Origin of the sequence: Nonomuraea ferruginea, from assembly GCF_039540635.1 — a bacterium.
Classification (GTDB): domain Bacteria; phylum Actinomycetota; class Actinomycetes; order Streptosporangiales; family Streptosporangiaceae; genus Nonomuraea; species Nonomuraea ferruginea.
This window is the reverse complement of the sequence record NZ_BAABFD010000020.1, coordinates 56333-165752: the sequence shown is the minus strand read 5'-3', so window position 1 is coordinate 165752 and position 109420 is coordinate 56333. Positions and strand designations below refer to the sequence as shown.

The window sequence follows — 109420 nt, the reverse complement described above, 5'->3', positions numbered from 1 at the left end:
TGGCCGGCGGCCTGCCTGCGCCGGAGGTGTCGGTGGCGCGGCTGCCGGCGCGGCGGGTGCTGGTGGCGCGCGAGGTGGCGGGCGGCCCGGAGGGGATCGGCCGGGCCACCTCGGCGGCGGTGGCGCGGGTGCTGGCCGTCTCGGCGGGGGAGGGGGAGGTGCGGCTGACGGGGGTGTTCCCGGTGGATCTGGACGGGGTGGTGGAGGTGCTGGTGGCGCGGGAGGTGCCGGGCGGGGCGTGGCGCGGCGGCGCGGCGACGGAGACCGGCGCGGGGGTGCTGGCGGAGGTGCTGGCGGGCGGGGTGTTCGCGGCTGCCCGGCATGTGGGCCCGTACGACCAGATCCCGCTGACGGCGAGTGCGGTGCTGGCGTGGTGCGGGGAGCGGCGGCTGGTGGCGCTGGAGGTGCGTGAGGTGTACGTGTCGGATCCGGCGGTGACGGCGCCGGATCGGCTGGTGACGGATGTGCTGGTCCGCTTCGAGGCGGAGGAGTGAGGCCGGCGGCCGTACGCCGACGACAGTGGGGGAGCGGTGGCGGGGCTGCGGCTGGCGGAGGTGACGCAGGGGGAGATGTTTCCCACGACGGGCTGCCGTCCCCTACGGCGGAGGGCAACCTGAGCGCCCCGCCGCTTGCCGTGGCAGCGCGGCCCGCAGCCGGGTGGCCTGGAGGCGGTGCGCGGGCTGCGGCTCGCCTCCAAGAGTTCGGCGTAGGACGGCCTGGGGTGATCAGGGTGGGGCCGCGGCGTTCGGCTCGCCTCCGGAGGACGGCGGGGGACGTGCCGGCCTGGGGTGGTCAGGGTTCGGTGAGGATGACGGGGCCGTCGTCGGTGATGGCGATAGTGTGCTCGGCGTGGGCGGCGCGGCTGCCGTCGGTGGTGCGCAGGGTCCAGCCGTCGGCGGCGACGCGGTAGTGGCCGCTGCCGGGGGCGAGCATGGGCTCGATGGCGAGGGTCATGCCGGGGCGCAGGGTCATGCCGCGGCCGGGGCGGCCTCGGTTGCTGACGTGCGGGTCCTCGTGCATGTGGCGGCCGATGCCGTGGCCGCCGAAGTCGGCGGGGCCGGCGTAGCGGCCGCGGGCGGCGACGGTCTGGATGGCGTGGCCGATGTCGCCGATGCGGTTGCCGGGCACGGCGGCGGCGATGCCGGCGGCGAGGGCCTGGCGGGTGGCGTCGATGAGGGCGCGGTCGGCGGGATGCGCGGTGCCGACGGTGAAGCTGATGGCGGCGTCGCCGGCCCAGCCGTCGAGGTAGGCCCCGCAGTCGACGCTGACCAGGTCGCCGTCGCGCAGGCGGTCGCGGCCGGGGATGCCGTGGACGATGGCGTCGTTGACGGAGACGCAGATGACGGCGGGGTAGGGGGTCGGGGCGAAGTGCGGCTGGTAGCCGAGGAAGGCGGAGGTGGCGGCGGCTTCGCGGATGGTGGTGGCGGCCAGGTCGTCGAGCTCGGCTATGGGGGTGCCGGGGGCGGCGTGGCGGGCGACGGCCTGGAGGGTGCGGGCGACGACGCGGCCGGCTTCACGCATGGCCTGGAGTTCGCCGGTGGTCTTGATCTCAACCATGGCGATAACTATACCGGTATTTCTATTGGGTTATAGACTTGCGGCATGGTCCGTCCCCCGCTCACTCCCGAAGAACGCCTGCGCGGCGAGCGCCTCGGCACCCTCCTGCGCCAGGCCAGAGGCGAGCGCAGCATCACCGAGGTCGCCACCGCCGCCGGCATGTCCGCCGAGACCCTCCGCAAGATCGAGACCGGCCGCATCGCCACCCCCGCCTTCTTCACCATCGCCGCCCTGACCGACGTCCTCGGCATCTCCCTCGACGACCTCGCCCTCCACACCACCCCCGCAGTCCCCACCTGACCTGCTCCGGCAAGCAGCGGGGGAGTGCGGCCCCCGAACCCGTCACGGGGTGTCGGCAAGAAACGTGTCATGAGCCCCGAACGGCGTTGATCTTGCTGTGACTTGCCTGGTCATCGCCGCGGGTTCTTCAGACCGTAACTGAGGCCGGCTCACCACGCAGGCGCTTCAGCCCAGCAGCGCGATCACACCAGCGAGGAGTATCGCGGCGACGAGCAGGGCCACTACGACCAAGACCGTCGTGCCGAGCCGCCGGCGGATGAATTTCGGGTTGTGGGCCATCGTGATGTCCTTCCTGGCTAGGTGTGGCGTCGGATCGCCAGATAGGCGATACCGGTCAGCTGGCCGCCGGACGATCGGTCCACCCGCTCGCGCGGGCCGATGTCATGCCCGGACAGCAGTGACTGCGCAGCCGCACGATCCCAGCGGGGGTTGGCCGCGAAGCCGAAGCGCAGCAGGTCGGCGACGCTCCACCGGCGATACAGTGGCTTGTCCTGGACGACGAACGCGACCGCGGCCGTCCCCAGCGGACGGCCGAAGACCTCCGCCCGTCCCGCGGTGGGCGTCAGCAGGCCGGAAACCAGGTTCAGCAGCGTGGACTTGCCTGCCCCGTTCGGCCCGACCAACGCGGCCCTGGCCCCGGCGGGCACCGCGATGGTGGCCTCGCGCAGCGCCCACCGCTGCCGGTAACGCCTGCCCAGGCCGCTGGTCCGCAGCGCGTTCACCGCTCTTCCCCGCCGGTCAGCTCGTGCATGCGGCGCAGCAGCGCTGCGCGCCGGGCATGGGCGCGCAGCGCCAGTGCCAGGGCCACTGCGGCGAACAGGCCCCCGACCGCCAGGGCGAGCCCCGCCCCGGTGCCACGCTGCACGGCTACGACGGTCACGAGTGCCGTGGTGGCCAGCGAAGCGGCCAGGCCGATCCAGGCGGCGATCACCCGATCGGTGGCGAACAGCGGAACCCGGCGCGTCAGCAGCCACCCACCGTAGGCTGCCCAGGCCAGGCAGAGCGCGGTGAACAACGCGAACGCCACATGCGTGCGCCCGGGCAGCGGCCCTGGCTCCGACCACCACAACGTGCCCACGAACACCGCGCCGGCTGCGCCGGCCAGCAGTGTCGTCACCGCCCGGATCCGGACTCTCAGCGACAGCACCGGAGCCAGGTGCTCGATCATGTCCTGCGCCGACAGGCGTGGTTCGTCCGTCATGGCCCGTATCCCTTCTCCTCCAGGTGTCCACGCAGCAGACGACGGGCGCGGTTGAGCCGGGACTTGACTGTTCCGGCCGGGATCTGGCAGATGTCGGCGCACTCCTCCACCGGCAGGTCCTCCAGGTAGAACAGGACGAGGATCTCCCGCTCCAGCACCGGCAGAGCTGACAGCACGCTCACGAGCGCGGCACGATCCACCATGGCCTCAGCCGGGTCTTCGACGACCATGTCGCCGAATCCGGACGTTTTCTCCTCCTGGGCGTACTCGCCGCGCAGCCGGTCGGTGACCGACCGCCGGGCGATCGTGAACAGCCACGGCGCGAACCGGCCGGGTTCCCTGAGCCGGGGCAGGCCGCGGACGACGGCCAGCCAGATCTCCTGCGTAACGTCGTCGGCCCGGTCAGCATCCAGCATGCGGCGCACATAGATCCACACCGGTCTCCGCCACCGAGCCAGCAGTTCGGCCAGCGCCGCGCGCTCTCCCAGCTGAGCGCGCACCACCAGCAGCTCATCGGTCATCTCGCCCTCCCGTCATCTTGCACAGTCGGGCGAGAAGCCAAGAAGGTTCACGGTTCCCGGATCACCTATGGAGTACGGTCACCGCAACCGGCAGGTCGACGTCGCGCTCACGGAGTCGCGCGGCCAGGTCGAGCAGATGCCGCAGGGATCGTGCGGCGCGTGACAGTCGAATGACGAAGATGCCGCCGGGCCGGAGGTATTCCGGTGGGGCTCATGACACGTTTCTTACCGGCACCCCCTCACGCGCCGATGTTCGGCTGCGGGCCCGCGTACGCCTGCACCAGCGACGGCACCTGGGAGGCCGCGTCCAGGCTGTAGGAGTAGAACGAGCCGGGCGTGAACGCCGAACCCCCGGTCTCCTGCCGGCCCGTGCAGCCGGAGCACACGCTGCCCGACTGCCGCAACTGGGCCGCGGCATCGCGGTAGTACGGATCCTTCACGTTCTGGAAGTAGCTGTTCTCCAGCACCATCCTGGTGGCGCCGCGCGCGTAGTTGCCGTAGCCGGTGATGTTCTGCAGATAGTTGTTGTACAGGTGCGCATAGGCCACGTTGTCCGTGGACGGGTTACGCGAGGCGTTGTCACCCAGCCAGTTGTGGTGGATGGTCATCCGCGAGGTGACGTTCGGCGTCCAGCCGATGCCGAACGCCTTGCGGCCCTCCGCGATGACGTTCCACGACACCGTCAGATACGAGGTGTCCTCGCGGCTGTCGATCAGGCCGTCGTTCATCCGGGTGATGTGGTTGTGGTCGATCCACACGTGGTGGGCGCCGTCCATCTGGACGCCGTCGAAGTCATAGGTGTCGTCACCGGGGTCGTCCTCGGGCATCAGCGTGTCCCGGATCGTCATGTTGCGGATGATGACGTTCGAGACGCCGTCCAGGAAGAAGCCGCCGCCGGCGAGGGTGCCGTTCCTGCCGACGCCGGCGATGGTCTTCTCGGAGGCCACGCGGATCTCGCTGCCCCTGGGCGAGGCGGCAAGGGTGCCGTTGACCCGGATCACGTACGGCTGACTCGCCGTGGCGTAGCGGACCAGGTCCGCGTAGGTCGTCACGGTGACCGTCTGGCCCGCGGCGCCGCCCGTGGTGGTGGACAGGCCGCCGCCGCTGGTGGCGGCGAAGCCGTCCGCGGTGCCCGGCCACGTCCGGCCGCCGGTCGAGACGGGGTTGAAGCGCCACTGCATCCGGGCGATGTCGGAGCAAGCCTCCTGGACGACGGGGTTGTTGCCCGCGGTGGAGCCGTCCTTGTTGCCGACGCACAGCCCGCTGTGGGAGCTGCGGACGAGGAACCGGTCGGCGACCGCCGACGGCGTCAGGGTCCACGTCTGGTTGCCGCTCGCGCCGCACGTCCACTGCCACAACTGGACGCCGGCCTCGGTGGAGTAGCCGGGCACGTCGACGCAGCGGCCGCTGCCGACGTTGACCAGGCCGTACGCCCCGCTCTGGGCGACGACCCGGAACCGCTGCGCGCCCGCGGACGCATCACAGGCGATCTGGGCCAGCACGGCGCCGTTACCGGTCCCGGCGCCACTGACGTTGACGCACTTACCGCTGGAGGCCGACACCAGCGTGTAGACGCCATCGGCCACCGGCGTCGCCGCCCCGCCGGCGCAGCCGTCAACCCGACGGCGGACAGCGCCACGACAGCGGCGGCCACGAGAACCCGCCTCACGCCCCGGACGTTCACGAGCGCAGCGCCGGCCGACGGCCAACTGTCAGGCATGACCTTGGTCTCCTTGGTCTCCTTGTCCGCAGGACCCGGGAAAGCAGGCGCCCGCACGGCGCCGGTGTCGCTGGCCGAGAGCGAAACACGCCGGCGCCGAACCGGTCAACGAACCCCGCGCGGCCCACAGCCGCCGCACACCCGCCATCGCCTCCCGGACCTGCGCCGCAAGACCGGGACGCCACGGCACGGGCCCCTGATACTTTCCGGAGCCGGCCCGGACAGGCCAGGTTCATACATCCGAGCTGTCACCACGACCTCGGACGCCCGGCAGGAACACCTCCGGCTGGTGCACAGGGGCCGAAACCGCTGACGAAGAGCGCTTTCACAGCAGGCACGGCAAGACGAGCGCGCAGCGTCCGGCCGTCAAACGATCCGCAAAAGGTCCGATGCCACAGCTCCGGCAGCCCACGTCGGAGGGGGACCCGTCAACCCTGCCCGTCGTGAGCTTCCCCGGACGGCCCCACCCCGTCCCGGACGCGACCGGGACGCGGCTCCTTCAACAGCGGATGAGCCCGCATCGCCACCTCCAGCTCACCCGGCAACTCGTCGCGATAACGCCCCAGCGTCGACAGATCACCATGCCCCAGCACCCGCCGCACCGCGTCCATGTCGACCGCGTCCGCCAGCAGATGCGTCGCCGTCGTATGACGCAACCCATGAGGCGTGACCGTACGCCGCCGATCCGGATCCACCCGCCGCTGCACCCGATCGATCACCGCCTGCACGTCACCCCGCGCCAGCCGCCGCCCACGCCACGACAACAGCAACGCCTTGTCCGCCGACTCCGAACGGCCCCGCTCCAGATAGGCCTCCAGCACCCGCGCCACGTCCGACGGCAACGGCACGTCACGCGTCCGCCCGCCCTTGCCGAAGATCCGCCAATAACGCACACCGTCATTGGTGAAGAAATCCTCCACATTGGCCCGCACCAGCTCCGACACCCGCGGCCCCAGCGTGGCCAGCAACAGCACGATCAACGCGTCACGCAACTCCGTCCGCTGATCACGACGGCCCGGCCCCGACGGCTCCTCACCCAGCCGCCGCGCCGCCCCCACCAGACCCTGCGCCTGCTCACGCGTCAGCGCCCGCCGCTCCGGCCGCAGCCCGCCCCGCTCCCTGGCCGTGATCGTCGCCACCGTCATCGGATTGACCTGCACCCAGCCCACCAGCGCCGCATGCTTGAACAACGCCGAGATCGACCGCCGGAACCGCGCCTGCGACGACGCCGACTGCCGGCCCCGCCCACCAGCCTCCCCACCGGCGGGCCGGCGGCCGTCGGGCTTGCGGGCGAACGCCAGCAGCACCGCGTCGACATCCTCACCCGTCAGATCGTCGAGCACCCGGCCCGCGCCCGCCAGCTCCACCAACGTCGCGACGTCACGCGCGTACACCTCCGCCGTCGCCGCCGACAACGCCCCCGTCAGCACCCTCGCCCGCACCAGCTCCACGTAGCGGTCCGCCGCCTCCGCCACCGACACCCGGTCGAGCTCCGCAGGCCGCACCCGTGCACCCCTTCTCCCGTCAAGATCCAGCAGAAGGACACGGTAGCGGCCGCCACCGACACTTTCAGATGTCGCGGAAGGTCTCGATCCGCGCCCCCAGCGCGTTCAGCCGCTCCGCCAGATCCTCGTAACCACGGTTGATCACGTACACGTTGCGCAGCACCGACGTGCCCTCCGCCGCCATCATCGCCAGCAGCACCACCACCGCGGGCCGCAACGCCGGCGGGCACATCATCTCCGCCGACCGCCACCGCGTCGGCCCCTCCACCAGCACCCGATGCGGATCCAGCAGCTTCACCGAAGCACCCAGCCGGGTCAGCTCTGTCAAGTAGATCGCCCGGTTGTCATACACCCAGTCGTGGATCAGCGTCGACCCCTCCGCCGCCGCCGCGATCGCCGCGAAGAACGGCACGTTGTCGATGTTCAGACCCGGGAACGGCATCGGATGGATCTTGTCGATGGGGGAGACGAGCTTCGACGGCCGCACCGTCAGATCCACCAGCCGGGTACGGCCGTTGGCCGCCGCGTACTCCTCACCCCGGTCATGGTCGAGCCCCATCTCCTCCAGCACCGCCAGCTCGATCTCCAGGAACTCCACCGGCACCCGGCAGATCGTCAGCTCCGACGACGTCACCACCGCAGCGGCCAGCAGGCTCATCGCCTCCACCGGATCCTCCGACGGCGAATAGTCCACATCCCGCTCGATGTCCGGCACCCCGTGCACCGTCAGCGTCGTCGTGCCCACCCCCTCGACCCGGACCCCCAACTCCTCCAGGAAGAAGCACAGATCCTGCACCATGTAGTTGGAGGAGGCGTTACGGATCACCGTCACCCCGTCATGACGGGCCGCGGCCAGCAGCGCGTTCTCCGTCACCGTGTCACCGCGCTCCGTCAGCACGATCGCCCGCTTCGGCGACACCCCCCGCTCCACCTCGGCGTGATAGAACCCACCGGTCGCGGTGATGTGCAGCCCGAAATGCTGCAGCGCCGACATGTGCGGCTGCACCGTACGCGTGCCCAGATCACAACCCCCTGCGTACGGGATCCGGAACACGTCCGTGCGGTGCATCAGCGGACCCAGGAACATGATGACGCTCCGCGTACGCCGCGCCGCCTCGGTGTCCATCGACTCCAGCTCCAGCCGGGCCGGCGGCACGATCTCCAGATCGTTGCCCTCGTTGATCCACCGCGCCCGCACCCCGATCGACGCCAGCACCTCCAGGATCCGGTACACCTCCTCGATCCGCGCCACCTTGCGCAGGATCGTCCGCCCGGAGTTCAGCAACGACGCGCACAGCAACGCCACACACGCGTTCTTCGACGTCTTCACCTCGATGCTGCCCGACAGGCGCCGCCCGCCCACGACCCGCAGGTGGATCGGCCCCGCGTAACCGAGAGAGACGATCTCACTGTCGAGCGCCTCACCGATCCGGGCGATCATCTCAAGGCTGATGTTCTGGTTGCCGCGCTCGATCCGGTTGATAGCGCTCTGGCTGGTCGCCAGCGCATCCGCCAGCTGGAGCTGCGTCCATCCGCGGTGCTGCCGCGCGTCCCGGATCAGCCGACCGATCCGTACAAGGTAGTCATCTCCCACAACACCTCAACCTATCTCACATATGAGATGCCTCCGCGTCAGGTGCCGGCGACGCGCCGGACCCCCGCCTATGCAGGGCCAGACGCGCCGGCGTGCACGCGGGCCGCCGCCCGTGCACCAACGCCCTCCTGGCCTCACCGAACCCGCGCCGGTCACCGAACACGTCACGACTCAGCTCCGCCAGCTCCTCCGCACGATAAGCCTCCAACGGCTTACGCCGCTCATCGGCCTCCCGCGCCTCCCGCTTGGCCGCCAGCAACCGCTCATAACGCGGGCTGGACGCGAGCCTGTCCGCGTACTCCAGCACCGCCCCCTCGAACTCCGGCCGCGACCCCGGCACCACCCGATCCGCCAGCCCCAGCTCCACCGCCTCCTGCGCGCCCACCGGCAACGCCCGCCAGGCCAGCCGCCGCGCCTGCCGCGCCCCCACCCGACGCGGCAGCACATACGCCCACAACCCGCCCCCCGACAACCCCAACGTCCGGAAATGCGGATTCAGCACCACCCCCGACCGCACCATCACCCGATCACCGCCCAGCGCCAGCATCACCCCACCCGCCCACGCGTCACCACCCACCGACGTCACCACCAGCTGCCCCGTACACGCCACCAGCTCCCGGCACAGCAGACCGAACGCGGTCACGTTCATCCACGCCTCCAGCTCCGGATACCGCGCAGCCTCGATCACCTCCAGATGCACACCCCGGGAGAACACCTCACCACCCCGCACCACCAGCACCCGCGTATCCTGCTCCGCCGCATACCGCAACGCCGCCACCAGCCGCCGGCACTGACCCGCCGACATCGCCCCCTCATAGAAATCGAACCCCACCACACCCACACCATCACCCCGGTCATAGGTGATCTCGCTGAAGCCCGCCCGCTCCCGCACCCCGTCCAACCGCCCACCCAGCACCGACGCCGCAGGCAACGTCACCGCACCCCGCTCCCCGGCCCGCAACTGGCCCACCCACACCGTCCCGTCACCGGTGTGCACCAGCACCGCACCCTCCCGCCGCCCCGCCACCACACCCGGCGCACCCCCCAACACTGGCCCCCGGTACACGTCGAACACCCGCACCGCCAGCCCGCACAACTCCGCCACCACCCCCGGCTCCCCATCAGCCGCCCGCACCCGCCGCACCACCTCCTCCGTCGGCGCCTCCCACGACAGCACCCCACCCGGCTCCCGCACCCGCACCACCGGCCCGCCCGGCACCGGAGGCTCCGGCACGAACCCCGGATCGGCAGCCCTGTCCGCCACCTCCAGCACCAGCTCCGCCGCAGCCTCCGCCACCGGCCCCCGATACAACGCCGACCTGCGCGGCGGCTCAGCAGGCATCGCGAACATCCGATGCCCCCACACCGGCGCCCCCTCCATCTCCCGCCCGGCCTGCAACGCCGTCACACCCCACTCACCCACCCCGCCCGCGATCGCCCGCTCCAGCGGGAAAGGACCCCGATCACCCGGCGGCCCCGGACGGATCACCACCGTCCGCGCCCCCTCCCACAACGGCGCCGGCGCCCGCCCCGCCGCCGACGGGCAGATCACCAGATCCGGCTTCGCCAGCCGGACCGCCTCCATCACCAACCGCTCCGACAGCGCCAGCTCCACGCTGACCTCGTGCCCGGCCCGGCGCAACGCCAGCCAGACACTCTGCACCAGACCGTCGAAGGAGGAACAGACAAGCAGGATACGCACAGGAAGATCATCCTCACCGGTGGGACGTGCCGCCGGAAGGGACGCGCACAGCCCCGCCCGGCCCGTACAGGCAAGCATGCTGACACGTCCACGCAAACGTCGATGACAGATCCCAGCAAAACCCGCCACATCCGGGGGAGTGGAGCCACCCCCACACGACCGTGCCACCATGGGCCCATGACGGCGTGGCACGAGGTCGAACAAGCAGAGCCCGCATTCGCCCGGCGCGTACGAGCGCTGTTCGACGCCCACAGACACAAGACCATCGCCACCCTGCGAACCGACGGATCACCCCGCATCTCCGGCATCGAGGCCGCCTTCGAGGACGGCGAACTCGTCTTCGGCTCCATGCCCAACGCCCGCAAGGGCGCCGACCTGCGCCGCGACCCGCGCTTCGCCCTGCACAGCGCCACCGTCGACCCGGTCGAGGGCTCCGAGGCGCAGTGGCCCGGCGAGGCGAAGATCGCCGGGCGGGCGTTCGCCGGCGGGGGAGGAGCGGACGGTGATCGTTTCCGTGCCGACATCGCCGAGGTCGTGCACACGCATCTCGACGACCAGGCGACGGTGCTCGTCGTCGAGTGGTGGACGCCCGGGCATGGGCTGCGCAGGGTGGAGCGCGCGTAGCCGCGACGGTTTTCCGCGTTGACCGGTTCCGATCCGATACCGAACAGAATTCAGCTTCTGTTTGGTATCGGGTGGTTTGTCCGGGTTAGAGGCGGTTGACGAGGCGAGTGGCGGCCCGGTGACTCATGCCGGTCTCACCGCGTACGAGGAAGACCGCCTCCTGGATCTGACCCATCGCCTTCAGCTCGCGGGCCTGGTCGATGACGTCCTGCCGGGGGGAGGGACGGTTGCGGGGCGCCTTGGTCAGGCGGACGGCCAGGATGATCAGGTAGATGATCGCGACGGTGACGACGAAGGTCAGCGCGATCAGACCCCCGGTGGATACGGCCATGAGTCGATCGTACGTAAAGAGATCGCCTCGCGGGAGTCAGAGCGTGCCGACGAAGGTGGCGGCGTCTTCCTCGTTCATGCCGGTTTCTGCGCGTACGAGGAGGACGGCCTGTTCGGTGTGGCCGGCTTCTTTGAGGTGGCGGGCCCGGGTGGCGAGGTCGGGCTGGGCGGGCGTACCGGTGAGGGCGGTGTAGGCGGGGTGGCTGATGGGGCGGCCCGCGGCGAGGCCGTCGACGGCGTCCTTGGCTTCTCGCGGGCCCATGCCGGTCTGTTCGCGCAGGAGTTTGATGGCGTGGATCATCTTGTTCTGCTGGATGAGGGTGTGGAGCTGGGTGTCGAGCTGGTCTCGTGTGAGCTGGACGCGTGACGGCGCTGGTGTGGTGCGGCCGCGGGTGTTTCTGTTTCTGATGAGGATGGTGGCGCCGGCGGCGAGGATGGCGAGGGTTGTGGCGATGATCAGTAACTCGGTGGTGGGCATGGCTGGGATGGTATCTCGGGCGCTCTTGTGGTTGCTTGATAATGGACATTATGTCAAGTAGTGGCTGAGTGGTGCCCTGTTGGCGGTTAGTCAGATTGGGTGGTTTCGGTGGTGCGGGATTTATATGTTGTGACATGCGTTACGTGACGGTGAGTGACGTCGTTGTGGCTGTCGGGCGTTATCGATGTGTGATGTGATCTTGTGGTGCCGGTGTTGTCGCTGGTGGCGGGGTGTGGCGGGTTCAGGTTGGGACCTCTCCCCCGGTGGGCGGCGGGTGCGGGCTGGATGCGGTGTGTGGTTGACAGGTGACATGACTTGTCGTTGATTCCTCGCCCTCGGGCAGGGGTGGCCTTTAGGGTGGTCTTCTGCTATCGCGCCGCGAGAGGAGCAGCACGTGGGGAACGAGTCCGTGTTATGTCCGGTGTGTCAGGGGGTTCTTCCCGCTGACGGGCGCGAGGCGTATACGCCGCTGCGTGGGCGGTTGATCCTGACGAACGGTTACTGCCCGGGTGGGTGTGCCGATCGGCGTGCCGCGCATGTGGAGCAGGTGCGGCAGCGCGCGCCTCAGGCGCCTCAGGCGTTGCCTCAGTCCATGGTGCCGTCGATGGGGCAGGGGGTGTCTCAGCCGGTCGCGGGGCCTGGTGGGGAGCTTCCGGTGCGGCGGCCGCAGGCGGCTGTGGTGGGGCCGGGGGTGCGGGTTCCGCGCTGATTGTTCCGGTTGCCGGTGTGCGGGGGTGTGCCGGTGGCGGGGTGTTGTGTACGGCGGGTCCATGGTCTGAGGCGGGTGTGCCGCTGAGGATGGTGGGCTCGCCGTTTTCGTGTGTGCGGGGTCAGGGGTGGTAGGGGCGGGTGCGGGTGACGGCGGTGGTGGGGAGCGGTCCGTACAGGTGGGGGTAGCCGTTCTCGTGGCGGATGTCGAGTCCGGTGGGGTCGATGTCGAGGATGAGCAGGGGTTCGGTCACGTGGCTGTAGTAGGTGGCGTGGACGGTGCGGAGTTGGTCGTGGTCGCGGCTGCAGTGGATGAAGCCTTCTTGGTCGAGGGTGCGGCCGAGGGTGGAGATGCGGTACTCCCCTGTGTTCTGGGCGTGGGTCCAGTCGGTGGCGAGGGCGAGGTGGTGGATCATGGGGTCCATTCGTGGTCGACCATGGCGTAGATGAGTTCTGAGGACCATTCGCCTTTGACGTGTTCGTTGTCGATGAGGTGGGCTTCGCGGCGCATGCCGAGTTTTTCGAGTACGCGGGCGCTGGCGGTGTTGCGGGCGTCGAGGCGGCCGGTGATGCGGTGGAGGTGGAGGCCGTCGAAGCCGAGGCGGAGCATTTCGCGGGCGGCTTCGGTGGCGTAGCCGTGGCCGTGGTGGTCGGGGTGCAGGACGTAGCCGATTTCGCCTTGGCGGTGGGCTTTGCTGGTCCAGATGAGCAGGCAGTTGCCGATCAGGGTTCCGTCGTGGGTGATGGCGAGGTCGATGGCGTCGCCTTCGTCGAGGAGTGCGGTGCGGGTGGTTTTTTTGTCGAGGAAGGTGCGGGTGGCGTCGCGGTCGCGGGGGTGCCAGTAGAGGTAGCGGGTGACGTCGGGGCGGGATTCGTAGGCGTGGAGGGCGTCGAGGTCGTCGGGGGTGAAGGGGCGGAGGGTGAGGCGGGGGGTGGTGATGGGGTATTGGGGTTTGAGCACGAAGGCATTTTAGGGGGGTTTCAGTGGGTGCCGGCGAGGTTGAGGATGACGACGCCGGTGATGATGAGGAGGATGCCGCCGATTTTGTGCAGGGTGAGGGTTTCGCCCATGAAGGCGGCGCCGATGAGGGCGATGGCGGCGGTGCCGGCTCCGGCCCAGACGGCGTAGGCGGTGCCCATCTCGAGGTGGAGTTTGAGTGCTTGGGCCAGGAGGGCGAAGGAGGCGATGTAGCCGAGGGCGGTGGTGACGGTCCAGCCGGGGTTGGTGAAGCCGTTGCTGAGTTTGAGTGCGGTGGTGGCGGTGACCTCGCAGATGATGGCGAGGGCGAGCAGGAGCCAGGCCATGGTGTTTCTCCCCGGGAGGCGGTGCGGGTGTCCCAGCGTATGGGGGGTGTGCGTCCGGGTGGGGTGGTGGGCCGGGTTGAAAAGGGTGTCGAATGCGTGTTCCACTTGGTCGGTGGGTTGGGACGCGCAGCCTCTGGTGGAGGCGGCCGATGAGCGGCCGCTGATCGAGCGGCGTGCCGTGGTGCGTGACGGTTTCTACGAGCTGCAGGCGCGTGTGGTGATCGAGCGGGTGGCGCGGACGGCGGGGATCGCGCAGCGGTGGGCGGTGTCGCCGTATCGGGGGTGTGTTCACGCGTGCCTGGGTTGTGGTGCGCGTGGGGGGCATCGGCGGCTGGGGCTGGACGCGGGGCGTGATTTCGACTCGCGGGTCGTGGTGAAGCCGAATGTGGTGGCGCGGTTGCGGGCGGAGCTGGCGCGGTGGGGTGGTGAGCCGCTGGCGGTGGGGGTGAGTGGTGACTGTTATCAGCCGGCGGAGGAGACGTACCGGTTGATGCCGGGGGTGGTGACGGCGCTGGCGGAGGCGGGGGTGCCGGCGACGGTTTATACGCGCAGTCCGCTGGTGTTGCGGGATGCGGCGTTGCTGGCGGAGTGCGGGGTGCGGGTGGCGGTGTCGATCGCGTTCGTCGACGAGCGGATCCGGCGGGCGGTGGAGCCGGGTGCGGTGGGGGCGCAGGCGCGGTTGGAGCTGGTGGCGTCGCTGGTGGAGGCGGGGGTGGATTGCCGGGTGCTGATGGGGCCGGTGCTGCCGTTGCTGAGTGATGGTTCTGATCAGCTGGCGGCGACGGTGCGGCGGATCGGGCAGGCGGGGGTGCGGTCGGTGGAGCCGGTGGTGTTGCGGCTGCCGGCGGGGACGCGGTCGTGGTTCGGGGCGTGGCTGGAGCAGGCGCATCCTGGGCTGGTGGCGCGTTATGAGGAGTTGTACGGGCGTGACGGGTTGCCCTCCCCCGCTTATGAGGAGCGGATTCTGGGGCAGATCGCGCAGTTGTGCCGGGTGTACGGGATGCGGTGCGGGCCGGGTGAGCCGGAGCCGCGTGATCCGTGGTTCGGGCAGTTGGCGCTGGTGTGACCGCTCCCCCGCGCGTGGGGTCGTGCGGGGGGTGTCAGGCCGGGCTCAGGTCTGGTTCTTGAGTGCGCTGCCTTGCTTCCACTGTTTGAAGGACATCTGCCAGAAGCCCCAGCCGTTGTTCCATTCGAGTTCGCGGTCGGTGCCCTTGATCTCGACGATGTCGCCGCGCTGGAAGTTGTCGTAGTACCACTTGGCCTGGTCGGGGCGGGCGTTGATGCAGCCGTGGCTGACGTTCTGGCGGCCCTGGGCCCAGACGTTGTTCTTGGCGTGGACGTATTCGCCGCTGTTGGAGATGCGGACGGCGTGGTCGACCATGACGTCGTAGTAGCCGGGGTCGCCCTTCTTGCGTCCTGGGGAGATCATGCGGACGGGGTTGACGCGTTCCATGGTGAGGTGGACGCCGCTGGTGGTGGTGTATTCGCGGGTGGTGGCCTTGCCGGCGCTGATGGCCATGGTCTGGACGCGTTTGCCGTTGCGGTAGACGTACATCATGTGCTTGGCGGCGTCGACCTTGCTGATGACCTTGTCGCCGATGTCGATGGCGTAGTCGTAGTTCTTCATGCCCCACAGGTCTTTGCCGGCCTTGACGCCGTCGAGGGCGGCGTTGAAGCTGACGGTCTGGTTGGGGGCCCAGTATTTGGCGGGGCGGTAGATGGCGTAGGAGTCGTCGATCCATCGCCAGGCGCCGTCGACGGGTTTTTCGGCTTCGACCGTCAGGGCGCGTTCGACGGCGGCCTTGTTGGCGACGGGCTGGTTGAACCTGACCATGATCGGCATGCCGATGCCGACGGTTTCGCCCTTGATGTTGGGGGTGACGTCGGTGATTTGCAGGACGCGGTCGGGTTTGCGGGTGGTGAAGGCGCTGGCGGCGGTGGCCGCGCCGGCGGTGGCGGCGACGTTGTAGTCGGTGGCCGGCTTGAGCGCGGTTTTGGAGACCCATTTGGTGCGGTCGGTGTTGAAGGTGCCTTCGAGCTGCTGGCCGCCGGTTTGGACGGTGACGTCGTCGAGGGTGCCGCCTTCGGCGGTGACGACGATGCGTTTGCCGGGGTTGACCTTGGTGCTGCCCTGGGCGGGGGTGATGGTGATGGTGGGGGGTTCGGGGGTGGCGGAGGTGGTGGCCTCGGAGGCTGCCGGGGTGGTGCCGCCGGCGGCGGAGCAGGAGGCGGTCAGGGTCGCGGCGGCGAGCAGGGCGACCCCTGTGGCGGTCTTCCTCCAGGGTGTTGTGATGGTCAAGTGAACCTCTCCCCACTTACATGCACTGCACTAAAAGACCTTAATGCTCCTGCATGTAAGACGAGCGTTGGTTTCGGAGAGTTCAGTCACATTTCGATCACTTCTGGCGGTGAGTCGCTGGTCAGCGCGCCGCCGGGTGGAGGGAAAAACTCGCGGCCGGGCCGTACGGGGTCAGTCGCGGCGGGTGAGGCGGTGGGTGAGGCCGGTGTGGCGGCGGCCGGCGCCGCGGGTGCGGACGGCCTGGGCCAGGGCGCGGCGGGAGCCGACGATGACGACGAGCTTCTTGGCGCGGGTGATGGCGGTGTAGAGGAGGTTGCGCTGCAGCATCATCCAGGCGCTGGTGGCCAGCGGGATGACCACGGCGGGGTATTCGCTGCCCTGGGAGCGGTGGATGGACACGGCGTAGGCGTGGGCGAGCTCGTCGAGTTCGTCGAAGGCGTAGTCGACGCGTTCGTCCTCGTCGGTCAGGACGGTGAGAGCGTGGTCGTCGGGGCTGATGTCGGCGACGACGCCGACGGTGCCGTTGAACACGCCGGCGGCGCCCTTGTCGTAGTTGTTGCGCAGCTGGGTGACCTTGTCGCCGACGCGGAAGACGCGGCCGCCGTGGCGGCGTTCGGGGGCGCCGTCGCGGGCGGGGGTGAGGGCTTCCTGCAGGGCGGCGTTGAGTGCGCCGGCGCCGGCCGCGCCGCGGTGCATCGGGGCCAGGACCTGGATGTCGCGGCGGGGGTCGAGGCCGAAGCGGCGCGGGATGCGGCGGGCGGCCACGTCGACGGTCAGGGCGGCGATGTCGTCGGGTTCCTCGCAGGGGAAGAGGAAGAAGTCGTCGAGGCCGGCGAGCTGGGGCTGCAGGCCGGAGTTGACGCGGTGGGCGTTGACGACGACGCCGGACTCGGCGGCCTGCCGGAACACCTGGGTGAGCCGTACGCGGGGGATGTCGGCGGCGGCGAGCAGGTCTTTGAGGACCTCGCCGGCGCCGACGGACGGCAGCTGGTCGACGTCGCCGACGAACAGCAGGTGGGCGCCGGGGGCGACGGCCTTGACGAGGCGGTTGGCGAGCAGCACGTCCAGCATGGAGGCTTCGTCGACGACGACGAGGTCGGCGTCCAGGGGGTTGTCGCGGTCGTAGGCGGCGTCGCCGCCGGGGCGCAGCTGCAGCAGCCGGTGGACGGTGGTGGCCTCGTGGCCGGTGAGCTCGGACAGGCGTTTGGCGGCGCGGCCGGTGGGGGCGGCGAGGATGACCTTGGCGCGTTTGGCGCGGGCCAGGGTGACGATGGAGCGGACGGTGAAGCTCTTGCCGCAGCCGGGGCCGCCGGTCAGCACGGCGACCTTGTGGGTGAGGGCCAGGCGGACGGCCTGGCGCTGCTCGCCGGCGAGGTCGGCGCCGGTGCGTTCGCGCAGCCAGGTCTCGGCCTTGGCCCAGTCGACGTCGGCGAACGCCTTGAGCCGGTCGTGGCCGTGGTGCAGGAGGGTGAGCAGGGAGCCGGCCAGCGACTGCTCGGCCCGGTGGAAGGGCGGCAGGTAGACGGCGGGGACGTCGTTGTCGCCGGCGGGCACCTGCTCGCGGACGACGCCTTCGGCGGCGGCCAGCTCTTCCAGGCAGGTGGCGGTGAGCGGGGCGGGCACGTCGAGGATCTTGACGGCGTCGGCGGTCAGGTTGGGGGCGGGCAGGTAGCAGTGGCCGTCGTCGGCGGCCTGGGACAGGGTGTAGCGCAGTCCGGCCTTGACGCGTTCGGGGCTGTCGTGCGGGATGCCGACGGCCTGGGCGATGGTGTCGGCAGTCTTGAAGCCGATCCCCCACACGTCGTCGGCCAGCCGGTACGGTTCGGTGCGCACGACTTCGACGCTGCGTTCGCCGTACTGCTTGAAGATGCGCACGGCGATGGAGGTGGACACGCCGACGCCCTGGAGGAACACCATCACCTCTTTGATGATCTTCTGTTCTTCCCAGGCGTCGGCGATCATGCGGGTGCGTTTGGGGCCGAGGCCGGGCACTTCGGTCAGGCGGGCGGGTTCCTTCTCGATGACGTCGAGGGTGGCGGTGCCGAAGTGGTCGACGATCCGTTCGGCCATTTTGGGGCCGATGCCTTTGATGAGGCCGGAGCCGAGGTAGCGGCGGATGCCCTGGACGGTGGCGGGCAGGACGGTGGTGTAGGACCAGACCTCGAACTGGCGGCCGTAGCGGGGGTGGGAGGTCCAGCGGCCGGTCAGCCGGAGCGACTCCCCCACCTGGGCGCCGAGCAGGGGGCCGACGACGGTGAGCAGTTCGGTGGCGGAGCGGCCGGTGGCGACGCGCGCGATGGTGTAGCCGCTGTCCTCGTCGGCGTAGGTGATGCGTTCGAGCACGGCGTTCAGGTTGGTGCCGACGTCTTTGGAGCCGCCGTCCCGGCTTCCTTCAGGCCTGCCCACACGGAGGAGACTAGGACAGATCTTCACCGCCGCGACACCTCCCCCGGCGTGGCGGGGGGTGGCTGGTAGCGTGGCGGGTGGCTGCCCGCTGCGGGTCACGCCCCGGACGAGCGCGTCGTACCCGGCATGACAAGACGACGTGGACCGTGGTCTGTTCTCCTGCGGAGGTGCGTGTCGTGGCGTGGATCGTGCTGGTCGTGTCCGGGGTGCTGGAAGCGGTGTGGGCGGCGGCTCTGGCTTCGTCGCAGGGGTTGTCGCGGTTGCGTCCCACGCTGCTGTTCGTGGCGGCGCTGGCGGTCAGCATGGCGGGGCTGGGGTACGCGTTGCGGACGATCCCGGTTGGCACGGGTTACGCGGTGTGGGTGGGGATCGGCGCGGTCTGCACCGCGGTGTACGGGATGGTGTTCCTCGGTGAGGCGGTCACGGCCGCCCGGCTGGTGTGCCTGATGCTGATCGTCGCGGGTGTGGTGGGGCTGAGGCTGGTGTCCTGACGGGATCTCCCGCGGACTGCCTGGGGAGGGCGGGAGGTGCCATGGGCGGAGGGCGGGGCGTCGGCGTGGCGCTGCTGACGGCGATGCTGGTGGTGGTGACGGCCGCCGGCTGTTCCGGCCAGTCGCCGGAGCGGCCGTCGGCCGTGCCCACCGCCGTCCCCACCGTCGCTCCCCCGCCGGACGGTTGCGCGGGCGGGCCGCGGCTCGCGGAGGGGCGGCACACGATCGAGTTCGGCGGGCTGGAGCGGGTGTTCCTGCTGGCGCTGCCCGAGGGGGACGGCCCGCACCCGGTGCTGCTGAACCTGCACGGGCTGGGTTCCAACGCGCGTGAGCAGGCCGCCTACAGCCGGCTGCCGCGGGTGGGCGCCGAGCGCGGCTACGTCGTGGCCACCCCGCAGGTGGCCAAGGGCAGGCTCGCCTGGACGCTGCCGAACGGGTTCGGGCCCGACGACACCGGGTTCCTGGGGGCGCTGCTGGACCGGCTGGAGCAGGAGTTGTGCGTGGACCGGCGGCGCTAGTTCGCGGCCGGGCTGTCGTACGGGGGCGGGATGGCGGCGGCGCTGGCGTGCTCGATGGATGGGCGGCTGGCCGGGGTGGCGGCGGTGGCCGGGCTGAGCCTGGTGCGGCCGTGCCCGGAGCCGCCGCCGGTGACGCTGGTGTCCTTCCACGGCACCGCCGACCGGACCGTCCCGTACGGGGGCGGGCATCCGCTGCGGGACGCCACCGGTGACCTGCGCAAGCTGGCCGACATGGTGAAGCTGCCGCCGGTGCGCCGGAGCGCCGAGGGGTGGGCGGCGGCGCTCGGCTGCCCGGAGCCGCGGGTGAGCTCTCCCGTACGGTCGGTCGAGCTGCGTGCGTGGGACGGGTGCGCGGCGGGGGCGGACGTCCGGTTGTACACGGTCGGCGGCGGCGGTCACACCTGGCCGGGGCCCATCGAGGTGCCGCGGCTGGGCGCCACGGCGCGGGGGCTGGACGCCAGCGCGCTGATCCTGGACGCCTTCGACGCCGCCGAGCCGCGCTGACCCCCTAGGCTTGCTGTTCATGACTCAGGTGGGACAGGTGACGGCCCGCGCGCTGATGCGCCGCCTGGCCGTCGAACAGAGCGAGTCGCGGATCCCCTCGATCATGGCGGCGGTGGTGCGTGAGGGGCAGGTGGCCTGGCAGGGCGGTCGCGGCCGGACGGCCGGTCCGCCGGGAGGCGAGCCGACGCCGGGCACGCAGTACCGGCTGGGGTCGATCACCAAGAGCATGGTGGCGGTCGTCGTCATGCGGATGCGTGACGAGGGCCTGCTCGATCTGGCCGATCCGGTCGGCAAGCATCTGCCGGGGGTGCGGGCCGGGGAGGCCACGGTCGCGCAGCTGCTGTCGCACACGGGCGGGCTGACGGCCGAGCCGCCGACCGACTGGTGGGAGCGCACGCCGGGCGTGGAGGCGGGTGAGCTGCTGGGCAGGCTCGGGCCGGCGCATGTCAAGCATCGGCCGGGGCGGCGCTACCACTACTCCAATCTCGGTTACGGGCTGCTCGGCGAGCTGGTCGCCCGGTTGCGGGGGGTGCCGTGGCTGGAGGCGGTGCGGGAGGAGGTGCTGGAGCCGCTCGGCATGGGTGACACGACGCCGCGGCCGCGGCCGCCGCACGCCGTCGGTTACGCCGTCCATCCGTACGCCGACGTGCTGCTGGCCGAGCCGGAGCATGATCATGGGGCGATGGGGCCGGCGGGGCAGCTGTGGTCGACGGCCGGTGATCTGGCGCGGTGGGCGGCGTTCGTGGCCGGTGACACCGGCGGGGTGCTGGCGGAGGGCACGCTGGCGGAGATGCGGGAGCCGGCGGCGGTCGACGACGGTGACGCCTGGACCGGCGGTTACGGGCTGGGGCTGCAGCTGACGCGGCATGCCGGGCGCCGGTTGGCCGGGCACACCGGGTCGATGCCGGGGTTCCTGGCGACGGTGTGGGCCGATCCGGCCGCCGCGACGGGGGTGCTGTTCCTGGCCAACGCCACGTCGGGGGTGGGGCGGACGTTGCTGTTCGATCTGCTCGACATCCTGGAGGAGCATGAGCCGCGGATGCCGCGGGAGTGGGTGCCGGGTGCCGCCGACCCGGATCTGCTGGCGCTGACCGGGTTGTGGCACTGGGGTCCGGCGCCGTACACGCTGCGGCTGCTGCCCGATCGGGGGCTGGCGCTGGGGCCGGTGTCCGGTGGCGGGCGGGCGTCGCGGTTCGTGCCGCAGGACGACGGCACGTGGCTGGGGCTGGACGGTTACTACGCGGGCGAGACGTTGCGGGTGGGGCCGGATCATCTGGATCTGAACACGTTCGTGTTCACGCGTGAGCCGTACGATCCGGGGGCGCCGGTGCCGGGTGGTGTCGGGGACTGGCACACCCCCACTACTTGACGTCAGGCGTAAAGTACTTGCTATGGTACGTCAAGTAGTGGCGGGAGGCGGCGTGACCCACGACGAGCAAGGCGCGCTCGAACAGGACATCCTCCGGCTGGTCGGCAGCAGACTGCTCGACCCGCTGGAGATCCTGCTCGGCGACGGCGCGTCGGGGGCCCTGGAAGAGCTGCGCGCGAAGGCGCGGCACGACGCCGCCACCTGGGCGGCCGACCTGCTCGGGCCCGACCGGCCGCGCGCCGTCCACACCGGCGCGCGGCTGATCGCGGTCCTCTACCCCGGCGACGCCGCCTTCGACCCGCCGCTCGAGTGGTGGCGCACCCCTCTGGGCCGGGCGATCGCCCGGCGCGTCGGCCATCCCTCCGCCGACCGCGTCCCGTACGCGGTCGCCGGGGCGATGCTCGGCATCACCCGCCAGGGCGTCCACGACCTGGTGCGGCGCGGGAAGCTCCAGCAGCACCCGGACGGGGGTGTCGCCACGCGCTCGGTCCGCGAACGACTCGACCCCGGAGGGGCGCATGGAGACCATCCTTGACGGCGACATCCCGATCGCCGTCCACGACCACGGCGGCGACGGCCCGCCGCTGCTGCTGCTCCACGGAGCCGGCGGCAACCTGCTCAACTGGCGGCAGGTGGCCACCCATCTGAGCGGGGTGCGCGCGGTGGCGGTCGACCTGCGCGGCCACGGCCGCTCCGGCGACGGCCCGTGGACGTGGAAGGCCGTCCTGGACGACCTGGAACACGTCGTGGCCGCGCTCGGCCTCGGCGAGCCCGCCGTGGCGGGCCACAGCCTGGGCGGCATGCTCGCCGGCCTGTGGGCCGCCCGCCACCCCGCCTGCCCCGCCGCCGTCAGCCTCGACGGCCACCGCGCCGCCGAGACCCACCCCGCCAACTACGCCGGCCTGGACGCCGGGCAGGTGACGGCCGGCCTGGCCACGCTGCACGAGATGTTCAGCCGGCAGGCCGAGGCGGCGGCCGCGCCGATGACCGCCGAGCAGGCCGAGGCCTTCCTCGACGGGCAGCGCGCCTTCGCCGCCGCCCAGAACGCCGACCCCGACGACTGGGAGGAGTCGGTGCGGCGCAACCTGCGCCCCCACGACGGCGGCTTCCTGCTGCGGCCCGACCCCGGCGTCACCTCCGCGCTGCGCGAACTGCCCGAGTTCGCCGACGCGCTGCCCGTCTTCCGCCGCCTCACCGGCCCGTTCCTCATCGTCAACGCCACCCGCAACCCGCCCGTCCCGCCGCCCCTGGTCCCGCTCATGGACGCCTACCGGGCCGGGCTGCGCCGCGACCTCGCCGCCCTGGCCGCCGAACGGCCCACCATCGAGGTCCGCGAGATCGACGCCGGGCACGGCATGGTCGCCGAACGGCCCGCCGAGGTCGCCGCCCTCATCACCGGCTTCGTCCACCGCCACAGCAGGGCCGCCTGACCCTCCGGTCGTCGCCCCTCATGCCGGCCAGGCCCGCTCCGCGGCCACGACGCGGGCTGACTCGGCGCGGGTCGCGTCGCGGACGGTGAGCAGATCGCCGTCCGCGGCCAGGACGGTGACGATCGCCCGGCCCGCAACGGTGACACGGTGGGACGTCCCGGGGTCCGGCGGCCCGGAGGCGGCCAGATCCTGCCTGCGGACGGTGGAGACCGGCGCGCCCGCGGGGTCGAGGTCGTGGCGGATCCGGGTGCGGCACCGGTGCCGGGCGAGGGTGCGCCACGGGTAGGGGTCGCCGGTCACATCGGGCCCGGATCCGTCCCGGGGCGGCGGGGCCGTACGCTCGCGCAGGACGGGCCAGTCCATCGACGGGACGTAACCGGAGGGCAGCGCCGCCGCGTCCTCGCGCAGCCCGGCGGGGCGCGCGTGCAGTGCCGGGTCGAAGACGTCGCGCAGCGGCCAGAACCGTAACAGCACGTGTGCCTGCCGGGGGTCCTCCCAGAAGTCGCCGTCGCTGCCCCTGGCCGGGGGCACGCGATGAGCGCGCACACCGTACAGGAAGCAGGGCGGGCCCAGCACGAGCGCGCCGAAGGAACGCTCGCCCTCGTCGTCGCCCATGGTCACGATGCCGCCGGCGCTCAGGTAGGCGCTCTCCCCCGCCGCCGTCCACGGGGCGGGGGCGGGCGGCGGGTCGGAGTCCCAGATTTCCAGGCGGACGTCCGCTCTGCCGTGGCGGACGCCGCTCTCGACGCGCATCCAGCCGCCCGCGGTGTCCAGGATGCCGTCGGACAGCGACGGGCCTTCCACGACGCCGTACAGGTCGTCGAGCTGGAAACCGCCGTGATAGGTGTCCACGGTGTCCCTGAACGATCGCAGCGTCATGGCCATGTCTCTCCGCTTCCCGCGGGGATTCGCCCGCGGACAGTGATCCTAGGAACCGCGGCCGACAGTTCCGGCCCATCGGGGAAAAGGTTGGACGGGAGGGTGCCCGGGCTTGTAGTTTGCGGCTGACCGTGACGCCGCCCGAGGAGGTGAGACCCATGAACGCTGTAGCGATGTGGGTGCTCCCCCTTCCCGTCACGGCCGGGCGACCGAGGTAGGGGCCGCCGGGAGCGCCTCGCTGACAAGGCACTCCCGAAAGGCGACACCTATGCACTCTCAGCAGGTCACCGGCGCCGGGCGCGCGCCCCTCACCCACGATGTGATCATCGCCGGGTGCGGGCCGACCGGCGCGATGCTGGCCGCCGAGCTGCGGCTGCACGACGTACGGGTACTCGTCCTGGACAAGAGGACCGAGCCCGCGTCGTTCGTCCGCGTCGTCGGTCTGCACATGCGCAGTCTCGAACTGATGGCGATGCGCGGACTGCTGGACCGCGTCCTCCCGCACGGGCGGCAGCGTCCGGCCGGCGGCTTCTTCGCCGCCATCCCCAAACCCCCGCCCCAGGGCCTGGATTCCGCCTACGCCTATCTGCTGGGCATCCCGCAGCCGGTCATCGAGCGTCTGCTCGAGGAGCACGCGGCCGAACGGGGCGCGCAGGTCCGGCGCGGTCGCGCGCTGGCCGGATTCGAGCAGGACGACGAGGGCGTGACCGTCGAGCTGGCCGGCGGGGAACGGCTGCGTTCGCGCTACCTCGTCGGCTGTGACGGCGCGCGCAGCACGGTGCGCAAACTGCTCGGCGTCGCCTTCCCCGGCGAGCCCTCGCGGACCGAGACGCTGATGGGCGAGATGGAAGTGGGCGTGCCGCGGGAGGAGATCGCCGCCAAGGTGGCCGAGGTCGGCCAGACCCATCGGCCGTTCTGGCTCCGGCCCTTCGGCGAAACCGTCTACAGCGTCGTGGTCCCGGCCGCGGGAGCCGGCGACCGCGCGGAACCTCCCACCCTGGAGGATTTCCGGCAGCAGTTGCGCGCCATCGCCGGAACCGACTTCGGCGTGCACTCCCCGCGCTGGATGTCCCGCTTCGGGGACGCCACCCGGCTGGCCGAACGCTACCGCGTCGGGCGGGTGCTCCTGGCCGGCGACGCCGCGCACATCCATCCGCCCATCGGCGGGCAGGGCCTCAACCTGGGCGTCCAGGACGCGTTCAACCTCGGCTGGAAACTGGCCGCGCAGATCCGCGGCTGGGCCCCGGCGACACTGCTGGACACCTACCAGGCCGAACGTCACCCGGTCGCCGCGGACGTGCTGGACAACACCCGCGCCCAGATGGAACTGCTGTCCCCCGAACCGGGCCCGCGGGCCGTGCGCAGGCTGCTCACCGAACTGATGGACTTCGACGAGGTGAACCGCCATCTGACCGAGAAGATCACCGCGATCGGCGTCCGCTACGACTTCGGCGAAGGGCCCGGCCTGCTCGGCCGCCGCCTGCCCGACGTCGAGGTGAAGAACGGCCGCCTCTACGCTCTGCTGCACCACGGCCGCGGCCTGCTGCTGGACCGCACCGGACGCCTGATGGCCGGCGGCTGGGCGGACCGGGTCGATCACCTCGCGGACGCCTCCGCGGGCGTGGACGTCCCGTGCGTCCTGCTACGCCCCGACGGCCACGTCGCCTGGATCGGCGACGACCAGCAGGACCTGGACCACCACCTGTCCCGCTGGTTCGGCGAGCCCGCCACCTGAACACCGGCCGGTGGTGAGCCGTAAGGGCCGGGGTCGTCAGGTGAGCAGCCGGGCCAGCCGGCGCAGCGACAACCGGGCCAGCGCGTTCACCACCGGCCGGGCCACCGGCCACAGCAGCCACCCCACCGGCCCCAGCGGCGGCCGCAGCCGCTCGGCCCAGATCACCCGGCTGCCGCCCGCGCACGCCCGCACCCGGATCACCCCGTCGCCGCGCACCAGCCGCCCCACATGCCGCATCTCCACCACGTGGGGCGGCTCCCACCGGGTGATCGTCATCACGTCCAGGAAACCCAGCCGGCCGATCCCGGTGAACGCCTCCACCCGGTCGCCGGCCTCCCACGCCGACGTCAGCACCATCCACTCCCGGTGCCGCGGCCAGTCCGTCACGAGCGCGAACACCCGCTCCGGCGGCGCCGGCACGAACACCCGCGCGGCCGCGTACACGTGACAGGTCACCTCAGAGGTCCTGCCCCGCGCTCACCGGCTCGAACATCCGCGCCGGTTCACCGCCTCGACGACGGGCGCCACGCCATCCTCCGCCGCGACCCGGACCGACAGGGCCCGGGCCGATGGGCCGGGTCGGTGACCGCGGTGGTGAGCGCGGCGGCCAGCCGTGCGGGCGTCAGGCGGCGCCACGGGATCGCGGCCGGCGCCACGCCCAGCGCCGCCAGCCCGGCGGCACAGAACGGCTGCCGGACGCCGCCAAGGAGGCGAGCATCCTGTACGCCTTCGCCCAGGGCATCGTGAACAGGGCATCGTGAACGCCACCCTGGTCGGCCACTACACCCCCGAAGAGGTCACCGCGTCGCTCGACTACCACCTGGCGCGGCTCCGCGTGCGGTGACGCCTGCTAGGCGTCCAGCCACTCGCCGTCACGCATGAGGTCGCGGCCCGCCAGCTCGTCCTCCTCCCGCCACGCCTGCACCCAGACCGGGCGGATCCGGAAATACAGGTACGGGGACGAGAGCGCGCGAGGGTCGAAGCCGGTCTTGGCGGCGAACGCGTCACCCGTCGCCTCCGGCAGCTCCTGCGGCCGGACCGCCTCGGCCGTCCCCTCGATGAGCACCACGTCGCGCGTCAGCCCCACGCCGACGCGCACCCGGCCGTCGGCCACCAGGTTGCGCGCCGTCGGCGTCCGCGCCGCCGTGGAGATCAGCAGCGTCTCACCGTCCCACAGGAACGACAGCGGCACCATGCACGGCCCCTCCCCCGCCGTGGCCACCCACGCGTCCACGTCCTTCTCCAGCCGGGACAGGGTGTCCTTCAACCGTTCCGCCGGCGTACGAGGCATTCTCGAGTCCTTTGCTGTCACATGTGGCACTGATGCGGTCACCACCATGACACGCCCCGGAGGGAGAACGTGACGCGCTACCGGCCCACGTAGGCGCGCAGGTGGCGGGCCGTCAGCGTGTCGCCCGAGTCCACCAGGTCGGCGGGCGTGCCCGCGAAGACCACCCGGCCGCCGTCGTGACCGGCGCCCGGCCCCAGGTCGACGATCCAGTCGGCGTGCGCCATCACCGCCTGGTGGTGCTCGATCACGATCACCGTGTTGCCGTCGTCCACCAGCCGGTCCAGCAGGCCCAGCAGATGGTCGACGTCCGCCAGGTGCAGGCCCGTCGTCGGCTCGTCCAGCACGTAGGTGGAGCCGTTCCTGGCCATGTGCACCGCCAGCTTCAGGCGCTGCCGCTCACCGCCCGACAGCGTCGTCAGCGGCTGGCCCAGGCCCAGATAGCCCAGCCCGACCGCCTCCAGCCGGTCCAGGATGACCTTGGCCGGGCCGCTGGTGAAGAACCCGGCCGCCTCGGCCACCGGCATCTCCAGCACCTCGCTGATGTTCTTGCCGCGCAACCGGTAGGCCAGCACCTGCGGCGTGAACCGCCTGCCCTCGCACTCCTCGCACACCGTCGCCACCCCGGCCATCATCGCCAGGTCGGTGTAGATCAGGCCGATGCCCTTGCACGCCTGGCAGGCCCCTTCGGAATTGGCCGAGAACAGCGCCGGCTTGACCCCGTTGGCCTTGGCGAACGCCGCCCGGATCGGGTCGAGCAGCCCCGTGTACGTGGCCGGATTGCTCCGCCGCGACCCGCGGATCGGCGACTGGTCGGCCACCACCACGCCCTCGCGGCCGGCGACGTAGCCGTGGATGAGCGAGCTCTTGCCCGACCCGGCCACCCCGGTGACCACGGTCAGCACCCCCAGCGGGAGGTCGGCGTCCACGCCGCGCAGGTTGTGCAGGGTCGCGCCGCGGATCGGCAGCCACCCGGCCGGCTCGCGCACCTTCTCCCGCAGCGTCACCCGGTGGTCCAGGTAGCGGCCGGTGAGGGTGCCGGAGGCGCGCAGCCCTTCCAGGTCGCCGGCGTAGCAGAGCGTGCCGCCCTGCGCGCCGGCGCCCGGCCCCAGGTCGGCCACGAAGTCGGCGATGGCGATCATCTCCGGCTTGTGCTCCACCACCAGCACGGTGTTGCCCTTGTCGCGCAGTTTGATCAGCAGCTCGTTCATCCGCTGGATGTCGTGCGGGTGCAGCCCGGCGGTCGGCTCGTCGAAGACGTAGGTGGCGTCGCTCAGGCTGGAGTTGAGGTGGCGGACCATCTTGACCCGCTGCGCCTCGCCGCCGGACAGCGTGCCCGACTCCCGGTCCAGGCTCAGATAGCCCAGCCCGATCTCCACCAGCGAGTCGAGCGTGGCCCGCAGGTTGTCCAGCACCGGGCCCACCGCGGGGTCGCTGATGCCGCGCAGGAAGCCGGCCAGGTCGTTGATCTGCATGGCCGAGCACTCGGCGATGTTGCGCCCGCCGATCCGCGCCGAGCGGGCCGCCTCGTTGATCCGGGTGCCGTCGCAGGCCTGGCAGCGCATCAGCTTGACCGCCCGGTCGGCGAACGCGCGGGCCTGCCCCTTCAGCGACTCGCGGTCCTTGCCCAGGTACTGCTTGCGCACCCGGACCACGAGCCCCTCGTAGGTGAGGTTGCTCGACCCGACCTTCACCTTGGTGGTCGGCTTGTGCAGGAAGTCCTCCCACTGCTGGGGGGTGAAGTCCTTCAGCTTGACCGCCGGGTCGTAGAAGCCCGAGTTCGCCATCACCTGCCAGTACCACGAGTCGACCGGGAACCCGGGCGCCTTGATCGCGCCCTCGTTCAGCGACAGCTCCCGGTCCACCAGCTCGTCCACGTCGATGTCGGTGATCTGGCCCAGGCCCTCGCACTCGGGACACATGCCCTGCGGGGTGTTGAAGCTGAAGGCGTAGGCCGGGCCCACGTGCGGGGTGCCGATCCGGCTGAAGACGATCCGCAGCATCGTGTACGTGTCGGTCGCGGTGCCGACCGTGGAGCGGGCGTTGGCGCCCATCCGCTCCTGGTCGACGATGATCGCCGCGCTCAGGTTGTGCAGCGCGTCCACGTCCGGCCGGTTCAGCGGCGGCATGAACCCCTGGATGAACGCGGTGTACGTCTCGTTGATCAGCCGCCGCGACTCGGCGGCGATGGTGTCGAAGACCAGCGACGACTTGCCGGAGCCGGACACCCCGGTGAACACGCTGAGCCGCCGCTTCGGGATGTCGAGGGAGATCCCGGCCAGGTTGTTCTCCCGGGCGCCGCGCACCTGGATGTGGTCGTGGCCGTCGGCGGCGCGGTAATCAGACTTTCGTAGATCGTCGGCGATAGTCATGCCATCAAGTCTGTCATTGAAGTGGCAAGTGGAAGGTTTCACGGCCGTGGCCTGGAGGAGGCGTCGATAACCTTAAAGTGCGACGTAACCCCTGTTTGTGGAAGGCGGGCGCCCGTGCGGCCCATCGATCTGGCGCGCGCCGCGGGCCTGTCGACCCAGCAGATCCGCAACTACGCCGACGACGGCGTCCTGCCGCCCACCCCGCGCACGCCCGCCGGCTACCGCCGCTTCGACGCCCGCCACCGGCAGGCGCTGCTCACCTACCGGGCGCTGGCCGCCGGCCACGGCTGGGACGCCGCCCGCCGGATCATGCGGGCCGTGCACGCCGGCGACGTGCCGCGCGCCCTCGAACTCGTCGACGCCGGCCACGCCGAGCTGCACGGCCGGCGCGCGGCCCTGGAGTCGGCAGGGCGGGCGCTGGAGACGGCGGGCCACGAGGAAGGCGCCTTCCGGGGCAGCCTGCGCATCGGCGAGGTCGCCGCCCGGCTGGGGGTGCGGACCTCGGCCCTGCGCGTGTGGGAGTCGGCGGGGCTGCTGGCGCCTCGCCGCGACCCGGCCACCGGCTACCGCCTCTACGGGCCTGCCGACGTCCGCGACGCGCGGATGATCTTCATGCTGCGGCAGGCCCGCCACCCGTTCCCGCAGATCAGGCCCGTCCTCGACGGGCTGCGCCGCACCGGTAGCAGCGACGCCCTGCGCGCTGCCATCGCCCGCCGCCGCCAGGAGCTGACCGAGCGCGCCACCGCCATGCTGGCGGCCGCCGCACGCCTGCACGAGTATCTTTCCGGCGGTTGAGACGCGGTCTATCGGGACGCGCCGCCGGTGAAAGGCGGCTCGCCCTCCTTCAGCTGGCGGAAACGCAGCGCCGACCACGTCTCGTCCACCGCCACCTGGCCGTTCGGGCGCAGCCCGAACTCGCCCACGATGGGCCAGAGCGTGTCGCGGTTGACGTCGGACTTGCCGCCCTTCGGGTAGGCGACCCAGAGCACCGGCGGGCCGGTCAGCCGGTCGCGCTGCCCGTCCAGCAGGCCGCGGGCCGAGGCCGCGTCGGCGGCGAAGAACACCCCCACCGCAGCCTCGCCCAGGTCCTCGACGTAGTCCGCGCCCTCCGGCAGGGGGCCGACGAGCGGCCGGTGCTCCCCCGCGGAGATCCACACGGTGCCGCCCGGCTTGACGAGCAGCTTCTCGGCGACGGTCTTGGCGGCCATGGTCAGGCCCTCCCGTAGGTCAGGTCCAGCACGCCGGTGCCGAACGTCTCGGACTTGGTGAGCTTGAGCGGGATGTGCCCCGCGCCCTCCTCGAACAGCCGCTGCCCGCTGCCGACGACCACCGGGTGCACCAGCAGGTGCAGCTCGTCCAGCAGGCCCTCCCGCAGCAGCGACACCACCAGGGTGGGGCTGCCGCTCATGCCCAGGTCGCCGCCCGGCCCCTCCTTGAGCGCGGCCACGTCTCCGGCGGCGATCACCGTGGTGTTCTGCCAGGCGGGGTCGGTGAGCGTGGAGGAGACCACGTACTTGGCGCGGCCGTTCATCATGGCGGCCAGCGGGTCGCCCGGATCCTGGTGAGGCCAGTGGGAGGCGAACGTCTCGTAGGTGTTGCGGCCCAGCAGCATGGCCTCGCAGCGCCGCATGAGCGTGTCGACCGACCGGCCCATGTCCTCGTCGTAGTACGGGAAGTGCCACTTCTCCGGCGACTCCACGACGCCGTCGAGCGAGATGAACAGCCCTGCGACGATCTTCCGCATCGTTGACTCCTTGTTTCGGGTGTGGCTCCACCGTCCCACCGACAAATAAATTTGTCAAGGCGGGCCGCAGGTCACCCCAGGAGGGTGATACGTCCAGAAAAATCAGGAACCGAGGAAGCGGAGCACCGCCAGCATCCGCCGGCTGTAACCGGTGACGTGCGACAGGTCCAGCTTGTCGAACAGCGCGTTCACGTGCTTCTCCACCGCGCTCTGCGACACGTGCAGCGCCTGCGCGATCGAGGCGTTCGTCAGCCCCTGCGCCATCAGCTCCAGCACCTCGCGCTCCCGCGCCGTCAGCCTGGCCAGCGGATCCACCTGACTGGTGCGGGCCAGCAACTGGCGCACCACCTCGGGATCGAACGCCGCGCCGCCCGCGCCCACCCGCTCCAGCGCGTCCAGGAAGTCGGCGACCTGCGCCACCCGGTCCTTCAGCAGGTAACCGACGCCCGACACGTCCGAGCTCATCAGCTCGGTCGCGTACCGCTTCTCCACGTACTGCGACAGCACCAGCACCTTCACCCCCGGCCAGCGCCGCCTGATCTCCAGGGCCGCGCGCAGCCCCTCGTCGGTGTGCGTCGGCGGCATCCGCACGTCCACCACCACCGCGTCCGGCAGATGCGCGGCCACCGCCGCCACCAGCGCCTCGCCGTCGCCCACCGCCGCCGGCACCTCGTGCCCCTCCTCCAGCAGCAGCCGGACCAGGCCCTCGCGCAGCAGCGTCGAATCCTCCGCCAGGATCACCCGCACGGCAGCTCCGCCCTGATCACCGTCGGCCCGCCGGGCGGGCTGTCCACCGCGAAACCGCCGTCCAGTGCCGCCACCCGGCGCCGCAGCCCCGACAGCCCGCCGCCGGACGCGCCCGCGCCGCCCACCCCGTCGTCACGCACCGACACCACCAGCGTCGCCGCCTCCATCCGGACCGCGACCTCGACACGACCGGCCCCGGCGTGCTTGTTGGCGTTCGTGACGGCCTCGCTCACCACGAAGTACGCCGCCGTCTCCACCGCGGGCGGTGGCCGCCCCGGCAGGTCACACGCCACGGTGACCGGCACCTCGGACCGCTCGGCCACCCCGGCCAGCGCCTCCTGCAGCCCGAGCGCGTCCAGCCCGCTCGGATACACCCGCCAGGCCACCTCCCGCAGCTCGGACAGCGCCTGCTGCGCCTCGACGTGCGCCTGGTCCATCAGAGCCGGATGACCGCGCCGCGCCCGGCCGATCAGCATCGACAGCGCCACCAGCCGCTGCTGCAGCCCGTCGTGCAGGTCACGCTCGATCCGGCGCCGCTCGGAGTCGACCGCCGCCACGATGCCGGCCCGGCTCTCCGACAGCTGGACGATCCGGCGCTCCAGCGCCTCGGTACGGTCGGGGCCCAGCATCCGAACGGCCAGCCGCCGCTCCAGCACGTGCACCCCCGCCAGTCCCGTCAGCGCGAGGAACAGCAGCACGCCGCCCAGCGTGAAGGTGTAGAGCCCCAGCGGCACCGACCGCGACATCCCGTCGTACGCCTCGTCCAGGACCCACGCCCAGGCCAACTGGCCCGCCTGCCAGGCGCCGAACACCAGCAGCACGAGCACCAGCGCGCCGAGCAGCCCCAGCGGCACCCGCGCGGCCAGGAACAACCGCGCCCGCGAGCCGTCCCCGCCCGCGGCCGAGGGATCCAGGCTCGCGCGGTCCAGGACGGCGGGATCCAGCCGCAGGCGGCGCGCCTCCCACCGGGCCAGCCACCGCGCGGCCCCGGCCGTGCCGCCGGCGAACGGCAGCGTCACCAGCAGGAACACCGCCTCCACCGGCGCGGTCAGCGCACCCAGCACGACCGCGCCGAGCACCCGCGCCCCCTCAGCGGCGAAGTGCATGGCGTCCCTTGCGCCGCTCGCTCAGCCGCACCACCACGAAGACCACCACCGCGAGCAGGACCAGGCCGAGCACCACCTTGGAGGCCACCCCCATGTACGTCTCGACCAGACGCCACTGCTTGCCCAGGTAGTAGCCGGCCAGCACGAAGGTGGTGTTCCAGATGCCGCTGCCCGCCGCCGTCAGCAGCGTGAACTGCAGCACCGGCATCCGCTCCACCCCGGCGGGCACCGAGATCAGACTGCGGAAGATCGGAATGAACCGGCCGAAGAACACCGTCGCCTTGCCGTGCTTGAGGAACCACGACTCCGTCTTCTCGATGTCGGAGACCTTTACCAGCGGCATCTTCGCGGCGATCGCCAGCACCCGCTCGCGACCGAGCAGCGCGCCCACCCAGTAGAGCGCCAGCGCGCCGACGATCGAACCGACCGTGGTCCAGACGAGAGCGTCGACCAGGCCCATGTTGCCCCGGCTGGCCGTGAAGCCCGCAAGCGGCAGGATCACCTCACTCGGAATCGGCGGGAACAGGTTCTCCGCCGCCACCGCCATGCCTGCTCCCGGGGCGCCCAGGAGCTCCATCAACTGCACAACCCAATCGACCATGCGCCAAGGGTACGGAAGATCGGGTGGTCCCGTTGATGAGGCGGGCTTCCGTGTTCAGGTGTGGGAAACCACACCCCCGCGTACCGTACACTGTACGGTTGTGACAGGCGGACAGGAATCGGTACGGAACGCGGTCGTCTTCGAGCCCGGCGAACCTCCCAGAGCGGGCCACATGGCCTTCCTCGGACCGGCGGGCGCGGACACCGTCACCGTCGCCGAACCCTATGACGAGGGCATCCGCGTACGCGAGGCGGCCGCCACCAGGACGCCCGTGGCCGAGGCCGTCGCCGCCCTGGCCAGAGCCCGCACCGATGCCTCGGCCCACCCCGCGGCCCGCTTCTGGGGCGCGGCGGCGCTGGTGGCGCTCCAACTGGTCACCCGCGGCCGCATCCGCCCCACGGTGACCGCGGCCGGCCACGACGCCTGGCGCGCCGGACCCTTCGACGCCGCCGACGTCCAGCGCATCCGCGAACTCGCCGACGCCATGCCGGCCTCCGCCCGCGCCGTCCCCCTCGGCGAGGACCACGGCGACGCCGGACCCGTGCTGGCCGACGCCGAGACGCTGGTGCGGGCGTTCCTGGACGCCGTGGCCGACGGCATGCCGCGCTCACCCGGCGCCGTCAAGGCGACCGGCACCACCGCGTTCGCCGCCGTACGCCCCGTCAAGGTGCCGAAGCTGCGCCGCTGGGCCGAGGACGTCTCCGCCGACCTCGACGCCGGCGTGCGGGTGTCCCTGCGGATCGAGGCCGACGACGTGGCCGCGGGCGAGTACCGCGCCGTGGTGCAGGTGCACAGCCTGGCCGGCCCGTCGCTCGTGGTGGACGCCGCCGACCTGTGGCAGGGCCGCGACCCCGGGTTCGGCGGCCGGGCCAGGATCGAGACGACCATCGCCCTGCGCCGGGCCGCCCGCGCCTGGCCCCGCCTGGCGGCGCTGCTCGACAGCCCCGTCCCCGACGAACTGCCGCTGACCGACGAGGACGTCGGCGACCTGCTGGCCGGAGCCGCCGAACGGCTCACCGCCGCCGGGACCGAGGTCCACTGGCCGCGCTCCCTCGTACGCGGACTGAGCGCCCGCGCCGCGATCGGCGAGCGCGACGCGGCCCCGTCCGACCTGCCCTCGTTCCTCGGCGGCCACCACCTGGTCGCCTTCGACTGGCAGCTCGCCCTCGGCGGCGAGCGGCTCACCGCCGCCGAGATGGACCACCTCGCCGAGACGCACCGGCCCGTCGTACGGCTGCGCGACCAGTGGGTGCTCATCGACCCCGACCTGGCGCGCAAGGCACGCCTGCGCGAGCTCAAGCCGCTCACCCCCGTGGACGCGCTCGCCGCCGCGCTCACCGGCACCGTCGAGGCCGACGGCGAACAGGTGCCGGTCGAACCCGGCGCGTGGCTGAGCGAGCTGCGCGACCGGCTGGCCGAACCGGAGGACCTCGCCCCGCCGCCCGGCCTGGCCGCCACACTGCGCGACTACCAGCTCCAGGGCCTGCGCTGGCTGGCCAGGATGACCTCGCTCGGGCTCGGCGCCTGCCTGGCCGACGACATGGGCCTGGGCAAGACCATCACCCTCATCGCCCTGCACCTGCACCGCGGCGGCGGGCCCACGCTCGTCGTGTGCCCGGCGTCGCTGCTGGGCAACTGGGAGCGGGAGATCACCAGGTTCGCCCCCGGCGTGCCGGTACGCCGCTACCACGGCTCCGCCCGCACCCTGGCCGACGAAGGATTCGTGCTCACCACGTACGCCACCATGCGGCGCGACGCCACCCGCCTGGCCGCCCACCCGTGGGACCTGGTCGTCGCCGACGAGGCCCAGCACGTCAAGAACCCCGCCTCCGGCACCGCCGGCGCGCTGCGCGAGATCCCCGCCGCCGCCCGCGTCGCCCTCACCGGCACCCCCGTCGAGAACAACCTCTCGGAGCTGTGGGCCATCCTCGACTGGACCACCCCCGGCCTGCTCGGCACGCTGCCCCGGTTCCGCGCCCGCTGGGCCGGGCCGATCGAGTCCGGCGACACCGGGACCGCCGACCGGCTGTCGCGGCTGGTGCGGCCGTTCCTGCTGCGCCGCCGCAAGTCCGACCCCGGCATCGCGCCCGAACTGCCGCCCAAGACCGAGACCGACCGGCCGGTCGCCCTCACCACCGAGCAGGCCGGCCTGTACGAGGCCGTCGTACGCGAGATGATGACGCGGATCGAGGGCGCCGGCGGCATGGCCAGGCGCGGCCTGATCGTCAAACTGCTCACCGGGCTCAAACAGATCTGCAACCACCCCGCCCAGTATCTGCACGAGACCGCGCCCCGGCTGACCGGCCGCTCCGGCAAGCTCGAACTGCTCGACGAACTGGTCGACACCATCGTCGCCGAGGACGGCGCGGTGCTGGTCTTCACCCAGTACGTGACCATGGCCAGGCTGATCGCCCACCACCTGGCCGCCCGCGGCGTGCCCAACCAGCTGCTGCACGGCGGCACCCCGGTCGCCCGCCGCGAGGAGATGGTCCGCCGCTTCCAGGACGGCGAGACGCCGGTGTTCCTGCTGTCGCTCAAAGCCGCCGGCACCGGGCTCAACCTCACCCGCGCCGACCACGTCATCCACTACGACCGCTGGTGGAACCCCGCCGTCGAGGACCAGGCCACCGACCGCGCCCACCGCATCGGCCAGACCAGGCCCGTCCAGGTCCACCGGCTGATCACCGAAGGCACCATCGAGGACCGGATCGCCCTGATGCTCGCCGCCAAACGCCAACTCGCCGACGCCGTGCTCGCCTCCGGCGAAGCGGCCCTGACCGAACTGACCGACGCCGAGCTCGCCACCCTCGTGGAGCTGAGATGACCGCCGCCCGCGGCTTCCCCGCCTTCCCCCGCCAGCGCGCCGGCGCCCGCTTCGCCACCACCTGGTGGGGCCAGGCCTGGCTCAAGGCCCTCGCCGACACCTCGCTCGACCAGGGGCTCCTCCAGCGGGGCCGCGCCTACGCCAAGACCGGGCAGCTCGGGCCCATCACCGTCAGCCCCGGGCGGCTCGCCGCCGTCGCCGAGCACGAGCACGACACGGTCGTGCGGGTCGAGCAGCTCTCCGACGCCGCATGGGACCGCTTCCTGGACCAGGTGGCGGCCAAGGCCGGGCACATCGCCGCCCTGCTCGACCGCGACATGCCGCACGACCTGGTACGGGCCGCCGAGGCCGCCGGCGTGCCGCTGCTGCCCGCCGTCGGCGACCTGGAACCGGAATGCTCATGCCCCGACTGGGCGTGCCGGCACGCGGCCGCCCTCTGCTACCAGGCCTCCTGGCTCCTCGACGCCGACCCCTTCGTCCTGCTGCTGCTACGCGGCCGGGGCGAGCAGGAGCTGATCGAGGCGCTCCACCAACGAGACATCCCGGGCACGACGGGCGCGCGGAGCGAGAGCGCCGAGGGCGCTGAGGGCGCGGCGGGCGCTGGCGGCGCGGCGGGCGCGCGGGCCGGGACGCTGGCGGGCACGCCGGCGCGCGAGGCGTTCGCGCGCGGGGTGCCCCCGCTGCCCGAGCCGCCCCCGCTGGACGCCCCCCACGCGCCGCTCGGGCTGGAGCCCGCCCCCGGCGTGGACGTGGCCGCGCTGGAGGTGCTGGCCGCCTCCGCCGCCTCCCGGGCGCGCGACCTGCTCGTCTCCGGCCGCCTGCCGGCCCTGACCGAACACCAGGACCGGGTACGGATGAGCGCCGCGTTCGGCCTCGACCTCGGCCTCGACGCCCAGGTGGCGGCCTGGCGACACGGCGGACCCGCCGGGCTGGAGGCGCTGGAGACGGCGTGGACCCCCGCCCGGCAGGACCTCGCCAGGGCGCGGGCCATGCTGGACGCGGCCTGGGAGGGCGAGCCGCCCGCCGGGGTGGAGTCGGCCCGCAACCGCTGGACCATCGGCGACCGCCAGCTCAGATACGGCAGGGACGGCCGGTGGTACCCCTTCGAGCGGCGCGGCGACACCTGGTGGCCCGCCGGCCCGCCCGCCCGCGACCCGGCCGCGCTGCTCGGCTGACCGTCAGGGCAGGTTAAGCTGCCAGGAGACGCCGAACTGGTCGGCCACCCAGGCGAACTTGGCGCTGAAGCCGTACTGGCCGAGCGGCATCATCGCCCCGCCCTGCTCCGACAGCACCGGGTAGAGCCGGTCGATCTCCTCCTCCGACTCGCACTCCACGAACAGCGACAGCGACGGGGTGAACGTGAAGGCGTGCGACACATAGCTGTCGTTGCAGAGGAACTCCTGCCCGCAGACCCGCAGGTGGGCGAGCTGGATGCTGCCCTCCGGCCCCGGCTCGCCAGGGCCGTAGCGGACCACGGAGATCACCTCCGCGTCGTCGAACACCTTCAGGTAGAAGTCGATCGCTTCCTGCGCCCTGCCCTCGAACATGAGGAACGGCGTGATCTTCTTGGGCATCGTGTCACTCCGCGGGGGGTGCGTAGAAGGCGGTGGTCGCGGCGGTCACCGCGGCGGCCAGCTCGGGCGAGGCGCCGGAGGCCCGGAACGCCTCGCCCCAGGACCCGCTGCTGCGGACGATGAACTCCCGCCCCTCATCGGTCTCGTGGAAGTGCTCCTCGTCCACCTTCTCGCCGCCGGTCAGGTGCAGCGCCAGGCCGAGCAGGCCGAGGTCCCAGCCGACGCCGACCGAGCCGGGACCGAACTGCTCCCAGAACTCGGGCGGCACCACGGCCTCGTGGCGCAGCTCGAAGCGGGTGCGGTCGCCGTCGGCCGCCAGGCGCACCTCCACGTACGACGCCGGGGCCTCACCCATCACCCACGACACCCTGAACCGGTTCGGCGGCTCGCAGGACAGGACCTCGCCGCCGGCGTTGCCCTTCAGCTGGTAGCTGCCGCCGAGCCGCAGGTCGCCGGTGATCGGCAGGAACCAGCGCGAGATGCGCTCGGCGCTGGTGCAGGCGTCCCAGAGATCCTCCAGTCCGGTGTCGTAGTGGCGGGTGAGCTCGACGACCTTGGCCTCGCCGGTGTCGCGCACCTCGCGATGCGTACGGGTGATCTCGTCGATGATGTCCATCGAAGTCAGCTTTCTGTCGGATGGCTGTCGCGGGCACGGCGTTCCCGCTTGCCGCGGGCGATCTCCGTGGACAGCGCGTCGAGGCGCTGCTCCCAGAAGCCGCGGAAGCGATCCAGCCACTGGTCGACCTCGCGCAGAGGCGCCGGGTTCACGACGTAGAAACGCCGGGTGCCCTGGGCGCGCACGGTGGCGAAGCCGTTGTCGCGCAGCACCTTCAGATGCTGCGACACCGCGGGCTGGGAGATGCCGTGCTCACGCTGGATGACGGCGGTGACCTCACCGGAGCTCAGCTCGCCGCCGGCGAGCAGCTCCAGGATCCGGCGCCGGACCGGATCACCGAGAATGTCGAACGCGTGCACGAACAGAGTGTTTCAGGCAACGCTTATATAAGTCAAATGTGAAATACTTGGGATGTCCGCGCAAGGCGACGGCGGCGCCACGCCGGGCGCCGCCGTCACGAAAGAGCCGTCAGTGCCGCCGGGAACGGAACTTGTCCAGGAAGTGCCTGGCCTTGTGTTGGTTACGGGGGTCGCGGGCCATCCGCTTGGCCGATTCGACCGTCTGCCTGCCTTTCGGGCTGCGCATGTACGCGCGCACCCGGTCCATGAGCGATGCCATGGCCATCCCCTACCCCACACGGCCGCGGCTACCGCCCGACCCCGTAACGCAGGAAGATCACGCCGTTGCCGAAACGCCGCTCGTCCAGCAGCTCCAGGTCGGCGCGCACCCCGGCGGGGAAGAACGGGACGCCGCCGCCGGCGACCGCCGGCCCGACGAAGAGCTGGAACTCGTCCACCAGCCCCGCCCGGATCGCCTGCGCCGCCAGGTTCGGCCCGTCGACGGTGAGATCGCGGTCGGAGGCCGCCTTCAGCTCACGCACCCGCTCCGGATCGAAAGCCCGCTCGATCCGGGTCCGCCCGCTGGACACCTCCTCCAGCGTCGTCGAATAGACCACCTTGTCGGCGGCCTGCCACACCTTCGCGCACTCCAGGATGAACGGCGGCTGGTCCGGCAGCGTGTGCGCGGTCTCCCAGAAGACCATCGTCTCGTACATCCGGCGGCCGTAGAGGTAGGTGCCGATCGACCGCATGTGCTCGTTGACGAACGTATGCGACTCCTCGTCCGGCGCGCCCCAGCCGTAGTCGCCGTTCTCGTCGCTCACGTAGCCGTCCAGCGAGGTGATCATCGAGTAGATCAGCTTGCCCATCGCGGGCCTCCCGTCCTTCCGTCACTTCCCCGGGCAGACCTCGGGCCGCCCGGAAACTCATCGGGGTCAGGCCTGCCGGGTGGCGATGAGGACGGTGGCGTCCCAGTCGCCGGAGTGGGCGACGCGCGGTGTCAGGCCATGGCGGGCGATCGCCTCGACCGCGTGCGCCGCCTGCCGGCCGCCGGTCTCGAAGAGCAGGTGACCGCCGGGGGCCAGCCACCGCCCGGCGGACGCGGCCACCCGGCGCAGCACCTCCAGCCCGTCCCCGCCACCGTCCAGCGCCACCCGGGCCTCGTGCAGGCGGGCCTCCGCGGGCAGCAGCGGGATCTCCCCGGTGGGCACGTACGGGACGTTGGCCAGCAGCAGGTCCACCCGGCCGCGCAGCCCGGCGGGCAGCGGATCGAACAGATCTCCCTCGTACACCCGGGCGCCCGGCAGGTTGCGGCGGGCGCAGGCGACGGCGGCGGGGTCGATGTCGGAGGCGTGCAACTCGACCTCGCCCAGCGCCGCCACCAGGGCGGCGCCGAGCGCGCCGGACCCGCAGCACAGATCCACCACGACCGCCGCCGGGCCGGGCGCGGCGGCGATCGCCTGCTCGGCCAGGAACTCGGTGCGCGGACGCGGCACGAAGACGCCAGGATCGACCTGGATACGCAGGCCGCGGAAACGGGCCCAGCCCAGGACGTGCTCCAGCGGCTCGCCGGCGGCGCGGCGCTCCACCAGGCGGGCCAGCTCGGCGGGATCGGGGGCGGCGGCGGCCAGCAGGCGTGCCTCGTCCTCGGCGAAGACGCAGCCCGCGGCGCGGAGCCGGGTGACGATGGCGGCAAGGGACATGAGCGCCTTTCGGTATGTCACGGGCGCTCTCCCCCTGCCGGCTAGACCGGGCAGATGTCGTGAGGTGAGAGCACCCGGCGGGTACGTGCGGGAATCGGTCTCACCTCCTCGTCCATCGCTGGGATGGCGACATTAGCCGAGCCGCGTCCCCGCCCGCAAACACCGGAACGGGATTTGACAGCCGTCGAACGGGCGGCGTTGAATGATCGGCAGGTCGCGTGACGCCGCATGGGAGGACTGCGGCGGCATGGAGGCCGCGACGCAAGGGGACGACACCGTGACCACTTCACACGGACGCGCCTGACCTGAACCGCGCCTGCGCGCCGTCCCCGCTTCCCCTTTTTTCGCTTCATAGCTCCGCCAGCTATGCGCTTTTCCGCGCGGTCGGCGTGCGGGCTTTCCCACCGATCGGAGAAAGCACCGCATGACCATGGACTTCAACCAGCACGTCATCGAGCAGTTCAGAGCCGGCCAGGGCCGGGTCGGGCCGCCCTTCGAGGACGCCCGCCTGCTCCTGCTGACCACCACCGGCGCCAGGACCGGCACCCGCCACACCACCCCGCTCGGCTACCTGCTCGACGAGGATCCGGGCCGGCTGTACGTCATCGCCTCCGCCGGCGGCTCCCCCCGCCACCCCGCCTGGTTCCACAACCTCCGCAAGAACCCGCGCGTCACCGTCGAAACCGGCGCGTTCACGTACGAGGCCGACGCGCGCATCCTGGAAGGCGCCGAACGCGACCGGATCTTCGCCCGAGCCACCGGGACCGATCCCGGATGGGCGCGGTACGAGACCGCGTCCGGCCGCACCCTGCCCGTGGTGGCACTCGACCCCGCGGGGCCGCCCGCCCCCGCCGCCGCGCGGCCGGGCGACGGGCTCAAGCTCATCCACGACGCCTTCCGCAAGGAGCTGGCCATCGTCCGCAAGGAGGTCGCCGAGTCCGGCGGCGGCCTGGGCGCGCAACTGCGCATCAACTGCCTGGCCGTCTGCCAGGGGCTGAGCCACCACCACACGATGGAAGACGCCCACATGTTCCCGCACCTCGACGAGCAGTACCCGGAGATCGCCGACGTCATGGCCCGGCTGCGCCGCGAGCACGAGGAGATCGCCCGCCTCCTGGAGGAGCTGCAGCGGCTCGTCGCGGGCGAGCACACCGACCGGGCGGCGGTGTCGGCGGAGGTGGACCGGCTGACCGCGCAGGTGGAGGCACACCTGGACTACGAGGAGGAGAACCTCATCCCGCTCCTGAACGCCACCGCGCCATGACCGCGCCGCCGTGCGCCTGATCGTCCGCGCCGCCGGGCCCCACGCCACGGCATCCGGTGGGACGTGCTGGTCGGCGCCGCGGCATCCTGGCCCGGACCAGCGCGTCCCACCGGTCAGCTGGGGGAATCGGCGATGCGCACGCCGTCGCTGTCGCCGTCGGACAGGAACGCCGCCAGCGCCCCTCCCTGCTCGGCCACGGCTGTCCGGTCGGCCGGGCTGAGGCGGCGCAGCGGGGTGACCGTCACGGTGCCCGACTCGACGGTCCAGGTCGCGGCGACCCGGCCGTCGACCAGGACGACGCGGGCGCCGGCGACCGACAGGCCGCGGTGCGCGTCGTCGATGATCCGGCCCCGGGCGTGGTAACCCAGGATCGCGTTGTCGAACGCCGGCAGGAACCGCACCGGAGCGGGCGTGTCGGGGTCGGGGCGCGGCGCGTCGGGCAGGTCCAGCAGCTCCCGGCCCCGCTCGTCACGGAAGGACACCAGCTCCTCCCGTACCGCGGCCACCGCACCCGGCAGCCCGGCCAGGCCGGACCAGGCGCGCAGGTCGGCCGTGGCGGCCGGGCCGAACGCGGCGAGATAGCGCCGCACCAGCGCCTGGCCGACCGGGTCGGAGCCGTCCGGGACGTGCGGGTCGATCTCCCGCCCCAGCCAGGACGACAGCAGCACGTTGCGCACCCCCGCCCTCGCGCGCCAGAGCCCGCGCGGGGGCGCCTGCGCCACCGGGACGAGGGCGGAGATCACCATCTCGCCCAGGGCCCGCCGTCCCGGCTCCGGCCAGCGCCCGGCGAGCGCCTCCACGACCTCGGCCATCGAACGCGGCTCGCCGTCGGCCATCACCGCCCGGCCCGCCGCGGCCAGCTCGTCCAGGTCCACCCCGGCGAGCTCGCGACGGTAGACCCCGAGCACGCGCTGGCGCAGCATGGCGTCGTGGCGCGCCCGCCAGGCCAGCACGTCACCGACCGTGACGAGGTGCACGGTGCGGCGCATCAGATGGACCCGCACCACGCTCCGCCGGACCAGCAGACCGGAGAGCGCCGCCGGGTCGAACGCGCGCAGCCGCGACCAGAGGCCGACGAACGGCTCCTGAGGCTCCTGCGCCTGCAGCCCGCACAGGTGCGCGACGGCGCCGGTGACCGGCAGGTCGGCGCGATCGAGCAGCAACTGCCGGGCGAGCGTCGCGCGGTTCAGCGCCCGCTCACCGAGAACGGTCCGCACCGGGGGCCGCATCATCATGGTGGTCACTTTCCTCGTCGTGCTTCCGGGGGCGTCGTCGTTTCCGGGAATGTGGTCGTTTCCGGGGGGTCGTTCTAGGACGTGTCATCGTTCTAGGACGTGTCAGTGTCGTCGTTCTGGGACGTGTCGTCGTTCTGGGGGGTGTGGTCATTCTGGGGGTGTCGTCGCGAGAGGGCGGCGTGCGCCTGTGGCTCAGCCGCTGTATTCGCTCACCACGTCGAGGACCCAGACGACGCCGAAGCGGTCCGTGAGCATCCCGTAGAGCGGCGCCCATTCCGCAGGCGCCAGTGGCCGCGCGACGGTCGCTCCGGCGGAGAGCTTCTCCCAGTAGGCGGTGACCTCCTCGGCGGTTTCACCGCGGAGGGAGACGAAGAACGAGTTCTCACCCCGGTCCCACGGCATCCCGGCGGGCACGTCGTAGGCCATCACGTGGAAGCCGTCGCCGGCGATCACCTGGCCCCACATCACCTGGTCCGCCTCGGCGGGGTTCCGCACGTTCCCGGCGTCCTCGTACGTCACGGCGTTGAGTTCGCCGCCGAAGACGGAACGGTAGAACTCGAGCGCCGGGCGGGCGTCGCCGCGGAAGTTCAGATGAGTCACGGACTTGACGGACATTTCGGCTCCTGACCTCTTCATGGGTTTCGTGGTGTTCCGGGGACAACAGTCGCAGGGGTAGCGGTCAGGTTGTGGCCGCTATTCACGGCAATATGGGAGACATGCCGAAGACCTCAGCACGGCTGCTGGCGTTGCTCTCGCTGCTCCAGGCGCGCCGCGACTGGCCCGGAGCGGTGCTGGCCGAGCGGCTGGACGTCAGCCCGCGCACCGTCCGCCGCGACGTCGACCGCCTGCGCGAGCTCGGCTACCCGATCGTGGCCGCCAAAGGTCCCGACGGCGGGTACCGGCTCGACGCCGGCGCCGACCTGCCCCCGTTGCTGTTCGACGACGAGCAGGCCGTCGCGCTGGCCGTGGCGCTCCAGACCGCCGCCGCCAGCGGCGCCGGCATCGGGGAAGCGGCGGCACGCGCGCTGACCACCGTCCGGCAGGTCATGCCCGCCCGCCTGCGCCACCGGATCGACACCCTCCAGATCACCGCCGTCGAGCGACCCGCCCCCCACCCGCTCCCACAGGTCGACAGCGGCGTACTAACGGCGCTCGGCGCCGCCGTCCGCGCCCGTGAAGTCCTCCGCTTCGACTACGCCCCCGCCTCCCTGATCATCAACCCCGTCTCCCGGCCACCAACGGACGATCACCGTCCCACGTCCCCGAAGGACGACAACATCCGCCCACCCCGCCGGTACGCCCCCGCACCGCCGACCGACGATCACGCTCGCGCGTGCCCCACCGACGACGTGCCCGCGTCACCGACGGATGACGGCATGCGGTCGCCTCGCAGGGTGGAGCCGCATCATCTTGTCACCTGGGGTGGGCGGTGGTATCTCGTCGCCTGGGATCTTGATCGCGACGACTGGCGGACCTTTCGCGTTGATCGCATCAGCCCGCGTACCCCCAACGGGCCCCGCTTCGCCCCTCGTGAGGTGCCCGGAGGCGATGTGGCCGCGTTCGTGGCAGGCCGGTTCCGCGGGGGTGGCTCCGGTGACTGGCCCTGCCGGGGTGAGGTGGTGCTCCGGCTGCCCGCCGCCACCGTCTCGCGCTATCTCAGCGACGGGGTCGTGGAGGAACTCGGCGCGGACCGCTGCCGGCTCGTCCTGGGCTCCTGGTCGTGGGCCGGACTCGCCGCGAGCATCGGCAGGTTCGACGCCGATATCGAGGTCGTCGGCCCGCCCGAGCTCAAGGACGCCTTCGCCCAGCTGGCCCGCCGCTTCGCCCAAGCCGCCACCGCCCCTCTGCCGCCACCCTCGCGAGCCGGGCGCGAGCGCCCAGACTGACCGGCTGGCGCGGGGCTCAGGCGGGGTGGTCGATCCGGAGGGAGGCGGCGGCGTGGCCCGCGCCGAAGCCCTCCGCGCGGGTGACCAGGCGGCCCGACGCGACCCGTACCGCGCTCTCCGTGGCGTCGGCCGGGACGCCCGCGGCCGCCCCGTCGTCGCGCTGGATGATGGGATCATCTGATTTGACCATGGGAGATGACGTTGGCCGGCGTTCCGGAGATCCTCTTCGGCGACCCCGAGGTGCTGCGCGCCCCCTTCACCGCCTACGGGCGGGCGCGCGAGCAGGCGCCGGTGGCGCGTCTCGTCAACCCAGGTCACGGCGCGATGTGGGCGGTGACCAGGTACGACGAGGCCAGGGCGATGCTCGCCGACCCGCGTTTCCGGCTGAGCTCCGCCGGCTTCATGCGCCCCCGGTGCCCGACGAGTACGTCCCGTACATGCGCACCATGCGGGAGATGGACGGCGCCGAGCACGCCCGGCTGGGCAAACTGGTCGCGCCCGCGTTCACGCCGCGCCGCGTCGCCGCGTTCGCCCCGCGCATCGGGCGGATCGTCGACGGCCTGCTCGGCGCGCTGCCCTCGGGCGAGCCCGTGGACCTGGTGGCCGACCTGGCCAGGCCGCTGCCGATGGACGTGATCTGCGAGCTGGTCGGCATCCCCGAGGCCGACCGGCCCGCCTGGCGCGGGCACGGCGCCGCCGCCCTCGGCTCGGCCAACCGCGACCCGCGCGCCTTCACCGACCCCGACCGGCTCGACCTGGCCCGCGACGAGGCCGCCCACCTGGGTTACGCGCACGGCCCGCACTTCTGCCTGGGCGCGTGGCCGGCCCGGCTGCAGGTCCGCATCGCGCTGACCGCCCCGCTGCGCCGATCCCCCGGCCTGGCGCCCGCCAAGGCGCCGGAGCGGATGCCCGACCCCGGCACCTGGCGGCTGGCCTCCCTGCCGGTCGTCCTCTGACGCGCGATCAGGAACGCAGGCCGGGCCGGTCCACGATCGCGGCCTCCAGCTGCGCGGTCAGGCTCGCCGTGCCCGCCACGAAGGTCTCCTTGGTGCCGTCGGACCACTCGTAGGTGCGGTCCTTCAACCGCGTCGAGCTGGTGCCCAGGTACCGGTAGGTCTCCGGGTCCAGGACGAGGTAGCTGCGGGACTCGGCGTCGGTGAGGCTGAAGGCGACGCCTCGCCGTCCGTCGGCGACGGGCACGTCATGGGTCACGGTGATGCCCTTGATCGTGGGCAGCGCGCGGAAGAGCGCGGCACGCACCTCGGGGGCGAGCCACTGCTCGGAGATGAGCTGGTTGATCTCCATCCAGAGGATCCCCGGCGGGACCTGGCCGTTCAGCTCCTGCGAACCCCTGCGGTCCTCGTCCAGGACGGCCGCCTCGATCTTGGTGAGCACCCCGGCGGGGGTGACAGGCGGCCGGGCCAGCTCGGCCGGGTCGAAGCTCGTGCTTCCCGAGAACGTCAGCTTGCCGTCCTGGTACCAGGCCGACCGCTTGCCGTCCACCCGCGTCCACCGTTCCCAGGTGTCACCCTGGTCCCCTTCGACGCCGGTCAGCCGCAGTTCCTTGGTGTAGAACCACTGGGCGGGGTCCGGGACGGGCGTGGGGTCGTTCTCGGCCGCCCGGGCGGCGTGCTCGCCCAGCTCGGCCACGCCGGCCACCGGCGCCATGTCCGGCCGGCCGCCGAACACCACGGCGGTCCCGCCGACGGCCAGGGCCAGCGCCGCCGCCACCACGATGCGCCGGCCGAGCCCGCGGGTCACGGCTCGCTTCGGTGCGGCTTCCGGCTCGTGGATCGCCGTCATGAGCCGCGCCCTCGCGGCGGCCTCGGCTTCGTCGGTCATGGCCGGGGTGTTCCGGCGAAACTCCCTGATCGCGTTCATGACAGCTCCTCGTCCCCGAGCACGTTCCTGGCCTTCTTCCGTGCGCGGTGCAGCCGTGACCGCACGGTCCCCACCGGGATGTCCAGCGCTCGCGCCGCTTCCTCGTACGACATGTCCTCCCACGCCACCAGCAGCAGCACGTCCCGGTCCCCGCGTGACAGCGACGCCAGCGCCCCCGCCAGCTCGCGATCCCTGCCCTGCGCCGTCACCCGGCGCGTCACGGTGTCGGCCAGCGCCTCGGGCAGCGGGTCCACGCCGGTACGGCTCAGCGCCCGCAGCATCCGCTCCTCCTGCCGCCGATGCCTGGCGATCAGCGTGGTGGCGATCCCGTACAGCCAGGGCCTGGCCAGCGCGAACGACGTGTCGTACGTCCCGCGCCTGCGGAAGGCGGCCAGGAACGTCTCGGCCACGATGTCGTCGGCGGCTTGCGTGCCGAGCCGCCGGGCCGCGTACAGATGGATCTGTCTGGCATAGCGGTCGAACAGCGCCGCGAACTGCTCTGGGTCGTGCGCCGATCGACGGATCAGCTCTCCGTCGTCGATCTCGACCGTCTCAGCACCCAACGCCTCTCCTTCGTGAGTCGGTGTCTCACCGTGCTGTCTCCCGAAGGGCGGCACCGGGTTCACCGCGCGAACCGCACAGTGATCGACAGGCCGCCTTCAGGGCGTGTGCTGGTGGTGAGTGTGGCGTGGTGAGCCTGCGTGACGGCGTTGACGATGGCGAGGCCGAGGCCGAGGCCGCTCCTTCGGCGACGTGGGCGAGGTCGAAGGAGTCCCAGCGGGTCACGCCGCGCTCGCTGGTGGCCAGATCGAGCAGTGCCTGGACGAGCCGCTCCTGGTGTCCGCCCAGAGCGAGGGCCTCCTGGCAGGCCGAGCGCAGGCTGCCGGTGTCGGCGTCGGGGTCGGCCAGGGCGACTTCGAGGAGGGTGCGCAGGCCCGCGAGGGGGGTGCGCAGCTCGTGGGAGGCGTTGGCGACGAAGTGGCGTTGGGCGTCGAAGGAGGATTGGAGGCGGGCGAACAGACCGTCGAGGATGTGGCCGAGTTCGGTCAGCTCGTCCGCGGGCTCGCCGAGGCCGAGGCGCCGGTGGAGGTTTCCGGCGGAGAGGCTCTGGGCGGTGGCCGCGATGGCGCGCAGCGGGCGCAGGAACCGGCCGGCGACGAACCAGCCGAGAGCCAGGGCGACGGGAATCAGGACGACCAGGGCGACGGCGGAGCCGGCGAGGAGGTGGGGCAGGCCGATCCCGGACACGTTCCCGGTGGTCTCTGCGGGCCGGCCCATGGGTACGGCCGCGTCGATGCTGGCGAGCGGGACGGCGACGAGGACGACCACGAAGAGTCCGGCGCCGTAGATGCCCGCCGCGTAGGCGAGCGCGAGCCGCGTCTGCAGGGACCTTCTGGCGAACCTCTGGGGGGTCATGACGGCCGGATGAGGTAGCCGGCTTCGCGGATGGTCTCGATCACGGGAGGGGCGCCGAGCTTCGCGCGCAGCCGGTGCATGGTGTGCTTGACGGCGCTGCTGAAGGGATCGGCGGCCTCGTCCCAGACGCGTTCGAGCAACTCCTCGGCGGAGATGACCAGCCCCGGCCGGGCGAGCAGGCATTCGAGCAGGGCGAACTCCTTGGGACTCAGCTCAAGGCGCCGCCCGGCCCGGGACGCGACGCGGCGGGCCGGATCGAGGGTGATGTCCCCGCAGGTCAGCGTGGGCGGCAGCGGCGGGGTGGCGCGGCGGGCCAGGGCGCGGACGCGGGCGACCAGTTCGGCGAAGGCGAAGGGCTTGGGCAGGTAGTCGTCCGCACCGAGGCTGAGCCCGTCGACGCGATCCTCGATCGTGCCGGAGGCGGTGAGCATGAGCACCCGGGTCTGGCAGCGGCCCTGGGCGAGTCGCCGGCAGATCTCGTCCCCATGGACGCCGGGCAGGTCGCGGTCGAGGATCACCACGTCGTAGCGGGTGACGGCCAGGCGGTCGAGGGCGGCGGTTCCGTCCAGGACGACGTCGACGGCCATGCCCTCGCGGCGCAGCCCGGTTCCTATGGAGCGGGCGAGGACCTCGAAGTCCTCGACGAGGAGGACCCTCACCGCCGCGCACCGGCGGTCGTCGTGCGGGTGGGGCAGCCGAGCCGGCCACCGGGTCGAGGTGCCATGGGTCAACGATGCCAGAGCCCAGGTTCCGGCCAGGTCGCAGCCGCTGCGACCCGGCCGGAACCTGGTGCCGCGTACAACCGTCGGCATGAGTCCATCTCGGACTGCTGGTCGCCGGGGGCGCCCGCAGCACCTGCGTGACCGGGCAGGGCGAAGGCCCCTGCCCGGCGCCCTTGCTGGGACCCGACGGCACGGCGGTGAACGACAAGTACTTCTTCGTGCACCAGCCGCTCAAGGGGAACGGCGGCATCACCGCCCGCGTGGCGGACATGACCGGGCAGATCCGGCTGCCGGACGCCGAACCCGGGGTCCGCAACGTCCAGGAAGGAGTGGTGCCGTGGGCCAAGGCCGGGCTCCTCGTCAGGCAGAGCCTCCAGCGAGGCACACCGTACGCCGCCGTCATGCTCACCGGAGACCACGGCGTGCGGATGCAGTACAACTACCTCCACGACATGCCCGGCGGTCCCCACAACGGCCCGCGGTGGCTACGGCTGACCAGGTCGGGCGACACCATCAGCGGCTACGAGTCGGACGACGGCAGGACGTGGACCGAGGTCGGCACGGTCAAGCTGACCGGGCTGCCGGAGACGGTCGAGATCGGGCTGTTCGTCACCTCACCAGGCGTTCTGTGGGACATGGCGAAAGCCTTCGCCCAGGCGACCGCCACCTTCGACCAGATCACGCCGCAGGGCGCGAACGGATCGTGGCGGCACGACGACGTCGGCGTCGTCCTGGAGTCCGACGGCAGGACCCCGCATCACCCGGGCGGGGTCGTGGAGTCCGGCGGCAAGCTCATCGTGACCGGTGGCGGTGACATCGGGCCCGCCACGGTGGAGGGCGGTATGCGCGCCGACCTCATGCTGATCGGCGGGGCTTTGGGGCTGATCCCGGTACTCGTGGCGGCGGTGACGTTCTTCACGGCGGACCACCGGCGCGGGCGGATCGGCCTGCCGGCCGGGCGGCTGGCGGCCAAGGCCGCGGTGGTCGGTGCGGTCGCGTTCGTGGCGGGGCTGGTCGCCTCGGGAGTCGTGGTCCCCGCCGGCCTGGCGGTGTTGCGCGCCCATCAGAACCCGATCCAGCCGATCACCCTGGGTACCGAGGTGCGGGTGATCGTCGGCTTCGCGGCGCTGACCGCGGCCGCCGCCGTGCTGGCTCTGGGCCTGGCCGCGCTGGTCGAACGGGGAGTCGTCGCCGTCGGACTGGCCGTCGCGCTGGTCGTCGTGCCCTGTCTGCTGGCCACCGCCGGTCTGGCGCCATGGCCGCTGGCGGTCACCCCTGCCGCCGGGTTCGCGATCACGCAGAGCGTCCCCACGTTCGCGCATGTGGATGTGGACCGGTCACTGCTCGGCGGCTATTACCCGCTCCCGCCATGGGCAGGTTTGACCGTGACGTGCGGATATGCCGCCCTCGCCCTCGGGGTGGCGATCATCGCCTGCCGCAGGAAAGGCCGACCGGGTGCAGCGGTGTCTTAGAGCGTGACGCCCGGGCGTCTGCCGGACATCCACTCGACCGTCAGCACGGTCGCGTCGTCCTGCAGCCGGCCGCGCTGGTAGCGCATGATCGACTGGATGAGCCGGCGCAGTGTCTCCGGCGCCGGCAGGCCGTCGGCCTCCCTGCGGACGATGAAGTCGATGAACCGCTCCAGCCCGAACGGCTCCCCCTCGGGGCTGCGCGCCTCGACGATGCCGTCGGTGTAGAAGAGCAGCCGGTCGCCGGCGTGGAGCTGGTAGTGCTCCACCTCGGCGCGCCGGCCCAGCCTGAAGCCCATCGGCGGCGCGGGCTTGGCGCTTCCCAGGGTGGCGGCCAGCTTGCCGTTGCGGACCACCAGCGCCGGGTGGTGGCCGCGGTTCACCCAGGACAGCGTTCCCGTCGACATGTCGAGGTTGGCGATGATGCCGGTGGCGAACCGGCTCAGCTGGAAGTGCTGGGCGATCGCCTCGTCGATGGCCTCGCTGATCGCCACCAGGCCGGCGCCTTTGAGCCGGTTGCTGCGGCAGGAGCCGACCGCGATGCTCGCCGTCAGCCCGGACGCCAGATCGTGCCCCATCGCGTCGAAGATCGACACGTGCAGCTGGTCGTCCTCGATGCCGTACTCGAACACGTCACCCCCCACCTGGTAGGCGGGCTCCAGCGCGGCGGCGATCACCACTTTGTCGTTGGCGAAGCTGCCGTTCGGCAGCAGGTTGTGCAGCACCTCGGCCGACAGCGTCATCGGCTTCTCGCGCACCATCCGCGAGTAGGTGTCGCTGGTCTGGCGTTTGCTCACCACCAGCAGCGACAGCAGCGTCGACAGCCGCTTGAACCGCCACTCGATGACCTCGTCGACCCGTTGCGTGATGCCGCCCACCACGCCGACCCGCTCCGTGCCGTCCAGGAGCGGCGACCACAGGCGCAGCCCGTCCTCCTGCTCGCAGGGCGGGAGGTCCTCGTCGGGCCGGGCGTGCACCAGCTCGACGTTGCGGAACGCGCGACCGGCGATCGTGGTGTCGATGTTCAGCCGCGTGAGCGGCTCGCCACCGGCGCTGAACTGGCCGGGCAGCGGCACCAGGTACTTCTGCTGCAGGTCGGAGACGTAGACCATGGGGTTGCTGAAGCCCGCCATGGGGGCGTGCTCGTTGAGCAGCGGGACGATGTCCTCGAAGGAGGCGGTGTGGCTGTTGCGCAGCAGGCCGCCCAGCATGAGCTCGCCGTCACTCCGCATGACACCCCTTCCCCCTCCGGCATCAGAGCATCTACCCCGGCGGCGGCGCCTTGCACGTGGGAGGACGCTCAGCCGGAGTGGCCGAGCTGGGCCGACAGCCGGGACGCCGACTCCACGACGAGGGGCGCCTGCTCCTGCATGCGCGGCTTGAAGCGGCTGCTCGGCCCCGCGACGCTGACCGCGGCGATCACCAGCCCGTCGTGGTCGAAGACGGGGGCGGCGATCGACGCCGCGCCCTCCAGGCGTTCCCCGAGCGAGGAGGCGTAGCCGCGCCGCCGGATCGCCGCCAGCTCGGCCCGCAGCCTGACGGCGTCGGTGATCGTCCTGCCGGTGAGCGCGGTGAGCTGGTGCCTGGACAGGAAACCCTCGATCTCCTCCTCGCGCAGGAACGCCAGGATGGCCTTGGAGGAGCTGCCCGCGTGCAGCGGGTAGGGGATGCCCAGCGAGACCTCCATGCGCAGGTCATGGTCGGGCACGACCTGCTCCACGTAGAGGCGGGTGTCGCCGCGCCGCACCGACAGGGTGGCGGTCTCGCCCGACTGGGCCGACAGCCGGCGCAGCTCGGGGCCGGCCATCGCCCGCAGGTCGGTGCGCGCCAGGTAGGCCCGGCCGAGCGCGATGGCGGCGTGGCCCAGCGAGTAGCGCCTGGTGACCGGGTCGACGGCGATGAGGTCGCGGTTGCGCAGCGCGGTGAGGATGCGGTGGACCGCCGCCTTGGTCAGGTCGAGCTCGGTGGCGATCTCGGTGACCCCCAGGTCAGGGCGCGTGGTCCGGCCGAACAGCAGCAGAACGTCCATGGCGCGCTCCACCGCGGCGATGGAACGGCTCTGGTTCTCCGACTCGGCCTGGGCGTGCACCTGACCCCCTCGTAGATCGACGACACGCCCAGTCTATTTCCCTTGGGGAAACGCCGTCACATTGACACGAAAATGGCCGTTCGTTACCTTCAGCGTGACACTGTTTCCATCAATGGAACATATGGAGACCGGTGACTGCAGACGGCGAGTCCTTCCGCGCGGCCATGGCGCAGTGGCCGAGCGGCGTGGTCATCGTGACCACCGGGGCCGCGGGCGCCTGGCACGGCATGACCGCCAGCTCCTTCGCGAGCGTGAGCCTCGACCCGCCGATGGTGCTCATCTGCCTGGCACGCGGCACCAGGACCCACCGGCTGGTGACCGAGCACGGCTTCTTCGCCGTCAGCGTGCTCGGCAAGGACCAGGTCGCGATCGGCCGCAGGTTCGCCGGCCAGGAGCCCGCCGCCGACAGGTTCGCCGGCACCGCCTGGACCCCGGGCCCGAGCGGCTCCCCCGTGCTCGCCGACTCCGTCGCCTGGCTCGACTGCCGGGTCGCGCACGCGTACCCGGGAGGAGACCACACGATCTTCGTCGGCGAGGTGCTCACGAGCGCCACTCCGCGCCGGGTGGCGCCGGTGCTGTTCCACTCGCGCGCCTGGGGCCAGCTCGCCGACCCGCTGCCCGACCACATCGGCGTGGCCGACACCGGGCTGCTCGCCGTGCTGCGCGCCCGCGGCTTCACCGGCGCCCGGATGGGCGGCATCGCCCGTGCGCTGCGCGCCGCCGGCAGCCGCGTACGCCTGTTCGACCCGTACGAGTTCGATCCGTACGCGTTCGCGCGGGACCTCGACCCGGCCACCGCCTCGGCCCTGATCACCGAACCCGCCCAGGTGCGGGCCGTGGCCTCGGCCGGAGCGGGGGTGGCCGAGTTCACCGCCGCGGAACCCGGACCGGCCGCCCGCGTCCTGGAGGCCGCCCGCCGCGCCGGACTGGCCACCGTCGGGCACGTCCCCGAGGCCTTCGCCGCGGACCGCGCCGAACAGGTCATGGCCACCGTCGCCCGGCTGGCCGAGCTCGGCTGCGACGAGATCGGGCTGGAAGAGGGCGCCGTCCCCGCGACCCCGGTCCGCGTCCGCGGCCTGCTCCAGGACGCCGCCGCGGCCGCACGACAGGCCACCGTCCGCGTCGGCCTGCGCGAACGCCACGGCATCGGCCTGGTCAACGCGCTGGTCGCGATGAAGAGCGGAGTGCGGCACTTCGACACCACGCTGGGCGGCCTCGACGGCGCGCTGCCCGCCGAGGACGTGCTGTTCCTGGCCGGCCAGCTCGACGTCGACACCGCCGTCGACCGGTCGGTGCTGGTCGCCAGCGCCGCCGAGCTGGAGAGCACCTGGGGGTCCGTGCTGCCCGGACGCACCTACAGATTCGCCAACTAAGGGGAGAACGTGACCCACGATCTGACCGGTGAACGGCTCGTCGACGACATGACCGAGGCCGAACGCGCCCGCGCGGAACGCGTCGAAGCCGTGCTGCCCGCGCTGCGCGCCGCCGCCGTCAAGGCCGACGAGGAGGCCCGCTTCCCCATCGAGCACGTCGCGCTGCTGCGCGACGCCGGGCTGCTCGGCCTCGTGGTGCCGGAGAAGTACGGCGGGCTCGGCGGCACGCTGCGCGACCTCGCCGCCGCGACGTTCGCGATGGGCACCGCCTGCCCGTCCACCGCCCTGGCCTACTTCTTCCACAACACCAGCGCCTCCCGCGGCCTGCTGCCGCTGGAGGCGATCGAGGCCGGCCTGTTCGACGACGGCGAGATCCCCGCCGTACGGGCGTTCGCCGAGAAGGTGCTGACCAGGATGGCCTCCGGCGTCTGGCTGGCCAACTTCGCCTCCGAGTCCGTCAAGAGCTCCACCGCCAACATCACCATCGCCACCACCGCGCGCCGCACCGACGGCGGCTGGCTGCTGGACGGCGAGAAGTCGTTCGGCTGCGCCACCGGCGTCGCCGACTACTACCTGACCACGGCCAAGCTGGAGGGCCACGACACCGCCGAGGGCCTGGTCACGTTCCTGGTGCCGCGCGACGCGGCGGGCGTCTCCACCCGCGCGCCGTGGGACGGGCTCGGCATGCGGGCCACCGCCAACAACGGCATCAGGCTGGAACGGGTGTTCGTCCCCGAGGACGAGGCGCTGACCGTGCCGGGGGCGTTCACCCGGATGCTCAGGATGAGCCGCGGCAGCTTCGTCGGCAACCAGCTCGCCATCGCCGCCGTCTACACCGGCTGCGCGCAGAACGTCTACGACGTCACCGTCGAGCAGCTCACCCGCAAGACCTTCGCCGACACCGGCCGGCCGATCGCCTCCTCGCCCATGCACCAGCAGCTCATCGGCGAGATGACCGTCCAGCTGGAGACCGCCTACCTGTGGCTGCGCCGCCAGCTGCTGCTGGAGACCTCCGAGCCGCCGCTGCGGCCCAAGCCCGAGGTCTTCCGCCAGTGGCGGATGGGCAAGGGGTCGGTCACCGAGGCCTGCTTCCAGGTGGCGCTCGGCGCGTTCAAGGCCTCGGGCACCTCCGGCGCCATGATGGGCGGCACGGCCGGCCGGGCGCTGCGCGACCTGGCGATGGGGCTGGTCATGACGTTCCCGGCCGAACGCGGCAGGCTGGAGGTCGCCCAGCTGGTGACCGAGGCGCAGGAGAACGCGCTGTTCGCCACCGCGGAGCGGCCATGATCGAGCTGCCGGAGACCGCCGACCTCGTCGACGGCCGCTGGGCCCGCTGCACCGAGGACCTCGGCTTCGACCTGGAGAACCCCGCCACCGGCGAGCCCGCCGCCCGCGCCCTCGGCTCCTCCGGCGCGCGCGCCGAGGCGGCGCTCGCGGCCGCCGACCGGGTGGCCGCCGCCTGGGCGGGCACCCCCGCCGAGCGGCGGGCCGACCTGCTCGACGCCGCCTCGGCCGCGCTGCGGGACCGGACCGGCGAGATCACCGCCCTGGAGTCCTTCGCCACCGGCGTGCCGATCCGGCAGACCACCGGGCTCGGGCTGATCGTGCACGGCGCGTTCGCGCTGGCCGCCGCCCAGATCAGGCAAGGGCTGCTGCGCGCCGACCGTGACGGGGTCGAGGTCCACCACCTGCCCTGGGGCCCCGCCCTGTGCCTGGTGCCGTGGAACGCGCCCGCCCCGATGGCCGCCCACAAGGCCGCGAGCGCGCTGGCGGCGGGGTGCCCCGTCGTGCTCAAGGTCAGCGAGTACGCCCCCTACGGCACCCGCGTGCTGGCCGAGGTCCTCGGCGAGATACTGCCGCCCGGCGTCTTCCAGCTCGTCATGGGCGACGCCCGCACCGGAGCCCTGCTGGCCGCGGACCCGCGGATCCGCGCCGTCTCCTTCACCGGCGGCCTGGCCGGCGGCCGCGCCGTCGCCGCCGCCTGCGCGAGCGCGCTCCGGCCCGCCCAGCTGGAGCTCGGCGGCAACAACCCGCTCGTGGTGCTGCCCGACGCCGACACCGGCGCCGCCGCCGCGTCCGCCGCCGAGCTGCTCACCTCGCTCAACGGCCAGTGGTGCCGGGCGCTGGGCCGGCTGATCGTGCCCCGCCCGCGCCTGCCCGAGCTGGTGGCGGCCGTCGGCGAGCGGCTCGCCGCGCTGCGCGCCGGCGACCCGCTCGATCCGGAGACCGAGTACGGCCCGCTCGTCCACTCCGCCCACCTCCGGCGGGTACGGGACGCGACGGAGAACGCCGGAGGACAGGCCATCTCGTACGGTGACATGCCCGGCAAAGGCAACTACCTGGCGCCCGCTCTCATCACCGGGGCCGACCTGGCCGACGAGATCTTCGGGCCGGTCGCCGCCGTGGTGCCCTACGACACCGAGGAGGAGGCGGTCGCGCTGGCCAACGCGACACCGTACGGGCTCGAAGGGTATGTCGTCGGCGCCGACGAGGAACGGGCGCTGGACGTCGCCCGGCGGGTGCGCGCCGGCGAGGTCAAGGTCAACGGGTCCAGCGTGCTGAGCCTGCACCTGTTCACGCCGCGACCGGCGTGGGGGCTGTCCGGGCTGGTGGACGAGGGCACGGCGGAGACCATCCGGTTCTTCACCGGCACCCGCGTGGTCGGCGTCGAGCGGGCGCCGTGAGACGCGTGCTGGTCGCGGGGGCCGGGCCGGTGGGGCTGACCGCGGCGCTCACCCTGGCGCGCGGCGGGGTGCCGGTGACCGTCCTGGAAGCCGGGCCTGGCCTGGCCGCCGAGTCGCGGGCCTCCACCTTCCACCCGCCCACGCTGGAGATGCTCGCCGGGCTCGGCGTGCTGCCGGAGCTGATGGCCCTCGGCCTGGTCGCGCGTACCTTCCAGTACCGCGACCGGCGGGGCGGCGCCATCGCCACCCTCGACATGGGCGTGCTCGCCGCGGACACGCCGTACCCGTACCGGGTGCAGTGCGAGCAGAGCAAGCTGACCCCGATCCTGATGGAGCACCTGGTCCGGCACGGCGGCGAGGTGCTGTTCGGGTCGGCGGTCCGCGAGGTCCTGCCGCGCGGCGGCGGCGTGCTGGTGACCACCGCGGGTGGCGCGCGGTTCGCCGCCGACCGGCTGATCGCCGCCGACGGCGCCCACTCGGCGGTACGGCGGGCGCTCGGGATCCCGTTCGAAGGCATCACGTACCCCGAACGGTTCCTGGTGGCCTCCGCGGACGAGGACCTGGACGGGCTGCTGCCGGGCATCGCGCCGATCAACTACGTCTTCGACCCCGAGGAGTGGCTCGTCCTGCTGCGCACGCCCGACCACTGGCGGGTGCTGCTGCCCACCCCCAGCGGTACCTCCGACCAGGCGGAGCTCGCCCGGCTGGCCGGTCGGCTGCGGGCCGTCGCCGACCCCGGGCGTGACTGGAAGGTCGCGCACGCCTCGCTCTATCGCGTCCACCAGCGGGTGGCCGCCCGCTTCCGGCACGGGCCCGTCCTGCTGGCCGGGGACGCGGCCCACGTCAACAACCCGCTGGGCGGGCTCGGCATGAACAGCGGCATCCACGACGCGGTCCTGCTCGCCGGCGCCCTGCTCCAGGACTCCGGGGCGGTCGACGCGGTCGCCGCGAGGCGGCGGGAGGTGGCGCTCCAGCACGTGCGCGCGATCAGTCACGGCAACTGGGAGAAGCTGCGCTCGGCCGACCCCGCCGCCCACCACGCCGAACTGCGCGCCCTGGCCGCCGACCCGGAGGCCGCCCGAGCGCATCTGCTGCGCGCCTGCCTGATCACGTCCCTCGGATGACACTCCGCTCCCCGCCGGGGGCAAGCACCGCTCGGGAGAGAAGCCCGCTCTCAGAGGGGGCGGGCAAGCACCGCCTGGGCACGAGGAACGTCCCGCTGGACGGCCGGGTAGCGGGCGGAAAGGAGGCGTGGTGGACGTGATCAGGCGGGAGAACCCCGCACGGGTCGCCGAGGTCGTGGGCCGGGTTCCCGTCACCGATGCGGACGGCGTGGACGCGGCGGTGCGGCGGGCCGGCGAGGCGCGGCGGGAGTGGGCGGCGCGGCCGATCGGGGAACGGGTGGCCGTCCTGTGGGAGGCCGCCGAGGCCGTCTCCGGCAGGGCCGGCGAGCTGGCCGTGCTGCTGGCGCGCGAGTCGGGCAAGCCGCTGGCCGACTGCCGGGGCGAGATCTCGTTCGCGCTCACGTACCTGCGCTGGGTGTGCGACAACGCGCCCCGGGTGCTCGCCCCGGCCGAGATCGACGACGCCGCGGGCCGCCTGGTCGTCCGGCGCGCACCGTACGGGGTGGTGGGGTGCGTCACGCCGTGGAACGCCCCGGTCATCCTGGCCATGGTCAAGCTGGCGCCCGCGCTGGCGGCGGGCAACGCGGTGGTGCTCAAGCCGTCGCCGCTGGCGCCGCTGGCCGTGAGCGAGGTGGCCGCGGCGCTGCCCGCGGTGGAGGTGGTGCACGGGGGCGCGCCGGCCGGGCGGGCGCTCGTCACCCACCCGGCGGTCCGCAAGGTGGCCTTCACCGGCGGCGACGCGGCCGGGCGGGAGATCGCGGCGGCGGCCGGTTCGATGCTCACGCCTTCGGTCATGGAGCTCGGCGGCAACGACCCGGCGATCTTCCTGCCGGACTTCGCGCTGTCCGGCGACGACTACGAGCGGCTGGTCATGGCGACGTTCGCGACCAGCGGGCAGGTGTGCATGGCCGCCAAACGGCTGTACGTGCCGCGCGCCCGGGTGGCGGAGTTCACCGAGGCGTACACGGCGGCGGCGGAGCGGGTCCTGGTCGTCGGCGATCCGCTCACGCCCGGGGTCACCATGGGACCGGTCATCTCCGGCCCGGCCGCCGACCGGATCCGGGCGCTGGTCGCGGGGTCGCTCTCCCGTGGGGGTACGGCGGTGCCGCTCGGGCGGGCAGTCGGCGACCTCGAATCCGGATATTTCGTGACCCCAACCCTCGTGACCGGGCTGGACGACCAGGCGCCCCTGGTCACCGAGGAGCAGTTCGGCCCGGCGGTGCCGTTGCTGCCCTACGACACCGAGAAGGAGCTGCCGGCCAGGGCCAACGCGGGGGATCTCGGCCTCGCCGCCTCGGTGTGGTCCGCCGACGAGGACCGCGCCTTCGACCTGGCCGCCCGCCTCGAAGCCGGCTACGTCTTCGTCAACACCCACAACCGCACCGGCATGTCCCTGCGCGCCCCCTTCGGCGGTGTCAAGCGCAGCGGCTACGGCCGGGAGTACGGCGAAGAAGGGCTGCTGGAGTACGTCCAGAGCGCGGTCGTCCACGCCCCCGCGGCCTTCCGCGACGGCGGCGCCGGCCTGCCCGCGACCGCCTACCCGGCCTGACGAGCACCGACCCGGTGCTCGTCAGCCTGCCTGGCCGACCAAGGCTCCGGACAGGTGCCAGGGGCGGCCGTCCACCAGGTCGGTGCCCCGGGAGACGTGCCGGTTGACCGCCTGCTCCGGCCACACCACGGCGTGCGCGACCTCGTCCGCGTTCTTCACCGTGGTCACCACGGGGTGGCTGATGCGGCCGGTGAACGGCCCCTCCCAAGCGGTCCAGAGCGTGAAGTCCCGGGGCGCGGCCAGGACGAGCCCCGCCACCCCGTCCGGGCCGTCCTGCCCGGCCACCACCAGGTTGAGCCGGTTCTCCGCCGCCCTCTCCAGCAGGCCGAGCCGCAGCTCCCACGGCTCCCTGGCGGTGTACGGGACCGCGACCACGTCGGCGTCGGCCAGCGCCGCCAGCCGGAACTCCTCCGGATGCCGCGCGTCCTCACCGGCGACGATCGCCAGCCGTCCCCAGGGCAACCGGTGGATCGGGCAGGGGCCGGCCTCGGCCGCAGGCGCCTCGCCGGTGGCGTTCACCAGGGCGCCGGTGCCGGTCACCACGTGGGCCGGCGTGTCCCGTACCGCTGCCGAGGCCTCCGCAGCCGACAGCGGGGAGCCTTCCGGCAGGACGATGAGGAGGGCGCCGTCGCGGGCGGCCCGGCGGACGGCGGGGGCGCCGGCGCGGACCACCGCGACCGGGAGGACGGCCGCGCCCGGCGGGGCGGTGCGGCCGCGCGGGGGCCGGGTGATGGCGGCGTAGCGGGCGGGACGGCGGGTGGCGAGGAGGCGGGCGCGGCCGGCGTCGGCGGCGGCCGGGTCGATGTCGGCGACCACCACGGCCTCGCCGGTGCGCGGGGCCCGGGCCACGACGGTGCCGTCCGGGGCGACGATCTGGCTCTCGCCCGCGCCGTGCAGCCAGCCGACCGGCACCCCGAGACCGGCGCCGACCTGCGCCAGCCGGTCGGCGGGGATCAGCGGGCCGACCTTGTTGGCCGCGACCACCCACACCTTGTTCTCGGCCGCGCGGACCGGGACGTGCAGCGAGGCCTCGTCGGTGGCGAACGAGTTCAGGCTGTTGAGCAGGATCTGCGCGCCACGCACCGCCAGCCCTCTGGTGACCTCGTTGATGACGCCTTCCATGCAGGCGTACATGCCGACGCGGCCGGCGGCGGTGTCCACCACCGGGCCGGGGGCGGTCGCCGGGTCGAGGTGGTCGTTCTCGGCGCCCATCAGGATCTGCTTGTCCGCCTCGCCCAGCAGCTCGCCGCCGGGGCCGTAGAGGAGGGACGCGCCGGTGGTGCGGCCGTCGTCGCGGGCCAGGGTGACGCCGATCTTGACGTGGGCGCGGTGCCGTCGGGCGGCGCCGGCGACGGCGGCCAGGAAGGAGTCCCCGTGCCGGCAGGCCATCGCGCGGGCGTGCTCGCGGCTCTCGTACCAGGACAGATGGTTGCAGAACTCGGGTAACACGATCAGCTCGGCGCCGCGGCCGGCGGCCTCGCCGATCATGCGAAGGCTGGTGGCGAGGTTCGCGGCGACGTCCTGGCCGGCCTCGAACTGCACCGCGGCGACGCGCACCACAGCGCCTCCCTGTTACATCTAGAGAAACGGCGTTTCCAATGCCTACAATCTCGCGAAACAGGGCGAGATGTCCAGAGGAGGCAGCCTGTGCTGACCCACGTCGTGCTGATGAAGTTCACCGATCCCGCCGACGCGCCCGAGGCCAAGGAGCGGCTCGAAGGGCTGGCGGGCAGGGTGCCGCAGATCAGGGAGCTCTCCGCGCACCTGGACGTGGTCCACTCGCCCGTCTCCTACGACCTGTGCCTGGTCACCACGCACGAGTCCGCCGACGAGCTGCGCGGCTACCAGCAGCACCCCGACCACCTGGAGCTGGCCGGCTGGCTGCGTCCGAGGCTGGCCGCGCGGGCGGTCGTCGATCACGAGGGATAGCCCGATGTCCTGGACACGGGTCACGCTTTCGGGGGATCCTGCAAAGGAAACACCGTTTCTTTACCGGTAACAGACTGGGGAAGATCAGCTGTGAAGGAAACGCTTCAGCACGTCGAGCAGATGCTCGACGAGTCCCCGGTGGTCGACGTCACCGAGACCTTCGAGCAGATGCGCGGCATCCTCGCCCGGCTCAAAGCCAGGATCGAGGCGAAGTTCGTGCTCACCCGGGACCCGTCGAGCGAGCAGTTCGACAGCTACGGCACCTACCCCGACGGCCCCGGCGGCCGGATCGAGGCCTACACCGGCCCGGAGGTGGACTGGATGGTCCACTCCTGGCTGGGCAACCCCACGGCGAGCTTCGCCAACCTGCACCTGACCGTGTGGCTCGGCCCGCAGATCGACGTGCCGCACCTGGGCATCGCGCTGCTGGTGTGGCCGGAGGGCTGGTTCTACACCGACGCGATCCCCCGGGTGAACCTGACCGAGGACGGCGACTACTACGACCGCTACTACGCGCCGCTCGACGCCGACTGGCTCCGGTTCAAGGAGGAGCACCCGGACTTCACCTGGTTCACCAGCCGCGCCGGGTTCATCCGGGCCGGCCTGTCGCCCGTCGCGCACTGCTACTCCTTCCCCCGCGCCCAGGACAACATCGACCTGGTCGCGAAGCTGCTCGACGACCGTGTGGACCGCTGGCTGACCTGGGTGGACGAGGCCGAGCCCGTGCCGGAGGAGCGGCGGCCCGCGCTCGCCGCCACCGACCTGGCCATCCGCCGCAACATCGCCGACCGCGACCCGGCCAACGTCATGGGCGTGCGGTTCTTCGGCGAGGAGCTGACCGGCAAGCTCGTCCGCGCCCTGTGGGGCGGCGACCGGGTGCTGCCGAGGCCGTCGTGATCAGGTCGCTGTGGTGGGCCGCGGAGACGGGCGGCGAGCCGCCGTTCGGCACCGCCCATCTCAAGGTCCACTACCCGGCGGCCGCCGAGGGCGACCGCCTGACCGGCACGTTCCCGCCCGACGGCGGACCGTACCCGGTCGTGCTGTTCCTGTCCGGGATCAACGTCGGGCAGGACGCCTACCGCTGGCTCGCGGTCGAGATCGCCGCTGCCGGGTTCGTGTGCGTGACGTTCGACCGGGTGGGCGAGCTGTTCGGCGGCGAGTACGGGCTCACCCCCGGCGTCGACCTGGAGGCCGCGGCCCCCGGACGGTACGGCACCCGCCCGACCTGCCCGGCCATCGGCGCCGTCCTCGCCTCGCTGGCGGAGATCGAGCTGCTCAAGGGCGTGCTCGACCTCGACCGGGTGGCCATCGGCGGCCACTCCGCCGGCGGCACGGTGGCGATGCAGTCGGCCAGGTTCTTCCCCGGCGTCAAGGCGGTCTTCTCCTACGGGGCGCACACCATGGTCGCCACCATGCTGGGCTGGCCCGCGGGCACCGTGGTGCCCGCCCAGGCCGACTGCCCCGTGCTGCTGTCGGTCGGCACCCGCGACGGCGTCATCATGGGCAGCGCCGACCGCTACGGCCAGGACGGGCACGCCACGGACCCCGTCACCCGGACCTTCGAGGAGGCGCTCGGCGACGGCGAGCACCTGCTGGCCGTCTTCGACGGCGCCAACCACTTCATGATCGCCGACCCGGTGGATCCGACGGCCGCGCGCGCCTTCCTGGATCTGCCGGCCACCGCCCAGCCCCGGCCCGAACTGGCCCGGCTGGTCACCGCGTTCCTCCGTACCCATCTGCACGACGATCCGGAGGCACGGGCCGTCCTGTCCGGCCTGCCCGTAAGGAGGAAGCATGCTTAAGAACTTCTGGTACGCGATCGAGTTCAGCCACGTCGTCGAGCACCGGCCGCGCAAGGTCACCTGCCTCGGGCAGGACTTCGTGATCTGGCGGCGGCGCGACGGCTCGGTGGCCTGCCTGTCCGACCTGTGCGTGCACCGGGGCGGGGCCCTGTCGCTGGGCACGCTGGTCGAGGACCGCGTCGCCTGCCCGTACCACGGCTGGGAGTACGAGTCCGACGGCACCTGCGTGAAGATCCCGGCGAACCCGCCCGGCCGCGGCATCCCGAAGAAGGCCCGGGTCGACGCCTACCCGATCGTCGAGAAGTACGGCCTGGTCTGGGCCTATCTGGGCGACCTGCCCGAGGACAAGCGCCCGCCGATCCCGCACATGGCCGAGCACGACGACCCCTCCTTCCGCGCCGTCTACTGGCAGACCGTCGTCGAGGCGAACTACGAGCGGGCGATGGAGAACGTCGTGGACGCGGCGCACACCCCGTTCGTGCACGGCACCGCCTTCGGCAACCCCGACAAGCCGGAGATCCCGGACTACGAGGTGACGCAGGGCGAATGGCACGCGGAGGCCGACATCCTGCTCAACCCGCCGGCGCCGAAGGGCCTGTGGGGCATGCTGTCCCCCAAGCGCCTCGACACCGTCGTGGTCACCAACGGCTGGTACCTGCCGAACGTGGTCAAGCTACACATCCGGCTCCCGTTCGGCGACCTGATCATGTACGACCACAACATCCCGATCTCCCAGGGCCGCACCATGGTGAAGCTCGTCGGCTACCGCAACTTCTTCACCGGCAAGTGGGCCGACCGCAACGCCGTCAAGCGGATCCAGCGGATCTTCGAGCAGGACCGGGTGGTGGTGGAGTCGCAGCGGCCCGAACTGCTGCCCTTCGACCTCGCGGCCGAGCTGCACCTGCGCAGCGACGCCCTGCAGATCGCCTACCGGCGGCGCCGCCAGGAGCTGATCGACGACGGCTGGTGGCTGGGCGGCGACGACATCGTGATGGGGGACGTGCCGCGCCGCGAGGCCACCGTCATCCCTTCGCCGGCCCGCCGGGACAATCCCGAACTCGCCCGTGCGTGGGTGCACAAGACCCGAGGAGACAGCCATGAGCCTGCCCGAAGCGCTGAGTGAGCGCGTCCTGGAGCGGCTGACCGACGCCCTGGAGCTCCGGCCGGCCCGCGACGTGCCGCTCACCTCGCCGATGTCGCCCGCCCCGGTCGGCCGCCTGCGGGTGCTGCGCCCCGCGGACGAGACCGTCGTCGACAAGGCGGTCGCGGTCGGCCTGGTGGTGCCGCAGATCGGGCTGGACAGCCACATGATCTTCGTGTTCACCCGTCCGGGCTCCGCGGTGCCGCACTTCACGCTGGACTCGGTCGCCTCCGCCGAGTACCACGCCATGCACCTGGACCTGATCCCGCGGGCCGAGCTGGCCGTCAACCTGGAGTATCTGGACGCCTGCTTCCTGCCGCTCACCGAGCCGCTCGACGGCGCCTGGCAGCTCGACGGCCTCTCCCCCGCCGCCATCGGCCCCCGGCAGCGGGCCATGATGTCGCCCTGGATGCTGGTGTGCCGCGCCACCGAGGACGCCTTCGCCAAGCTCGGCGGCACCGTGGACGCCTACCTGGACCACTGGCTCGCGCTCGTCGCCGGCGGCGTGCCCGAGCCCTCCGGTGACCTGGCGGGGCGCGACCGCGTCAACCGGGCCAACCTCTTCTCCCCGGCCGTGGACCCCGTCTGGCACCAGGTCACCCGGCTGATCGGCGAGGAACAGGCCGAGACCGTACGTGAGGAGCTTCTGCGTTGACCGAGCCGAGCGAGTGGCAGCGGCGCATCGAGGGCGAATGGGTCGGCAGGCCGTCCCTGTTCGACGCGACAGGGACGTGGCAGGGGTACGAGGACATCCGCCGCTCCTCCGTCCACGAGGACGGCGTGACCACCTACTACATGGACGGCGGCCTGGAAGGCGGCGGGCCGATGGCGGGCCGGTTCCGGCTGGGCGCCCCGTTCGCCTTCGGCGTGGTCGACTCCGACGCCAGCCGGATCTACACCGGCCCCGACTTCTACGGCACCGGCCAGCCGTACGGGACCTTCGTCGACGCGCACTACTACGGCCCCGGCTGGCAGGTGGACCTCAACACCTGGAACCAGGTGATCGGCGACACCCAGGTCTACTCCTCGATGCTCTACCAGGGGCCGGCGGTCGTGGGCTGCTTCAACGGCCTCTACACCCGCGACCCGGCCAGGACCGCCGACTGGCTCGCCGCCGAGACGCGGAACGGGCCGGTCCCGTACATCCTGCCGACCAAGACCGGCGGCGCGTTCGCCGGCGCCTGCGAGCTGTTCGGCGCCGACCAGAAGCCCGCCGGCACGGTCGAGGTCCGGGTCGAGCTGGAGCCGCTCGACCTGCTGAGGACCCGCCGGCGCGTCACCTGGTCGGGCGCGCTGGAGCGGGAGTACGCGGCCGACGTGCGGCGCGACGGCTGCCGTTCCTTCTACGAAGGGCCGGACGCGTGGGGCAACGCCCAGGCGTTCGGCCGGGCCGACTACCCCAGCGTGCACTTCGCGGACGTGTGGAAGCTGAAGGGCCGGGAGTTCATGCTCGACGCCACGCCCGGCATGGGCTCGGGGACGGAACTGGCGGTGGTCTACGAACTGTTCGAGGGCGGCACGCTCGCCGCGGTGATGCACGGGGTGCTGACGTGGTCATCGTCGTGACCGGCGGCAGCCGCGGCATCGGGCGCGGCCTGGTCAGGGAGTTCCTGGCACGCGGCCACCAGGTGGTGACCTGCGGCAGCGCCACGGCGCCCGAGGACGGGCTCGGCGTCGTCGCCGACGTCACCGACCGGGCCCAGGTGCGCGAGCTGTGGGACACGGCCGTCGCCGAGTACGGCCGGGTGGACGTGTGGATCAACAACGCCGGCGTCACCCAGCGGCGCGTGCCGCTGTGGGAGCTGACCGAGCAGGAGACCCGCGCGGTCGTCGACGTCAACCTCAACGGGGTGATCAACGGCTGCGCCGTGGCGCTGGCGGGCATGGCCGGCCAGGGCCACGGCCACGTGTGGAACATGGAGGGCCTGGGCAGCGACGGCCGGGCGGTGCCCGGACTGTCGGTGTACGGGTCCACCAAGCGGGCGCTGACCTACCTGACCAAGGCCCTGGCCAAGGAGGTGCCCGACGGGGTGTCCGTCGGGCTGCTCAGTCCCGGCATGGTCGTCACCGACCTGCTCGTCCGCGACCTGAACCCGAAGTCCCGCAAGGTCTTCGACATCCTGGCCGACCGGGTCGAGACCGTGACCCCGTGGCTGGCCGAGCAGGCGCTCGCCCGGATCGGGAACGGCGCGCACGTCCGCTGGCTGACCAACCGCAAGGTCATGGCCCGCTTCGCCACCGCCCCCTTCACGAGGAGAAAGGTGCTGCCGTGACCGACGCGCTCGGCTGGCGACGCAAGTTCGGCGTGATCGCGCCGTCGACGAACACGATCGTGGAGCCGGACTTCTCCGCGATGACCGTGCCGGGGGTGACCGCGCACTTCGGCCGGATCCACATCAGAGATCAGAACATGTCCGGAAATGAGGGCATGGAACGCCTGCTCGGCCAGATCCGCGACGAGCTCGGCGCCGCCTGCGAACGGGTGATGACCTGCGAGCCCGACTACATGGTCATGGGCATGTCCGCGGAGACCTTCTGGGGCGGCGTCGAGGGCAACCGGCAGTTCGTCGAGCAGATCCACGGCCTCACCGGCCTGCGGGTCGCCACCGGCGCCGAGGCCTGCGAGCGCGCGCTGAAACTCTTCGGCGCCCGCCGGATCGGCGTCGTCACCCCCTACCAGCCGGTCGGCGACGAGAACGTGGTCCGCTTCTTCTCCGAGATCGGCTTCGAGGTGACCGCGATCAAGGGACTCAAGTGCCCCACCGCCGTGTCGATCGCGCACGTGGGCGAGGCCGAGCTGCGCGACGCGCTGGTGGAGGTGAACTCCGCCGAGGTGGACGTGCTGGTGCAGTGCGGGACGAACCTGTCGATGGTGCGGCTGGCCGACGAGGCCGAGCGCTGGCTGGGCAAGCCGGTCATCGCCATCAACGCCGCCACCTGGTGGATGGCGCTGCGTGACAACGGCATCGAGGACAAGGTGTACGGCGCGGGCTCCCTCCTGCGCGATCACTGAAGGGCCCGGAGGGCGGTCCCCCGGTCGTCCTCCAGGCTCGCCCTGCCACGGAACGCCAGCAGCGCGCCGGCCAGCAACGGGACGGCGAGGATGGCGTACGCCCAGCGCAGCGATCCGGTGGCGTCGGAGAACGCGCCCACCAGCAGCGGTCCAGCCGATCCCGCCAGGGAGAGCAGGAACTGCAGCAGCGCGAACCCGAGCCCTCGCCGCGCGGCGGGCACCACGTCGGCGGCGGCCGCCGTCAGGTTGGGGATGGCCACCAGGAACCCGCCTGAGGCGACCGCCAGGCAGAGCAGCTGCACCGGCAGCACCAGCAGCAGGGCGACACCCGTCAGGGCCAGCGCCCCGACGAGCAGCCCCCAGGCGCCGACGGTCACCCGCCATCCCGGCCTGACCAGGTGCCCCCTGTCACCGAGCCGGGCGCCGAGCACGCTGCCGGTGACCATGCCGAGCAGTCCGACGCCGCCGGCCAGCCCGGAGGCGGCGCCCACGGACAGGTCGAAGGCGCGCTGGTAGAAGGTGGGCAGCCAGAACATCAGCCCGCCCAGCCCGAAGAAGACCGTGCCGAGCCCGACGGCGATGGCGCGCAGGGTCCTGATCCGGAGCAGCTCCCGCATCTCGGCCAGGACCGGGCCCCGGCGATCCGGCGCGGCGGCGGGCTGCGCCTGCCGGCCGGTCCTGAGCATCTCAATGCGGTCGCCGGTGCCCCGCTCGGGCTCGCGCAGCGTCAGGCAGAGCAGGGCGATCACCATGCCCGGCACCGCCACGAGGAAGAACATGGTCCGCCAGCCGTACGCCTCCGCCAGCGCGCCGCCGGCGACGATGCCGACCGGCGGCCCGGCGAAGTAGCCGAACCGCTCCAGCGAGAACGCCCGGGTCCGGCTGCCGCCCGGGAAGTAGTCGGCCAGCAGGCTGGAGGCCGCCGGGTTGTAGAGCAGCCCCGTGCCGCCGAGCAGCACCCGCACGGCGAACAGCATCGCGTACGAGGTCACCAGCCCGCTGCCGAGCGTCAGCAGTGACCAGACGGCCACCACCAGGAACAGCGTCCAGGTCCTGCGGCCGTGGTCGGCCAGCCGCCCGGCGGGGATCAGCAGGATGACGCCGGCCAGCGCGGCGGAGGTCGCGATGGCGCCGCCCGCCGTGTCGCCGAACCCGAGATCCCGCTGGATGTCGGCCAGCGCCCCCGCCATCAGGTTGTACTCCACCCGGTCGACGAAGGCGATCAGCGCGACGCAGATCGCGGGCCACCACCCGAACGGCGCCGCCGCGTCCAGGCGCACCCGCCGGGGGCCCCTGCCCGCGACGGGGATCTCGACGTAGTCGTCAGCGCCCGCCATGCGCACATCGTTATGGAAACACTGTTTCCCGTCAATGGATCTCGTGTCTTACTTGGAAACGACGTTTCCCCAATGGGAGTTGCCATGGAATACCCACTCTCCCTCGCCCTCGTCGACTTCCTGCCGGTCATCGCCATGGCCGTCGGGGTCGCGCTGCTCGTCCCCTACGCCCGCCACCCGGCCGTGGCCGCAGGCGGCTGGCTCACCGTGCTGGGCGGCGCGCTCAAGGCCGTCTGGAAACTGATCATGGCGATCCGCGGGCCGGACCTCGTGTGGCTGGCCGAGGCCCAGTTCTTCCTGCTCGGCATCGGGTTCACGCTGATGGCCTGGGCGCTGCTGGGGACCGGATCCGGCCGGCGGCCGCCGGCGTGGGCGTTCGCCGGCTTCGCCCTGCTGGGCGTCGCCGCCGCGATCGCGGTCATGGACACCTGGCCGATGCTGATCGTGACCACCGTCTCGGCCACCCTCGTGGGCATCCGGCTCCTGCTGCTGTCCCGCCGGGCCGGGGCGGCCGCCGCGGTCTACCTGTTCGGGTTCAACCTTCTCGGCACGTACGTGATGGGCCTGCTGGCCTCGCGGCCCGAGCAGACGATCGCCCTGCAGTGGGCGGAGGAGATCCTCAACACGCTGAACTGGTCGGCCTTCGCCCTGGGGGTCTGGCTCCTGACGCGGACGAAGTCTCCTGTGGCACATTCGCGGAGGTTCACGTGGAGTCGCTGATGCGGCCCATCCGCGGGCCGGTCCTGCTGTCCGTGCTGGGCACGTGGCTCCAGGCCCTGGCCACGACCGCGCTGCTGCTGTTCACCGGCCACGCGATCGGCCGGATCGCCGCGGGCGGGCCGCCTGACGGCGGCGTCGTCACCGGGCTGGCCGTCGCGGCCGTCGCCCGGGCGCTGTTCGCCGCCTGGGTGCCGGCGATCACCGTCAGGGCCGGCGGGCGGCTGGAGCTCGACCTGCGCGACCGGGTCTACCGCCACCTGCTCCGGCTCGGCGCCCCGCTGCGCTCCAGCGAGCAGACCGGCCGCCTGGTCTCCACCGGAACCGAGGCCGTCGAGCTCGTCGCCACCTACTACGCCACCTTCCTCGGCCCGATCCTCGCCTCGATGACCGTGCCGATCCTCGTGCTGGCCGCCATCGCGATCCTCGTCGACCCGTGGACCGCGCTCGTCCTGGCCGTCGCGGTCCCGGCCATCCCGCTCACCGTCGGCGTCTTCCAGCGGGCCTTCGCCAGGGTCAGCGACGGATACCGCGACACCGCCAACCGGCTGGCCGCCCGCTTCCTGGACGCCCTGCAGGGCCTGACCACGCTCAAGCTCTTCAACCAGGGCACCGCGCACGGCCGGACCCTGGCCAAGGCCTCGGAGGACCTGCGCCAGGCGATCATGCGGCTGCTGGCCGGCAACCAGGTCATCCTCTTCGTGATCGACACGGTCTTCTCACTGGGGATGATCACCGCGGCGACGGTCCTGGCGATGATCCGCTTCCGCGACGGCGCGATCGGCACGGGCGAGGCGGTCGCCCTGGTGCTGCTGGCCACCCAGCTCGTCGAGCCGCTGGACAAGGTCGGCCAGTTCTTCTACGTCGGCATGGGCGGCATGGCCGCCGCCAAGGAGATCAGGACCCTGCTCGCCGAGCGGCCCTCGGTCACCGACGCCGACACCGGGCACCCGGCAAGGACCACCTCCGAGGTGACCTTCGACGCGGTCGGCTTCGGCTACCTGCCGGACACCCCGGTGCTGCGCGAGGTGAGCTTCACCATCGCGCCCGGCGAGAGACTGGCGCTGGTCGGGCCCTCGGGATCGGGCAAGACCACCGTCGCCGCCCTGCTCCAGCGCAACCTGGACCCCGGCGAGGGCACGATCCGCGTCGGCGGTCACGACGTCACCGCGGTGCCCGCCGCCTGGGTGCGCGAGCAGATCAGCGTCGTCGCCCAGACGACCTACCTGTTCACCGGCACGCTCAGGGACAACCTCAAGGTCGCCGCGCCCGACGCCGACGACGACCGGCTGCGCGAGGCGCTCGCCGTGGCCGACCTCGACCTGGACCTCGACACGCCGGTGGGCGAACGCGGCCTGACCCTCTCCGGCGGCCAGGCGCAGCGCGTGTCGATCGCGCGGGCCGCGCTGAAGGACGCGCCCATCCTCGTCCTCGACGAGCCGACCTCCAACGTGGACCTGGAGTCCGAGGCCGCGATCCTGGCCGCGCTGGACCGGCTCACCACCGGGCGGACCGTGCTGATGATCGCGCACCGGCTGTCCACCGTCCGCGACGCCGACCGGATCGCGGTCCTGGAGGACGGAGCCGTCACCGAGCAGGGCACGCACGAGGAACTGATGACAGGCGACGGCCACTACGCCAGGGCGGTGAGGTCACGATGACCAGGATCCAGATCAGCCGGCGGCTGCTGGCCTTCGGCCGGCCCCTCCTGGTCCCGCTCGCCGTCTCGGTCCTCTTCCGCGTGTTGCAGCAGTGCCTGGGCATCGCCCTGTACGGCGTGGGCGCCTGGGGCGTGGTCAGGGTCGTGTCCGGCGAGCCGGAGGTGATCGGCGAGATCGCCGTGGCCATGGTCGTCATGGCCTTCGCCAAGGGCCTGTTCCGCTACGTCGAGCAGTACTCGGGGCACTTCGTCGCCTTCAAGCTGCTCGCCCTGCTCCGCGACGACTTCTACGAGCGGATCGAGCCGCAGGCGCCCGCCGGGACCGAGGGCGGCCGCTCCGGCGACCTGCTCGCCCGCGTGATGAAGGACATCGACCGCATCGAGGTGTTCTACGCCCACACCATCGCGCCGGCGCTGGCCGCCGCCGTCGTGCCGGTGATCTCCCTGACCGTGCTGGGGACGGTCTTCAGTCCCGTGGTGGCGCTCGTGCTCGCGCCGTTCCTGATCGGGGTGGGCATCGGGGTCCCGTGGCTGAGCCACCGCGCCGCCGCCACCGCCGCCACCGAGCTGCGCCGCTCGCGCGGCGAGGTCTCCCAGCACCTCACCGACGGCGTCCAGGGCATCAGGGAGGTGCTCGCCTTCGGGTACGGGCCGCGCCGCCTGGCCGAGCTGGGCGCGCTCGGCGGCGCCGGCGCGTCGGCCGTCGGCCGGCTCGGCCGCCTGATCGCGCTGCGCCGGGGCCTCAACGAGCTGCTCGTCGCCGCCGGGATGATCGCGGTCCTGTTCACCGGCCACGCGCAGGGCCTCGGCTGGCAGGACATCGCGATCACCGTCGCGATCGGCCTGGCGGCCTTCGGGCCGGTGCTGGGCGTGGAGGAGTTCGTCGCCGACCTGGAGCAGGCGTTCGCCGCCGCCCGCCGCCTCTGGGAGATCACCGACCGGCCACCCCTGGTCGTCGACCCCGGCTCCCCCGAGCCCCGGCCCGCCGGCCGGTCGATCGCCTTCGAGTCGGTGACCTTCACCTACCCGGGCGGGCCGGCTCCCGCGTTGCAGGACGTCTCCTTCACCGTCCCCGAGGGCGAGCGGTACGCCGTCGTCGGCGCGTCCGGCTCGGGCAAGTCCACGCTGGTCTCGCTCCTGCTCCGGTTCTGGGATCCGGACTCCGGCAGGGTGCGCGTCGGCGGCGTCCCGGTCGACCGGCTCGGCCTCGGCGACCTGCGCGACCTGGTGGCCGTGGTCGGCCAGCGGACCTACCTGTTCAACGACACCGTGGCCGCCAACCTCAGGCTCGCCCGGCCGGCCGCCACCCAGGACGAGCTGGAGGCCGCCTGCCGCCGCGCCGCCCTGCACGACACGATCACGGCGATGCCCGAGGGCTACGACACCGTGATCGGCGAGATGGGCGAACGGCTGTCCGGCGGCCAGCGGCAGCGGCTGGCGATCGCCCGCGCCCTGCTGAAGGACGCCCCGATCATCGTCCTGGACGAGGCGACCTCCGAGCTCGACACGCACACGGAGGCCGAGATCCAGCGGCAGATCGACGACCTGGCCGAGGGCAGGACCCTCCTGGTCATCGCGCACCGCCTGGCCACGGTGACCGGCGCCGGCCGCATCCTCGTGCTGGACCGCGGCCGCCTGGTGGAGCAGGGCACCCACGAGGAGCTCCTGGCCCGCCAGGACGCCTACGCCCGCCTGTACGCCCGCCAGGCCGACGACCTCGACCGGGCGGCCGGCTGAGGATTGTATGCATCAAAACCAGATATCTCCCTTTATGACCTTATATCTGGATTTTTTGCATACATGTTGGTATCCAGGAAGCATGCATCCCCCCGAAGTGAACCTCGTCGAAGTCGGCCCCAGGGACGGGCTCCAGAACGAGTCCGTCCTGGTGGGCACCGATGACAAGGTCGCCTACATCGAGGCCCTGGCCGACGCCGGGCTGACCCGCATCGAGGCGGTCAGCTTCGTCCACCCGCGCCTGGTGCCGCAGATGGCCGACGCCGAGCAGGTGATGGCCCGGGTGCCGAGACGCGACGGGCTCAGCTACATCGGCCTGATCGTCAACGCGCGCGGCCTCGACCGGGCGCTGGACGCCGGAGTCGACGAGGTCAACATGACCGTGGTCGCCACCGAGACCTTCTCCCGGCGCAACCAGGGCATGAGCATCGCCGAGGCGCTCGACTCCTTCGCCGCCGTCTCGGCCCGCGCGCACGCCGCCGGGCTGCCGGTCACCGCGACGGTCGGCGCCTCGTTCGGCTGCCCCTTCGAGGGCGAGGTGTCGCCGGACCACGTGGCCGTCATGGTGCGGCGCTGCGCCGAGGCGGGCGCCGACGAGATCGCGCTCGCCGACACGATCGGCGTCGGCGTGCCCGCCGACGTGCGCCGCCTGGTCGAGGCGGTGCGCGCCGTCACCGGCCTGCCCCTGCGCTTCCACTTCCACAACACCCGCAACACCGGGTACGCCAACGCGCTGGCCGCCGTCGAGGCCGGCGCGAGCGCGCTGGACGCCAGCAGCGGCGGGATCGGCGGCTGCCCGTTCGCCCCGGCCGCCACCGGCAACATCGCCACCGAGGACCTGGCCTACGCCCTGCGCCGGTCGCGCGTCCGTACCGGAGTGGACCTGGGCCGGCTGACCGAGGCCGCGGCCTACATCGGCGAACGGCTGGGCGCGCCGGTGCCCGCCCTGCTCGGCCGCGCCGGCGACTTCCCGGCCTGAGGGCCCCGCCCTGCGGCGAGGGCGCGATCCCGAAGTGGTCAGGAATCGAGAAGCGTCGCCCTCCAGGCTGGACCTAGCGTTGCCCGCGTGAACAGCACAGCCACCCCAGCTTCCATGGGCCTCACGCTCGACGTCATCACCCTCGGGACGCCCGAGGTGGAGGCCGCGCGCAGGTTCTACAGCACGACGCTCTCCCCCACCGTCGCCGACGACGACGACTCGGTGAACCTCGACCTGCACGGGACCGGGCGACTCACTCTGTCCGCGGCCGAGAGGCTCGCCGCGGGCGCGGGCGCGCAACCGGCGGCGCCGGGATTCCGCGGCTACGTGCTGACCTATGTCGTCAACCAGCCCACCGAGGTCAAGACGCTGATGGACGCCGCCGTCCGCGGCGGCGCGGAGGTTCTCAAGCCCGCCAAGAAGGCCCTCTTCGGTTCGTTCTCCGGGGTGTTCCGGGCACCGGACGGCGCCATCTGGAAGCTGGCGGCGGCCACCGGCAAGGACACCGGCCCCGCGGCGGAAAGTCCGCTGCCGACTGAGACCACCCTCATTCTCGGCGTATCCGCGCCGAAGGCGTCGAAGGCCTTCTACGAGGCCCTGGGCATGTCGGTCGACCGGGACTACGGCAGCAAGTACATCGACTTCCACCCCGCCGCAGGCGCGGCCAGGCTGTGCCTGATGGAAGGCGGGGTCCTGGCCAGGGATGCGGGCACGGCCAAGGACGGCGACGGCTTCCCCTCGATGGTCCTCACCCACAGGGCCGAGTCCCGGGAAGAAGTCGATCTCCTCCTGTCGGCGGCCGCCGCTGCCGGAGGCCGGACCACCGTCGCCGCCACGCGGACTACCGAGGGATATTCCGGTTTTTTCACCGACCCGGACGGCTTCTGGTGGCAAGTGACGCACTGAGCCCCGCGAGCCGGTGTCCATCGCGTCGTCGGCCTCCCAGGCGATCTCCGAGACGACGAACTCCACCATCACCAGAACCGCACCTCGGGATAGTCCTTCGACGGCTTGTCCAGCAGGGGCCGGCGCTCGCCCTTCAGGTGCAGGTCGAGGAAGGCGGTCACGTACGCGCGGGTGATCCCGATCGACCGCGCGCCGTCCATCGGCGCCGCGGGCAGGCCGAGCTGGGGCTGGAGCACCGCGTAGTCGGTGAAGCTCGCGTGCTCGGCGCCGGTCACGGTCAGCCAGCGCTTCCAGTCGCCGGTCACGTGCGGCCAGAACGTGTCCCACGAGCCGTCGCTCCCGCCGTGTCCCGGCGCGTGCCGGGGATTGCCGATCATCATGAAGGGCTTGTCCAGCGGCTTGGCCGGGGTGCCGGGGTGGTAGGTGCCGTCCAGGTTGACCGCGGCCTTGATCCGCTTGGAGGAGGGCAGCAGGTGCGCGGCGCTCTGGCCGCCCGCCGAGTGCCCGACCATCGCGATCCGCCTCTCGTCGATCAGCCGGTTCCAGCGCTTGCTCTTGGCCAGCCGGTCCAGCACGAACTCGGTGTCGGCGGCCCGTACCCGGGCCACCTTCGCGCCCGTCTCGGGGGTCTGACCGGCCTTCCCCGCCTCGAAGGTGACGGTCCGGCCGCCGGGGAACGTGGTCGCCAGCGACTCGTAGGTGTGCTCGATCCCCGCCACCAGGTAGCCGCGGCTGGCGAACTCCTCGGCCAGCGAGGTCATGGTCGCGCGGGGCATCGTCATGCCGGGCGACAGGACCACCAGGGGCCGGCCGCCCTTGCGCGGCAACGCGGGAGCGTCGGCGCGGGCGTGCGTCCTGGTCTTGGCGAGGGTGTCCGCCGGTACGTCCTTGAGCTGCGGCACGCTTCTGATGACCAGTTCCGATTCCCGTGGCGTGAGGTACCGGGAGGGCTTCCCGGTGGCCTTGCGCGCCGGGTACCAGATCGAGACCATCAGCTCGCGCGCCTTCCGGCTGGGGACCCAGGGGTCGGGGCGGCTGGAGTCGACCAGGTGCAGGTCCGTCCTGCCGACCGGGTGGTCACCGGTCGGCGCCGGCAGGGCGGTCACGGGTTTGTTCGCCACGGGGACGGCTTCTGCCGGCAGGGCGGCCACGGCCGAGGTGGCGAGTGATGCGGAGAGCGCGAGCGTGGCAACGGTTTTCCTCATGCGTCCCACCGTGCCGGGTGGTCCCGCCGTACCGTCCCCGACGAAAGCTGCGCGGTGTCTGCGACTTTCGTAGGGGATGTCTGAATCGGTGCGCCTTGTAGTCTCTGGCCATGCTTGACCGGGCATCGAGGATCGCCGGACGGGTCACCCCCTGGGCTCTGGGGCTGACGGTGTTCCTGCTGTCCATGGCCGCGGTCACCGGGTCCATGGGGGTGCGTTCGGCGCTGCCCGCGCCGGTGCTCGTGGCCGTGGCGGCGTGCTGCGGTGTGGCCGCCGCCTTCGCCGGGCGGGCGCTGTGGCCGCTCGTCGCGGTGGCGGCCGTGGCCCACCTCTGGCTGGTGATGTGGCCGGCCGCCGTCGTGGCCTCGTACTACGCCGGCATCCGGTTGCGCCGCCGCGACCTGTGGCTCTACGTCGCCGGCGCGGTCGTGGTGCACGCGCTCGCCGGGCTCGTCTCGTACTGGAGCGAGGGTTATCGCGCCCTGGTCGCCGGCACCCCGCTCAACGCGCTGCTCATGGGCGGCGCGATGCTCGGGCTTCCGCTCGTCGCGGGGCTGTGGGTGGGCGCCAGGCGGCAGGTGCTCGACGCCGCGCGCGAGCAGGCCGCGCAGCTGCTGCGCGAGCAGGTGCTCCGCGCCGGGCAGGCGCGGGAGCAGGAGCGGTCGCGCATCGCGCGGGAGATGCACGACGTGGTCGCCCACCGGGTGTCGCTGATGGTCCTGCACGCCGGGGCGCTGGAGGTCAACGCCTCCGACGCCCGTACGGCGGAGGCCGCCGCGCTGATCGGCCAGGTCGGCAGGGAGGCCCTGACGAACCTCAGGGAGGTGCTCGGCGTGCTGCGCTCGCCGGACCCGGTGAACGGCCCGCAGCCCACGCTGGCCGACCTGGACCGGCTGCTCGACCAGTCCCGGGCCCTGGGCATCGTGGTCAACCGCCACGACGAGGGCGAGGCCCGCCCGCTCCCACCCACCGCGGAGCGCACCGCGTACCGGGTCGTCCAGGAGGCTCTGACGAACGTGCACAAGCACGCGGGCGACGCCGAGACCGACGTGCACCTGCGGTTCCGGAGCGCCGAGCTGGAGGTCCTCGTCCGCAACCGGCCCGCCACGGCGGCGGACGGCGGTCTGCCCGGCTCCGGCTGGGGGCTGGTCGGGCTGCGCGAACGCGTGGAGCTCCTCGGCGGCAGGCTGGAGGCCGGGCCGCAGGAGGAGGGCGGGTTCCGGGTGCTGGCCGGGATTCCCACCGCATGATCCGCGTACTGGTGGTCGACGACGAGGCACTGGTCAGGTCAGGATTGCGGATGATCCTGGAGGCGTCCGGCGAGATCGCGGTGGTCGGCGAGGCGGGCGACGGCGCGGCCGCGGTGACCGCCGCCGCCCGGCTCAGGCCGCACGTCGTGCTGATGGACGTGCGCATGCCGGGCACCGACGGCCTGACCGCCGCCGCCGGCATCCTGGCCCTGCCCGGCCCGCCGAAGCTGATCATGCTTACCACGTTCGACCTCGACGAGTACGTCCACGAGGCGCTCCGGCTGGGCGCCGTCGGCTTCCTGCTCAAGGACACCCCGCCGCGGGACCTGGCCGCCGCGGTCCGCACGGTCGCGGACGGCCAGGCCATCCTCTCCCCCGCCGTCACCAAGCGGTTGATCAGCTCGTTCGCCGGCAAGGCTCCCTCGCGGGCCGTGTCCGCGAGGGAGCGGCTGGCCGCGCTGACCGCCCGCGAGGAGGACGTGATCAGGGCTGTCGCTCGCGGCCTGTCGAACGCCGAGATCGGCCGCCAGCTCCGGCTGACCGAGGCCACGGTGAAGGCGCATGTCAGCCGGGTGCTGGCCAAGCTGGGCCTGGCCAACCGGGTGCAGGCCGCGATCCTCGTCCACGACGCCGACCTCTAGGGGCGGCTCAGATGGTGATAGCGATCTTGCCGGCGACCTGGCCGGTGGTGAGGTAGGCCAAGGCGTCGGGCGTCCGGGCGAGGGGGTAGGTGCGGTCGAGAGCCGGGGTGAGGGCGCCGGAGTCGATGAGGCCGGTCAGGGTTTCCAGGTCGGCGGCGGACTCGGTGGACATGAGGCCGGTCAGGCGCTGGCCGACGAAGAGCGACAGCAGCATCGCCCGGATCTGGCGGTCGGCGCCCTGGAGCACGCGCCCGCCTCCGGGCCCGCCCACGATGACGAGCGCGCCCCGGGGGGTGAGGACGCGGCGCAGCCGGCCCAGGCGGCGGTTGCCTGCCGTGTCGAGGATGAGGTCGTACCGGTCGGCGCCGGTGGTGAAGTCCTCGCGGGTGTGGTCGATGACGTGGTCGGCGCCGAGGGAGCGGACCAGGCCGGTCTTCGCGGTGCGGCACACGCCGGTGACGTGGGCGCCGTCGGCCTTGGCGATCTGGACGGCGTAGCCGCCCACGCCGCCGCCCGCGCCGGTGATGAGGACCCGCTGCCCGGCGGTGAGCCGGCCGGCGTCGCGCAGCCCGTGGAGGGCGGCGCAGGCGGAGATGGGCACGGTGGCGGCCTGGGCGAAGCTGAGGGAGGCCGGTTTGGGGGCGAGCTTGTCCTGGTGGGCGCGGGCGTACTCGGCGTAGGCGCCGTCGCAGGTGCCGTAGACCTCGTCGCCGGGACGGAACCGGGTGACGTCGGCGCCGACGGCCGCGACGCGGCCGGCCACGTCCATGCCGGGGACGGGGTTCCTGGGCCGGCGCAGCCCGAAACCGGCGGCGCGCACCACGTAGGGCAGGCCGGTGACGAGGTGCCACACGCCCTGGTCGACGCCGGCGGCCTCGACGCGGACGAGCACGTCGCCGGCGCCGACGGCCGGGACGTCCATGTCACGCAGCTGGAGCTGCGCCGGTGCGCAGTAGGCGTCGCGGGCGATCGCGGTCATCGTCTTCTTCGTCATGGTCGTCTCGATCCTGGCCGGGGTGGTCATGGGGTGTGGTTACTCCTGGGAGTCCGGGTACTGGAAGACGTCGTCGAGCGGCACCCCGAACACCCGGGCGATCTGGAACGCCACCTCCAGCGACGGCGAGTAGCGGCCCTGCTCGATGGCGATGACGGTCTGCCTGGTGACCCCGATGCGGTCGGCCAGCTGTGCCTGCGTCATCTCGCCGTGCGCGAACCGCAGGGCCCGGATCGAGTTCGTGACCTTCGTGGGCTTGACCATGGTCAGAAGCCCCGGCGGTACAGGACGATCTTCACGGCCGAGGAGACGACGGTGGCCAGGACGAACGCCAGGTACAGCGCGTTGGCGATCCAGAAGTGGGCGGCCTCCACCATGGCCAGGACCAGCGGCACGAGCGCCGCGATGCTCATGACGTAGAAGCCGACGTAATCGCCCAGCCGGTTGATCTGCCGGTCGCGCTCGTCGGTCCGGCCGGCCTCCTTCGGCGAGGCGACGGCGGCCGCGATGTTGGCGACGATGCCCAGGCCGATCCCGGCGGCGATCGCGATGAGCATCGGCCGCACATAGGCGATCCGCGCGACGTCCGCTCCCGGCACCTGCGACAGGACGACGACGAAGTAGACCGCGTAGACGCCGACGCCGACCACGAGGTAGATCCACGAGCGTTTCTCTTCGGAGGACATGCCCTGCTCCCATGTAAAGAAATTTTTACATGGTCAAAGGTAAAGCAGCGCAGACATGGTGTCAATAATCTTTAACACGAGGCGGCATGCCGAAGCCGGGTGCCGGCCGAGCCGGCCGGCACCCGGCTTCTAGGCGCCCAGGCGCCGGAGCACCGCCTCCTCGTCCCAGATCTCGCCGTACTTGGCGCCGATGTCGAACAGGTTCGCCTCGTGCGGCCCCGGGTCGCGGTCGCCGACCGCCTGGCGGACCACGACCGGGACGAAGCCGTGCTGCACCGCGTCCACGGCGCTTGCCCGTACGCACCCGCTGGTGGACACCCCTGCGATGAGCAGCGTGTCCACCCGCAGCGCGGTCAGCGTGGAGGCGAGGGTGGTGCCGAAGAACGCGCTCGCGTACTGCTTGACGATCACCACCTCGCCGTCGGCGGGCGCCACCTCCGGCATCAGCTCGCCCAGCGGGCCGGCCAGGTGCCGCAGCGGCGGCACCTTCCGGTAGAACAGCCCGCCGTCGAGGCCGCCCGCGCCGAACGCGACCCGGGTGTGGACCACCGGCACGCCGGCCGCGCGAGCCGCCGACAGCACCCGGGCGGCGCTGTCGAGGCAGTCGCGCGACCCCATGTAGAGATCCGCCCCGGGCTCGAAGTAGGCCCGCATCAGGTCGATGAGGATGAGCGCGGGACGCTCCCCGAACGGGAGCGTCCCGTCGAACGGGTTCACGCCCTGGCCGGGGGCCGGGGGGCGGGCAGGCCGGTCTCCTCCTCGCACCTGGCCAGGATCTCCGCCATCGGCGGGCCCATGTCGAACACCTTGAGCTCCGGCCTGGTGCCCTCCAGCTCCGCCCGCAGGTCGCGGGTGGCCGCCTCGTCCACCGTGCCGTCGGCCGCGCAGACCACCCCGTACCGGCGGGCGCCGCCGGCCGTCAGCAGGCCGCGCCGCACCTCCAGCCCGACCAGGGCGGGGTCGCGGGCCAGCGGGTCGCCCCAGCCGCCGCCGCCCCAGGTGACGAAGTGCAGCACGTCGCCCGGCCGGACCGGCACGTCGTGCACCTTGCTCGGCAGGATCTCCTTGCCGCCGTCCGCCCGCTCGATCCACTTGCGGCCGCGCGCGCCCGGCTCGCCGCCGTTGACCCCCCACGGGTAGGTCAGCCAGCGGTCGTCGTGGATGGCGATGGTGCCCGGCTTCAGGAACCGGTACGCCACGTCCACGCCGTTGCCGCCCCGGTGCAGGCCCGCTCCCCCGGTGTCGGCGACGGTCTCCCAGCGTTCGATGCGCAGCGGGTAGTACGACTCCAGGAACTCGCACGGGATGTTGGTGAACGACGGCCACAGCGAGTGCCCGTCGGGGCCGTCGCCGATCGGCCTGCCGGGGATGCCGCCGAAGCCGATGGAGTACAGCTGGAACCCCTCGCCCGCGTACATGAAGTGGGGTGAGGAGGAGAAGCCGGCCGCGTTCAGCAGGTCGGGCGTCTTCTGCCCGAGCAGCCCGCCGAACAGGTCGAAGATGCGGCCGATGCCGTGGTTGCGGGCGTTGAGCGCGGCAGGATACTCCGGCTTCCAGAAGCTCTTCTCCGGGATCCGCACGTCGACCAGCGGGTAGAAGCCGTCGTTCCAGAGGATCTGCGGGTCGGCCACCGTGATGAGGTAGATCCCGAAGAACATCCGGGCGAGGTTCTCGTTCAGGTAGTAGTTGATCGGCCCCTCGGCCTGCTCGGAGCTGCCGGTGAAGTCGAGCAGCACCTTGTCGCCGGTCCGCGTCAGCGACAGCGACAGCTCGTACGGGCCGTTGCCGACGCCGTCGTCGCAGATGTAGTCCTTGAAGGTGAGCGTCTCGCCGTCCTCGAACAGCGTGGTGAGCAGGACGCGCATCGCGTCGTGGTTGCGCTGGAGCAGGGCCCGCAGGGCCGAGGTGTAGGTGTCCGCGCCGAAACGGGCGCACAGCTCCTGGATCCGGCGCCCGGCGGTGCGGCAGGCCGCCACGATGCCGTTGAGGTCGGCCCGGTTCCAATCGGGCCTGCGCACCTGGTTGAGGATGATCCGCAGCGCGTCCTCGTTCAGCACGCCCTTGGAGTAGAGCTTGAAGGGCGGGATGACCACGCCCTCCTCGAAGATGGTGCGCGCGTCGGTGGGCATCGAGCAGGCGGTCTTGCCGCCGACGTCCGACATGTGGCCGAACATCGAGGCCCAGCCGACCACCCGCCCGTCCACGTACACCGGCATGACCACCAGCCAGTCGTTGGCGTGGCTGATCGCGCCGTCGCAGGAGTACGGGTCGGAGGTGAGCAGCACGTCGCCCTCCTCCACCGTCCCGTCGAACCGGTCGAGCAGGGCCGGGATCGACAGGCCGAACTGCCCGGCGACCATCCGCCCCTCGGCGTCGGCGATGAGCGGGAACTCGTCGTGCTGCTCGCGGATGCCCGGCGACAGGGCGGTGCGGAAGAGCACCTCGTCCATCTCGTAGCGGGCGTTGCGCAGCGCGTTCTCGATGATGTCGAGCGTGACGGGGTCGACCTCGGTCTCGGCCAGGGGTCCCGTCGCGGTCTGGATGATCTGGGCCATCATGCCTCCAGTGGCCGGATGAGCAGGCTGCCGCTCTCGTGCACGTCGGCCACGTGGCCGGGCAGGACGAGCGTGGTGGAGTCCATCTCGGTGACGATCGCGGGACCTTCGATCCGGTTGCCCGCGAGCAGGGTGCCGCGGTCGTAGATCGAGGCCTCGGCCCAGCCGCCGTCGATCCAGACCTCGTGCTTGTCGACCGGCTCGGCGGCAGGGCCGCCCTGGTCGAGGCGGACCGGCCGGACGTCGGGGCGCGGCCCGCTCACCGAGGCGCGGGCGCTGACGACCTCGTGCTCGTTGCTCAGCAGGAACGAGAACAGCCGCTCGTGCTCGGCGTCGAACGCCTTGCCCAGCGCCTCCAGCCCGGTGTCCAGGCCGAGGTCGATGGGGATCTCGAAGCCCTGGCCGTGGTAGCGCACGTCGACCTGGTACGTGACGGTCTGGTCGGCGCGGCCCACCCCCTCGGCCTCCAGCGTGGCGGCGGCCCGCTCGGCCAGCTCGGTCAGCATCTGCCGCAGCTCGTCGTCGGTGAGCTGGGAGAAACGCTTGATGCTGGTCCTGGACGCCTCGTCGCGCAGGCACGTGGTGGCGTCCCCGTACGCGCAGAGCACGCCGGGCGACGGCGGGATGATCACCGGCCACGAGCCGGTCAGCCGGCCCAGCGCGTTGGCGTGCAGCGGCCCGGCGCCGCCGAAGGCGACCAGCGCGAAGTCGCGCGGGTCGAAGCCCTGCTGGACGGAGACGAGGCGGAGCGCGCCGAACATGTTCTCGTTGACGATGTCGACGATGCCCTGCGCGGCGGCCTCGACCGACAGCCCCATCGCGTCCGCGACCTGGGCCACGGCCGCACGGGACCGTTCCCGGTCCAGCACGATCTCGCCGCCGGCCAGCCGCGACGGCAGGTAGCCGAGCACCACGTTGGCGTCGGTGACGGTGGGATCGGTGCCGCCCTTGCCGTAGGCGGCCGGTCCGGGCTCCGCGCCCGCCGACTGCGGGCCGACGCGCAGCGCCCGGGTCAGCTCGGGGACGTGCGCGACCGAGCCGCCGCCCGCGCCGACCGTCCGCACGTCGACCGAGGCCGAGCGGACGGTGAGGTCGCCGACCTTGGTCTCGCGGCCGACCCGCGGCCGGGCGTCCTGGACGAGCGCCACGTCGGTGGAGGTGCCGCCCATGTCGAAGGTGAGGAAGTCGGTGAATCCGGCCTGCTCGGCGACCCAGGTCGCGCCCGCGACCCCGCCCGCCGGGCCGGACAGCAGCATGTTGACCGGCGCCGCCTTGGCGCTCGCCTGGGAGGCCAGGCCGCCGTCGCTGCGCAGCGCGTACAGGTCCAGGCCCAGGTTGTCGAGGTACCTGGCCACCCTCGGCTGGACGTAGGCGTTGGCGACCGTGGTGACGGTCCGCTCGTACTCCCGCAGTTCGGGCAGCACCTCGGAGGAGATCGAGACGGGCACGCCCGGCAGCTCCTCGGCCGCCAGCTCGGCGATGCGGCGCTCGTGGCCGTCGAAGGCGAAGGAGTTGATCAGCGAGACGGCCAGCGCCTCCACGCCGCGCAGGGAGCGCAGCTTGGCCCGCAGGTCGTCCTCGTCCAGCGGCGTCACCACCGAGCCGTCGGCGGCGACCCGTTCGACGGCCTCGACGGTGTCCTCCAGCGCGGCCAGCGGCTCCGGCTTCGGCCAGATGATCCAGCCGGCCAGGCCGCCGGGCACGAACGAGCGGGCGATCTGCAGCACCTGGCGGAAGCCCGCCGTGGTGACCAGGCCCACCCTGGCGCCCTTGCCCTCCAGGATGGCGTTGGTGGCGACGGTGGTGCCGTGCAGGATCTCCCCGATCTCGTCCGGGGAGACGCCCGCCACCGCGCACGCCTTCCGGATGCCGGCCAGGACACCGATCGACTGGTCATGGGGAGTGGACGGAGTCTTGGCGCGGTAGGTCTGGCCTGACTCCTGATCGATGAGAAGGATGTCGGTGAACGTCCCTCCGACGTCCACCCCGAGCCGGTAGCGCATGGGGGGTTCCTCGCTTCTAGATGATTCCGGCCGTGGAAAGGCCGGCGATCTCCTGGGGGGAGAGACCGAGCAGTCCTCCGTAGACCTCGTCGTTGTGCTGGCCGAGCGCGGGGCCCGCGCTGCGCACCCGGCCGGGGGTGCCCGACAGCTTCGGCACCACGTTCTGCATGGCCACCTCGCCGAAGTCCGGATGCGGCACCCGCACGATGGCCTCGCGGGCCTCGAAGTGCGGGTCGGCGAACATGTCCTCGGCCGTGTAGATCCGCCCGGCCGGCACGCCGCCGTCGTGCAGCAGGCGGAGCAGCTCGTCGGCCGGATACGTGACGGTCCAGGCCGAGATGAGCTCGTCCAGCTCGGCCATGTGCTCGCCCCGCGCGCCGTGGGTGGCGTACCGCTCGTCGTCCGCCAGCTCCTTGGCGCCCATGACCTGGGCCAGCCGGGTGAAGACGCTGTCCTGGTTGGCGGCGATGAGGATCGCGTCGCCGTCCCGGGTGGGGTAGACGTTGCTGGGCGAGACGTTCGGCAGCACGGGGCCGGTGCGCTCGCGCTGGTAGCCGGCCTGCTGCCACTCCGGCAGCAGCGACTCCATCATCGCCAGCACCGCCTCGTAGATCGCCGAGTCGACCACCTGGCCGCGGCCGCTGCGCTCGCGCTCGTGCAGCGCCACCAGCGTGCCGACGCACGCGTGGGTGGCGGCCAGTGAGTCGCCGATCGAGATCCCGGCCCGCGACGGCGGCAGGCTGGGGTCGCCGGTGACGTAGCGGATGCCGCCCATGGCCTCGCCGATCGACCCGTAGCCGGCGCGCGGCGCGTACGGGCCGGTCTGCCCGAACCCGGTCACCCGCGTGATCACCAGCCGGGGGTTGACCGCGTGCAGCTCCTCCGGCGACATGCCCCAGCGCTCCAGCGTGCCGGGGCGGAAGTTCTCCAGCAGCACGTCCGCCTCGGCGACCAGCTTCCTGACCAGGTCCTGGCCCCGCGGGGTGCGCAGGTCGCAGGTGACCGACTTCTTGTTGCGCGCCACGACCGGCCACCACAGCGACTTGCCGTGCGGCTTCTCCCTGCCCCACTGCCGCATCGGGTCGCCGCGGCCCGGGTCCTCGACCTTGATCACTTCCGCGCCGAAGTCGCCGAGCAGCTGCCCGCAGAACGGCCCGGCCAGCAGCTGGCCGAGCTCGATGACCCGGACGTCGTCCAACGGGAGATGTGTCATGCCTGCTTCCTCGGCTTCCTGGGCTTCCTCGGGCCGAGCAGGGAGGCGCGGGCCGAGAACAGGTGGGCCCGCATGACGGCCTCCGCCCATTCGGGGTCCCCGGCCCGTACGGCCGCCGCGATCTCGATGTGGTGGTTGACGCTGCGCCGCATCGCCTCCTCGTCGAAGGCGCTGTACGTGCGCAGCAGGACGGGCGAGTGGACCAGGGCGCTGATCGACTGGGCGAGCACGGTGCTGCCGCCCAGGCGCACCAGCTCCTGGTGGAACTCGGCGTTGAGCCGGTAGACCGCGTCGAGCTCCCGCCTGCCGGCGTGCTCGCCGAGCGACACGGCCACCTCGTGCAGCCGCTCGACGTCCTCGTCGGTGGCGGTCGCGGCGGCCTGCCGCGCGGCCAGGCCCTCGATCCTGGCCCGCAGCTCGAAGATGGTCTCCAGGTCCGCCGCCGGATACTCGATGACCCTGGCGCCCTTGTTGGCCGTGACCTCGACCAGGCCCTCCGACTGCAGCTGGCGCAGCGCCTCACGGACGGGGGTGCGGCTCACCTGGAGCAGCTGGGCGAGCTCGACTTCGCCCAGCCGGTCGCCGGGCGCGTAACGGCCGCCGAGTATCAGGGACCGAAGATCATCGATGACGGACATGCATACATCCTCACGCCGAATTCCCCGATTATGGGGAGTGGCGAGGAGTAATGGCAAGGTTTTGCATACATCTGGTTCAGTGGGCGTCGAGGAACGCGGCGATGTCCGCGGCGACCTCCTCGGGGTGCTCGCCGTTGATCGCGTGCGAGGCGTCCGGGTAGACCTTCACCGTGCCGTTCCGCAGCACGCGCCCGGCTACCTCGCGGGAGACGCCGGGGTCGTGCATCACGGACTCGCCGGCCAGGATCGCCAGCACCGGCATCGTCAGGCCGCTCAGCGCTCCTTCGCCGATGAGCGAGGGCTGCGGCAGGCGGAGCGTGTAGTTCTCCATCCCGGACTCGATCATGTCCGCCACCGGCACGTCCTCCACGGGAGCGCCGCCGGCGGTGTAGGAGTTGAACGAGTCGCGCCAGGACTTCGGCAGCCACGGCACGGACGCGGGGATGGCGCGGATCGCGGTGCCGGCCGGGATGCCCGAGAAGGTGTACACGGGGTCGAGCAGGGTCAGCGTGGCGACGTGCCGCGGCCGGTGGACGGCGAGGTTGACGGCCGTCCAGCCGCCGATGGACAGCCCCACCAGGTGGAAGGACTCCTCCGGAAGCTGCGCGAGCACCTGGTCGAGCCAGGCCGCCTGGTCGGCGTCGGAGGTGATCGGCGCCTCCTGCACGCTCTTGCCCGGCTCGCCCAGCAGGTCGATGGCGTAGACGTCACCGATCTTGAGCAGGTGGGGCAGGTTGTCGGCCCAGACCGGCGACGCGGACGCCCTGCCGGGCAGCAGCACCAGCGGCCCGGCCCGGCCGGAGGCGCCCTGGTAGCGGTGGACCCGCACGAACCCGAAGCCGGTGCGCACGTCGATCGTCTCGGCGGCCCGCGGCATGTCGGCCATCGCCCTGTCGTAGGCGGCCGTGAAGCGGGCGTGGCCCTCGGCGCTGTTCCAGTGTCCCACCGGTGACGGCTGGCGAAAGGTGAAGGCCAGGGCGACGGCCGCCACGGCGACCACGACACCCGCGATCTTCAATCTCCGGCGACGGCGCTTCGGCGGTGTCGTTCCGACGGTCTGCTCGGTCATCCTTCCCTCCCTGCTGAACAAGGGTCAATTTTTTGACCACACGGTCAGAGCATACGCGAGGGGCGGGTACGGTGGTGGCCATGGCAGGAAGGCGAACCGAGGACCGGCCGCTCAGCTTCATCGAGCAGGCGCGGCGCGACCAGCTCGTGGAGGTCACCATCGGCGTGGTGGCCGAGCACGGTCATGCCGCCGCCTCGCTGGCCCGGATCGCGGAGGCGGCGGGGATCACGAAGGGCGCGGTGCTCTACCACTTCGCCTCCAAGGACGCGGTCGTGGCGGCGGCCCACGCGCACGTGCTCGACGCGCTCGTGGCCGACATCGGGGCGGCGGTCGATGCCGCGCCGGCCGACGGGGCGCCGGCCGCGTACGTGCGGCGGATGGTCGGGCACCTGGCCGAGCGGCCGGACCACGCCCGGATGATCATCGAGGCGATGATCCACGACCACCGCCCCGACTCCTCGGCCCGCTGGAAGCCGCTCGCCACCCTCCTGGGTCATGCCCGCGAAGCGCGCGGTCTCGGCCCCGGGCCCGACCTGCGCACGCTCGCGATCATCACCGGCGGGGCGATCGACGCGATCGTCGGCGAGCGCCTGCAGGACCCCGCCTATGACGCCGGGGCCGCGGCCGAAGCGCTCGTCGCGATGCTGGAGTCGGCGGCCTTCGCCTGAGAGCGGACGCCCCTTTCGAGCTCCAGAACATCCGCGTGACCTGGCGCAGGGACCGCGCCGACCGGCGGGTCTGGGTCACGGTCAGCGGCCGGCTCCGCGACTCCGGCCCCGGTGACGGCTACTGCGCCCGTTTCGGGCTGCACACGTCGATCAACAGCTGGAAGATCGAGGAAACGTCGACCAAGGAGTGCGACGGGGTGTGGCGATCCACGTCCCTGGCCCTCGAACCCGGCAGTGGAGTCGTCGGGCCGGTACGTCAGTACGGGCGACGGCGCGAAGTACGAGGGGATCAGCAGCAGTCCGCGCCCGCACAGCCGGACGTCGTACGTGTGAGCCGAAGGGATGTGCAGGACGGGCGGGTCCCAGCGCCACGTGACGCTGAGCGTGGCCAGCATGGCGTCGAGCCCGCCGCGGAGCAGGGTTTCGAGGCGCACCGAGCGGTCGGCGGCGGCGGCCGCCCGCACCGCCGGCCACATGGGCGCCAGCGACGAGGCGAAATAGGCGCGCAGGTCGGTCGCCAGCGTCCGCCGCCCCGCTTCCGACCCGGCGGCCAGCTCCCGTAATCCCCGGCTCGGGTCGCGGGCGGACAACAGGCCCACTTCGGCGGCGATCCGGTCGGTGGGGATCTGGCCGATCCGCTCCACTGCGGCGGCGAAATCGTGGCAGTCCGGCTGCAGCAGGAAGTCCGGCACGAAGCCGTCGGCGCGGACCAGCTCCATGATGACGCCCGACCGGGCCGGTAAGTCGCCGCGGGGCGGGCGTCGTGCGCCGGGCCGCCACCGGCCTCCGCCGCGGGCACTGGACAGCAGTCGCACGCTGAGCGCCGTCTCGAACACGGCGTTCGGCTCGGGGGCGAAGGTGATCCTGCGCAGATCGGCTTCGGTGAACGCCAGTCTCAGCACGGGGGTTGATTTTCGCACGCCCGCGCGGGCTCGGGGCGTGCCGTCATCGCCGGGCCCGCCGTTCCCGGTAGGCGCGCTGGCGGCAGGCCCTGGAGCAGTACGCGCGCGGCCGGCCGGTCATGGCGCCCGGCAGAGGAGTCCCGCACATACCGCAGGTTTCGTCACGCGTTTCGTCACCCGCGAGGAGTTCGATGGCGTCCAGCAGCCGAGCCAGGCCGAACTCGAAGGGGTCGGCCGGCTCGTCCCAGGCGCCCGCCTCCCACAGGGCGGTGACGACCGGGTAGGCGCCCAGACGCTCGTAGAGCGAGTCCCGCGCGCCCCACCACTCCTCCTCGCCCACGCCGCTGGCCCGCTCGGCCGCGGCGACCTCGACCAGGCGCAACGCCTCGGCGTCCACGAACCTCCCCAGCAGGTCGGCGGCCGCGACCGTCCGGGCCGGGGTGAGGCCGGCGCCGGAGAGTATGCCGAGCAGGCGGTCGTAGAACGCGACGGCGTTCGGGCCGGGAAGGCGCCGGGTGCCCCGGACCTCTGCCAGCCACGGATGCCGCTTGCGCAGCTCCCAGCCCTGCCGCAGACAGGCCTCCAACTCCTCCCGCCAGCCGCCGGCCGCTCGGACGCCCACCCTCTCAGCGGCCTTCGCCGCAACGGTGTCTGCCTTCTCGGCGGACGTCGCCGGAACAGCGTCCGCTCCCTCGTCCGTCTCCTCCCCAGCGGCGCCCGTTCCACCGGCGCGCGACCGAGCGGCGCTGGGGGTTGGGTCCGCGGCGTCTGGAGACGGCGCAGCGGCGCTGCGGGACAGCGCGGCAGCGCCTGGTGGCGGCGTGAAGGTGCCGAGGGGTGGCGCGGAGGTGGCGGGGGGTGGGAGTGCGCCGATGGCGGCGTCGCGCATGAGGTCGACGAGGTGGTCGCGGCTGGGGACGTGGCGGTAGAGGGACATCGTGGTGAAGCCGAGCCGCTCGGCCACCTTGCGCATCGACAGCCCCGACAGCCCTTCGGCGTCGGCCACCTCGATGCCCGCCCGCACGATCGCGTCCACGCTCAGCCCCTGCCGCGGATCGCCGGCCGCGTCCCGCCACAGCAATTCCACCGGATCTACGTACGCCATGGTTTATGGTATATACCTGTGTACGCCATAAACGACATCTTCGTGTCCCCCACCGGCGACGACGACGCCCCCGGCACCCTCGACCGGCCCTTCGCCACCATCCCCCGCGCACTTGAGGCCGCCAGGAAGGGCGGCGAGGCCGTCATCCACCTCAGGGCGGGCTCGTACCCGCCGTTCGAGCTCACCGACCAGGACCGCGACCTCACCCTCCAGCCCCACGACCAGGAGGAGGCCGTCATCAGCGGCGGCCGGACGATCACCGGCTGGACCTGGGAGGACGGCGTGTGGGCCGCCGACGCGGGCGACCTCGACACCCGCGGGCTGCACGTCGACGGCCGCAGGGCCGAGCGCGCGGGCATCGAAGGCTTCCCCGGCGACGCCACCCAGACCGTCACGGGTTACGTCACGTCCGAGCCGCTCACCTGGGAGAACCCGGCCGGCGTCGAGTTCGTCTACCGCGGCGTCTATCCCTGGACCGAGGCCAGATGCCCGGTCGCCGCCGTCACCGCCGGAGGCACCGAGGTCGTCATGGCGCAGCCCGCCTTCGGCTGGGCGCTCGACCTGTACAACTCGGCCTGGGACGGCCAGACCCAGTCAGGCCCCGGCCTGCCCACCAGGATCGAGAACGACCCGTCCTTCCTCACCGAGCCGGGCACGTTCGTCCTCGACCGCTCCCGCCGCAGGCTCCTGTACCGCGGCGAGCGGCCCGGAACGGCCGTCGCCGCGGAAGCCGGGACCGTGCTGCGCGCCACCGGAGCCAGGAACGTCACCGTGCGCGGCCTGACCTTCGCCGACACGACCTGGTCCAGGCCCGGCTCACCGGAGGGCTTCCTGCATTACCACAGCACCGGCTACTACGACGGCGGCCCCGTCGAGAAGGTCGTCGTGGTCGAGGACCAGGCGTGGGTCACCGTACCGGGAGAGTCGAAGAGCATCCCCGCCGCCGTCACCCTCGACGGCTGCGCGGATGTGACGTTCGAGCGGTGCCGGTTCACCCGGATGGGCGCCACCGCGCTCGGCCTGTCCGGCGGCTCCGGCCTGGCGGTGCGGGCCTGCGTCTTCGACGACCTCTCCGCCTCGGCCGTCTCCGTCGACGGCGGCGCGGGCGTCGTGATCGAGGACAACCTGATCGAACGCCCCGGCCTCGACTACCCCGGCTCCCCCGGCATCGCCGTGTCCGGCGCCACCGGGTGCACCATCGCGCACAACGAGATCACCGACGCCGCCCACTGCGGCATCGCCGCCGGGCCCGCGAACGGCACCCGGATCCTGCGCAACCTGGTCACCGGCGCGATGCGGGTGCTCGCCGACGGCGGCGGCGTCTACGTCTCCGGCCCGCAGGGCGCGAGCGCGGCCGACGCCGCGCTGATCAGCGGCAACGTCATCACCGACACCCGCACCCCGTACCACTTCGCCCTCTACACCGACTACGGCGCCGCCTGGGTGACGGTCGAGGGGAACGTCGTGGCGCGCGCCGACAACACCGCGGTCCTGCAGGTCTTCCCGCCCTTGGAGAACGTCACGTACCGGGGCAACTTCTGGGACGCCGACCCGGTCGGCAGCGACGCCGTCCCGCCGGGAGTGACGTACGAGGACAACACCACCCTCACCGGGGAGGCGCTGGAGGACGCCACCGCGCACATCCGGGCGCGGGCGGGCCGCCGCCTCGATCCGCCGGGGCCGCTGGAGGCTCCGGCGATCAGGCCCTAAGCTGATCCGATGCGCCTCGGGGTGAACGTTCCCAACTTCGGACCCGGCACCGATCCCGGCACGCTCGAACGCTGGGCGTTGACCGTCGAAGGGCTCGGCTACGACCTGCTCATGCTCTCCGACCACCTCGTGATCACCCCCGACGTGGCCGGACAGTACCCCGCGCCGTTCTACGAGCCGTTCACCACGCTGGCCTGGCTGGCGGGCGTCACGCGGCGGATCCGGCTCGGCACCACCGTGCTGGTGGTGCCGTACCGGCATCCCCTGCTGACCGCCCGCATGGCCGCCAACCTGCAGCAGCTCAGCGGCGGGCGGCTGGTGCTCGGCGTGGGCGTCGGCTGGGCGCGGCAGGAGTTCGACGCGCTCGGCGTGCCGTTCGGGCGGCGCGGCGCGCTCACCGACGAGTACGTCGAGGCGATGCGGGCGGCCTGGGCCGACGAGGGCGACTACGGGCCCGGCCGCATCCCGATCTGGGTCGGCGGCAACAGCGACGCCGCCCTGCGCCGGGCCGCCCGGCTCGGCGACGCCTGGCACCCGCTGCGCTTCCGGCTCCCCTGGCTGCGCGAGACGCTCGGCCGGGCGGAGGTGCCGGAGCTGGTGCCGCGCATCGCCCTCCGGATGACCGACACCCCCGTCACCGGCCCCGACCGGCTGGCCGGCGAGGGCACCCTCGACCAGATCATCGGCGACCTCGCCGAGCTGCGCGACCTCGGCGCCGCCACGGTCGTGCTCGACCCGTTCAACGGCGACCCCGCCGAGACCGCGCACCCCGAGACGGCCTGGCACGCGCTGGCCGCCGTCGCCGCCCGAAGGGAACTCCGGTGAACCACGACGACGAGCGCCGCCTGCGCAGGGCCATCGAGCTGGCCGCCTCCGCCCGCGACGCCGGCAACCCGCCGTTCGGGTCGCTGCTGGTGGGCCCCGACGGCACCGTGCTGGCCGAGGAGCGCAACACCACCGTCGCCGACCGCGACATCACCGCCCACCCGGAGCTGAAGCTGGCCCGCTGGGCCGCGCGCGAGCTCGACCCCGCCACCGCGGCCGGCACCACCATGTACACGAGCTGCCAGCCGTGCGGCATGTGCGCGGGCGCCATCGAGCGCTCCGGCCTCGGCCGCGTCGTGTTCGCCCTCTCCGGAGAGCAGCTCGACGCGATGAAGCCGGGCGGCGGCTTCCCGCCGGTGCCCCAGGAAGGCCCGGCGCTGCCGCAGGAGGCGCGGGCCCCGGTCGAGGGCTACTACAGCCCACATCCGTGATCACCGGCGGCCCGCTCACGGTCTCCATCCTCCACTTCGCCTGACGGCACGCTGACCGCTGCCGGAAAACGGGCCGGCCCGCTGTCGATCCCGGCGGGGGCCGTTCGTATAACGGGTGAGAGAGAGGAAAAGCCGATGAAGCAGTATCTGCTCAGCATCTACCAGCCTGACGGCGACCCGCCGCCGCCCGAGGTCCTGGAGCCGGTCATACGGAAGCTGGACGCGCTCAACGAGGAGATGCGGACGGCCGGCGCGTGGGTGTTCGCCGCCGCCCTGCACCCGCCGAGCACCGCGACCGTACTGCGGGCGAAGGACGGCGACGTGCTGATGACCGACGGCCCGTACACCGAGGGCAAGGAGCACCTGGGCGGCTTCACCGTCATCCAGGCGCCCGACCTCGACGCGGCGCTCGGCTGGGGCGGCAGGCTGGCCGAGGCCGTCGGGCTGCCGATCGAGGTCCGCCCGTTCCGATGACCGACGTCGAACGCGTCTTCGCCGAGGAGTACGGCCGGGCCGTGGCCGTGCTCACCCGCATCCTCGGCGACATCGACCTCGCCGAGGAGGCGGTCCAGGACGCGTTCGCCGTCGCGGTCCGGCGGTGGCCCGAGGAAGGGCCGCCGCCCTCCCCCGCCGGATGGATCATCACCACCGCCCGCAACCGCGCCGTCGACCGGCTGCGCCGCGAGTCCGCGCGGGCCGGCAAGCACGCCCAGGCGGCCCTGCTGCACGCCCGTGACGAACCCGCCGAGGAGGGGCCCGTGCGCGACGACCGGCTGCGCCTGATCTTCACCTGCTGCCATCCGGCCCTGTCCAGGCCCGCCCAGGTGGCGCTGACGCTGCGGCTGCTCGGCGGCCTGGGCACCGCCGAGATCGCGCGTGCCTTCCTGGTGCCGGAGACGACCATGGCGCAGCGGCTGGTGCGCGCCAAGGGCAAGATCCGCGACGCGCGCATCCCGTACCGCATCCCGCGCGAGGCGGACCTGCCGGACCGGCTGCGACCGGTGCTGGCCGTCCTCTACCTGATCTTCAACGAGGGGTACGCGGCCGGGTCCGGCGAGCGGCTGGTGCGCGAGGACCTGTGCGCGGAGGCGATCCGGCTGGGGCGGCTGCTGGCGGAGCTGATGCCGGACGAGCCGGAGGTGCTCGGCCTGCTGGCGCTCATGCTGCTGCTGGAGTCACGCCGCCCGGCCCGCACCACCCCCGACGGCCGGCTCGTCCGGCTCGCCGACCAGGACCCGCGGCTGTGGAACGATGAGCTGGCCGAGGAGGGGCGGGAGCTGGTGCGCCGCTGCCTGCGGCGCGACCGGCCGGGGCCGTACCAGATCCAGGCGGCGATCAACGCCGTGCACAGCGAGCCGCCGACCGACTGGCGGCAGGTGGTGGCGCTGTACGACCTGCTGCTGGCCGTCGCGCCGAGCCCGGTGGCGGCGCTCAACCGCGCGGTCGCGGTCGCCGAGGTGTCCGGCCCGCGAGAGGCTCTCGGCCTGGTCGAGGCCCTCGACCTGGACCGCTACTACCTCTTCCACGCCGTACGCGCCGACCTGCTCAGGCGGCTCGGCCGTACGCGGGAGGCGGCTCGGGCGTACGAGGAGGCGATCGCCCGTACGGAGAACGGGGCGGAACGGGCGTTCCTGAGCCAGGCCCGCGAGGCGCTCACGAACGCGGAGTCCCCCTCCTCAAGGCAGTGATCGACCACGTGCCCGGGGCGACGGCGGGTGTCCCGGGCAGTCCGGTGTCGCAGACGCCGTCCTTGTTACGTGGCCCGCCGGCTCGGCGACGAGACGGCCGACGACGTCGTCTCCGAGACGTTCCTCGCCGCGTTCAGGCAGCGCCGCGCCTGCCGTACGCCGCCCTCTCGCCCGTCTGGACCTGCGTCCCCGGTGGTCGAGGAGACCTCGTAGTCCATGACGTACGGCCGCTCGACGTCGTCGCGCACGCGTAAGGATCTATCGAAAGGTGGACGACCGGCGGCAGCCCTCTCGGCGAAGCTGAGGGCCATGAAGAAGGCGATCATTGCCGTGCTCGGCACCATGTTGCTTCCCGTGGCGATGGCGACGCCCGCGGTGGCGGATACGGGGCTGTCCTGGCAGGACTGCGGAGACGGCCTGCGATGTAGCCGGATCATCGTGCCCGCCGACTGGGCCGCGCCCCGAGGAAAGCAGATCACGCTGGGGCTCGCCAAGCTTCCCGCACGTGACCCGGCGACGAGGAAGGGCACGCTTGTCCTCAACCTGGGCGGTCCCGCCCAGCAGATCTCGATCCTGCGCCAGGCAAAGGGCACCTTCGCCGACCTGACCCGATGGTTCGACGTGGTGCTCTACGACCCGCGCGGGTTCGAGGCGAGCACCGAGGTGCGCTGCCCCGATCCGGCGCCGTATCCCGCCAACGGGAAGTGGGTGTTCACCAGTCGCGCCGCCTTCGCCCGGTACACGAAGCAGAACCATCGCTTCGCCTCGGGATGCGCCGAAGCCGCCGGCCCGCTCGCGGGCAACCTGGACACCTGGCAAGGGGCCCGCGACCTGGAGGCGGTCCGGGTGGCGCTGGGCGAGCGGAAGCTGAACTACTTCGGCAACTCCTATGGCGGCGTCCTCGGTGTGGCCTACGCCGAGTATTTCCCGTCCCACGTCGGCCGCATGTACCTGGACAGTCTGATCGACCACACCAACCGGTCGTGGGATGGGTGGGTCCTGGTCAGGGCGAAGGTCAAGGAAGACAACCTGCACCGCTTCGCCGATTGGTGCGCCACCGACCGGAGTTGCGCGCTGTACGGTCGCGACGTGCTCAAGGTGTGGGACGAGGTCATGGCCCGCGCCGCCAGGCGGCCCATTCCCGCACCCGGTGTCGGAGCGGGTGCCACGGCCGACGCGGCCCTGATCGCGTCCCGCGCGGCTGTCTCGTTCGATGCGACATGGCCCGGACTGGCCAAGTCCCTGGCCGAGGCGGACGCGGGTGACGCCAGCCGGTTCGCCGAGCCGTTCGCCGGGGCGCCCGACCCGGACCTCAGCAGGATCACGATGTGCGCCGACTTCCCCTTCCCGAGCACATACCGTGAGGTCAAGGCCATGGAGGCGCGGCTGAGAAAGACCACGCCACGCATCGGCTGGACCTCGGCCTGGCCGATGGCCGCCCTGTGCGCCGGACTCCCGAAGAAGACGTCCTACCCGCCCCATCCCATTCGCCCACGCGGCCTGCCGCCGATCCTCATCGCCAACGGCGAGTACGACGACACATCGACGCCCGCGTACGGACGCCGAATCGCCGCGCAGCTCGACGGCGCCTGCTACCTCCCGGCCAAGGGCGGTCACGCGCTCTACTGGAGCGGCAACCTCTGCGTACGCGACCAGGTGCACCGCTACCTGACCACCGGGCAACTCCCGCCGGCGGGCACGACCTGCGGTCCGGCATCATCGTGACATGCACTGGCTGAGGGAGGTTCTGCTCGTCGCCGGTGCCGCGGCCGCCGCGGCGCTGCTGACCGTACTGGAGTGGCGAGTCCCGGTCGACCTGCCGCTCCTGGTCCTCTTCAGCGCCGGGGTAAGCCTCCCTCTGCTGATTCGGCGGGTGCTGCCGCTCACCGCCGCCGCGACATCGGCGGTGATCGCACTGGTCGGGATGGCGCAACTGCACCGCTGGGAGGGGATGCTGATCGCGATGTCCCTGTTCTGCGCGGCCGTCTACCACCGCCCGCGGCGCCCGGGCCTGGTGCTGACGGTCTCCTCGTGCTGGGTTCTCGGCACCCTGGCGACGATAGGGGGCGAGGGTGTCCCGGAGCTGACCAGCATAGTGATCATGAGCATCGCGCCCGTGGCCACCGGCTACGCGCTGCGACTGCACCGGGATCAGGCTGACCAGTCACTGCGGCGGCAGCGGGCCGAGGCGGAGCGCGTGCTGGCCGAGGAGCGTACCTGGCTGGCCAGGAACGTGCACGACAGCGTCGGCCACCACCTGACCGCGATCCGGCTGCAGGCCGCGGCGGCCCGGCGGGCGCCCGGCGACGCGCCCGCGAAGCAAGCCCTGCGGACGATCTCGAACCTGTCGCAGTCGGCGCTCACCGAGGTACGCGGCCTGCTGCGGACACTCGACGAGCACCCGGCCGCCATCCAGCCCGGCGCCGCCGACCTGGAGCGGCTGGCCGGACGGCTCACCTGCTCAGAGCGGACGATCACCGTGCGCCGCTCCGGGACCGGGTACGCGTTACCGCCGGCCGTCGATCACACCGCCTACCGGTTGGTCCAGGAGGCGCTGACAAACGCCGTACGACATGCGGACGCGACCGAGGTCACCGTCCACCTGCGGCAGGACGAACGCGGCCTGCGCATCGAGGTCCTCGACAACGGCGCCCCGGCCGCAGCGCCCCAGGCCGAGGGGCGGGGAATCCGCGGCATGCGCGAACGGGTGCGCCTGCTCGACGGCACCCTGTCGGTGGGACCGGTCGAAACGGGCGGCTGGCGGGTCCGCGCCGACCTGCCCAGGGATAACGCGTGGTGACGATCCGGGTGCTGGTCGCCGATGATCAGGAGGCGGCGCGGGAAGCGTTGCGACTCATCCTCGACGGCGAACCCGACATCGACGTGATCGCGTCGGCCGCCGACGGCGCCGAGGCGGTGCACCAGACACTGTCGCGCCGGCCGGACGTGGTGGTGATGGACCTGCGGATGCCGGGTATGGACGGCATCGCCGCCATCGACCGCCTCGCCGCCGCCGAATCCGCCCCCCGTGTGCTCGCTCTGACCACGTTCGACCTCGACGAGTACCTGTTCGGCGCGCTGCGCGCCGGGGCCGCCGGTTTCCTGCTGAAGGACAGTGATCCCGACGTGCTCGTCGCGGCGGTCCGCGAGCTGCACCAGGGCAGGGGCTTGATCGACCCGCAGGTGACCGGCCGCCTGATCAACCGCTTCGCCGCGCTGTCCCCGCGCCCCGCCACCCCCGAACTCGACCTACTGACCCCGCGCGAACACCACATGCTACGCCTCCTGGCCCGAGGACTGAGCAACGGCGAGATCGCCGCCGCGTGCACCATCGGGGAAGGCACGGTCAAGACACACGTCAACCGAATCCTCACCAAACTCGGCCTCCGGAGCCGCGTGCACGCCGCGATCTATGCCCACGAACACGGCCTTGTCGCCCGCGAAGCTCCTTGACCGCCCGCCGTCTTGAGCCCTGTCCCGTGGGACGAACGTCGGGCCGCCCGGCCCGTACACCCCCGACGGCCGGCCCTTCCGGCTCGGGCGTACGGGGCGGAACGGGCGTTCCTGCAGGAGTCCCGCGCGGCGCTCAGCCGCTGACCCCGGCCGCGCTCGCGTAGCGGGCGGCCAGTTCGCGCAGGTGGGCGCGGAGCTCGGGCGGGTCCAGCACCTCGAACCCGACGCCCAGGCTGCCGAGGAAGCCCGCCAGGTCGTGCAGCGAGTCGCCGCCGGTCTCCAGCAGGGCGCCGTCGCCGTCCGCGGTGAGCAGCCCGGCGGCCGGGGTGAGCCGATCCGCCACCACCCCGACGGGGGCGTGCAGGCGGACCCTGGCCTGGTGGCGCCAGGCGGTGGAGCCCGCGCCGCGGACCACGCGGGTCGCCGCGTCCTCGTCGGGCAGCTCGCGGGGGGTGAAGCGGGGGCCGTTGGGGACGCGGAGGGTGAGGCGGTCCGCGCGGAACGTCCGCCAGTCGCCCCGCGCGGTGTCCCAGGCCAGCAGATACCAGCGGCGGCCGGTGTGGACCAGCCGGTGCGGCTCGGCGGCCCGGGTGCTGACGGTCCCGTCATGGCCCCGGTAGTCGAAGCGGAGCGTCTCCCTGGCGCGGACGGCGTCGGCGACGGCGGTCAGGGTCGCCGCGTCCACGGTGGGGCCGCGGCCGGTGACCGAGACCGTCGCGTCCCGTACCGCCTCGATGCGGTGGCGCAGCCGCGACGGCAGCAGCTGCCGCAGCTTGGCGAGCGCGCGCAGCGAGGTCTCCTCGATGCCGGTGACCGTGCCGCCGGCGGCCGCGTGCAGGCTGACCGCCACCGCGACGGCCTCCTCGTCGTCGAGCAGCAGCGGCGGCAGCGCGGCCCCCGCCCCCAGCCGGTAGCCGCCCGCGGTGCCGGTGGTCGAGGAGATCTCGTAGCCCATGAGGCGCAGCCGCTCGACGTCGTTGCGCACGGTGCGGGTGGTCACGCCGAGCCGCCCGGCCAGCTCGGCGCCGGTCCAGCCGGGGCGAGCCTGGAAGAGCGACAGCAGCCGCAGCAGCCGTACCGAGGTTTCCAGCATGACCCGATGATGCCAGCCTTGAGGAAACGCACGTTCCTCAACGACTCCTAGCGTGGTACCTACCGAACGAAAGGGGCAACACATGTTGCGCGGACTCGCGACGATCAGCTACTGGGCCGACGACCTGGAGGCGGCCAAGCGGTGGTACACGGAACTCCTCGGTGTCGAGCCGTACTTCCACCGGAACGGGCCCGACGGGCGGCTCGGCTACACCGAGTTCCGCATCGGCGACCACGAGGCCGAGCTCGGCCTCGTGGACAGCGCCTGGCGCCCGCACGGCGGGGAACAGGCCGGGGTGGTCGCGTACTGGCACGTCGACGACGTGCGGGCGGCCTACGAGCGGCTGCTGGCGATGGGCGCCAAGGAGCACCATGAGATCACCGAACGGGGTGCGGGCTTCGTGACCGGGTCCGTGGTCGACCCGTTCGGCAACATCCTGGGCGTCATGTACAACCCGCACTACCTGGAGCAGGTGGGCTGATCCGGGCTAGTGGCTGCGGCCCGGCAGCCGCACCACGGTGACGAAGAACTCGTCGATCTGCCGGATCACGGCCATGAACTGGCTCAGGTCGACGGGTTTGGTCACGTAGGCGTTCGCGAACAGCTTGTAGCTGCGCAGGATGTCCTCCTCGGCGGAGGACGTGGTGAGCACCACCACCGGGATGGCCCGCAGCTCCGGGTCGCCCTTGATCTTCTCCAGCACCTGACGGCCGTCGTACTTGGGCAGGTTGAGGTCGAGCAGGATCAGGTCGGGGCGCGGCTTGCCCTCGTAGCCGCCCCGCCGGTAGAGGAAGTCGAGCGCCTCCAGGCCGTCACGGACCACGTGGAGGTTGTTGCCGATCTTGTTGTCCTCGAAGGCCTCCCGGGTGATGAGCTCGTCGCCGGGGTCGTCCTCGACGAGGAGCACTTCGATGGGTTGTCCGATGGAGCTCATGTACGGGATCCTTCTGAGCTGGCTGTGGCGGCCGCGAAGCGGGCCTCCGAGGAGAGCGTGTCAGAACGAAGCGTAAAGCAGATCCGGATTCCGCCGTCCTGGTATGCGGTGTCCAGCCAGATTCGTCCGCCGTGGTTCTCCACGATCTTCTTGCACATCGCCAGGCCGATCCCGGTGCCGCTGTAGGCCTCGCGGCTGTGGAGACGCTGGAAGATGACGAAGATCTTGTCGGCGAACTCCGGGTCGACGCCGATGCCGTTGTCGGTGAGTGAGAAGCGCCACTCACTCTCCTCCACCTGCTCATGGTCGATCCGGATGACCAGCGGGCGGTCCGGGTGGCGGAACTTGATGGAGTTGCCGATGAGGTTCTGCCAGAGCATGGTCAGCAGCATCGGGTCGCCGGTGATCTGCGGCAGGTCGTCCGGCCGCTCGACCGTCGCGCCCGACTCCTCGATGCCGGTGGCCAGGTTGTCCAGCGCCTTGTCCAGCTTCAGGTTGAGGTTCACCGCCCGGCGCGCGTCGTACAGCCGGCCCACCCGCGAGTAGCTCAGCAGGTCGTTGATCAGGCCCTGCATGCGGGTGGCGCCGTCGACGGCGAAGCGGATGTACTGCCGGCCGCGGTCGTCGAGCGCGTCGGTGTAGCGCTTCTCCAGCAGCTGGCAGAAGGTGGCGATCTTGCGCAGCGGCTCCTGCAGGTCGTGCGAGGCCACGTAGGCGAACTGCTCCAACTCGGCGTTGGAGCGGCGCAGCTCGACCGCCTGCGCGTCGAGGTCGGCGGCCTGCGTGCTCAGCGTCGCCTCGTGCTCGCGGGAGGTCTCCAGCGCCGCCACGAGCTTGGTACGCATCGCGTCCACGTCCAGCGCGACCTCGCGGATGTCGGCCGGTCCGTGGGCCGGGATCGGGTGGTCGAAGTTGCCCTCGGCCACCTCGCGCGAGGCCATGCGCAGCTCGTCGAGCGGCCGGACCACGGCCCGGCGCAGCAGCACGGCCATCGCCAGCCCGGCCACCAGGAACGTCGTGATCATGGCGACGAACATCCAGTTGCGCAGGGTCTGCGCCTGGATCAGCTCGTCGCGCGCCTGCTGACGGCTCTGCGCCAGGCTGTCGTTCAAGGTCTCGGTCAGCGCCCGGATGCGGTCGAACGCGGGCTTGCCGCTCTCCATCTGCGCGTTGCTGATCGGGCTGGCGGCCTGCCGCTCCGCGACGAGCGGCTCGGCGTAGTCGCGCCGCCAGGCGGCGGACGCCTCACTGATCTGCCGCAGGTGGGAGAGGATCTCCGGCTCGTCGCGGACGAGCTCCTCGACGCGCTCGTACTGGCGCTGCTCGTCGGCCATGCCGCGCTCGTACGGTTCGAGTAGCTGCCGGTTCCCCGTCAGGAGGAACCCGCGCACGCCGGTCTCCTGGTCGAGCAGGGTGCCCTGGAGCTCGGCGGCCTCGATCCGCGCCGGCGAGATGCGGTCGACCAGGTCGTCCGCCAGGTCGGTGGTGCGTTGGAGCATCACCGCGGCGATCACGCCGAAGATCATGACCACGATCATGATCGCGGCGAGCACGAGCAGGAACCACTGATGGACGGTGAGCCGCCGCCACGCGGTGCTGGCGTTCACTGCTCCTCCTTCCAGCGCAGATGGACGACGGCGACGTCGTCGGCGGACGCGTCGGGCGCGGTGGCCTGCTCGGTGCCGGAGATCAACGCGTCCACGAACTCCTCTCCGTTCAGGTGGGCGTGCCTGCGCGCCACCGCGAGCAGGCCCTCCTCACCCAGCAGTCGCATGCCGTCGCCGGGCAGCCGGCGCTCGAACAGCCCGTCGGTGAACAGCGTCAGCCCGCCGCCCGCGGGCAGCTCCAGCTCGGTCGGCTCCCACTCCGACTCCAGCGGCAGCCCCAGCGCCGGGCCGATGCCCGGCTCGGCCCAGGTGACCGAGCTGCCGGAGTGGACCAGCAGCCCCGGATGGCCCGCCCGCCACACACGGACCGTGCGCTGGTCGGACTCCAGCGCCAGCGTCGACATGGTCACGAAGATCTCGTCGCCGCCGCGCTCGGCCCGCAGGACGCGCTCCAGCTGGCGCAGCAGGGCGGTGCCCGTCACGCCGCTGAGCACGAGCGTGCGCCAGGCGATGCGCAGGCACACGCCGAGCGCGGCCTCGTCGGGGCCGTGGCCGCAGACGTCTCCGATCATCGCGTGCACGACTTTGTCGTCGTCCTCCACCACGTCGAAGAAGTCGCCGCCGAGCGTGCCCGACACGCGGCTGGCGCGGTAGCGGGTGGCCACCTGGATCGGCATCTGCTGCAGCAGCGGCGTCGGCAGCAGGCCGCGCTCCAGGCGGGCGTTCTCCTCGGCGCGCAGCCGCTCGGCGTGCAGCGCCACCGCCGCCTGCTCGGCCTGCTTGCGCTGCATCGCGTAACGGAGGGTGCGGCCCAGCCACTCGCCTTCGACGCGCCCTTTGACCAGGTAGTCCTGGGCGCCCGCGGTGACCGCGGCGAGGCCCGCCTGCTCCTCGGCCAGCCCGGTCAGCACGACCACCGCGGCGTCGCCGCTCGCCTCCCGCATCGCGGCCAGCGCCGACAGGCCGCGCGCGTCGGGCAGGCCCAGGTCGAGCAGCACGCACTGGACCCGCTGCCGCGCGAGCAGGTGCCGCGCCTCGTCCAGCGATCGCGCCCATTCCAGCCGCACCGACAGGTCGCCGTCTTCCAGCAGCTCCCGCACGATGAACGCGTCTTGGGGGTCGTCCTCCACCAAAAGCACCAGCGGAAGAGCGGGGGGATCCCCAGCGATCATTCCGGCACCGCCACCCTCTCCAGACAGCGCCGTGTGGCTGTCGTCCTCTTCCGGTCGATGGACAGTGCCCGCAGCAGGGGTCATCACACGTGAACCGCGGGCCCATCCGGTAACGATCTGGACTCAGCATAAGGGCTGTTCGTACCTGTTCATCCTCCTCTGAGCTGCTGACGGTCCCTTGGAGGACGCTCTGGAGCCGGCTGACAGGAGCTTGTGCGTGATCTGACAGCGCGTCCACGCAGCCTCGGAGACGACACCACACCGGGAAGGACAATCATGCTTTTCATCGAGGTCTACGCCCGCCGGGGCGCGTTCGGTCAGGAGGAGCTGCGACAGATCGCCGCCAGGCTGGCGCCCAGCCGGATCTTCGCCGCGACCGAGGGCGACGAGGAGGCCGCCGACCCCGGCGTGCTGGCCCTGTTCGACTCGCTCGGCCACGTGGTGGTGCACGAGCCCGCGATCTGGGTGACCGCGGGTCCGGCGCGGTGCGTGGTGAACGTGTACGCGGCGGCCTGGGCCAAGGAGATGAGCGAGCATCTCATCTCCGAGGTCACCGCCGCCGTGCCGGGCGGCGACGCGATCGTGCACGTCTTCGGCGTCCCTCAGGGCGGGTACGGCATCGAAGGGCGGGTCCGCCGGTCGTCCGACGTCCTCACCATGATCGAGGACGCCAAGCGGGAAGCGCCCGCGGAGGCGCCACCGGGGACCTACGTCGACCCCGTGTGCGGGGCCACGGTGGCGAAGGAGAAGGCGGTCACGCTGGAGCTGGACGGACACACGTACGGGTTCTGCTGCCCCCACTGCCGCGGCCACTTCGCCAAGCGCCGCCGTGAGGAGGCCGCCACCTGACCGCCGTCGTATGACTCGCTTATGACGCCGCTGCGGACACTGGGGGAAACCCCCTGAGGAGGCGCCATGAAGCGATTACTCATTCCCCTGCTCATGGTCACGGTGCTGGTCGCGTCGGCGTGTAAGTGGGACGAGTCGTACGTCCTCGTCGGCGGCAAACGCGTCGGGGAGTGGACCCTGCGGTACGGCGATCCGCAGTCATACGACATCACGCTCTACAGGAACGGCAGCGGCCGTTATCTCGGAGTCTCCTCGATCATTCTCGGGCACTACAAGAACCTGCGGGCCCGGGGCCGCTCCGTCGAATCCGCCGCCAGGAAGACCTTGAGCGACATCCTGCGGCCCGCGTGCCGCGACATCCGCAACCAGGCCATCAGGGCCAAGTGCAACGAGGCGACCGGCGGCGGCCGGTGGTCGGACTTCCGTGGGGCGCTCGTGGACATCGACCACAACAGGGGCGGGTGCCTCACCATTTCCATCCGCGGCAGGACGACACCGAACTGGACCTGGCGTCCCCGTACGGACCGGCACTGCAGGCCCGGCTGAGCGGCCGGCGATCGCCAGGGCGCTCGGCGGCTGGCTGGCGGTCACGGAACGCGCGCACATCGCGGTGTCCGGCGGCGACTTCGCCACCTTGCACAGCGACGCGCCGCGCTGGACCGCGGGCCTGCCGGACCTGCCCGCGGATCCGCTGGCCTGGTACGACCTGGAGCGGCTCAACCTGATGACGGCGGTGCACCAGGCCGCCGCCGCGGGCCTCGACGAGCTGTGCTGGGACCTGGTCGCCAGCGGTTACACGCTCTTCCTCACCCGCGGGCACAACGACGACTGGGAGGAGACGCTCAGGGCGGCACTGGCGTGCACCCGTCTGGCGGGCAACGCGCGCGGCACGGCGACCATGCTCATGGGGCTCGGGCTGCTGGGCACCTACCGGCACGACTACGCCGGCGCGGCCGAGGCGCTGGAGGAGTCGATGCGCCTCTTCCGCGAGATCGGCGAGCGGCAGGGCCTGATGTACGCGCTGGGCGTGGCGGCGCACGTGGACGGGATGCTCGGCCGCTACGACCACGCGGTCGCGCTGCACGAGGAGGCGCTGGAGGTCCACCGCGCCTCCGGCGACCTCGGCGCCGAGGTCCTGCTGCTGCGCTCGCTCGGGCAGCTCCTGGTGGAGATAGGCCGCCTGGAGCACGCCAGGCCGCACCTGGAGCGGGCGCTCCTGGCCGGACGCGACGGTGACCGGCGGGTGCACGCCGAGGTCCTGTACTGGCTGGGGCAGCTCCACCTCGCCGCCGCGGAGGTGGGACCGGCCGAGTCGGCGTTCAAGGACATGCTCGCGATCGCGGAGGACCTCGCCGACCCGCGCGAGGAGGCCGAGGCCCGCTACGGTCTCGGCCTGGTCCGTCTGAACACCGGGGCGCTCGGTGCCGCGGCCGGCCTCTTCAGGCAGGCCCTGGCGCTGAACCGGCCTCTCGGCGAACCGCTGACCGAGGGCCGGATCCGGACCGCGCTCGGCATCCTGCACTGCCGGAACGGGCAGCCGCGTCAGGCGATCGGCCATCTCACGGAGGCCGCCGGGATCTTCGACGCGATCGGCATCCCGCTGTGGAGCGGGCGGGCGTACCGGGCGCTCGCCGACGCGCGCGAGGCCCACGGCGACCGGACCGCCGCCGACGCCGCCAGGAAACGCGCCCTCACCCTGTTCACCTCGGTGGGCGCGCCCGAGGCGGCCGACATCGCAGGACCCGACGCCGACCGACCACCCTGAGACCGCCGCCTGATGTGATCATTGGAGCAAACCACCCTACGGTTCTGACGTACTCGGTCTGGTCAGGTGACGGTCTCAGCGGTAGCGTTCGGCGAGCGCGTTGCCGATCGAGGCCAGGTGGTCTCGGACACCCGGAGGGCCGGTCACCTCGAGCCATTCGACCAGCCCCGCGAGCTCGCCGGCGAGCGTGTACTCGTCGTAGCCGCGGATCACGACCTCGATGCGGCCGTCGGTCGTGGAACCTCCCACCTCGAGCCGAGCACCGAGCCCCATCCGGAGTATGCCGATCCCGTGGGGAGCGCAGACCGCCTGGACCTCCACCGGTGTTCGTTTGCGGTCGACCTCGTCGGCGATCTCGCGCCAGCTCTCGGCGAGGTCGAAGTCCTCGGGCCGGTGCACGGGATCGCCGGTCGGGTCGGCGGATGACACGCGGTCGATCCGGAAGGTCCGCCGGCCGGTCTCGGTGGTGGAGACGAGGTACCACGACGGGCCTTTGGCGACGATGCCCAGCGGGTGGACGGTTCTCTCGGTTTCGGCGCCGTCGCGGTCGACGTAGCCGAGCCGCACCTGGACGCCGCGGATCACCGCGTCCTGGAGTTCGTCGAGGAAGCGAGGCGGTCGGCGCTCGACCCGGCTCGACCCCCATCGCTGCGGGTCCATGACCAATGACGACGCTGCCGCCTCGGCCTGCGTCCGGAAGGGCTCCGGCAGGGCATGGACGAGCTTGCGCAGAGCCGCTTTCAGGGCCGGCGTCGCAGCCGAGGCCGGGCCGGCGACCAGGAACAGGGCGCGGGCCTCGCTCGCGGTCAATCCGGACAGGTCGGTACGGGCGCCGCCCACCAGGCGCCAGCCGCCACCTCGGCCCTGCACCGAGTAGACGGGCACCCCGGCCATGGCCAGGGCGTCGAGGTCGCGGCGGGCGGTGCGCTCGGAGACCTCCAGCTCTCGGGAGACCTCTGCTGCTGTCACCTGCTCGCGCCGCTGCAGCATCAGAAGGATGGCCACCAGCCGGTCGGTTCGCACGCCGACAAAACTCTCACACGAAACCGGTCGTGGGGTGACCGGTTTCGGTCGGCAGGATGGCGATACGACCTCACCGGCGAGGTCGACCGCAAGCGAACACCCGGGCCTGTCAGGGGTGCGCCGGCGCCCGATCATCCGCAAAGACAATGAGGAACACGCGATGCTCGAACCAACCGATTTTCCTGAGCCCACCCTTATTCCGGTCAACGGTGTGGAACTCGAAGTCTTCGAAGCAGGCCGAGAAAACGAGGGAAAGCCTGTCGTGCTTTGCCACGGCTGGCCGGAGCACGCCTTCTCCTGGCGTCACCAGATGCCCGCCCTCGCCGCGGCCGGTTACCACGTCATCGCACCGAACCAGCGGGGTTACGGCAACTCGTCCCGCCCGACGGAGGTGACGGATTACGACATCGAACACCTGTCGGGTGACCTCGTCGCGCTTCTCGACCACTACGGATACCAAGACGCCACCTTCGTCGGCCATGACTGGGGTGCGTTCGTCGTCTGGGGACTGACCCTGTTGCACCCCGACCGTGTGAACAAGGTGATCAACCTGAGCCTGCCTTACCAGGAGCGCGGAGAAAGGCCGTGGATCGAGTTCATGGAAGACATGCTCGGCGGCGACTTCTACTTCGTCCACTTCAATCGGCGGCCGGGCGTCGCGGACGCCGTATTCGACGACAACACCTTCCAATTTCTTCGCAACATGTACCGCAAGAACGTGCCCTTCGCGGCCCCTGAGCCGGGCATGGCGCTGATGAATCTCGCCAGGGCGGACACACCACTCGGCGAGCCCGTCATGAGCGACAGCGAACTGGCCGTCTTCGTCTCGGCATTCGAATCATCGGGATTCACGGGCGGCATCAACTGGTACAGGAACCTCGACCGCAACTGGCGTCTGCTGGCGGACGTGAACCCGATCATCCAACAGCCCGCCCTCATGATCTACGGCGACCGGGACCTGGCGATCCCGAGGTCCGAGAACCTGACAGAGTTCGTGCCCAACGTGGAAGTGGTCGGCCTGGACTGCGGTCACTGGATCCAGCAGGAAAAGCCCGAAGACACGAACCAAGCGATCCTCAAGTGGCTGGAACAGCAGGATGTAGTGTCTCGCGACCCGGTTCGTGTCACCGGAAGCTCGTCGCCCTCCAGCACGCATGAGCCTCGGACCCACCATGAGTGAATCTTGACAAGGCCCAGATTTCACGCGAACTGAAGGTGGTCGGCTAGGTCAATCGGTCGTGCCGGCGTGCACGGCGATGATGCGCCAGCCGTGCTCCTCGCCGTACAGCCACGTACGGGTGTAGCGCATCCTGGCCGCGAACGGCGTACCGGAGACGGTCCCTTCGACGGTGCCGAGAAACCACGTCACCCCGGTGTGCCCATCGGCGAGCACGGTCAACTCCTCCTCGGCCACCTTCGTCATCACCTGCGCCCGAGTGCGGTGCAGCTCCAGGTCGTCCGCCTTGGTCGCGACGTTCCCACCGAAGGTGAAGATCAGCCGATCATCCAGAAGCCGATCCAGCGCCTCGGCATCTCCAGCGAGCTGCGCGGCCTGGAGTCGGCGCTCGGCGTCCCGCAAGTCCTCCATCATGAAGTCCACCCTCCCAGCCGGCGCCGTATCCGCGCCGGGACGTTCACGCTCGGCTGATCTTCGCAGTCCGACCCAGGGACTCCGATCGTCTCGGCCGGGCGTATTGCGCGGACCACGTGGCGATCTCGGCAAGCGGAGAAGGCGCGAGGGTGTAGATGCGGCGACCGGCGTGCTCGGTGTAGCTCACCAGAGCGGCCCGACGCAGGATGCCCAGGTGTTCTGAGACGGTCGACTGGCAGGTGGTGAAGCTGTTCGCGAGCTCCCCGGCCGTGCGCGGCCGTTCGAAGAGCAGTTCGATGATCTTCCGTCGGGTCGGATCGGCGATCGCTCGAAACGGATCTCCATCAGCCTGTGGTCGCCCCATCCCTCAATGATAGGGTATCGGCGAAACCCGATAGAAGGAGCGCCGTGCAGTTCATCTCCGTCGTGTCGGTGCCGGTCAGCGACCAGGACCGAGCCAAGAGCTTCTACCTCGACAAGCTAGGCTTCGACCTCATCGCCGAGTCCACTTTCGGCGATGAGATGCGCTGGATTCAGGTCGGCATCCCCGGCGCTCAGACCAGCCTGACCCTCGTGACCTGGTTCGATGAGATGCCGCCCGGGTCGCTGCGCGGCCTGGTCATCGATTGCGAAGATCTTGACAAAGAGTACCGCGCTCTCACCGAGCGCGGCGTTGCGTTCCTCGGCCCCCCGAGTCAGCAGCCCGGCGGTGTCTTCGCCATCCTCAGCGACCCCGATGGCAATCTCATCAGCCTCCGGCAGGCCGGCAGCTAAGGCCCCTGACGCCCAACGGCGATCGAGAGAGTGGCCTGCTACCGCATCGTTCGCCCTCCTGACGATCCGGCACAGGCGGGGATTGTCGGTGTTGCGGTTGCGCCAGGCGATGCAACGGCGGACCATGCTGCCCTGCTCGCGGTGGCGGGCGTGGCCGGTGCCGTTGAGAGTGAACGCCCGCAGCGCGGTGAACTGGTCCTCGATTCGGTTCATCCCCGAGGAATCGGTCGGCGTGTAGGCGATCTCGACGTTGTTCGCCTGCGCTCACCCGCCGAGCCGCTCGTCCTTCTTGGTGCTTGTGCGGGCTGAAGTTGTCACAGATGATCGCCATCCGGACGTCGGTCGGGTAGAGGCTGCGCAGGTAGCGGCAGAACTCCAGGAACTCACCGCGCCGCTTGCGCCTCTTGATGTGTCCGTACATCTTGTTGCGGCCCAGGTTCAGGGCGGCGAACAGGTGCCGTACCCCCTCGGTGCGGGTGTAGGTCGCGCGCATACGTGGTCGGGGTCCTTGTGCCTGCCGCCGCGGTCGGTGGCCGTCCACCGGCCCTGGACACTCACGGCGTCGAGATGGCCCGAACCCTGTATGACATCACGGGCGTCGACGGCGGGCGGGGGCTACGTGGCCTCCGAAAGGATCGAGGGCGTGCTGGACGGTCGGCACGGCACCATCGTCATCCAGCACGGCGGCCTGGCCGACGGCCCTGATCAGTCCAGCTACGGGAACATCATCCCCAATTCCGGGACCGGGGACCTGGCCGGGATCTCCGGCCAGGTGATGGAGTTCGAGCTCCAGGTGCTCACGCTCGCCTACAAGCTGTGACGCGTCAGGGCACCGGACTCCATCGCGACCCAGATCGCCCCGTCCGGACCGACGGCGAGGCCGTGAGGTTCCGCGCCCTCCAGCGGGAACTCCTCGATCTTCCCGTCGGTCGTGACACGGGCCAGCCTGCTGGCACCCCACTCGGTAAGCCAGAGCGCGCCGTCCGGCCCGGCCACGATGGCGTGCGGCCGGGCGGCGCGGTCGGGCAGCGGGAACTCGGTGATCGCGCCCGAGGTGTCGATCCGGCCGACCTGGCCGGCGCCGATCTCCACGAACCACAGCGCGTCATCCGGTCCCGCGGAGATGCCGACCGGTGCCGCGCCCGGTGTGGGCAGTGGGTACGTCGACGCCTCGCCGCCGGTCGTGATGCGGCCGATCGCGTTGCCCTGGTTGAGCGTGAACCACAGCGCGCCGTCCGGCCCTGCGGTGATCGCGGAGGGCATCGCGCCGGTGCCGGGCAGTGGGTACGACGACACCTGCCCGTCTGGGGTGATGCGTCCGATCCGGTCGTCCTGCAGTTGGGTGAACCACATGGCCCCGTCAGGGCCGGCGGCGATGCCGTACGGCGAGGCCACATCGAACGTGGTGACAACGCCGTCCACGGTGATCCGCCTGATCCGGCCGCCGGCGAACTCGGTGAACCACAGCGCGCCGTCCGGTCCCGGGGTGATGACCGTGGGCTGACCGTCGGCCGGATCGAGAGGGAACAGCGTGGGTTCCGCACCCGGCACGACCCGGCCGATGCGGCCCTGAT

The 109420-nt window shown here is 72.1% G+C and carries 117 protein-coding genes and 1 riboswitch (2 of these 118 cut by a window edge); of the genes, 55 read left to right on the top strand and 62 right to left on the bottom strand.

Going from position 1 to position 109420, the window contains the following annotated elements; genetic code table 11:
- Positions 1–494, top strand: partial view of a MerR family transcriptional regulator gene (locus ABD999_RS33420; protein ID WP_271277543.1) — the 3' portion only. Its footprint begins 313 nt before the window's first position; 494 of the gene's 807 nt are visible here — the last part of the coding sequence; its start codon lies off the left edge, out of view; its stop codon occupies positions 492–494.
- Between the two features lie 298 nt (positions 495–792).
- Here the strand turns inward: ABD999_RS33420 and map are convergent, their stop codons facing one another.
- Positions 793–1557: a type I methionyl aminopeptidase gene (gene map / locus ABD999_RS33415; protein ID WP_271277544.1), complete on the bottom strand. Its 765-nt coding sequence runs from the start codon at positions 1555–1557 to the stop codon at positions 793–795.
- 45 nt (positions 1558–1602) lie between these two features.
- Between map and ABD999_RS33410 the strand changes: the two genes are divergently transcribed.
- Positions 1603–1857 (top strand): helix-turn-helix domain-containing protein, encoded by a 255-nt coding sequence (locus ABD999_RS33410; RefSeq protein ID WP_148031563.1) that lies wholly within the window; start codon positions 1603–1605, stop codon positions 1855–1857.
- Between the two features lie 296 nt (positions 1858–2153).
- Here ABD999_RS33410 and ABD999_RS33405 read toward each other — a convergent pair whose 3' ends face one another.
- The 7 genes from ABD999_RS33405 to ABD999_RS33375 all read right to left on the bottom strand — a co-directional run bounded on the left by ABD999_RS33405 (position 2154) and on the right by ABD999_RS33375 (position 10100).
- Positions 2154–2579 (bottom strand): ATP-binding cassette domain-containing protein, encoded by a 426-nt coding sequence (locus ABD999_RS33405; protein WP_271277545.1) that lies wholly within the window; start codon positions 2577–2579, stop codon positions 2154–2156.
- Entirely contained in the window at positions 2576–3058 is a 483-nt protein-coding gene (locus ABD999_RS33400; protein ID WP_271277546.1) for a hypothetical protein, read from the bottom strand. The genes ABD999_RS33405 and ABD999_RS33400 overlap by 4 nt, the downstream gene beginning before the upstream one ends.
- Positions 3055–3579 (bottom strand): RNA polymerase sigma factor, encoded by a 525-nt coding sequence (locus ABD999_RS33395; RefSeq protein ID WP_271277547.1) that lies wholly within the window; start codon positions 3577–3579, stop codon positions 3055–3057. The genes ABD999_RS33400 and ABD999_RS33395 overlap by 4 nt, the downstream gene beginning before the upstream one ends.
- Positions 3580–3818: 239 nt before the next feature.
- Complete coding sequence (locus ABD999_RS33390) at positions 3819–5165, bottom strand: RICIN domain-containing protein (protein WP_271277548.1); 1347 nt, start codon at positions 5163–5165, stop codon at positions 3819–3821.
- Positions 5166–5727: 562 nt separating this feature from the next.
- Entirely contained in the window at positions 5728–6804 is a 1077-nt protein-coding gene (locus ABD999_RS33385; RefSeq protein ID WP_271277549.1) for a tyrosine-type recombinase/integrase, read from the bottom strand.
- Positions 6805–6868: 64 nt separating this feature from the next.
- On the bottom strand, positions 6869–8398 hold the full coding sequence (locus ABD999_RS33380; RefSeq protein WP_345483058.1) for a helix-turn-helix domain-containing protein: 1530 nt from the start codon (positions 8396–8398) through the stop codon (positions 6869–6871).
- Positions 8399–8414: 16 nt separating this feature from the next.
- Positions 8415–10100 (bottom strand): enoyl-CoA hydratase-related protein, encoded by a 1686-nt coding sequence (locus ABD999_RS33375; RefSeq protein ID WP_271277550.1) that lies wholly within the window; start codon positions 10098–10100, stop codon positions 8415–8417.
- Positions 10101–10277: 177 nt separating this feature from the next.
- Here ABD999_RS33375 and ABD999_RS33370 point away from each other — a divergent pair, with 177 nt between their 5' ends.
- Positions 10278–10724, top strand: coding sequence for a pyridoxamine 5'-phosphate oxidase family protein (locus ABD999_RS33370; protein WP_271277551.1), 447 nt, complete (start codon positions 10278–10280; stop codon positions 10722–10724).
- Between the two features lie 85 nt (positions 10725–10809).
- On the opposite strand, the gene ABD999_RS33365 is transcribed toward ABD999_RS33370, so the two are convergent.
- The 5 genes from ABD999_RS33365 to ABD999_RS33345 all read right to left on the bottom strand — a co-directional run bounded on the left by ABD999_RS33365 (position 10810) and on the right by ABD999_RS33345 (position 13545).
- Complete coding sequence (locus ABD999_RS33365) at positions 10810–11055, bottom strand: hypothetical protein (protein ID WP_148031571.1); 246 nt, start codon at positions 11053–11055, stop codon at positions 10810–10812.
- A 36-nt stretch (positions 11056–11091) separates the two neighbouring features.
- The gene (locus ABD999_RS33360) at positions 11092–11532 is read right to left on the bottom strand and encodes a 50S ribosomal protein L7/L12 (RefSeq protein WP_271277552.1); all 441 of its coding nucleotides are present in this window, start codon (positions 11530–11532) and stop codon (positions 11092–11094) included.
- An 830-nt stretch (positions 11533–12362) separates the two neighbouring features.
- A complete protein-coding gene (locus ABD999_RS33355) occupies positions 12363–12665 on the bottom strand; it encodes a DUF952 domain-containing protein (RefSeq protein ID WP_219546390.1) in 303 nt (100 codons plus the stop codon).
- Positions 12653–13201, bottom strand: coding sequence for a GNAT family N-acetyltransferase (locus ABD999_RS33350; protein WP_271277553.1), 549 nt, complete (start codon positions 13199–13201; stop codon positions 12653–12655). The genes ABD999_RS33355 and ABD999_RS33350 overlap by 13 nt, the downstream gene beginning before the upstream one ends.
- 20 nt (positions 13202–13221) lie before the next feature.
- Entirely contained in the window at positions 13222–13545 is a 324-nt protein-coding gene (locus tag ABD999_RS33345) for a DMT family transporter (protein WP_148031575.1), read from the bottom strand.
- A 112-nt stretch (positions 13546–13657) separates the two neighbouring features.
- Here ABD999_RS33345 and ABD999_RS33340 point away from each other — a divergent pair, with 112 nt between their 5' ends.
- Positions 13658–14611, top strand: a complete 954-nt coding sequence (locus ABD999_RS33340; protein ID WP_271277554.1) for a radical SAM protein — start codon at positions 13658–13660, stop codon at positions 14609–14611.
- Between the two features lie 45 nt (positions 14612–14656).
- On the opposite strand, the gene ABD999_RS33335 is transcribed toward ABD999_RS33340, so the two are convergent.
- On the bottom strand, positions 14657–15844 hold the full coding sequence (locus tag ABD999_RS33335; RefSeq protein WP_271277555.1) for a L,D-transpeptidase: 1188 nt from the start codon (positions 15842–15844) through the stop codon (positions 14657–14659).
- 171 nt (positions 15845–16015) lie between these two features.
- Positions 16016–18250: an SF1B family DNA helicase RecD2 gene (recD2, locus tag ABD999_RS33330; protein ID WP_378525202.1), complete on the bottom strand. Its 2235-nt coding sequence runs from the start codon at positions 18248–18250 to the stop codon at positions 16016–16018.
- Between the two features lie 78 nt (positions 18251–18328).
- Positions 18329–18394: riboswitch (guanidine-III (ykkC-III) riboswitch) on the top strand.
- Positions 18395–18426: 32 nt separating this feature from the next.
- On the opposite strand from recD2, the gene ABD999_RS33325 reads away from it, so the two are divergent.
- From ABD999_RS33325 to ABD999_RS33300, 6 genes are read left to right on the top strand one after another with little or no spacing between them, the layout of a single operon-like run.
- On the top strand, positions 18427–18741 hold the full coding sequence (locus tag ABD999_RS33325) for a DMT family transporter (protein ID WP_271277572.1): 315 nt from the start codon (positions 18427–18429) through the stop codon (positions 18739–18741).
- Positions 18742–18782: 41 nt separating this feature from the next.
- Positions 18783–19259: an alpha/beta hydrolase gene (locus ABD999_RS33320; protein WP_271277556.1), complete on the top strand. Its 477-nt coding sequence runs from the start codon at positions 18783–18785 to the stop codon at positions 19257–19259.
- A 30-nt stretch (positions 19260–19289) separates the two neighbouring features.
- Positions 19290–19763, top strand: a complete 474-nt coding sequence (locus ABD999_RS33315) for a CE1 family esterase (protein WP_271277557.1) — start codon at positions 19290–19292, stop codon at positions 19761–19763.
- Between the two features lie 19 nt (positions 19764–19782).
- Positions 19783–21132 (top strand): serine hydrolase domain-containing protein, encoded by a 1350-nt coding sequence (locus ABD999_RS33310; protein ID WP_271277558.1) that lies wholly within the window; start codon positions 19783–19785, stop codon positions 21130–21132.
- 22 nt (positions 21133–21154) lie between these two features.
- Complete coding sequence (locus ABD999_RS33305; protein WP_345483057.1) at positions 21155–21667, top strand: hypothetical protein; 513 nt, start codon at positions 21155–21157, stop codon at positions 21665–21667.
- Positions 21651–22562, top strand: coding sequence for an alpha/beta fold hydrolase (locus ABD999_RS33300; protein ID WP_271277560.1), 912 nt, complete (start codon positions 21651–21653; stop codon positions 22560–22562). The genes ABD999_RS33305 and ABD999_RS33300 overlap by 17 nt, the downstream gene beginning before the upstream one ends.
- A gap of 18 nt (positions 22563–22580) precedes the next feature.
- On the opposite strand, the gene ABD999_RS33295 is transcribed toward ABD999_RS33300, so the two are convergent.
- Positions 22581–23441 carry a hypothetical protein gene (locus ABD999_RS33295; RefSeq protein ID WP_271277561.1) on the bottom strand — a complete coding sequence of 287 codons (861 nt, stop codon included), beginning with the start codon at positions 23439–23441 and terminating at the stop codon, positions 22581–22583.
- 268 nt (positions 23442–23709) lie between these two features.
- On the opposite strand from ABD999_RS33295, the gene rox reads away from it, so the two are divergent.
- On the top strand, positions 23710–25176 hold the full coding sequence (gene rox / locus ABD999_RS33290; RefSeq protein WP_271277562.1) for a rifampin monooxygenase: 1467 nt from the start codon (positions 23710–23712) through the stop codon (positions 25174–25176).
- Between the two features lie 36 nt (positions 25177–25212).
- On the opposite strand, the gene ABD999_RS33285 is transcribed toward rox, so the two are convergent.
- On the bottom strand, positions 25213–25632 hold the full coding sequence (locus ABD999_RS33285; protein WP_271277563.1) for an SRPBCC family protein: 420 nt from the start codon (positions 25630–25632) through the stop codon (positions 25213–25215).
- A 113-nt stretch (positions 25633–25745) separates the two neighbouring features.
- On the opposite strand from ABD999_RS33285, the gene ABD999_RS33280 reads away from it, so the two are divergent.
- Positions 25746–25937, top strand: coding sequence for a hypothetical protein (locus ABD999_RS33280; protein WP_271277564.1), 192 nt, complete (start codon positions 25746–25748; stop codon positions 25935–25937).
- A gap of 89 nt (positions 25938–26026) precedes the next feature.
- Here the strand turns inward: ABD999_RS33280 and ABD999_RS33275 are convergent, their stop codons facing one another.
- Positions 26027–26467, bottom strand: coding sequence for a pyridoxamine 5'-phosphate oxidase family protein (locus tag ABD999_RS33275; RefSeq protein ID WP_219546377.1), 441 nt, complete (start codon positions 26465–26467; stop codon positions 26027–26029).
- A 77-nt stretch (positions 26468–26544) separates the two neighbouring features.
- Entirely contained in the window at positions 26545–28836 is a 2292-nt protein-coding gene (locus ABD999_RS33270; RefSeq protein ID WP_271277565.1) for an excinuclease ABC subunit UvrA, read from the bottom strand.
- A 114-nt stretch (positions 28837–28950) separates the two neighbouring features.
- Between ABD999_RS33270 and ABD999_RS33265 the strand changes: the two genes are divergently transcribed.
- Complete coding sequence (locus ABD999_RS33265) at positions 28951–29631, top strand: MerR family transcriptional regulator (RefSeq protein WP_271277566.1); 681 nt, start codon at positions 28951–28953, stop codon at positions 29629–29631.
- An 8-nt stretch (positions 29632–29639) separates the two neighbouring features.
- Here ABD999_RS33265 and ABD999_RS33260 read toward each other — a convergent pair whose 3' ends face one another.
- From ABD999_RS33260 to ABD999_RS33240, 5 genes are all read right to left on the bottom strand, one after another.
- Positions 29640–30044, bottom strand: coding sequence for a hypothetical protein (locus tag ABD999_RS33260; protein WP_271277567.1), 405 nt, complete (start codon positions 30042–30044; stop codon positions 29640–29642).
- A 2-nt stretch (positions 30045–30046) separates the two neighbouring features.
- Positions 30047–30580: a dihydrofolate reductase family protein gene (locus tag ABD999_RS33255; protein ID WP_219546373.1), complete on the bottom strand. Its 534-nt coding sequence runs from the start codon at positions 30578–30580 to the stop codon at positions 30047–30049.
- A 102-nt stretch (positions 30581–30682) separates the two neighbouring features.
- Positions 30683–31327 carry a response regulator gene (locus ABD999_RS33250; RefSeq protein ID WP_148031591.1) on the bottom strand — a complete coding sequence of 215 codons (645 nt, stop codon included), beginning with the start codon at positions 31325–31327 and terminating at the stop codon, positions 30683–30685.
- Complete coding sequence (locus ABD999_RS33245; RefSeq protein WP_271277568.1) at positions 31318–32433, bottom strand: sensor histidine kinase; 1116 nt, start codon at positions 32431–32433, stop codon at positions 31318–31320. Before ABD999_RS33245 ends, ABD999_RS33250 begins: the two co-directional genes overlap by 10 nt.
- Positions 32417–33034: a DedA family protein gene (locus ABD999_RS33240; RefSeq protein WP_222708935.1), complete on the bottom strand. Its 618-nt coding sequence runs from the start codon at positions 33032–33034 to the stop codon at positions 32417–32419. Before ABD999_RS33240 ends, ABD999_RS33245 begins: the two co-directional genes overlap by 17 nt.
- Before the next feature lie 100 nt (positions 33035–33134).
- Between ABD999_RS33240 and ABD999_RS33235 the strand changes: the two genes are divergently transcribed.
- A complete protein-coding gene (locus ABD999_RS33235; RefSeq protein ID WP_271277569.1) occupies positions 33135–35858 on the top strand; it encodes a DEAD/DEAH box helicase in 2724 nt (907 codons plus the stop codon).
- Complete coding sequence (locus ABD999_RS33230; RefSeq protein ID WP_345483054.1) at positions 35855–37033, top strand: SWIM zinc finger family protein; 1179 nt, start codon at positions 35855–35857, stop codon at positions 37031–37033. The genes ABD999_RS33235 and ABD999_RS33230 overlap by 4 nt, the downstream gene beginning before the upstream one ends.
- A 3-nt stretch (positions 37034–37036) precedes the next feature.
- Here ABD999_RS33230 and ABD999_RS33225 read toward each other — a convergent pair whose 3' ends face one another.
- The 6 genes from ABD999_RS33225 to ABD999_RS33200 form a co-directional block, all read right to left on the bottom strand.
- Positions 37037–37432, bottom strand: coding sequence for a VOC family protein (locus tag ABD999_RS33225; RefSeq protein WP_271279453.1), 396 nt, complete (start codon positions 37430–37432; stop codon positions 37037–37039).
- 4 nt (positions 37433–37436) lie between these two features.
- Positions 37437–38048 carry an SRPBCC domain-containing protein gene (locus ABD999_RS33220; protein WP_148031595.1) on the bottom strand — a complete coding sequence of 204 codons (612 nt, stop codon included), beginning with the start codon at positions 38046–38048 and terminating at the stop codon, positions 37437–37439.
- Between the two features lie 5 nt (positions 38049–38053).
- Entirely contained in the window at positions 38054–38407 is a 354-nt protein-coding gene (locus tag ABD999_RS33215) for an ArsR/SmtB family transcription factor (protein WP_148031596.1), read from the bottom strand.
- A gap of 109 nt (positions 38408–38516) precedes the next feature.
- Entirely contained in the window at positions 38517–38666 is a 150-nt protein-coding gene (locus tag ABD999_RS33210; protein WP_187281160.1) for a hypothetical protein, read from the bottom strand.
- 28 nt (positions 38667–38694) lie between these two features.
- A complete protein-coding gene (locus tag ABD999_RS33205; protein ID WP_148031597.1) occupies positions 38695–39255 on the bottom strand; it encodes a dihydrofolate reductase family protein in 561 nt (186 codons plus the stop codon).
- 66 nt (positions 39256–39321) lie between these two features.
- Entirely contained in the window at positions 39322–40089 is a 768-nt protein-coding gene (locus ABD999_RS33200; protein ID WP_271279454.1) for a putative protein N(5)-glutamine methyltransferase, read from the bottom strand.
- Between the two features lie 424 nt (positions 40090–40513).
- Between ABD999_RS33200 and ABD999_RS33195 the strand changes: the two genes are divergently transcribed.
- Positions 40514–41353, top strand: a complete 840-nt coding sequence (locus ABD999_RS33195; protein WP_271279452.1) for a nitroreductase/quinone reductase family protein — start codon at positions 40514–40516, stop codon at positions 41351–41353.
- Between the two features lie 113 nt (positions 41354–41466).
- On the opposite strand, the gene ABD999_RS33190 is transcribed toward ABD999_RS33195, so the two are convergent.
- Positions 41467–42588: a winged helix DNA-binding domain-containing protein gene (locus ABD999_RS33190; RefSeq protein ID WP_271279451.1), complete on the bottom strand. Its 1122-nt coding sequence runs from the start codon at positions 42586–42588 to the stop codon at positions 41467–41469.
- A 192-nt stretch (positions 42589–42780) separates the two neighbouring features.
- Positions 42781–43203 carry a VOC family protein gene (locus tag ABD999_RS33185; RefSeq protein WP_271279450.1) on the bottom strand — a complete coding sequence of 141 codons (423 nt, stop codon included), beginning with the start codon at positions 43201–43203 and terminating at the stop codon, positions 42781–42783.
- A gap of 101 nt (positions 43204–43304) precedes the next feature.
- Here ABD999_RS33185 and ABD999_RS33180 point away from each other — a divergent pair, with 101 nt between their 5' ends.
- The gene (locus tag ABD999_RS33180; protein ID WP_271279449.1) at positions 43305–44474 is read left to right on the top strand and encodes a helix-turn-helix transcriptional regulator; all 1170 of its coding nucleotides are present in this window, start codon (positions 43305–43307) and stop codon (positions 44472–44474) included.
- A 16-nt stretch (positions 44475–44490) separates the two neighbouring features.
- Here ABD999_RS33180 and ABD999_RS33175 read toward each other — a convergent pair whose 3' ends face one another.
- Entirely contained in the window at positions 44491–44664 is a 174-nt protein-coding gene (locus ABD999_RS33175) for a hypothetical protein (RefSeq protein ID WP_271279448.1), read from the bottom strand.
- A gap of 223 nt (positions 44665–44887) precedes the next feature.
- Here ABD999_RS33175 and ABD999_RS33170 point away from each other — a divergent pair, with 223 nt between their 5' ends.
- The gene (locus tag ABD999_RS33170) at positions 44888–45430 is read left to right on the top strand and encodes a cytochrome P450 family protein (RefSeq protein WP_271279447.1); all 543 of its coding nucleotides are present in this window, start codon (positions 44888–44890) and stop codon (positions 45428–45430) included.
- Positions 45431–45437: 7 nt separating this feature from the next.
- Here ABD999_RS33170 and ABD999_RS33165 read toward each other — a convergent pair whose 3' ends face one another.
- Genes ABD999_RS33165 through ABD999_RS33150 form a run of 4 tightly spaced genes read right to left on the bottom strand, consistent with a single transcriptional unit; the run spans position 45438 to position 48430 of the window.
- Complete coding sequence (locus ABD999_RS33165) at positions 45438–46355, bottom strand: CU044_5270 family protein (RefSeq protein WP_271279446.1); 918 nt, start codon at positions 46353–46355, stop codon at positions 45438–45440.
- On the bottom strand, positions 46352–46918 hold the full coding sequence (locus ABD999_RS33160; RefSeq protein ID WP_148031602.1) for an RNA polymerase sigma factor: 567 nt from the start codon (positions 46916–46918) through the stop codon (positions 46352–46354). The genes ABD999_RS33165 and ABD999_RS33160 overlap by 4 nt, the downstream gene beginning before the upstream one ends.
- Positions 46919–46943: 25 nt before the next feature.
- Positions 46944–47771 (bottom strand): sensor histidine kinase, encoded by an 828-nt coding sequence (locus ABD999_RS33155; RefSeq protein WP_271279445.1) that lies wholly within the window; start codon positions 47769–47771, stop codon positions 46944–46946.
- Entirely contained in the window at positions 47768–48430 is a 663-nt protein-coding gene (locus tag ABD999_RS33150; RefSeq protein ID WP_271279444.1) for a response regulator transcription factor, read from the bottom strand. Before ABD999_RS33150 ends, ABD999_RS33155 begins: the two co-directional genes overlap by 4 nt.
- Positions 48431–48666: 236 nt before the next feature.
- Here ABD999_RS33150 and ABD999_RS33145 point away from each other — a divergent pair, with 236 nt between their 5' ends.
- Positions 48667–49965, top strand: coding sequence for a DUF1349 domain-containing protein (locus ABD999_RS33145; RefSeq protein ID WP_271279443.1), 1299 nt, complete (start codon positions 48667–48669; stop codon positions 49963–49965).
- Here ABD999_RS33145 and ABD999_RS33140 read toward each other — a convergent pair.
- Together ABD999_RS33140 and ABD999_RS33135 are read right to left on the bottom strand one after the other, a co-directional pair.
- Entirely contained in the window at positions 49962–51194 is a 1233-nt protein-coding gene (locus tag ABD999_RS33140; RefSeq protein ID WP_271279442.1) for a PP2C family protein-serine/threonine phosphatase, read from the bottom strand. The genes ABD999_RS33145 and ABD999_RS33140 overlap by 4 nt on opposite strands.
- A 68-nt stretch (positions 51195–51262) precedes the next feature.
- Positions 51263–52051: an IclR family transcriptional regulator gene (locus ABD999_RS33135; protein ID WP_271279441.1), complete on the bottom strand. Its 789-nt coding sequence runs from the start codon at positions 52049–52051 to the stop codon at positions 51263–51265.
- 131 nt (positions 52052–52182) lie between these two features.
- Between ABD999_RS33135 and ABD999_RS33130 the strand changes: the two genes are divergently transcribed.
- The 5 genes from ABD999_RS33130 to ABD999_RS33110 all read left to right on the top strand — a co-directional run bounded on the left by ABD999_RS33130 (position 52183) and on the right by ABD999_RS33110 (position 58781).
- Positions 52183–53424, top strand: a complete 1242-nt coding sequence (locus tag ABD999_RS33130) for a flavin reductase (RefSeq protein ID WP_271279440.1) — start codon at positions 52183–52185, stop codon at positions 53422–53424.
- Between the two features lie 9 nt (positions 53425–53433).
- Positions 53434–54711: an acyl-CoA dehydrogenase family protein gene (locus tag ABD999_RS33125; protein WP_271279439.1), complete on the top strand. Its 1278-nt coding sequence runs from the start codon at positions 53434–53436 to the stop codon at positions 54709–54711.
- Complete coding sequence (locus ABD999_RS33120) at positions 54708–56108, top strand: aldehyde dehydrogenase family protein (RefSeq protein WP_345483053.1); 1401 nt, start codon at positions 54708–54710, stop codon at positions 56106–56108. Before ABD999_RS33125 ends, ABD999_RS33120 begins: the two co-directional genes overlap by 4 nt.
- Positions 56105–57232 (top strand): FAD-dependent oxidoreductase, encoded by a 1128-nt coding sequence (locus ABD999_RS33115; RefSeq protein ID WP_271280483.1) that lies wholly within the window; start codon positions 56105–56107, stop codon positions 57230–57232. Before ABD999_RS33120 ends, ABD999_RS33115 begins: the two co-directional genes overlap by 4 nt.
- Positions 57233–57362: 130 nt before the next feature.
- On the top strand, positions 57363–58781 hold the full coding sequence (locus tag ABD999_RS33110; RefSeq protein ID WP_271280484.1) for an aldehyde dehydrogenase family protein: 1419 nt from the start codon (positions 57363–57365) through the stop codon (positions 58779–58781).
- 21 nt (positions 58782–58802) lie between these two features.
- Here ABD999_RS33110 and ABD999_RS33105 read toward each other — a convergent pair whose 3' ends face one another.
- Positions 58803–60341 (bottom strand): carbon-nitrogen hydrolase family protein, encoded by a 1539-nt coding sequence (locus tag ABD999_RS33105; RefSeq protein WP_345483052.1) that lies wholly within the window; start codon positions 60339–60341, stop codon positions 58803–58805.
- An 87-nt stretch (positions 60342–60428) separates the two neighbouring features.
- Here ABD999_RS33105 and ABD999_RS33100 point away from each other — a divergent pair, with 87 nt between their 5' ends.
- The 8 genes from ABD999_RS33100 (at position 60429) to ABD999_RS33065 (ending at position 66666) form a co-directional block, all read left to right on the top strand.
- Positions 60429–60710 (top strand): Dabb family protein, encoded by a 282-nt coding sequence (locus ABD999_RS33100; RefSeq protein WP_271279352.1) that lies wholly within the window; start codon positions 60429–60431, stop codon positions 60708–60710.
- 90 nt (positions 60711–60800) lie between these two features.
- Positions 60801–61607: an oxidoreductase gene (locus ABD999_RS33095; protein WP_271279351.1), complete on the top strand. Its 807-nt coding sequence runs from the start codon at positions 60801–60803 to the stop codon at positions 61605–61607.
- Positions 61604–62512 carry an alpha/beta hydrolase family protein gene (locus ABD999_RS33090; RefSeq protein WP_271279350.1) on the top strand — a complete coding sequence of 303 codons (909 nt, stop codon included), beginning with the start codon at positions 61604–61606 and terminating at the stop codon, positions 62510–62512. Before ABD999_RS33095 ends, ABD999_RS33090 begins: the two co-directional genes overlap by 4 nt.
- Positions 62505–63635 (top strand): aromatic ring-hydroxylating dioxygenase subunit alpha, encoded by a 1131-nt coding sequence (locus tag ABD999_RS33085; protein ID WP_271279349.1) that lies wholly within the window; start codon positions 62505–62507, stop codon positions 63633–63635. The genes ABD999_RS33090 and ABD999_RS33085 overlap by 8 nt, the downstream gene beginning before the upstream one ends.
- Positions 63610–64308: a hypothetical protein gene (locus ABD999_RS33080; protein ID WP_271279348.1), complete on the top strand. Its 699-nt coding sequence runs from the start codon at positions 63610–63612 to the stop codon at positions 64306–64308. The genes ABD999_RS33085 and ABD999_RS33080 overlap by 26 nt, the downstream gene beginning before the upstream one ends.
- Complete coding sequence (locus ABD999_RS33075) at positions 64305–65219, top strand: hypothetical protein (RefSeq protein WP_219546353.1); 915 nt, start codon at positions 64305–64307, stop codon at positions 65217–65219. Before ABD999_RS33080 ends, ABD999_RS33075 begins: the two co-directional genes overlap by 4 nt.
- Entirely contained in the window at positions 65204–65926 is a 723-nt protein-coding gene (locus ABD999_RS33070) for an SDR family oxidoreductase (protein WP_271279347.1), read from the top strand. The genes ABD999_RS33075 and ABD999_RS33070 overlap by 16 nt, the downstream gene beginning before the upstream one ends.
- Complete coding sequence (locus tag ABD999_RS33065) at positions 65923–66666, top strand: maleate cis-trans isomerase family protein (protein WP_271279346.1); 744 nt, start codon at positions 65923–65925, stop codon at positions 66664–66666. Before ABD999_RS33070 ends, ABD999_RS33065 begins: the two co-directional genes overlap by 4 nt.
- Here ABD999_RS33065 and ABD999_RS33060 read toward each other — a convergent pair.
- Entirely contained in the window at positions 66660–68003 is a 1344-nt protein-coding gene (locus tag ABD999_RS33060) for an MFS transporter (protein WP_271279345.1), read from the bottom strand. The two genes, ABD999_RS33065 and ABD999_RS33060, sit on opposite strands and share 7 nt — an antisense overlap.
- An 84-nt stretch (positions 68004–68087) precedes the next feature.
- Between ABD999_RS33060 and ABD999_RS33055 the strand changes: the two genes are divergently transcribed.
- From ABD999_RS33055 to ABD999_RS33035, 5 genes are all read left to right on the top strand, one after another.
- Positions 68088–68723 (top strand): hypothetical protein, encoded by a 636-nt coding sequence (locus ABD999_RS33055; protein WP_219546349.1) that lies wholly within the window; start codon positions 68088–68090, stop codon positions 68721–68723.
- A complete protein-coding gene (locus ABD999_RS33050; RefSeq protein ID WP_271279344.1) occupies positions 68723–70381 on the top strand; it encodes an ABC transporter ATP-binding protein/permease in 1659 nt (552 codons plus the stop codon). Before ABD999_RS33055 ends, ABD999_RS33050 begins: the two co-directional genes overlap by 1 nt.
- A complete protein-coding gene (cydC, locus tag ABD999_RS33045) occupies positions 70378–72117 on the top strand; it encodes a thiol reductant ABC exporter subunit CydC (RefSeq protein WP_271279343.1) in 1740 nt (579 codons plus the stop codon). The genes ABD999_RS33050 and cydC overlap by 4 nt, the downstream gene beginning before the upstream one ends.
- Before the next feature lie 82 nt (positions 72118–72199).
- Positions 72200–73096, top strand: a complete 897-nt coding sequence (locus ABD999_RS33040; RefSeq protein ID WP_271279342.1) for a hydroxymethylglutaryl-CoA lyase — start codon at positions 72200–72202, stop codon at positions 73094–73096.
- Positions 73097–73183: 87 nt separating this feature from the next.
- On the top strand, positions 73184–74002 hold the full coding sequence (locus ABD999_RS33035) for a VOC family protein (RefSeq protein WP_222708937.1): 819 nt from the start codon (positions 73184–73186) through the stop codon (positions 74000–74002).
- Positions 74003–74070: 68 nt separating this feature from the next.
- Here the strand turns inward: ABD999_RS33035 and ABD999_RS33030 are convergent, their stop codons facing one another.
- Positions 74071–75207: an alpha/beta hydrolase family protein gene (locus tag ABD999_RS33030; RefSeq protein WP_271279341.1), complete on the bottom strand. Its 1137-nt coding sequence runs from the start codon at positions 75205–75207 to the stop codon at positions 74071–74073.
- Positions 75208–75317: 110 nt separating this feature from the next.
- On the opposite strand from ABD999_RS33030, the gene ABD999_RS33025 reads away from it, so the two are divergent.
- Together ABD999_RS33025 and ABD999_RS33020 are read left to right on the top strand one after the other, a co-directional pair.
- Positions 75318–76457, top strand: coding sequence for a sensor histidine kinase (locus tag ABD999_RS33025; RefSeq protein WP_271279340.1), 1140 nt, complete (start codon positions 75318–75320; stop codon positions 76455–76457).
- Complete coding sequence (locus ABD999_RS33020) at positions 76454–77098, top strand: response regulator (protein ID WP_271279339.1); 645 nt, start codon at positions 76454–76456, stop codon at positions 77096–77098. Before ABD999_RS33025 ends, ABD999_RS33020 begins: the two co-directional genes overlap by 4 nt.
- A 7-nt stretch (positions 77099–77105) precedes the next feature.
- Here ABD999_RS33020 and ABD999_RS33015 read toward each other — a convergent pair whose 3' ends face one another.
- The 9 genes from ABD999_RS33015 to ABD999_RS32975 form a co-directional block, all read right to left on the bottom strand.
- Positions 77106–78122: an NAD(P)-dependent alcohol dehydrogenase gene (locus ABD999_RS33015; protein ID WP_271279338.1), complete on the bottom strand. Its 1017-nt coding sequence runs from the start codon at positions 78120–78122 to the stop codon at positions 77106–77108.
- A gap of 9 nt (positions 78123–78131) precedes the next feature.
- A complete protein-coding gene (locus ABD999_RS33010) occupies positions 78132–78356 on the bottom strand; it encodes a helix-turn-helix transcriptional regulator (RefSeq protein WP_219546342.1) in 225 nt (74 codons plus the stop codon).
- A 2-nt stretch (positions 78357–78358) separates the two neighbouring features.
- Positions 78359–78778 (bottom strand): hypothetical protein, encoded by a 420-nt coding sequence (locus tag ABD999_RS33005; protein WP_271279337.1) that lies wholly within the window; start codon positions 78776–78778, stop codon positions 78359–78361.
- A gap of 129 nt (positions 78779–78907) precedes the next feature.
- The gene (locus ABD999_RS33000) at positions 78908–79495 is read right to left on the bottom strand and encodes an isochorismatase family protein (protein WP_345483051.1); all 588 of its coding nucleotides are present in this window, start codon (positions 79493–79495) and stop codon (positions 78908–78910) included.
- Positions 79492–81336: a hydantoinase B/oxoprolinase family protein gene (locus ABD999_RS32995; protein ID WP_246640292.1), complete on the bottom strand. Its 1845-nt coding sequence runs from the start codon at positions 81334–81336 to the stop codon at positions 79492–79494. The genes ABD999_RS33000 and ABD999_RS32995 overlap by 4 nt, the downstream gene beginning before the upstream one ends.
- Positions 81333–83336, bottom strand: a complete 2004-nt coding sequence (locus ABD999_RS32990; protein WP_148031629.1) for a hydantoinase/oxoprolinase family protein — start codon at positions 83334–83336, stop codon at positions 81333–81335. The genes ABD999_RS32995 and ABD999_RS32990 overlap by 4 nt, the downstream gene beginning before the upstream one ends.
- 16 nt (positions 83337–83352) lie before the next feature.
- Positions 83353–84549, bottom strand: a complete 1197-nt coding sequence (locus ABD999_RS32985) for a CaiB/BaiF CoA transferase family protein (protein ID WP_271280066.1) — start codon at positions 84547–84549, stop codon at positions 83353–83355.
- Positions 84546–85187 (bottom strand): GntR family transcriptional regulator, encoded by a 642-nt coding sequence (locus ABD999_RS32980; protein WP_148031631.1) that lies wholly within the window; start codon positions 85185–85187, stop codon positions 84546–84548. Before ABD999_RS32980 ends, ABD999_RS32985 begins: the two co-directional genes overlap by 4 nt.
- A gap of 76 nt (positions 85188–85263) precedes the next feature.
- Positions 85264–86256 carry an alpha/beta fold hydrolase gene (locus ABD999_RS32975; RefSeq protein WP_271280065.1) on the bottom strand — a complete coding sequence of 331 codons (993 nt, stop codon included), beginning with the start codon at positions 86254–86256 and terminating at the stop codon, positions 85264–85266.
- A gap of 80 nt (positions 86257–86336) precedes the next feature.
- Here ABD999_RS32975 and ABD999_RS32970 point away from each other — a divergent pair, with 80 nt between their 5' ends.
- Entirely contained in the window at positions 86337–86924 is a 588-nt protein-coding gene (locus tag ABD999_RS32970; RefSeq protein WP_219546336.1) for a TetR/AcrR family transcriptional regulator, read from the top strand.
- Here ABD999_RS32970 and ABD999_RS32965 read toward each other — a convergent pair.
- Complete coding sequence (locus ABD999_RS32965; RefSeq protein WP_271280064.1) at positions 86861–87826, bottom strand: ArsR family transcriptional regulator; 966 nt, start codon at positions 87824–87826, stop codon at positions 86861–86863. The genes ABD999_RS32970 and ABD999_RS32965 overlap by 64 nt on opposite strands.
- A 43-nt stretch (positions 87827–87869) precedes the next feature.
- Complete coding sequence (locus tag ABD999_RS32960; RefSeq protein WP_378525205.1) at positions 87870–88931, bottom strand: TetR/AcrR family transcriptional regulator; 1062 nt, start codon at positions 88929–88931, stop codon at positions 87870–87872.
- An 18-nt stretch (positions 88932–88949) separates the two neighbouring features.
- Here ABD999_RS32960 and ABD999_RS32950 point away from each other — a divergent pair, with 18 nt between their 5' ends.
- From ABD999_RS32950 to ABD999_RS32930, 5 genes are all read left to right on the top strand, one after another.
- Positions 88950–90641, top strand: a complete 1692-nt coding sequence (locus ABD999_RS32950; RefSeq protein ID WP_345483050.1) for a right-handed parallel beta-helix repeat-containing protein — start codon at positions 88950–88952, stop codon at positions 90639–90641.
- A gap of 9 nt (positions 90642–90650) precedes the next feature.
- Positions 90651–91466 carry an LLM class flavin-dependent oxidoreductase gene (locus ABD999_RS32945; RefSeq protein ID WP_271280243.1) on the top strand — a complete coding sequence of 272 codons (816 nt, stop codon included), beginning with the start codon at positions 90651–90653 and terminating at the stop codon, positions 91464–91466.
- Positions 91463–91897, top strand: coding sequence for a nucleoside deaminase (locus ABD999_RS32940; protein WP_271280244.1), 435 nt, complete (start codon positions 91463–91465; stop codon positions 91895–91897). Before ABD999_RS32945 ends, ABD999_RS32940 begins: the two co-directional genes overlap by 4 nt.
- A gap of 135 nt (positions 91898–92032) precedes the next feature.
- Positions 92033–92371 carry a YciI family protein gene (locus tag ABD999_RS32935; RefSeq protein WP_148031639.1) on the top strand — a complete coding sequence of 113 codons (339 nt, stop codon included), beginning with the start codon at positions 92033–92035 and terminating at the stop codon, positions 92369–92371.
- Positions 92368–93585, top strand: a complete 1218-nt coding sequence (locus ABD999_RS32930; protein ID WP_271280245.1) for an RNA polymerase sigma factor — start codon at positions 92368–92370, stop codon at positions 93583–93585. The genes ABD999_RS32935 and ABD999_RS32930 overlap by 4 nt, the downstream gene beginning before the upstream one ends.
- A 65-nt stretch (positions 93586–93650) precedes the next feature.
- On the opposite strand, the gene ABD999_RS32925 is transcribed toward ABD999_RS32930, so the two are convergent.
- Entirely contained in the window at positions 93651–93833 is a 183-nt protein-coding gene (locus tag ABD999_RS32925) for a hypothetical protein (RefSeq protein ID WP_271280246.1), read from the bottom strand.
- A 61-nt stretch (positions 93834–93894) separates the two neighbouring features.
- On the opposite strand from ABD999_RS32925, the gene ABD999_RS32920 reads away from it, so the two are divergent.
- The 3 genes from ABD999_RS32920 to ABD999_RS32910 are packed head-to-tail and all read left to right on the top strand — an operon-like array spanning position 93895 to position 97038.
- On the top strand, positions 93895–95310 hold the full coding sequence (locus ABD999_RS32920) for an alpha/beta fold hydrolase (RefSeq protein WP_271280247.1): 1416 nt from the start codon (positions 93895–93897) through the stop codon (positions 95308–95310).
- Between the two features lies 1 nt (position 95311).
- On the top strand, positions 95312–96385 hold the full coding sequence (locus ABD999_RS32915) for a sensor histidine kinase (protein ID WP_271280248.1): 1074 nt from the start codon (positions 95312–95314) through the stop codon (positions 96383–96385).
- Entirely contained in the window at positions 96379–97038 is a 660-nt protein-coding gene (locus tag ABD999_RS32910) for a response regulator transcription factor (RefSeq protein WP_333485753.1), read from the top strand. The genes ABD999_RS32915 and ABD999_RS32910 overlap by 7 nt, the downstream gene beginning before the upstream one ends.
- A 133-nt stretch (positions 97039–97171) precedes the next feature.
- Here ABD999_RS32910 and ABD999_RS32905 read toward each other — a convergent pair whose 3' ends face one another.
- A complete protein-coding gene (locus ABD999_RS32905; protein ID WP_271280249.1) occupies positions 97172–98131 on the bottom strand; it encodes a helix-turn-helix transcriptional regulator in 960 nt (319 codons plus the stop codon).
- An 82-nt stretch (positions 98132–98213) separates the two neighbouring features.
- Here ABD999_RS32905 and ABD999_RS32900 point away from each other — a divergent pair, with 82 nt between their 5' ends.
- The gene (locus ABD999_RS32900) at positions 98214–98612 is read left to right on the top strand and encodes a VOC family protein (RefSeq protein WP_148031642.1); all 399 of its coding nucleotides are present in this window, start codon (positions 98214–98216) and stop codon (positions 98610–98612) included.
- A 6-nt stretch (positions 98613–98618) separates the two neighbouring features.
- On the opposite strand, the gene ABD999_RS32895 is transcribed toward ABD999_RS32900, so the two are convergent.
- From ABD999_RS32895 to ABD999_RS32885, 3 genes are read right to left on the bottom strand one after another with little or no spacing between them, the layout of a single operon-like run.
- Complete coding sequence (locus ABD999_RS32895; protein WP_148031643.1) at positions 98619–99065, bottom strand: response regulator; 447 nt, start codon at positions 99063–99065, stop codon at positions 98619–98621.
- On the bottom strand, positions 99062–100672 hold the full coding sequence (locus ABD999_RS32890; RefSeq protein ID WP_271276537.1) for a sensor histidine kinase: 1611 nt from the start codon (positions 100670–100672) through the stop codon (positions 99062–99064). Before ABD999_RS32890 ends, ABD999_RS32895 begins: the two co-directional genes overlap by 4 nt.
- On the bottom strand, positions 100669–101802 hold the full coding sequence (locus ABD999_RS32885; RefSeq protein ID WP_261808556.1) for a PP2C family protein-serine/threonine phosphatase: 1134 nt from the start codon (positions 101800–101802) through the stop codon (positions 100669–100671). Before ABD999_RS32885 ends, ABD999_RS32890 begins: the two co-directional genes overlap by 4 nt.
- Before the next feature lie 318 nt (positions 101803–102120).
- Between ABD999_RS32885 and ABD999_RS32880 the strand changes: the two genes are divergently transcribed.
- The 3 genes from ABD999_RS32880 to ABD999_RS32870 all read left to right on the top strand — a co-directional run bounded on the left by ABD999_RS32880 (position 102121) and on the right by ABD999_RS32870 (position 104458).
- Positions 102121–102693: a hypothetical protein gene (locus ABD999_RS32880; protein ID WP_271276536.1), complete on the top strand. Its 573-nt coding sequence runs from the start codon at positions 102121–102123 to the stop codon at positions 102691–102693.
- A gap of 66 nt (positions 102694–102759) precedes the next feature.
- The gene (locus ABD999_RS32875) at positions 102760–103239 is read left to right on the top strand and encodes a hypothetical protein (RefSeq protein WP_148031645.1); all 480 of its coding nucleotides are present in this window, start codon (positions 102760–102762) and stop codon (positions 103237–103239) included.
- 64 nt (positions 103240–103303) lie between these two features.
- Positions 103304–104458, top strand: a complete 1155-nt coding sequence (locus tag ABD999_RS32870) for a tetratricopeptide repeat protein (RefSeq protein ID WP_271276535.1) — start codon at positions 103304–103306, stop codon at positions 104456–104458.
- Positions 104459–104533: 75 nt separating this feature from the next.
- On the opposite strand, the gene ABD999_RS32865 is transcribed toward ABD999_RS32870, so the two are convergent.
- Complete coding sequence (locus tag ABD999_RS32865; protein ID WP_271276534.1) at positions 104534–105481, bottom strand: helix-turn-helix transcriptional regulator; 948 nt, start codon at positions 105479–105481, stop codon at positions 104534–104536.
- Here ABD999_RS32865 and ABD999_RS32860 point away from each other — a divergent pair.
- Positions 105456–106661, top strand: a complete 1206-nt coding sequence (locus tag ABD999_RS32860) for an alpha/beta fold hydrolase (RefSeq protein WP_222708940.1) — start codon at positions 105456–105458, stop codon at positions 106659–106661. The genes ABD999_RS32865 and ABD999_RS32860 overlap by 26 nt on opposite strands.
- A gap of 48 nt (positions 106662–106709) precedes the next feature.
- On the opposite strand, the gene ABD999_RS32855 is transcribed toward ABD999_RS32860, so the two are convergent.
- Together ABD999_RS32855 and ABD999_RS32850 are read right to left on the bottom strand one after the other, a co-directional pair.
- A complete protein-coding gene (locus ABD999_RS32855; RefSeq protein ID WP_261808557.1) occupies positions 106710–107072 on the bottom strand; it encodes a nuclear transport factor 2 family protein in 363 nt (120 codons plus the stop codon).
- A 43-nt stretch (positions 107073–107115) separates the two neighbouring features.
- Positions 107116–107436, bottom strand: a complete 321-nt coding sequence (locus ABD999_RS32850) for an ArsR/SmtB family transcription factor (protein ID WP_271276533.1) — start codon at positions 107434–107436, stop codon at positions 107116–107118.
- Positions 107437–107480: 44 nt separating this feature from the next.
- Between ABD999_RS32850 and ABD999_RS32845 the strand changes: the two genes are divergently transcribed.
- Together ABD999_RS32845 and ABD999_RS32840 are read left to right on the top strand one after the other, a co-directional pair.
- On the top strand, positions 107481–107846 hold the full coding sequence (locus tag ABD999_RS32845; protein ID WP_148034591.1) for a glyoxalase superfamily protein: 366 nt from the start codon (positions 107481–107483) through the stop codon (positions 107844–107846).
- Between the two features lie 583 nt (positions 107847–108429).
- Positions 108430–108666 (top strand): DUF3224 domain-containing protein, encoded by a 237-nt coding sequence (locus ABD999_RS32840; RefSeq protein WP_271276532.1) that lies wholly within the window; start codon positions 108430–108432, stop codon positions 108664–108666.
- Here the strand turns inward: ABD999_RS32840 and ABD999_RS32835 are convergent.
- On the bottom strand, positions 108654–109420 hold the 3' portion of the coding sequence (locus ABD999_RS32835) for a Vgb family protein (protein WP_271276531.1). Its footprint extends 70 nt past the window's final position; only the last 767 of its 837 coding nucleotides appear in the window; its start codon lies off the right edge, out of view; the stop codon is at positions 108654–108656. The two genes, ABD999_RS32840 and ABD999_RS32835, sit on opposite strands and share 13 nt — an antisense overlap.

What these genes read in the sequence shown, in the direction of transcription:
- ABD999_RS33310 (WP_271277558.1), top strand. Translation starts at nt 19,783, where the DNA reads ATGACTCAGGTGGGACAGGTGACGGCCCGCGCGCTGATGCGCCGCCTG.
- ABD999_RS33005 (WP_271279337.1), bottom strand. Translation starts at nt 78,778, where the DNA reads ATGTCCTCCGAAGAGAAACGCTCGTGGATCTACCTCGTGGTCGGCGTC.
- ABD999_RS33305 (WP_345483057.1), top strand. Translation starts at nt 21,155, where the DNA reads ATGGTACGTCAAGTAGTGGCGGGAGGCGGCGTGACCCACGACGAGCAA.
- ABD999_RS33320 (WP_271277556.1), top strand. Translation starts at nt 18,783, where the DNA reads ATGGGCGGAGGGCGGGGCGTCGGCGTGGCGCTGCTGACGGCGATGCTG.
- ABD999_RS33165 (WP_271279446.1), bottom strand. Translation starts at nt 46,355, where the DNA reads ATGAACGCGATCAGGGAGTTTCGCCGGAACACCCCGGCCATGACCGAC.
- ABD999_RS32975 (WP_271280065.1), bottom strand. Translation starts at nt 86,256, where the DNA reads ATGACCGAGCAGACCGTCGGAACGACACCGCCGAAGCGCCGTCGCCGG.
- ABD999_RS32930 (WP_271280245.1), top strand. Translation starts at nt 92,368, where the DNA reads ATGACCGACGTCGAACGCGTCTTCGCCGAGGAGTACGGCCGGGCCGTG.
- ABD999_RS33055 (WP_219546349.1), top strand. Translation starts at nt 68,088, where the DNA reads ATGGAATACCCACTCTCCCTCGCCCTCGTCGACTTCCTGCCGGTCATC.
- ABD999_RS32960 (WP_378525205.1), bottom strand. Translation starts at nt 88,931, where the DNA reads ATGGCGTACGTAGATCCGGTGGAATTGCTGTGGCGGGACGCGGCCGGC.
- ABD999_RS33345 (WP_148031575.1), bottom strand. Translation starts at nt 13,545, where the DNA reads ATGGCCTGGCTCCTGCTCGCCCTCGCCATCATCTGCGAGGTCACCGCC.
- ABD999_RS32880 (WP_271276536.1), top strand. Translation starts at nt 102,121, where the DNA reads ATGCTTTTCATCGAGGTCTACGCCCGCCGGGGCGCGTTCGGTCAGGAG.
- ABD999_RS33020 (WP_271279339.1), top strand. Translation starts at nt 76,454, where the DNA reads ATGATCCGCGTACTGGTGGTCGACGACGAGGCACTGGTCAGGTCAGGA.
- ABD999_RS33355 (WP_219546390.1), bottom strand. Translation starts at nt 12,665, where the DNA reads ATGGACCCCATGATCCACCACCTCGCCCTCGCCACCGACTGGACCCAC.
- ABD999_RS32850 (WP_271276533.1), bottom strand. Translation starts at nt 107,436, where the DNA reads ATGGGGCGACCACAGGCTGATGGAGATCCGTTTCGAGCGATCGCCGAT.
- ABD999_RS33205 (WP_148031597.1), bottom strand. Translation starts at nt 39,255, where the DNA reads ATGGGCAAGCTGATCTACTCGATGATCACCTCGCTGGACGGCTACGTG.
- ABD999_RS33050 (WP_271279344.1), top strand. Translation starts at nt 68,723, where the DNA reads ATGCGGCCCATCCGCGGGCCGGTCCTGCTGTCCGTGCTGGGCACGTGG.
- ABD999_RS33185 (WP_271279450.1), bottom strand. Translation starts at nt 43,203, where the DNA reads ATGTCCGTCAAGTCCGTGACTCATCTGAACTTCCGCGGCGACGCCCGC.
- ABD999_RS32895 (WP_148031643.1), bottom strand. Translation starts at nt 99,065, where the DNA reads ATGAGCTCCATCGGACAACCCATCGAAGTGCTCCTCGTCGAGGACGAC.
- ABD999_RS33280 (WP_271277564.1), top strand. Translation starts at nt 25,746, where the DNA reads ATGGGCCGGGTCGGTGACCGCGGTGGTGAGCGCGGCGGCCAGCCGTGC.
- ABD999_RS33120 (WP_345483053.1), top strand. Translation starts at nt 54,708, where the DNA reads ATGATCGAGCTGCCGGAGACCGCCGACCTCGTCGACGGCCGCTGGGCC.
- ABD999_RS32970 (WP_219546336.1), top strand. Translation starts at nt 86,337, where the DNA reads ATGGCAGGAAGGCGAACCGAGGACCGGCCGCTCAGCTTCATCGAGCAG.
- ABD999_RS33190 (WP_271279451.1), bottom strand. Translation starts at nt 42,588, where the DNA reads ATGATGATGCGGCCCCCGGTGCGGACCGTTCTCGGTGAGCGGGCGCTG.
- ABD999_RS33200 (WP_271279454.1), bottom strand. Translation starts at nt 40,089, where the DNA reads ATGTCCCTTGCCGCCATCGTCACCCGGCTCCGCGCCGCGGGCTGCGTC.
- ABD999_RS33175 (WP_271279448.1), bottom strand. Translation starts at nt 44,664, where the DNA reads ATGGTCAAATCAGATGATCCCATCATCCAGCGCGACGACGGGGCGGCC.
- ABD999_RS33240 (WP_222708935.1), bottom strand. Translation starts at nt 33,034, where the DNA reads ATGGTCGATTGGGTTGTGCAGTTGATGGAGCTCCTGGGCGCCCCGGGA.
- ABD999_RS33030 (WP_271279341.1), bottom strand. Translation starts at nt 75,207, where the DNA reads ATGAGGAAAACCGTTGCCACGCTCGCGCTCTCCGCATCACTCGCCACC.
- ABD999_RS33260 (WP_271277567.1), bottom strand. Translation starts at nt 30,044, where the DNA reads ATGGCCGCCAAGACCGTCGCCGAGAAGCTGCTCGTCAAGCCGGGCGGC.
- ABD999_RS33275 (WP_219546377.1), bottom strand. Translation starts at nt 26,467, where the DNA reads ATGCCTCGTACGCCGGCGGAACGGTTGAAGGACACCCTGTCCCGGCTG.
- ABD999_RS33140 (WP_271279442.1), bottom strand. Translation starts at nt 51,194, where the DNA reads ATGCGGAGTGACGGCGAGCTCATGCTGGGCGGCCTGCTGCGCAACAGC.
- ABD999_RS32990 (WP_148031629.1), bottom strand. Translation starts at nt 83,336, where the DNA reads ATGCGCTACCGGCTCGGGGTGGACGTCGGAGGGACGTTCACCGACATC.
- ABD999_RS33395 (WP_271277547.1), bottom strand. Translation starts at nt 3,579, where the DNA reads ATGACCGATGAGCTGCTGGTGGTGCGCGCTCAGCTGGGAGAGCGCGCG.
- ABD999_RS33315 (WP_271277557.1), top strand. Translation starts at nt 19,290, where the DNA reads ATGGCGGCGGCGCTGGCGTGCTCGATGGATGGGCGGCTGGCCGGGGTG.
- ABD999_RS33085 (WP_271279349.1), top strand. Translation starts at nt 62,505, where the DNA reads ATGCTTAAGAACTTCTGGTACGCGATCGAGTTCAGCCACGTCGTCGAG.
- ABD999_RS33025 (WP_271279340.1), top strand. Translation starts at nt 75,318, where the DNA reads ATGCTTGACCGGGCATCGAGGATCGCCGGACGGGTCACCCCCTGGGCT.
- ABD999_RS32900 (WP_148031642.1), top strand. Translation starts at nt 98,214, where the DNA reads ATGTTGCGCGGACTCGCGACGATCAGCTACTGGGCCGACGACCTGGAG.
- ABD999_RS32980 (WP_148031631.1), bottom strand. Translation starts at nt 85,187, where the DNA reads ATGTCCGTCATCGATGATCTTCGGTCCCTGATACTCGGCGGCCGTTAC.
- ABD999_RS32860 (WP_222708940.1), top strand. Translation starts at nt 105,456, where the DNA reads ATGGCCACCAGCCGGTCGGTTCGCACGCCGACAAAACTCTCACACGAA.
- ABD999_RS33230 (WP_345483054.1), top strand. Translation starts at nt 35,855, where the DNA reads ATGACCGCCGCCCGCGGCTTCCCCGCCTTCCCCCGCCAGCGCGCCGGC.
- ABD999_RS33255 (WP_219546373.1), bottom strand. Translation starts at nt 30,580, where the DNA reads ATGCGGAAGATCGTCGCAGGGCTGTTCATCTCGCTCGACGGCGTCGTG.
- ABD999_RS33195 (WP_271279452.1), top strand. Translation starts at nt 40,514, where the DNA reads ATGACCATGGACTTCAACCAGCACGTCATCGAGCAGTTCAGAGCCGGC.
- map (WP_271277544.1), bottom strand. Translation starts at nt 1,557, where the DNA reads ATGGTTGAGATCAAGACCACCGGCGAACTCCAGGCCATGCGTGAAGCC.
- ABD999_RS32920 (WP_271280247.1), top strand. Translation starts at nt 93,895, where the DNA reads ATGAAGAAGGCGATCATTGCCGTGCTCGGCACCATGTTGCTTCCCGTG.
- ABD999_RS32945 (WP_271280243.1), top strand. Translation starts at nt 90,651, where the DNA reads ATGCGCCTCGGGGTGAACGTTCCCAACTTCGGACCCGGCACCGATCCC.
- ABD999_RS33245 (WP_271277568.1), bottom strand. Translation starts at nt 32,433, where the DNA reads ATGCACTTCGCCGCTGAGGGGGCGCGGGTGCTCGGCGCGGTCGTGCTG.
- ABD999_RS33360 (WP_271277552.1), bottom strand. Translation starts at nt 11,532, where the DNA reads ATGCCCACCACCGAGTTACTGATCATCGCCACAACCCTCGCCATCCTC.
- ABD999_RS32995 (WP_246640292.1), bottom strand. Translation starts at nt 81,336, where the DNA reads ATGATGGCCCAGATCATCCAGACCGCGACGGGACCCCTGGCCGAGACC.
- ABD999_RS33010 (WP_219546342.1), bottom strand. Translation starts at nt 78,356, where the DNA reads ATGGTCAAGCCCACGAAGGTCACGAACTCGATCCGGGCCCTGCGGTTC.
- ABD999_RS33295 (WP_271277561.1), bottom strand. Translation starts at nt 23,441, where the DNA reads ATGACGCTGCGATCGTTCAGGGACACCGTGGACACCTATCACGGCGGT.
- ABD999_RS33080 (WP_271279348.1), top strand. Translation starts at nt 63,610, where the DNA reads ATGAGCCTGCCCGAAGCGCTGAGTGAGCGCGTCCTGGAGCGGCTGACC.
- ABD999_RS33410 (WP_148031563.1), top strand. Translation starts at nt 1,603, where the DNA reads ATGGTCCGTCCCCCGCTCACTCCCGAAGAACGCCTGCGCGGCGAGCGC.
- ABD999_RS32935 (WP_148031639.1), top strand. Translation starts at nt 92,033, where the DNA reads ATGAAGCAGTATCTGCTCAGCATCTACCAGCCTGACGGCGACCCGCCG.
- ABD999_RS33060 (WP_271279345.1), bottom strand. Translation starts at nt 68,003, where the DNA reads ATGGCGGGCGCTGACGACTACGTCGAGATCCCCGTCGCGGGCAGGGGC.
- ABD999_RS33155 (WP_271279445.1), bottom strand. Translation starts at nt 47,771, where the DNA reads ATGACCCCCCAGAGGTTCGCCAGAAGGTCCCTGCAGACGCGGCTCGCG.
- cydC (WP_271279343.1), top strand. Translation starts at nt 70,378, where the DNA reads ATGACCAGGATCCAGATCAGCCGGCGGCTGCTGGCCTTCGGCCGGCCC.
- ABD999_RS33400 (WP_271277546.1), bottom strand. Translation starts at nt 3,058, where the DNA reads ATGACGGACGAACCACGCCTGTCGGCGCAGGACATGATCGAGCACCTG.
- ABD999_RS32905 (WP_271280249.1), bottom strand. Translation starts at nt 98,131, where the DNA reads ATGCTGGAAACCTCGGTACGGCTGCTGCGGCTGCTGTCGCTCTTCCAG.
- ABD999_RS33225 (WP_271279453.1), bottom strand. Translation starts at nt 37,432, where the DNA reads ATGCCCAAGAAGATCACGCCGTTCCTCATGTTCGAGGGCAGGGCGCAG.
- ABD999_RS33220 (WP_148031595.1), bottom strand. Translation starts at nt 38,048, where the DNA reads ATGGACATCATCGACGAGATCACCCGTACGCATCGCGAGGTGCGCGAC.
- ABD999_RS33300 (WP_271277560.1), top strand. Translation starts at nt 21,651, where the DNA reads ATGGAGACCATCCTTGACGGCGACATCCCGATCGCCGTCCACGACCAC.
- rox (WP_271277562.1), top strand. Translation starts at nt 23,710, where the DNA reads ATGCACTCTCAGCAGGTCACCGGCGCCGGGCGCGCGCCCCTCACCCAC.
- ABD999_RS33370 (WP_271277551.1), top strand. Translation starts at nt 10,278, where the DNA reads ATGACGGCGTGGCACGAGGTCGAACAAGCAGAGCCCGCATTCGCCCGG.
- ABD999_RS33365 (WP_148031571.1), bottom strand. Translation starts at nt 11,055, where the DNA reads ATGGCCGTATCCACCGGGGGTCTGATCGCGCTGACCTTCGTCGTCACC.
- ABD999_RS32855 (WP_261808557.1), bottom strand. Translation starts at nt 107,072, where the DNA reads ATGATGGAGGACTTGCGGGACGCCGAGCGCCGACTCCAGGCCGCGCAG.
- ABD999_RS32840 (WP_271276532.1), top strand. Translation starts at nt 108,430, where the DNA reads ATGACATCACGGGCGTCGACGGCGGGCGGGGGCTACGTGGCCTCCGAA.
- ABD999_RS33270 (WP_271277565.1), bottom strand. Translation starts at nt 28,836, where the DNA reads ATGACTATCGCCGACGATCTACGAAAGTCTGATTACCGCGCCGCCGAC.
- ABD999_RS33040 (WP_271279342.1), top strand. Translation starts at nt 72,200, where the DNA reads ATGCATCCCCCCGAAGTGAACCTCGTCGAAGTCGGCCCCAGGGACGGG.
- ABD999_RS32875 (WP_148031645.1), top strand. Translation starts at nt 102,760, where the DNA reads ATGAAGCGATTACTCATTCCCCTGCTCATGGTCACGGTGCTGGTCGCG.
- ABD999_RS32915 (WP_271280248.1), top strand. Translation starts at nt 95,312, where the DNA reads ATGCACTGGCTGAGGGAGGTTCTGCTCGTCGCCGGTGCCGCGGCCGCC.
- ABD999_RS33180 (WP_271279449.1), top strand. Translation starts at nt 43,305, where the DNA reads ATGCCGAAGACCTCAGCACGGCTGCTGGCGTTGCTCTCGCTGCTCCAG.
- ABD999_RS32985 (WP_271280066.1), bottom strand. Translation starts at nt 84,549, where the DNA reads ATGACACATCTCCCGTTGGACGACGTCCGGGTCATCGAGCTCGGCCAG.
- ABD999_RS33210 (WP_187281160.1), bottom strand. Translation starts at nt 38,666, where the DNA reads ATGGCATCGCTCATGGACCGGGTGCGCGCGTACATGCGCAGCCCGAAA.
- ABD999_RS33015 (WP_271279338.1), bottom strand. Translation starts at nt 78,122, where the DNA reads ATGACCACCCCGGCCAGGATCGAGACGACCATGACGAAGAAGACGATG.